Source organism: Streptomyces sp. NPDC028991 (genome assembly GCF_055564775.1).
Genome location: NZ_JBVHVP010000008.1, coordinates 235,048 through 320,945 on the forward strand (window position 1 = coordinate 235,048; position 85,898 = coordinate 320,945).

76 protein-coding genes and 2 pseudogenes (1 of these 78 running past the window's edge) are annotated in these 85,898 nt (G+C 73.5%); 45 read left to right on the plus strand and 33 right to left on the minus strand.

What is annotated here, in order from left to right; all coding sequences use genetic code 11:
- The 5 genes and pseudogenes from ACZ4V1_RS19110 to ACZ4V1_RS19130 form a co-directional block, all read right to left on the minus strand.
- Nucleotides 1–398, minus strand: a pseudogene (locus tag ACZ4V1_RS19110) (XdhC family protein); its annotated part reaches 751 nt to the left of the window's first position; the annotation flags it as partial.
- 52 nt (nt 399–450) lie between these two features.
- Nucleotides 451–1,905, minus strand: a complete 1,455-nt coding sequence (locus tag ACZ4V1_RS19115; RefSeq protein WP_468337106.1) for an NCS2 family permease — start codon at nt 1,903–1,905, stop codon at nt 451–453.
- A 204-nt stretch (nt 1,906–2,109) separates the two neighbouring features.
- Nucleotides 2,110–4,494 carry a xanthine dehydrogenase family protein molybdopterin-binding subunit gene (locus ACZ4V1_RS19120; RefSeq protein WP_468337109.1) on the minus strand — a complete coding sequence of 795 codons (2,385 nt, stop codon included), beginning with the start codon at nt 4,492–4,494 and terminating at the stop codon, nt 2,110–2,112.
- 2 nt (nt 4,495–4,496) lie between these two features.
- Entirely contained in the window at nt 4,497–5,108 is a 612-nt protein-coding gene (locus tag ACZ4V1_RS19125) for a (2Fe-2S)-binding protein (protein ID WP_468337112.1), read from the minus strand.
- On the minus strand, nt 5,108–5,998 hold the full coding sequence (locus ACZ4V1_RS19130; protein ID WP_468337116.1) for an FAD binding domain-containing protein: 891 nt from the start codon (nt 5,996–5,998) through the stop codon (nt 5,108–5,110). Before ACZ4V1_RS19130 ends, ACZ4V1_RS19125 begins: the two co-directional genes overlap by 1 nt.
- 289 nt (nt 5,999–6,287) lie before the next feature.
- On the opposite strand from ACZ4V1_RS19130, the gene ACZ4V1_RS19135 reads away from it, so the two are divergent.
- The 4 genes from ACZ4V1_RS19135 to secD all read left to right on the plus strand — a co-directional run bounded on the left by ACZ4V1_RS19135 (nt 6,288) and on the right by secD (nt 12,435).
- Nucleotides 6,288–7,970, plus strand: coding sequence for a PucR family transcriptional regulator (locus ACZ4V1_RS19135; RefSeq protein WP_468337119.1), 1,683 nt, complete (start codon nt 6,288–6,290; stop codon nt 7,968–7,970).
- 161 nt (nt 7,971–8,131) lie between these two features.
- On the plus strand, nt 8,132–8,920 hold the full coding sequence (locus ACZ4V1_RS19140; RefSeq protein ID WP_468337122.1) for a hypothetical protein: 789 nt from the start codon (nt 8,132–8,134) through the stop codon (nt 8,918–8,920).
- A gap of 573 nt (nt 8,921–9,493) precedes the next feature.
- The gene (locus ACZ4V1_RS19145; RefSeq protein ID WP_468337125.1) at nt 9,494–10,006 is read left to right on the plus strand and encodes a hypothetical protein; all 513 of its coding nucleotides are present in this window, start codon (nt 9,494–9,496) and stop codon (nt 10,004–10,006) included.
- 176 nt (nt 10,007–10,182) lie between these two features.
- On the plus strand, nt 10,183–12,435 hold the full coding sequence (gene secD, locus ACZ4V1_RS19150) for a protein translocase subunit SecD (protein ID WP_468337332.1): 2,253 nt from the start codon (nt 10,183–10,185) through the stop codon (nt 12,433–12,435).
- A 48-nt stretch (nt 12,436–12,483) separates the two neighbouring features.
- Here the strand turns inward: secD and ACZ4V1_RS19155 are convergent, their stop codons facing one another.
- Nucleotides 12,484–13,353: a GntR family transcriptional regulator gene (locus ACZ4V1_RS19155; protein WP_468337128.1), complete on the minus strand. Its 870-nt coding sequence runs from the start codon at nt 13,351–13,353 to the stop codon at nt 12,484–12,486.
- 167 nt (nt 13,354–13,520) lie between these two features.
- Between ACZ4V1_RS19155 and ACZ4V1_RS19160 the strand changes: the two genes are divergently transcribed.
- Nucleotides 13,521–14,366 carry a (2Fe-2S)-binding protein gene (locus ACZ4V1_RS19160; RefSeq protein ID WP_468337131.1) on the plus strand — a complete coding sequence of 282 codons (846 nt, stop codon included), beginning with the start codon at nt 13,521–13,523 and terminating at the stop codon, nt 14,364–14,366.
- A gap of 292 nt (nt 14,367–14,658) precedes the next feature.
- Complete coding sequence (locus ACZ4V1_RS19165) at nt 14,659–15,711, plus strand: DUF2637 domain-containing protein (protein WP_468337134.1); 1,053 nt, start codon at nt 14,659–14,661, stop codon at nt 15,709–15,711.
- Between the two features lie 35 nt (nt 15,712–15,746).
- Here the strand turns inward: ACZ4V1_RS19165 and ACZ4V1_RS19170 are convergent, their stop codons facing one another.
- The 3 genes from ACZ4V1_RS19170 to ACZ4V1_RS19180 form a co-directional block, all read right to left on the minus strand.
- Nucleotides 15,747–16,145: an ATP-binding protein gene (locus ACZ4V1_RS19170; protein WP_468337137.1), complete on the minus strand. Its 399-nt coding sequence runs from the start codon at nt 16,143–16,145 to the stop codon at nt 15,747–15,749.
- A 115-nt stretch (nt 16,146–16,260) separates the two neighbouring features.
- The gene (locus ACZ4V1_RS19175) at nt 16,261–18,003 is read right to left on the minus strand and encodes a pyruvate dehydrogenase (RefSeq protein WP_468337140.1); all 1,743 of its coding nucleotides are present in this window, start codon (nt 18,001–18,003) and stop codon (nt 16,261–16,263) included.
- A gap of 28 nt (nt 18,004–18,031) precedes the next feature.
- Nucleotides 18,032–20,056 (minus strand): protein phosphatase 2C domain-containing protein, encoded by a 2,025-nt coding sequence (locus ACZ4V1_RS19180; RefSeq protein ID WP_468337143.1) that lies wholly within the window; start codon nt 20,054–20,056, stop codon nt 18,032–18,034.
- Between the two features lie 294 nt (nt 20,057–20,350).
- On the opposite strand from ACZ4V1_RS19180, the gene ACZ4V1_RS19185 reads away from it, so the two are divergent.
- Both ACZ4V1_RS19185 and ACZ4V1_RS19190 read left to right on the plus strand, forming a co-directional pair.
- Nucleotides 20,351–21,334: a helix-turn-helix domain-containing protein gene (locus ACZ4V1_RS19185; protein WP_468337334.1), complete on the plus strand. Its 984-nt coding sequence runs from the start codon at nt 20,351–20,353 to the stop codon at nt 21,332–21,334.
- 68 nt (nt 21,335–21,402) lie between these two features.
- Nucleotides 21,403–21,885, plus strand: a complete 483-nt coding sequence (locus ACZ4V1_RS19190) for a DUF456 domain-containing protein (RefSeq protein WP_468337146.1) — start codon at nt 21,403–21,405, stop codon at nt 21,883–21,885.
- Here ACZ4V1_RS19190 and ACZ4V1_RS19195 read toward each other — a convergent pair.
- The 5 genes from ACZ4V1_RS19195 to ACZ4V1_RS19215 form a co-directional block, all read right to left on the minus strand.
- Nucleotides 21,882–22,424 (minus strand): methylated-DNA--[protein]-cysteine S-methyltransferase, encoded by a 543-nt coding sequence (locus ACZ4V1_RS19195; RefSeq protein ID WP_468337149.1) that lies wholly within the window; start codon nt 22,422–22,424, stop codon nt 21,882–21,884. The genes ACZ4V1_RS19190 and ACZ4V1_RS19195 overlap by 4 nt on opposite strands.
- A complete protein-coding gene (locus ACZ4V1_RS19200) occupies nt 22,421–23,851 on the minus strand; it encodes a DNA-3-methyladenine glycosylase 2 family protein (protein ID WP_468337152.1) in 1,431 nt (476 codons plus the stop codon). The genes ACZ4V1_RS19195 and ACZ4V1_RS19200 overlap by 4 nt, the downstream gene beginning before the upstream one ends.
- A gap of 76 nt (nt 23,852–23,927) precedes the next feature.
- The gene (rsgA, locus tag ACZ4V1_RS19205; protein ID WP_468337156.1) at nt 23,928–25,037 is read right to left on the minus strand and encodes a ribosome small subunit-dependent GTPase A; all 1,110 of its coding nucleotides are present in this window, start codon (nt 25,035–25,037) and stop codon (nt 23,928–23,930) included.
- Between the two features lie 239 nt (nt 25,038–25,276).
- Nucleotides 25,277–26,806, minus strand: coding sequence for a cellulose binding domain-containing protein (locus tag ACZ4V1_RS19210; protein WP_468337159.1), 1,530 nt, complete (start codon nt 26,804–26,806; stop codon nt 25,277–25,279).
- Between the two features lie 189 nt (nt 26,807–26,995).
- The gene (locus ACZ4V1_RS19215) at nt 26,996–28,324 is read right to left on the minus strand and encodes a radical SAM protein (protein WP_468337162.1); all 1,329 of its coding nucleotides are present in this window, start codon (nt 28,322–28,324) and stop codon (nt 26,996–26,998) included.
- 106 nt (nt 28,325–28,430) lie between these two features.
- Here ACZ4V1_RS19215 and ACZ4V1_RS19220 point away from each other — a divergent pair, with 106 nt between their 5' ends.
- From ACZ4V1_RS19220 to ACZ4V1_RS19230, 3 genes are all read left to right on the plus strand, one after another.
- Nucleotides 28,431–29,687: an FAD-binding protein gene (locus ACZ4V1_RS19220; RefSeq protein ID WP_468337165.1), complete on the plus strand. Its 1,257-nt coding sequence runs from the start codon at nt 28,431–28,433 to the stop codon at nt 29,685–29,687.
- A 232-nt stretch (nt 29,688–29,919) separates the two neighbouring features.
- Nucleotides 29,920–31,200, plus strand: a complete 1,281-nt coding sequence (locus tag ACZ4V1_RS19225) for an ROK family protein (protein ID WP_468337168.1) — start codon at nt 29,920–29,922, stop codon at nt 31,198–31,200.
- Between the two features lie 177 nt (nt 31,201–31,377).
- Nucleotides 31,378–34,368 carry a glycoside hydrolase family 2 TIM barrel-domain containing protein gene (locus tag ACZ4V1_RS19230; RefSeq protein WP_468337171.1) on the plus strand — a complete coding sequence of 997 codons (2,991 nt, stop codon included), beginning with the start codon at nt 31,378–31,380 and terminating at the stop codon, nt 34,366–34,368.
- An 85-nt stretch (nt 34,369–34,453) separates the two neighbouring features.
- Here the strand turns inward: ACZ4V1_RS19230 and ACZ4V1_RS19235 are convergent, their stop codons facing one another.
- Nucleotides 34,454–34,978, minus strand: a complete 525-nt coding sequence (locus ACZ4V1_RS19235) for a hypothetical protein (protein ID WP_468337174.1) — start codon at nt 34,976–34,978, stop codon at nt 34,454–34,456.
- Entirely contained in the window at nt 34,975–36,711 is a 1,737-nt protein-coding gene (locus ACZ4V1_RS19240) for a PHP domain-containing protein (protein ID WP_468337177.1), read from the minus strand. Before ACZ4V1_RS19240 ends, ACZ4V1_RS19235 begins: the two co-directional genes overlap by 4 nt.
- Before the next feature lie 149 nt (nt 36,712–36,860).
- On the opposite strand from ACZ4V1_RS19240, the gene ACZ4V1_RS19245 reads away from it, so the two are divergent.
- A complete protein-coding gene (locus ACZ4V1_RS19245; protein ID WP_468337180.1) occupies nt 36,861–37,451 on the plus strand; it encodes a TetR-like C-terminal domain-containing protein in 591 nt (196 codons plus the stop codon).
- A 187-nt stretch (nt 37,452–37,638) separates the two neighbouring features.
- On the opposite strand, the gene ACZ4V1_RS19250 is transcribed toward ACZ4V1_RS19245, so the two are convergent.
- Entirely contained in the window at nt 37,639–38,124 is a 486-nt protein-coding gene (locus ACZ4V1_RS19250; protein ID WP_468337183.1) for a hypothetical protein, read from the minus strand.
- 140 nt (nt 38,125–38,264) lie between these two features.
- On the opposite strand from ACZ4V1_RS19250, the gene ACZ4V1_RS19255 reads away from it, so the two are divergent.
- Nucleotides 38,265–38,801 (plus strand): hypothetical protein, encoded by a 537-nt coding sequence (locus tag ACZ4V1_RS19255; RefSeq protein ID WP_468337186.1) that lies wholly within the window; start codon nt 38,265–38,267, stop codon nt 38,799–38,801.
- On the opposite strand, the gene ACZ4V1_RS19260 is transcribed toward ACZ4V1_RS19255, so the two are convergent.
- The 5 genes from ACZ4V1_RS19260 to ACZ4V1_RS19280 all read right to left on the minus strand — a co-directional run bounded on the left by ACZ4V1_RS19260 (nt 38,737) and on the right by ACZ4V1_RS19280 (nt 43,846).
- Nucleotides 38,737–39,849 carry a rhamnogalacturonan acetylesterase gene (locus ACZ4V1_RS19260; RefSeq protein ID WP_468337189.1) on the minus strand — a complete coding sequence of 371 codons (1,113 nt, stop codon included), beginning with the start codon at nt 39,847–39,849 and terminating at the stop codon, nt 38,737–38,739. The genes ACZ4V1_RS19255 and ACZ4V1_RS19260 overlap by 65 nt on opposite strands.
- On the minus strand, nt 39,846–40,970 hold the full coding sequence (locus tag ACZ4V1_RS19265) for a glycoside hydrolase family 43 protein (RefSeq protein WP_468337192.1): 1,125 nt from the start codon (nt 40,968–40,970) through the stop codon (nt 39,846–39,848). The genes ACZ4V1_RS19260 and ACZ4V1_RS19265 overlap by 4 nt, the downstream gene beginning before the upstream one ends.
- Before the next feature lie 136 nt (nt 40,971–41,106).
- Nucleotides 41,107–41,766 (minus strand): response regulator, encoded by a 660-nt coding sequence (locus ACZ4V1_RS19270; RefSeq protein ID WP_468337195.1) that lies wholly within the window; start codon nt 41,764–41,766, stop codon nt 41,107–41,109.
- Nucleotides 41,763–43,013 (minus strand): sensor histidine kinase, encoded by a 1,251-nt coding sequence (locus ACZ4V1_RS19275; protein WP_468337198.1) that lies wholly within the window; start codon nt 43,011–43,013, stop codon nt 41,763–41,765. Before ACZ4V1_RS19275 ends, ACZ4V1_RS19270 begins: the two co-directional genes overlap by 4 nt.
- Nucleotides 43,010–43,846: a lysostaphin resistance A-like protein gene (locus ACZ4V1_RS19280; RefSeq protein ID WP_468337201.1), complete on the minus strand. Its 837-nt coding sequence runs from the start codon at nt 43,844–43,846 to the stop codon at nt 43,010–43,012. Before ACZ4V1_RS19280 ends, ACZ4V1_RS19275 begins: the two co-directional genes overlap by 4 nt.
- A 162-nt stretch (nt 43,847–44,008) precedes the next feature.
- Here ACZ4V1_RS19280 and mmuM point away from each other — a divergent pair, with 162 nt between their 5' ends.
- The 6 genes from mmuM (at nt 44,009) to ACZ4V1_RS19310 (ending at nt 49,462) form a co-directional block, all read left to right on the plus strand.
- Nucleotides 44,009–44,917: a homocysteine S-methyltransferase gene (mmuM, locus tag ACZ4V1_RS19285; protein ID WP_468337204.1), complete on the plus strand. Its 909-nt coding sequence runs from the start codon at nt 44,009–44,011 to the stop codon at nt 44,915–44,917.
- A gap of 113 nt (nt 44,918–45,030) precedes the next feature.
- Complete coding sequence (locus ACZ4V1_RS19290; protein ID WP_468337207.1) at nt 45,031–45,972, plus strand: DUF4129 domain-containing protein; 942 nt, start codon at nt 45,031–45,033, stop codon at nt 45,970–45,972.
- On the plus strand, nt 45,969–46,550 hold the full coding sequence (locus tag ACZ4V1_RS19295) for a hypothetical protein (RefSeq protein WP_468337210.1): 582 nt from the start codon (nt 45,969–45,971) through the stop codon (nt 46,548–46,550). Before ACZ4V1_RS19290 ends, ACZ4V1_RS19295 begins: the two co-directional genes overlap by 4 nt.
- Nucleotides 46,540–47,541, plus strand: a complete 1,002-nt coding sequence (locus ACZ4V1_RS19300; protein WP_468337213.1) for an AAA family ATPase — start codon at nt 46,540–46,542, stop codon at nt 47,539–47,541. Before ACZ4V1_RS19295 ends, ACZ4V1_RS19300 begins: the two co-directional genes overlap by 11 nt.
- A complete protein-coding gene (locus ACZ4V1_RS19305; RefSeq protein WP_468337216.1) occupies nt 47,538–48,896 on the plus strand; it encodes a DUF58 domain-containing protein in 1,359 nt (452 codons plus the stop codon). Before ACZ4V1_RS19300 ends, ACZ4V1_RS19305 begins: the two co-directional genes overlap by 4 nt.
- Nucleotides 48,893–49,462 carry a hypothetical protein gene (locus tag ACZ4V1_RS19310; protein WP_468337219.1) on the plus strand — a complete coding sequence of 190 codons (570 nt, stop codon included), beginning with the start codon at nt 48,893–48,895 and terminating at the stop codon, nt 49,460–49,462. The genes ACZ4V1_RS19305 and ACZ4V1_RS19310 overlap by 4 nt, the downstream gene beginning before the upstream one ends.
- Here ACZ4V1_RS19310 and ACZ4V1_RS19315 read toward each other — a convergent pair.
- Nucleotides 49,426–49,872, minus strand: a complete 447-nt coding sequence (locus ACZ4V1_RS19315; protein WP_468337221.1) for an ATP-binding protein — start codon at nt 49,870–49,872, stop codon at nt 49,426–49,428. The genes ACZ4V1_RS19310 and ACZ4V1_RS19315 overlap by 37 nt on opposite strands.
- A 112-nt stretch (nt 49,873–49,984) precedes the next feature.
- Here ACZ4V1_RS19315 and ACZ4V1_RS19320 point away from each other — a divergent pair, with 112 nt between their 5' ends.
- Both ACZ4V1_RS19320 and ACZ4V1_RS19325 read left to right on the plus strand, forming a co-directional pair.
- Nucleotides 49,985–50,803, plus strand: coding sequence for a helix-turn-helix domain-containing protein (locus ACZ4V1_RS19320; RefSeq protein ID WP_468337224.1), 819 nt, complete (start codon nt 49,985–49,987; stop codon nt 50,801–50,803).
- Nucleotides 50,800–51,030, plus strand: coding sequence for a DUF397 domain-containing protein (locus ACZ4V1_RS19325; RefSeq protein WP_468337227.1), 231 nt, complete (start codon nt 50,800–50,802; stop codon nt 51,028–51,030). Before ACZ4V1_RS19320 ends, ACZ4V1_RS19325 begins: the two co-directional genes overlap by 4 nt.
- Here ACZ4V1_RS19325 and ACZ4V1_RS19330 read toward each other — a convergent pair.
- Nucleotides 50,987–52,483 (minus strand): carboxylesterase/lipase family protein, encoded by a 1,497-nt coding sequence (locus tag ACZ4V1_RS19330; protein ID WP_468337231.1) that lies wholly within the window; start codon nt 52,481–52,483, stop codon nt 50,987–50,989. The genes ACZ4V1_RS19325 and ACZ4V1_RS19330 overlap by 44 nt on opposite strands.
- A gap of 169 nt (nt 52,484–52,652) precedes the next feature.
- Between ACZ4V1_RS19330 and ACZ4V1_RS19335 the strand changes: the two genes are divergently transcribed.
- Complete coding sequence (locus tag ACZ4V1_RS19335; protein WP_468337234.1) at nt 52,653–52,991, plus strand: STAS domain-containing protein; 339 nt, start codon at nt 52,653–52,655, stop codon at nt 52,989–52,991.
- 39 nt (nt 52,992–53,030) lie between these two features.
- Here ACZ4V1_RS19335 and ACZ4V1_RS19340 read toward each other — a convergent pair whose 3' ends face one another.
- Genes ACZ4V1_RS19340 through ACZ4V1_RS19350 form a run of 3 tightly spaced genes read right to left on the minus strand, consistent with a single transcriptional unit; the run spans nt 53,031 to nt 59,179 of the window.
- Nucleotides 53,031–54,269: an alginate lyase family protein gene (locus ACZ4V1_RS19340; RefSeq protein ID WP_468337237.1), complete on the minus strand. Its 1,239-nt coding sequence runs from the start codon at nt 54,267–54,269 to the stop codon at nt 53,031–53,033.
- 27 nt (nt 54,270–54,296) lie between these two features.
- The gene (locus ACZ4V1_RS19345; protein WP_468337240.1) at nt 54,297–57,641 is read right to left on the minus strand and encodes an alginate lyase family protein; all 3,345 of its coding nucleotides are present in this window, start codon (nt 57,639–57,641) and stop codon (nt 54,297–54,299) included.
- Nucleotides 57,638–59,179 carry a glycosyl hydrolase family 28 protein gene (locus tag ACZ4V1_RS19350; RefSeq protein WP_468337243.1) on the minus strand — a complete coding sequence of 514 codons (1,542 nt, stop codon included), beginning with the start codon at nt 59,177–59,179 and terminating at the stop codon, nt 57,638–57,640. The genes ACZ4V1_RS19345 and ACZ4V1_RS19350 overlap by 4 nt, the downstream gene beginning before the upstream one ends.
- Before the next feature lie 249 nt (nt 59,180–59,428).
- On the opposite strand from ACZ4V1_RS19350, the gene ACZ4V1_RS19355 reads away from it, so the two are divergent.
- The 10 genes from ACZ4V1_RS19355 (at nt 59,429) to ACZ4V1_RS19400 (ending at nt 69,490) form a co-directional block, all read left to right on the plus strand.
- A complete protein-coding gene (locus tag ACZ4V1_RS19355) occupies nt 59,429–60,442 on the plus strand; it encodes a hydroxyacid dehydrogenase (protein ID WP_468337246.1) in 1,014 nt (337 codons plus the stop codon).
- 139 nt (nt 60,443–60,581) lie between these two features.
- Nucleotides 60,582–61,679 (plus strand): LacI family DNA-binding transcriptional regulator, encoded by a 1,098-nt coding sequence (locus tag ACZ4V1_RS19360; RefSeq protein ID WP_468337249.1) that lies wholly within the window; start codon nt 60,582–60,584, stop codon nt 61,677–61,679.
- Nucleotides 61,680–62,002: 323 nt separating this feature from the next.
- Nucleotides 62,003–63,343, plus strand: a complete 1,341-nt coding sequence (locus tag ACZ4V1_RS19365; protein WP_468337252.1) for an ABC transporter substrate-binding protein — start codon at nt 62,003–62,005, stop codon at nt 63,341–63,343.
- A 34-nt stretch (nt 63,344–63,377) separates the two neighbouring features.
- A complete protein-coding gene (locus ACZ4V1_RS19370; protein WP_468337255.1) occupies nt 63,378–64,262 on the plus strand; it encodes a carbohydrate ABC transporter permease in 885 nt (294 codons plus the stop codon).
- On the plus strand, nt 64,262–65,185 hold the full coding sequence (locus ACZ4V1_RS19375; RefSeq protein ID WP_468337258.1) for a carbohydrate ABC transporter permease: 924 nt from the start codon (nt 64,262–64,264) through the stop codon (nt 65,183–65,185). Before ACZ4V1_RS19370 ends, ACZ4V1_RS19375 begins: the two co-directional genes overlap by 1 nt.
- Before the next feature lie 182 nt (nt 65,186–65,367).
- Complete coding sequence (locus tag ACZ4V1_RS19380) at nt 65,368–66,660, plus strand: LacI family DNA-binding transcriptional regulator (RefSeq protein ID WP_468337261.1); 1,293 nt, start codon at nt 65,368–65,370, stop codon at nt 66,658–66,660.
- 148 nt (nt 66,661–66,808) lie between these two features.
- The gene (locus ACZ4V1_RS19385; protein WP_468337264.1) at nt 66,809–67,321 is read left to right on the plus strand and encodes a hypothetical protein; all 513 of its coding nucleotides are present in this window, start codon (nt 66,809–66,811) and stop codon (nt 67,319–67,321) included.
- Nucleotides 67,318–67,677 (plus strand): transcriptional regulator, encoded by a 360-nt coding sequence (locus tag ACZ4V1_RS19390; protein ID WP_468337267.1) that lies wholly within the window; start codon nt 67,318–67,320, stop codon nt 67,675–67,677. Before ACZ4V1_RS19385 ends, ACZ4V1_RS19390 begins: the two co-directional genes overlap by 4 nt.
- A 53-nt stretch (nt 67,678–67,730) precedes the next feature.
- A complete protein-coding gene (locus tag ACZ4V1_RS19395; protein ID WP_468337269.1) occupies nt 67,731–68,624 on the plus strand; it encodes an ABC transporter ATP-binding protein in 894 nt (297 codons plus the stop codon).
- An 11-nt stretch (nt 68,625–68,635) separates the two neighbouring features.
- Nucleotides 68,636–69,490 carry an ABC transporter permease gene (locus tag ACZ4V1_RS19400; protein WP_468337272.1) on the plus strand — a complete coding sequence of 285 codons (855 nt, stop codon included), beginning with the start codon at nt 68,636–68,638 and terminating at the stop codon, nt 69,488–69,490.
- Nucleotides 69,491–69,499: 9 nt separating this feature from the next.
- On the opposite strand, the gene ACZ4V1_RS19405 is transcribed toward ACZ4V1_RS19400, so the two are convergent.
- Both ACZ4V1_RS19405 and ACZ4V1_RS19410 read right to left on the minus strand, forming a co-directional pair.
- On the minus strand, nt 69,500–70,162 hold the full coding sequence (locus ACZ4V1_RS19405) for a ThuA domain-containing protein (protein WP_468337275.1): 663 nt from the start codon (nt 70,160–70,162) through the stop codon (nt 69,500–69,502).
- Nucleotides 70,163–70,203: 41 nt separating this feature from the next.
- Nucleotides 70,204–70,875 carry a hypothetical protein gene (locus tag ACZ4V1_RS19410; RefSeq protein WP_468337278.1) on the minus strand — a complete coding sequence of 224 codons (672 nt, stop codon included), beginning with the start codon at nt 70,873–70,875 and terminating at the stop codon, nt 70,204–70,206.
- Nucleotides 70,876–70,935: 60 nt separating this feature from the next.
- Between ACZ4V1_RS19410 and ACZ4V1_RS19415 the strand changes: the two genes are divergently transcribed.
- A complete protein-coding gene (locus ACZ4V1_RS19415) occupies nt 70,936–71,565 on the plus strand; it encodes a VOC family protein (protein WP_468337281.1) in 630 nt (209 codons plus the stop codon).
- A gap of 27 nt (nt 71,566–71,592) precedes the next feature.
- On the opposite strand, the gene ACZ4V1_RS19420 is transcribed toward ACZ4V1_RS19415, so the two are convergent.
- Nucleotides 71,593–71,922, minus strand: a complete 330-nt coding sequence (locus ACZ4V1_RS19420) for a hypothetical protein (protein ID WP_468337284.1) — start codon at nt 71,920–71,922, stop codon at nt 71,593–71,595.
- 166 nt (nt 71,923–72,088) lie between these two features.
- Here ACZ4V1_RS19420 and ACZ4V1_RS19425 point away from each other — a divergent pair, with 166 nt between their 5' ends.
- Complete coding sequence (locus ACZ4V1_RS19425) at nt 72,089–72,493, plus strand: VOC family protein (protein WP_468337286.1); 405 nt, start codon at nt 72,089–72,091, stop codon at nt 72,491–72,493.
- On the opposite strand, the gene ACZ4V1_RS19430 is transcribed toward ACZ4V1_RS19425, so the two are convergent.
- Complete coding sequence (locus ACZ4V1_RS19430; protein ID WP_468337290.1) at nt 72,473–73,162, minus strand: helix-turn-helix domain-containing protein; 690 nt, start codon at nt 73,160–73,162, stop codon at nt 72,473–72,475. The genes ACZ4V1_RS19425 and ACZ4V1_RS19430 overlap by 21 nt on opposite strands.
- Before the next feature lie 10 nt (nt 73,163–73,172).
- The gene (locus ACZ4V1_RS19435) at nt 73,173–74,108 is read right to left on the minus strand and encodes an AraC family transcriptional regulator (protein WP_468337293.1); all 936 of its coding nucleotides are present in this window, start codon (nt 74,106–74,108) and stop codon (nt 73,173–73,175) included.
- A gap of 82 nt (nt 74,109–74,190) precedes the next feature.
- On the opposite strand from ACZ4V1_RS19435, the gene ACZ4V1_RS19440 reads away from it, so the two are divergent.
- Complete coding sequence (locus ACZ4V1_RS19440; RefSeq protein WP_468337295.1) at nt 74,191–75,048, plus strand: NmrA family NAD(P)-binding protein; 858 nt, start codon at nt 74,191–74,193, stop codon at nt 75,046–75,048.
- A 277-nt stretch (nt 75,049–75,325) separates the two neighbouring features.
- Here the strand turns inward: ACZ4V1_RS19440 and ACZ4V1_RS19445 are convergent, their stop codons facing one another.
- Nucleotides 75,326–76,459, minus strand: coding sequence for a YihY/virulence factor BrkB family protein (locus ACZ4V1_RS19445; protein WP_468337298.1), 1,134 nt, complete (start codon nt 76,457–76,459; stop codon nt 75,326–75,328).
- A gap of 99 nt (nt 76,460–76,558) precedes the next feature.
- On the opposite strand from ACZ4V1_RS19445, the gene ACZ4V1_RS19450 reads away from it, so the two are divergent.
- The 10 genes and pseudogenes from ACZ4V1_RS19450 to ACZ4V1_RS19495 form a co-directional block, all read left to right on the plus strand.
- Nucleotides 76,559–78,208 carry an acyl-CoA dehydrogenase family protein gene (locus tag ACZ4V1_RS19450; RefSeq protein ID WP_468337301.1) on the plus strand — a complete coding sequence of 550 codons (1,650 nt, stop codon included), beginning with the start codon at nt 76,559–76,561 and terminating at the stop codon, nt 78,206–78,208.
- Between the two features lie 256 nt (nt 78,209–78,464).
- A complete protein-coding gene (locus tag ACZ4V1_RS19455) occupies nt 78,465–79,754 on the plus strand; it encodes a GAF domain-containing protein (RefSeq protein WP_468337304.1) in 1,290 nt (429 codons plus the stop codon).
- A gap of 399 nt (nt 79,755–80,153) precedes the next feature.
- Nucleotides 80,154–81,461, plus strand: coding sequence for a hypothetical protein (locus ACZ4V1_RS19460; protein ID WP_468337306.1), 1,308 nt, complete (start codon nt 80,154–80,156; stop codon nt 81,459–81,461).
- A gap of 144 nt (nt 81,462–81,605) precedes the next feature.
- On the plus strand, nt 81,606–82,178 hold the full coding sequence (locus ACZ4V1_RS19465) for a GNAT family N-acetyltransferase (RefSeq protein WP_468337308.1): 573 nt from the start codon (nt 81,606–81,608) through the stop codon (nt 82,176–82,178).
- A gap of 124 nt (nt 82,179–82,302) precedes the next feature.
- Nucleotides 82,303–82,386 carry a putative leader peptide gene (locus ACZ4V1_RS19470; RefSeq protein WP_310887545.1) on the plus strand — a complete coding sequence of 28 codons (84 nt, stop codon included), beginning with the start codon at nt 82,303–82,305 and terminating at the stop codon, nt 82,384–82,386.
- A 192-nt stretch (nt 82,387–82,578) separates the two neighbouring features.
- Entirely contained in the window at nt 82,579–84,276 is a 1,698-nt protein-coding gene (gene sirA, locus ACZ4V1_RS19475; protein WP_468337311.1) for a sulfite reductase SirA, read from the plus strand.
- Nucleotides 84,273–84,452, plus strand: a complete 180-nt coding sequence (locus tag ACZ4V1_RS19480) for a hypothetical protein (protein WP_053138995.1) — start codon at nt 84,273–84,275, stop codon at nt 84,450–84,452. Before sirA ends, ACZ4V1_RS19480 begins: the two co-directional genes overlap by 4 nt.
- Nucleotides 84,449–85,159 (plus strand): phosphoadenylyl-sulfate reductase, encoded by a 711-nt coding sequence (locus tag ACZ4V1_RS19485; protein ID WP_468337314.1) that lies wholly within the window; start codon nt 84,449–84,451, stop codon nt 85,157–85,159. The genes ACZ4V1_RS19480 and ACZ4V1_RS19485 overlap by 4 nt, the downstream gene beginning before the upstream one ends.
- Nucleotides 85,160–85,202: 43 nt before the next feature.
- A complete protein-coding gene (gene cysC / locus ACZ4V1_RS19490) occupies nt 85,203–85,739 on the plus strand; it encodes an adenylyl-sulfate kinase (RefSeq protein WP_468337317.1) in 537 nt (178 codons plus the stop codon).
- A pseudogene (locus tag ACZ4V1_RS19495) lies at nt 85,736–85,898 on the plus strand (sulfate adenylyltransferase subunit CysD); the annotation flags it as partial. The gene cysC and the pseudogene ACZ4V1_RS19495, both read left to right, overlap by 4 nt.

The window sequence follows — 85,898 nt, forward strand, 5'->3', positions numbered from 1 at the left end:
CCACTCGCGATCCGCGCCACCGCCGCCGGTTCCCCGCCCGCGGCGGCGGCGAGCGCGGCGGCCAGCGCCGACCGGACGGGGTCGTCCGCCCGGGCCGGCGTGACGAGGATGTCGACGACCCCGCCGCAGGTCAGCCCCACGGCGAAGGCGTCCTCGTCGCTGTAGCCGAAGCGCTCCAGTACGGTTTCGCCGTCCGCGAGCGCCTGCCGGCACAGCTCGTACACGGCCCCCTCCACACAGCCGCCGGAGACCGAGCCGACCGCCGTGCCCTCGGCGTCCACCGCGAGGGCGGCGCCGGGCTGACGGGGGGCGCTGCCGCCGACGGCCACCACGGTGGCCACGGCGAAGTCGCGCCCCTGCTCGACCCACCGGTTCAGCTCTTCGGCGATGTCCAGCATCTGTCGGTCTCCTCACAGAGCGGGGATGGGGAACGGGTTCCCGTGGCAGCGGCTAATGCACGCCCAGCCAGCTCTCGATCGGGTTGAGGGCGAAGTAGACGATGAAGATCACCGTCAGCGCCCACATGAACGCGCCGATCTCCCGCGCCTTGCCCTGGGCGGCCTTGATGGCGACGTAGGAGATGACACCGGCGGCGACACCCGCCGTGATGGAGTACGTGAAAGGCATCAGGACGACGGTCAGGAAGACCGGGATCGCGGTGGCCCGGTCGGCCCAGTCCACGTGCCGGGCGTTCATCATCATCATCGCGCCGATGACGACCAGCGCGGCGGAGGCGACCTCCTGCGGCACGATCGCGGTGATCGGTGTGAAGAAGAGGCAGGCCGCGAAGAACAGGCCGGTGACGACCGAGGAGAGCCCGGTGCGGGCCCCCTCGCCGACGCCGGTCGCGGACTCGACGAAGACGGTCTGACCGGAGCCGCCCGCCACACCGCCGATGGCGCCGCCGGCGCCGTCGACGAACAGCGCCTTCGACAGGCCCGGCATCCGGCCCTTGTCGTCGGCGAGCTTCGCCTCGGTGCCGACACCGATGATGGTGGCCATCGCGTCGAAGAACCCGGCCAGCACCAGCGTGAAGACGATCATGCCGACCGTCATCGCGCCGACCTCGCCCCAGCCGCCGAACTCCAGGTCGCCGAAGAGCGAGAAGTCGGGCATGGAGACCGCGCTGCCGTGCAGCTCGGGGGCTCCGTTGGCCCACTGCCTGGGGTCGATGACCCCGGTGGCGTTCAGCAGGGACGCGATGACCGTGCCGGTGATGATGCCGATCAGGATCGCCCCGGGGGTGTTGCGGGCCTGGAGCATGAAGATCAGGAGCAGGGTGCCCGCGAAGAGCAGGACGGGCCAGCCGGCGAGTTCTCCGGCGGGGCCGAGGGTGAGCGGGGTCGCCTTGCCCGCGTGGACGAAGCCGCCCTTGACCAGGCCGATGATGGCGATGAACAGGCCGATGCCCATGGTGATGCCGTGCTTGAGGGCGAGCGGGATCGCATTCATGATCATCTCGCGGAGCCCGGTGACCACGAGCAGCATGATCACCACGCCGTACATCACGCACATGCCCATGGCCTGCGGCCAGGTCATCTGGGGGACGACCTGCCCGGCGATCACCCCGGACACCGAGAGACCGGCGGCCAGGGCGAGCGGCACCTTGCCGACGAAGCCCATGAGGAGCGTGGTGACCGCCGCGGCGAGCGCCGTCGCGGTGATCAGGGCCTTCTGGCCCAGGGTGTCCCCCGCCGCGTCCTTGCCGGACAGGATGACGGGGTTGAGCAGGACGATGTAGGCCATCGCCATGAAGGTGGTGGTACCGCCGCGCACCTCACGCGCGACCGTCGATCCTCGGTGGGTTATGTGAAAGTACCGGTCGAGCCAAGACCGTCCGGCGGGGACGCGGGAACCCGCGCCCGCGTCCTCGGCGGTCTTTGGCTCCACTGACTGCTGTGTCATGGGGGCCGTCTCCCAAGGTTCATAGGTGCACCCGGTCGGCCGCTGGGGCGGTCGCGGGATTTGGGATATGCACGACCCGGGGGACGGCCCGAGACGAACGCATGTGGTGGTGGTACTTCAAGCACCGCGAGCGGAGCGGGACTTGGGCTGTGCTCCGGACGGCGCGGAGTGTGTGACGTTCCGTGCGCCGCCCGGAGGGTCTTCTCACGCCGTGCCGGTCAGGTGCTCCGGTCGTACCGGCGTGCGGTCGAGCGCCAGCCCGGTCGCGTCCCGGACGGCCGCGAGGACCGCCGGTGTCGACGACAGGGTGGGTGCCTCGCCGGCGCCGCGCAGCCCGTACGGCGCGTGGTCGTCGGCGAGTTCGAGCACGTCGACCGGGAGGGCCGGCGTGTCGAGAATCGTGGGGAGCAGGTAGTCCGTGAAGGACGGGTTCCTGACCTTCGCGGTCCTGGGGTCGACGACGATCTCCTCCATCACCGCGATGCCCAGGCCCTGGACGGTGCCGCCCTGGATCTGGCCGATGACGGAGAGCGGGTTGAGCGCCTTGCCGACATCCTGGGCGCAGGCCAGCTCGATCACCTTGACCAGGCCCAGTTCGGTGTCGACCTCGACGACGGCGCGGTGCGCGGCGAAGGAGTACTGGACGTGGCCGTTGCCCTGGCCGGTGCGCGGGTGGAAGGCCTCGGTCGGCCGGTGCCGCCACTCCTCCTCGACCTCGACGGCCTCGCCCTCCAGGACGTCCACGAGGTCGCGGAGCACCTCGCCGCCGACGGTGACGACCTTGCCGCCCTCCAGGAGGAGTTCGGCGGTGGCCCAGGCCGGATGGTAGGAGCCGAACCTGCGGCGGCCGATCTCCAGGACCTTCTCGCGCACCAGCTCGCAGGCGTTCTTGACGGCACCGCCGGTGACGTACGTCTGCCTGGACGCCGAGGTGGAGCCGGCCGAGCCGACCTGTGTGTCCGCCGGGTGGATGGTCACCTGGGCGACGCCCAGTTCGGTGCGGGCGATCTGCGCGTGGACGGTGACGCCGCCCTGGCCGACCTCCGCCATGGCGGTGTGCACGGTGGCCACCGGCTCGCCGCCGACGACCTCCATGCGGACCTTGGCCGTGGAGTAGTCGTCGAAGCCCTCGGAGAAGCCGACGTTCTTGATGCCGACCGCGTAGCCGACGCCGCGGACGACGCCCTCGCCGTGCGTGGTGTTGGACAGGCCGCCGGGCAGCTGCCGTACGTCGGCGCCCTCGCTGGACTCCCACTGACGCTCGGGAGGCATCGGCATCGCCTTGACGCGGCGCAGGAGTTCGGCGACCGGCGCCGGGGAGTCGACCGGCTGGCCGGTGGGCATGATCGTGCCCTGCTCCATGGCGTTGATCCGGCGGAACTCCACCGGGTCCATGCCGAGTTCCGCGGCCACCTTGTCCATCTGCGCCTCGTAGGCGAAGCACGCCTGGACCGCGCCGAAGCCGCGCATCGCGCCGCAGGGCGGATTGTTGGAGTAGAGGGCGAGAGCCTCGATCTCCACGTCGTCGATCACGTACGGGCCGACGGACAGGGAGGCGGCGTTGCCGACGACCGCCGGGGAGGCGGAGGCGTAGGCACCGCCGTCCAGGACGATGCGGCACCTCATGTGCGTGATCCTGCCGTCCCTGGTGGCACCGTGCTCGTAGTGCAGCTTCGCCGGGTGGCGGTGGACGTGGCCGAAGAAGGACTCGAAGCGGTTGTAGACGATCTTGACCGGCTTGCCGGTGCGCAGCGCCAGGAGGCAGGCGTGGATCTGCATCGACAGGTCCTCTCGCCCGCCGAACGCGCCGCCGACGCCGGACAGCGTCATCCGCACCTTGTCCTCGGGCAGGCCGAGGACGGGCGCGATCTGGCGCAGGTCGGAGTGGAGCCACTGCGTGGCGACGTAGAGGTCGACGCCGCCGTCCTCCGACGGCACCGCGAGTCCGGACTCCGGGCCGAGGAAGGCCTGGTCCTGCATGCCGAAGTAGTACTCGCCCCTGACGATGACGTCGGCCTCCTTCGACGCCTCGTCGGCGTCGCCGCGGAAGATCGGCTGGCGGTGCACGATGTTCTGGTGCGGGACGGTCCCGGCGTACTCGTCGTCGCGGCCTTCGTGGACGAGGACCGCGTCGGGGGCGGTGGCGGAGGCCTCGTCGGTGATGACCGGCAGTTCCCGGTACTCCACCTTGATCTTGGCGGCGGCGCGGCGCGCGGTCTCCGGATGGTCGGCGGCGACGATCGCGACCGGCTCCCCGTGGTGCCGGACCCTGCCGTGGGCGAGGACCGGGGTGTCCTGGAGCTCCAGGCCGTAGTACCGCACCTCGGTGGGCAGGTCGTCGTATGTCAGGACGGCGTGGACACCCGCCGTGGCGAGGGCTTCGCCGGTGTCGATGGACACGATCTCGGCGTGCGCGACCGTGGAGCGCAGCAGCTGGCCCCACAGCATGTCCTCGTGCCACATGTCGGACGAGTACGCGAACTCGCCGGTGACCTTGAGGGTGCCGTCCGGGCGGAGGGTGGACTCGCCGATGCCGCCCCTGGTCCGTGACCCCTGGGTGATCTTGGTAGGTGCGCCGGTGGCGGCCATGCTCAGACCTCCTCGGACTGGCGGGCCGCGGCCAGGCGGACCGCGTCCATGATCTTCTCGTAGCCCGTGCAGCGGCACAGGTTGCCCGACAGCGCCTCGCGGATGTCCGCGTCGGTCGGGCTCGGGTTGCGCTCCAGCATCTCGTCGGCGGCGACCAGCAGGCCGGGCGTGCAGAAGCCGCACTGGACGGCGCCGGCGTCGATGAACGCCTGCTGGATCGGGGCGAGCGTCGCGCACGGGGAGGTGCCGCTCTCGCCGGTCCGCGAGTCGGTGCCGCCGGCCTGCCACCGCTTGGCCTCGTCGAGCGTGGTGCCCTTGTCGGCGCCGCTGCCGCAGGCGCCGGTGGCGCTGCCCTCGGCGCGCTCCTTGGCGAAGTCGGCCAGGCCCTCGACGGTGACGACCTCGCGGTCCTGCGCCTGACCGGCCGCGACCAGACAGGAGCACACCGGGACGCCGTCCAGGCGGACCGTGCAGGAGCCGCACTCGCCCTGCTCGCAGGCGTTCTTGGAGCCGGGCAGGCCCATCCGCTCGCGCAGCACGTACAGCAGGGACTCGCCCTCCCACACGTCGTCGGCTTCCTGCGGACGTCCGTTGACGGTGAAGTTGACGCGCATCACGCGGCTCCTTCCGTGGTGTGGCGGGCGCCGCGGTACGACTCCCAGGTCCAGGTGAGCGTCCGGCGGGCCATCACGCCGACCGCGTGGCGGCGGTAGCCGGCGGTGCCCCGGACGTCGTCGATGGGGTTGCAGGCGGCGGAGCACAGGTCCGCGAACCGCTTGGCGACGGACGGGGTGATGATCTTTCCGTTGTCCCAGAAGCCGCCCTCTTCGAGCGCCGCGTTCAGGAACTCCTCCGCGACCGTGGCCCGGACCGGGGTGGGCGCGGCCGAACCGATGCCGGTGCGGACGGTGCGGGTTTCGGGGTGCAGGGCGAGGCCGAAGGCGCACACCGCGATGACCATGGCGTTGCGGGTGCCGACCTTGGAGAACTGCTGCGGGCCGTCGGCCTTCCGGACGTGCACGGCGCGGATCAGCTCGTCGGGCTCCAGCGCGTTGCGCTTCACGCCCGTGTAGAAGTCGTCGATGGGGATCAGGCGCCTGCCGCGCACCGACTCGGCCTCGACCTGCGCGCCGGCGGCGAGCAGCGCCGGATGGGCGTCGCCGGCCGGGGAGGCGGTGCCGAGGTTCCCGCCCACGCCGCCGCGGTTACGGATCTGCGGGGAGGCGACCGTGTGCGAGGCGAGGGCGAGACCCGGCAGCTCGGTGCTCAGGTTCTCCATGATCCTTGAGTAGGGCACGGAGGCACCGAGCCGTACGGAGTCCTCGCCGACCTCCCATGCGCAGAGGTCGCCGATGCGATTCAGGTCCATGAGGTACCCGGGCCGGCGGTGGTCGAAGTTGATCTCGACCATCACGTCGGTACCACCCGCGATCGGCACAGCGGTGGGGTGCTCGGCCTTCGCTGCGAGCGCCTCCTCCCAGCTGGCGGGGCGAAGGAAGTCCATGACCGGCTCTCTTCTTCGGCATCGTGTGGTGGGCGTACGGATTGAGCCAATTCGCGGGCGGCGGGCCCGGCTCGTTCATGTCCTGTTCACGTGGAGTGGCCTCAGTACACCGCCCGGCGCTCCACCAGGGTCAGTCGCAGAAACCATGAAGGAGTTGGCTGGCCAGGGCTGGCATCTTGTAGATTCGTATGAAAGGAGGCCCTCGGAAACCTCCTCGTCTTCCTCCGGAAACGGGCGACACAGTCGCGTGACCTGGAACACTTCGAGACAAAGAACGGCGGCGACGAGAATGCGGCTGCGCGCACTGCTGGACACCGACGCGCTGGGCCTCAAGCTGCTCGGCGGCGAGGACGAGCTGGACCGCTCCGTGCGGGGCGTGATGACCACCGACCTGCGGGACCCCAGCCGCTATCTCTCGGGCGGGGAGCTGGTCCTGACCGGCCTGGCCTGGCGCCGGGACGCCGCCGACTCCGAGCCGTTCGTCCGGATCCTGGTGCAGGCCGGGGTGGCCGCGCTGGCCGCCGGCGAGGCGGAGCTGGGGAGCGTGCCCGAGGACCTGCTGGCGGCGTGTGCGCGGCACCGGCTGCCCCTGTTCGCGGTGCACGAGTCGGTGGCCTTCGCGACCATCACCGAGCATGTCGTCCGCCAGGTCTCCGGCGAGCGGGCCGGGGACCTCGCCGCCGTGGTGGACCGGCACCGCCGGATGATGACCTCCGGCCCGGCGGGCGGCGGCCCCGACGTGGTGCTCGATCTGCTCGGCTCCGACCTGGACCTGCGGGCCTGGGTGCTCTCCCCGACGGGACGGCCGGTCGCCGGGCCGAAGGACCCCGCTCCCGCGCTCTCCGCCGAGGTGTGCGCGAAGCTGGCGGCGGATCATCTCGCGGCCACCCGCACGGGCCGGCGCGCGCCGCACCGGGTGCCCCTGGGCGGCACGACGTACAGCCTCTTCCCGGTGCGCGGCGCCGCGCGTACCCCGCAGGGCGCGAGCACCGTGCGGGACGTGCGCGAGACGGTGCTGTCCGACTGGCTGCTGGTGGTCGAGGCGGACGCCGGGGACTGGGCCGAGGAGCGGCTCGACCTGCTGCACGGCGTCACCCAGCTGATCGCGGTCGAGCGGGACCGCCGGGACGCGGCGCGCACCGTGCGGCGGCGGCTCGCGCAGGAGGTTCTGGAGCTGGTGCAGACGGGCGCCGCCCCCGCCGAGATCGCGGCCCGGCTGCGGGTCGCGGCGCCGGTGCTGCTGCCGGGCCTCGGCGCGGCCCCGCACTGGCAGGTCGTCGTGGCCCGCGTCGAGTGGACGGACGGCGAGGCGGACACCGGCCCGGTCGCCCAGACCCTGCTCGAGGAGATCCTCGTGGACCCGCTCGCCACGGGCCCCGAGCACTCCGACCGCATCGCCGTGGCGCACACCGGCGACGAGGCCGTCGCCCTCGTTCCGCTGCCGGCGGTCTCCAGTGAGCACGACGGCTCCGAGACCGGCATCCTCGCGGACGCGCTGCTGGCGGCCGTACGGGAACCGCTGTCCGCCGGCCTGGACGGCGACGGACGCGTGACGCTCGGCGTCAGCGCGGCCGTGCACTCCGCGGAGGGGCTGCGCGGCGCGCTGGAGGAGGCCCGGCACGCACGGCGGGTGGCCGCGGCGCGCCCCGGCCGGGTCTGCGCGGCCGGCCACCAGGAACTGGCCTCGCACGTCCTCCTGCTCCCCTTCGTCCCCGACGACGTCCGCCGCGCCTTCACCGCCCGGCTGCTGGACCCGCTGCGGGACTACGACCGCCGCCACCGCGCCGAGCTGATCCCGACGCTGGAGGCGTTCCTCGACTGCGACGGCTCCTGGACGCGCTGCGCGAGCCGGCTCCACCTGCACGTCAACACGCTGCGCTACCGCGTCGGGCGGATCGAGCAGTTGACGGGGCGTGACCTGTCGCGCCTGGAGGACAAGCTGGATTTCTTCCTGGCGCTGCGGATGAGCTGAGCCGTGGGGCACGAGCGGGCCCGGACGTTCCCAAACCTCCGGGCCGGGAAGTCCCACCACTTTGTGAAAACTTTCACCCATCCTCTTGGCCGGGCCGCCGGATCCGTGCTGAGATGCGGCCACCACTCGAGAGCTCGATGGCGTGCTAAGGGGAGGGCAACGTGGCGCATTCCGCCATGGCTGGTTCTGGTTGGGGAACGACCGAGGGTGACGATCCGCTCCAGACCGCCGTGTGGCGGTTGCGCTCGCGCGCCTGCTGGGCCGACGCGGTGGCCCTGCTGGAGCCGGTCACCGCGGCCACCGCCTTGCAGCGGACCGCGCTGCTGGTGGAGCGGTGCCTGTACACCGAGCAGGGCTGGGCGGAGGCCGAGGACGCGCTGCGCACCGCCGAGGCGCTGGCCCACAGCGACGACGAACGCGGGGCCGCGGCCTGTGAACGCGGCCAACTCGCGTACGCCGCCACGGTGCACGGGGTGCGCGACCGGTCCGACGAGGCGCGGGCCGCGCTGGGCCGGGCCGCGGCACTGATCGCGCCCGGGGCCAGAGGGCGGGCGCTGCTGGACTTCCGGCGCGGGCTGCTCGCGGAGAACCTGACCCGCTCGCCGCAGGCCGCCCGCGCGGCGTACCGGCGCGCCCATGCCGGGGCCACCGCGCACGCCGACCCGCTCCTCCAGTCCTTCACCTGGCGGCACCTCGCCGGACTCGCCCTGCGGGAGGGCGAGTTGGCCGAGGCGCGGCACGGGTTCGCCGAGTCGCTGCGCATCCGCGAGGAGCTGGGATACCTGGTCGGTACGGCCCCCGCGCTGGCGTCTCTCGCGGACGCGGAGTCGGAGCCGGAGGCGTCGCGGCTGCGGGAGGAGGCGCGGCGGCTGTTCCGGCTGCTGGGCGGGGTGCCGACCTGGCTGGCGCGGCAGCTCACCCCGCCGGCCGCGGGCGCGGCGACGGCGTGACGTCCGTTCACGGGAATCCGCTCCAGCGCGGGGCCGTGGCGGCCCAGGCGGCGTCCCACCCGGCGAGGTGATGGCGGCCTTCTGAGCGGGCATCAGCTGGTCGTCCGCCTGGCCGCTCTCTCCAAGGGCCTGGAGCTGGGTCATGCGGGTGTCGCGGGCGTGTTCGAGACGCCGGCGCGCCTTGTGAGCGGTCAGCCGCTCGGGACGGGGTTCGATGCGGGAGGCGTCGAGCGACACGGTGGGTCCTTCTCTCGGAGAGTTCTGCGGGTACGACGAGAGCCGGGCCGATCGGACCCGGTCATCCTCAACCCCGGCCGGACCGCCGGAGGAAACCCATCGGGCGCAGGCCCCATGTGCCCGGGGACGGAGGATCCACTCGGCGCCGCGCGCGGGCGGCCGGATGGGTGTACCGCGACCCGGAAATGGGGGTCGGGCCCCATCGACCCGGCGGTGGCGGAGGGTGCAAACTGGCCGCTTGCCCGGTCTCTACCCGGGCCGCGGCTCCCGCCGAGGGTGCGCGATGGCCGACGGTGGAGGCGTACCAGTCGACGCGCCGCAGAAAGGGGACGGTGCATGCACCCCGCACGACGCACCGCCCCCGCACACCGCACCACCCCCGTCCCAGCACGACGCACCGCCCCCGTCCCAGCAGGACGCACCGCCCCCGCACACCGCACCACCCGCGCCCCGGGCCACCGGCCCGCGGCGCCGCTCACCGCTCTGCTGACCGTCCTTCTTGCCGTCCTGCTGGCCCTCTTCCCGGCATGGCCGGCGGCCGGCGCGGGCGGCACCGCCCTCCCGGGACCTCTCCCGGTGCCCGCCGCGCCGGCCGTCCCGCACCCGGACACCGGCTACCACGCGGACGACGGCTGTGCCACCACCTGCACCGCCCAGGCCAGACCCCGGCACGACCACCTCGCGGAGCGTCCGGCGCCACCGGACCGGCTCGCCACCACCACGCGCGCCGCCGGCACCACGCCGTCCGCCCACGGGCGGACCTCGGCCGTGCCCCGCCCCGTGCCCGTCTCCCCCGGCCGTACGAGCCACGATCGCGGGCGGGCTCCTCCCGTCTCCTCCGGCACCTGAGACAGCCCGCCCCTTTCACCTTCTCCCGCCGCGGCCGCGCTCGGCCGCCGCCGTGGCATGCCCGCCGGAGGCCCGTGTTGAAACGTTCCCGTCCCCGCTCCCGCCCCGACTCCCTGAAGGGGCGGGCACTCGTCGCCCTCCTCGTGCTGGCCGGGGCCGTGGCCATTGCCCTGACCATGCCGATCCGCCTCGGGCTCGACCTGCGCGGCGGCACCCAGATCGTGCTGGAGACCAAGTCCACCGAGACCACCAAGGCCGACCGGGAGGCCACCGACCGCACCGTGGAGGTGCTGCGCGGCCGCATCGACGCGCTCGGCGTCGCCGAGCCGACCATCGTCCGCTCCGGCGACGACCGCGTCGTCGTCGAGCTGCCCGGCGTACAGGACCCGAAGAAGGCGGCCGACGTGCTGGGCCGCACCGCGCAGCTCACCGTCCACTCGGTGCTCGGCCCGGCCGAGCCCGGGAAGGAGGCCGCCGGGGACGACGCCGAGGCCTCGTCCGGCACCGCCGGCGAGCGCGTCCTGCCGGACGAGTCCGGACAGTCCCTCCGGCTCGGCGACGCCACGCTGACCGGGCAGGACGTGAAGGACGCCGACGCCCGCTTCGACCAGCAGGGCGGAGCCGGGTGGCACGTGACCGTCGACTTCAAGGACGCGGGCGGCGAGCGCTGGGCCGAGGTGACCGGCGAAGCCGCCTGCCACCCGGCCGGAGACCCGCGGCGCCGGGTGGCCATCGTGCTCGACAACAAGATCATCTCGGCGCCGCAGGTCGACCCCTCCGTGGCCTGCGGGGCGGGCATCACCGGCGGCTCCACCCAGATCACCGGCTCCTTCGACGACGCCGAGGCCCGCGAACTGGCCCTGCTCGTCAAGGGCGGCGCCCTGCCCGTACCGGTCGAGACCATCGAGCAGCGCACCATCGGCGCCACCCTGGGCGACGAGGCCATCTCGGCCGGCGCCTGGGCCGCCGTCATCGGCACCGCGCTGACCGGGCTGTTCATCCTCTTCGTCTACCGGCTCATGGGCGCCCTCGCGACCGTGGCCCTGCTCTGCTACGGCCTGATCTCCTACGCCGCCCTGGCCGCGATCGGCGCCACCCTGACCCTGCCCGGCCTGGCCGGCTTCGTCCTGGCCATCGGCATGGCGGTGGACGCCAACGTCCTTGTGTTCGAACGCGCTCGAGAGGAACAGGCCGCCCGTACCCGGCCGAGCACGCGCTCGTCGCTGACCGCCGGATTCCGCGGTGCCTTCAGCGCGATCGCCGATTCCAACGTCACCACGCTGATCGCCGCCACGCTGCTGTTCTTCCTGGCCTCCGGCCCGGTGAAGGGCTTCGGCGTCACCCTCGGCATCGGTGTCCTCGCCTCCATGGTCAGTGCCCTGGTGATCACCCGGGTGCTCGCCGAGTTCGCCGCGAGCCGCCCGGCGGTCTTCCGCCGCCCGCACATCACCGGCATCTCGACCACCGGCCCGGTCCGTGACGCCCTGCGGCGCCGCGACCCCTTCCTGATGCGCCGGCCGCGGCGCTGGCTGGCCGCCTCCGCGGTCGTCCTCGTGCTGGCCGGCTCCGGCGTCCTGGTCCGCGGCCTCGACTTCGGCATCGAGTTCACCGGCGGACGGCTCATCGAGTACTCCACGGCCACCCAGGTGGACGCCGACCGGGCGCGGGACGCCCTCGCCGACGCGGGCTTCCCCCGCGCCGTCGTCCAGTCCTCCGGCGACAGCGACCTCACCGTGCGCACCGAGAAGCTGACCAACGCCGAGGCCGAGACCGTCACCAAGACCATCGGCGGGCTGGGCGGGGAGACGGAGAAGGTCCGCGACGAGCTGATCGGCCCCAGTCTGGGCGAGGAGCTGCGCAAGGACGCCCTGATCGCCCTGGGTCTGGCCCTGTGCGCCCAGTTGCTGTACCTCGCCGTCCGGTTCCGGCTGCTCTTCGGCACCGCGGCGGTCGGCGCCCTCGCCCACGACGTGGTGATCCTGGTGGGTGTGTTCGCCTGGCTGGGCAAACCGATCGACGGCGTGTTCCTGGCCGCGCTGCTGACCGTGATCGGCTACTCGGTCAACGACTCGGTCGTTCTCTTCGACCGCATCCGGGAGCTGCTCGGCGGCAAGGACCGGAAGACGCCGTTCGCCCGGCTCACCAACCAGGCGATCCTGCAGACCCTGCCGCGCACGGTCAACACGGGCATGGGCGTGGTGCTCATCCTCGCCTCGCTCGCCGTCCTCGCCGACGACTCGCTCACCGACTTCGCCCTGGCCCTGCTGATCGGCGTGGGCGTCGGCACGTACTCCTCGGTGTTCACCGCCTCTCCGCTGGCCATCGAGATGTACGACCGCGGCGGCGGGGCCCGCCCCGCGCGCCACGAGGACCGGACCACGGAGCAGAGCGTGCCCGCGAGCCGCACGGAACGGCAGGAGGCCACGTAGCGCCCCGCAGGGGACCACGTCGGGCGGGGGCGCGCCCGTGGCCCGCGCTCAGCGTGCCTGGCCGAAGTGCTCCCCCACCAGGCTCCGCACCAGGTCGGGGTCGCCGGCGATCAGCGCGTCCAGCAGCGCCGTGTGTTCGTGCGCGTCGGCGATCAGGTCGGCCCGCCCCCGCCTCGCGGGGGCGCCGGCCGGCGGCCACTGGGCACGGCGGTGCAGGTCGGCGGCGATCCGGACGAGCTGGTCGTTGCCGGCCAGCGCGAGCACCGCGCGGTGGAAGGCCCGGTCGGCCTCGGCGTACGTGACCGGGCAGCCGGACGACGCGGCCCGGACGGTGGCCTCGGCGACCGGCCGCAGCTCCGCCCAGCGTCCGGCGGGCACCGTACGGGCCAGGCGCAGCAGCACGGGAACCTCGATCAGGGCGCGGACCTCCGCCAGCTCGGCCAGTTCCCGGTCGCCGCGCTCGACGACCCGGAAGCCGCGGTTGGGGACGACCTCGACGGCGCCCTCCAGCGCCAGCTGCTGCATGGCCTCCCGTACGGGTGTGGCCGAGACGCCGAACCGGTCGCCGAGCGCGGGCGCGGAGTACACCTCGCCGGGCCGCAGCTCGCCGGAGACCAGCGCGGTGCGCAGGGCGTCGAGGATCTGCCCGCGTACGGAGGAACGCCGGACGAGGGCGCGCGGGCGGGGCGGCGGAGGTTCGCTGTGCGTGTGCTCGCCGCGCGCGGCCGCGGCCGGTTCCCCGGCCCGGCGCGCCCGGTCCCGGTCCACGTCCGAGGCACCGGGCTGCGCCGGAACCCGCATCGACGCGGCCGGTTGGCGCAGTTCGGCCGACAGGGACGAGTGAGCCGCTCCGGGCGGTTCGGCGGCGCGGACCCGCCCGGTCCCCGGGCCTGCGGCACCCTGCGCGCTCGGCTTCACGGGTCCTCCTGTGGGACGTGTCGGTACTTGAGGTCATTACGGCGGGTTGTCACTGGTCCGTCAAGCACCATAAGGGCAGGGGCCGCCAGTTCAAATCCCAAGGATCTTGGGTAAGGTAAGGCTTACCTCAAGCAGCCCGTTGTTCGGACGTGGATCGGTGGTCCCGCATGCCTGTCACCCGCTCGGCCTTCACGGACGCCTACGCGCGCCTGTCCGAAGTCCTTCCGGGGCTGGGCGTCACCGAGTCGGCCACGGCCGGTGAGATCCCGCGCGGCGGCGGATGGGTCGCGGCCGACGCGCTCGCCGCGGGCGGGGCGGAGCTGGAGGCGTTCCTCGCCTGGGACGACGCCCAGGTACTCCGGGACTACGGACAGCGGGCCCGGCCGGACGTGGTCGCGAGCTTCGGACTGCACCGTTACGCGTGGCCGGCCTGCCTGCTGATCACCGTGCCGTGGTTCCTGCACCGCCGGGTGCCCCGCTGCCCCGTGACCCATGTCGCCTACGACCGCTCGGCCGCCGGCCTCCCGCTCGGCCGCATGGCCGTGCGGCCCACCGGCTTCGCCTGCCTGCCCGGCGATCCGGCCGCCGCGCTGCCCGGGGCCCGCGTGGTCGCCGACGAGGAGGCGCTGCGGGCCGAGGTGCGCGCCGCGGTCGCCGAGCACATGGAGCCGGTGCTGGCGGGGTTCGGACCGCGCATGCGGCGCCGCGGCCGCGCCCTGTGGGGCATGGCGACCGACGAGGTCGTCGAGGGCCTGTGGTACGTCGCCCATCTGCTCGGTGAGCAGGAGCGGGCGCGGCACGAGCTGGAGCTGCTGCTGCCGGGCGCGACCAAGCCGTACGTCGGCAAGGCGGCGTTCCGCGAGCTGACCGGACCGGACGGTGAGCCGCTGCACACCCGGGACCGGGCGAGCTGCTGCATGTTCTACACGCTGCGCCCCGAGGACACCTGCGCCACCTGCCCGCGCACGTGCGACGCGGACCGCGTCAACAAGCTGCTCGCGACGACGGGTTGAGCCACCCGCGGCCGGGCTCGGGCGCGGACACTTCCATGATCGTCGGTTAAGATCACCGGCGTCACTTCACAACTCCCTCACGCGTCGCGCGAACTTCCCGCGGAACCACCCGTACGGGTAGTCTTATTCGAACTCAACTCCCGCCCCTCATGCGGCAGTTCGAGCAGAACGCCGCCCTGGGCATCCCTTCGCGCTCCCTTGGCTGCCTCTTGCCCCGAAACCCCCTGAGGGCCGCCGGGTTTGGGCCAACATGGCGGGCGTTACGCCCTATCCCAATGCAAGGGACCCCCAGATGAGATTGACCGACATATCGCTGAACTGGCTGCTTCCGGGCGCCGTGCTGCTCCTGGGCATGCTGGCGGCGGTGGCGGTGCTCGCGCGCGGCAAGCGTTCCTCGGGGAAGGACGCGGGCGCGGACGACTCGTGGGAGCGCATGGAGGAGCGCCGCAGACGCAAGGAGGCCCTCTACGGCACCTTCTCCTACGTCCTGCTCTTCTGCTGCGCCGCGGTCGCCGCGGCGCTCTCCTTCCACGGTCTGGTCGGCTTCGGCGAGCAGAACCTCGGCCTGAGCGGCGGCTGGCAGTACCTGGTCCCGTTCGGGCTCGACGGAGCGGCGATGTTCTGCTCCGTCCTCGCGGTGCGCGAGGCCAGCCACGGTGACGCGGCGCTCGGCTCCCGCATACTCGTGTGGACGTTCGCGTTCGCGGCGGCCTGGTTCAACTGGGTGCACGCGCCCCGCGGCATCGGTCACGCGGGTGCCCCGCACTTCTTCGCGGGCATGTCCCTGTCGGCGGCGGTGCTGTTCGACCGGGCCCTGAAGCAGACCCGCCGCGCCGCGCTGCGCGAGCAGGGCCTGGTGCCGCGTCCGCTGCCGCAGATCCGCATGGTCCGCTGGCTGCGGGCTCCCCGGGAGACGTACCGCGCCTGGTCGCTGATGCTCCTGGAGGGCGTGCGCAGCCTCGACGAGGCCGTCGAGGAGGTGCGCGACGACATGCGCAAGAAGGAGGAGGCCAAGCAGCGCCGGCGCGAGCAGGAGCGTCTGGAGCGGGCGCAGCTCAAGGCGATCAGCCGGGGCCACGGGCACCGGGGCTTCCCCGGCCGCGGCGGCCGGCAGGTCGAGGTCGAGGTGCAGCAGGTCGAACGGGGCGCCGAACGGGCCACCGCGGAGCCTGCCATATCGACCCCGGAGCCCCTGCCCGTACGCCACCGGCCCTCACTGCAGCCCGTGCGCGGCGGAACTGACCAGGTGACCGTCGACCTCACCGCGGAGGACGACACCCAGGCCCTGCCGCGCCTGGACTCCCTGGAGCGCAAGCTCAAGGACCTGGAGCAGCAGTTCGGTTAGCCGGACGCCGCCTGAGACGACCGGTTCCCGGCGGCTCAGGCGGCCTCGGCGTCCAGTTCGAACCAGACCGACTTGCCCGCCTCGCAGGGCCGTACGCCCCAGTCGTCGGCGAGGGACTGCACCAGGAGCAGGCCTCTGCCGTTGGTGCTCTCCTCCGGTTCCGGGGCGCGCGGCCGGGGCAGCCGGCCGACGAAGTCCCGTACCTCGACCCGCAGCGCCCGCCGTCCGACCGTGGCGGTCAGAACGGCGCCCTCGCCGGTGTGGACGAGCGCGTTGGTGACGAGCTCGCTGGTGAGCAGCTCCGCGACCTCCGACCGTCCGGGCCCTCCCCAGTGCCGCAGCAGCTCACGCAGGGCGCGCCGGGCCTCGGGCACCGCCCGCAGGTCCGCCCGCCCCAGCCGTCGCCTGAGCTGTGGTGCCACGTGTCCCTTCATGTCCCCCGTCCGCGTGCTGATGTCGCTTTCCCTCCTGTTCGAACGTCTTCACGGGGAAGCCTTGCCCGTTCGGGCCCCCGGCAGTCATGTCGATTCACGACGGCCATGACGCCGGTCACGGTCGCGGCACGTTGCGCAGGTTCGAGCGGGCCATCTGGAGCATGCGCCCGACACCGCCGTCCAGCACGATCTTCGAGGCGGACAGGGCGAAGCCGGTGACCATGTCGGCGCTGACCTTCGGCGGGATGGACAGGGCGTTGGGGTCGGTCACGACGTCGACGAGGGCCGGCCCCTTGTGCCTGAACGCGGCCTTCAGCGCACCGGCCAGCTCCTTGGGCTTCTCGACCCGCACCCCGAAGGCGCCACAGGCCTCGGCGACGGCGGCGAAGTCGGGGTTGACGTTGGCCACGCCGTGCGAGGGCAGGCCCGCGACCAGCATCTCCAACTCGACCATGCCGAGCGAGGAGTTGTCGAAGAGGACGACCTTCACCGGCAGGTCGTGCTGGACGAGGGTGAGGAAGTCGCCCATCAGCATGGTGAACCCGCCGTCGCCGGACATGGAGACGACCTGCCGGCGCCGGTCGGTGAACTGGGCGCCGATCGCCATCGGCAGCGCGTTCGCCATCGAGCCGTGCGAGAAGGAACCGATGATGCGGCGGCGGCCGTTGGGTGAGATGTAGCGGGCGGCCCAGACATTGCACATGCCGGTGTCGACGGTGAACACCGCGTCGTCGTCGGCCATCTCGTCGAGCACGGCGGCGACGTACTCGGGATGGATCGGGACGTGCTTGTCGACCTTGCGGGTGTACGCCTTGACGACGCCCTCCAGCGCGTCCGCGTGCTTCTTCAGCATCCGGTCGAGGAAGCGCCGGCTCTTCTTCTCCTTCACCCGCGGGATCAGGCAGCGCAGGGTCTCCTTCGCGTCGCCCCACACCGCGAGGTCCAGCTTGGAGCGCCGGCCGAGGTGCTCGGGCCGGACGTCGATCTGGGCGATCTTCACGTCGTCGGGCAGGAAGGCGTTGTACGGGAAGTCCGTGCCGAGCAGGATCAGCAGGTCGCACTCGTGGGTGGCCTCGTACGCGGCGCCGTAGCCGAGCAGGCCGCTCATGCCGACGTCGAACGGATTGTCGTACTGGATCCACTCCTTGCCGCGCAGGGCGTGCCCCACCGGGGATTTGATCTTCCCGGCGAACTCCATGACCTCGGCGTGCGCGCCCGCCGTGCCGCTGCCGCAGAACAGGGTGACCTTGTCGGCGTCGTCGATCAGCCGCACCAGCCGGTCGATCTCCTCGTCGCCGGGCCGGACGCTCGGCCGGGAGGTGACGAGTGCCGTCTCGGCGGCCTTCTCCGGCGCGGGCTCGTCCGCGATGTCGCCGGGCAGGGAGACGACGCTGACGCCGCCCTGCCCGATCGCGTGCTGGATGGCGGTCTGGAGCAGCCGGGGCATCTGCTTCGGGCTGGAGATCAGCTCGCTGTAGTGGCTGCACTCGCGGAACAGCTGGTCGGGGTGGGTCTCCTGGAAGTACCCGAGGCCGATCTCGCTGGACGGGATCTGCGAGGCGAGGGCGAGCACGGGGGCCATGGAGCGGTGGGCGTCGTAGAGGCCGTTGATGAGGTGGAGGTTGCCGGGGCCGCAGGAGCCGGCGCACGCGGTGAGCTTCCCGGTGATCTGGGCCTCCGCGCCGGCGGCGAAGGCGGCGGTCTCCTCGTGCCGCACGTGTACCCACTCGATCCCGGAGTGGCGGCGCACGGCGTCCACGACCGGGTTGAGGCTGTCGCCGACGACTCCGTAGAGGCGCTTGACTCCGGCACGGGTGAGGATGTCGACGAACTGTTCCGCGACGTTCTGTTTGGCCATGGCTCCAGCTATGGCACAGCGGGCGGCGTCACGCCTCCCAGACGGCTGCGGCCGTACGGTCGTCGGCGTAGCCCTTGACCCGGAGGCGGCTGTCGGCGAGGAACTCCGCGAGGCCGGGCGGGGTGCGGCCGGCCCACCGCCGCGCGAGGAGTCCGCCCAGCTCGGGCTCGCTCAGCAGCGGCTCGGCGAGGCCCGCGGTGCACATCAGCAGCACATCACCCGGGCGGGCTACCGAGGCCCGGAAGCGGAAGGGTTCGCGGGGCGGCTCGGCGGGCGGTCCGTCGTACGGGCCGGGCGGGGCGGTGACGCCCAGGTCCATGGTGAGCCGGTCGCCCTCGGGCGTCTCGTCCGGCGTCCCGTCCGGTGTCCCGTCCGGTGTCCCGCCCGGCCTGGCTCGCGGTGGCGAGCCGAACCCGACGACGGGCTCACCGGCGACTTCGCCGGCATCCGGCTCCATGTCCTGCCAGGCGCCGTCCCGCAGCCGGAGCAGTCCGCCCGCGCCGGCCCCGAAGAACACCCGCGTACGGCACTCGGGGTCGGCGGGCAGCAGCAGACAGCGCAGGGTCGCCGCGTACTCGTCCGGTGCCAGGCCCTGTTCGGCGGCGCCGGCCCGGAGCCTGCCCAGGCTGCGATCGGTGAGGCGGTGCAGGCCGGACTTCAGCTCGCCGCGCCGGGCGGCCCGCAGGTCCTCGGCGAGCCGGGCATGGCTGCGGCCCACCGCCCGGCCGATCCACTGGCACACCTCGGCGGCGGCGCGGTGCGCCCCCGCGGTCGCGCGGGCGCCGGTCGCCATGGCCACCAGGATCAGTGCCTGCTCTCCCGCGCCGAAGCGCGCGACGAGCAGCGCGTCGCGGCGCGGGTCGCCCCGGTACCGCGCGGAGTCCCCCCGCACCGAGACGGCCCGCAGCGTGCAGGTTCCGTACCGGGCGCCGTCCAGCACGGTGTCCGCCACCAGCCCGTCGAGCTCGTCGGGGTCCGCGGGCGGCAGCGCGGTGGGCTCGGCGTCGTAGGTGGGCGGTCCGGAGCCGACGTAGTCGCACGCGGCGGGCGGGGCCTCGCCGGTACCGTCCCGGCCCGGTGCGGGCCAGGGCCCCGGAGGCTGCGAGGGGAGGAACGGCGGCGGGAGCGGGGGCAGGCCGGGGGCGCTGGGAGGAGGCGGCGGCGGTGACGACGCCGCGCCGAGAACCGGCCGGGCGGCCGGGGGGTCCGTGGCGGACGGTTCGGTCAGATCGGCGGGACCGGTCCCCGAGGTGGTACGGCCGTGCGGGCCCCGCCGGTGCCCGGTCGGTCGCGGCGGCGGCGCGGGCGCGGGCGGTATGGATCCGGGCTCCTGGCCGGCCGGCCGCGGTGGAGGGAGGGGGCGGGCCGCTCCGGGCCGCCGTCCGGTTGCGGGCGGGAAGCTCACCGGGCCGGCGGGCGTGGCGGGCGGTGGTTCCCAGTGGGCCCGCGGCCGGGGCGGGCCAGGCGGCCGCGGCGGCGAACCGCCACCGCGGTGCGCGTCGCCCGCACCGGACGCGGGACCGGTGTCCGGCACGCCCCCGGCACGGGGCACCTCACCGGCACGGGGTCCACGGCCTGCGGCCGGCGGCACGTCACCGGAACGCGGTGGCACCCCGCCGACGCCGGGCGCGTGGTCGTCGCCGGGCGCCCCGCCGGTGCGCGGCGGGACGTCGGTGCGCGGCGGGACGTCGGTGCGGGGCGGGACGTCGGTGCGCGGCGGGACGTCGGTGCGCGGCGGGCCTGCGGTACGAGGGCCCGGGACGCCGGAGGACCCGGCCGCTGCCCACCACGGGGGCCGGTCCTCGGCCGGAGAGGGTTTCTCCCCGGCGGGAGGGCCGGTCGTGGCCGGCGGGACCCGGCCCGCCGCCGACGGGGGCGGTACCGTTCCGTCCACGGTGTCCCGGGCGCCGGCCACGGTCCCCGCTGCCGAGGCGAACCGGTCGTCCAGGGAATCGGGTGCGGTCGTGGGGCCCGTGTCGCCGGTGGAGTCGTCGTACAGCTGTCCCCACCAGTCGTCGTCATGACCGGTGGGCCTTCCCCCCTGCTGACTCATGTCCCCGATTGTCCACCGAGGGAGCCGTATGGAAACGGGGCATCGGGAAAATCCGGCGGACCGGCACCGCGCCGGACGGCGTGTCGGGGGACGTGTCGAACGCGTGTCGCGAGGTGAGGTGGCCGAGCGGTCCCACCCCCCACGGGAGAACCGCTCGGCGACGCCACATTGGCAGAGTGACCGGCGGTACGGCGATGATGTCCGAAGGCGGGTTTACGCCGTGGCCGTTTTCCGCCACGTGCGGCTCCGCACGCTGTGGTGGTGAGGTTTGTTCTCGGGGAGGGACTGCGCCTGATGCTGGGAGTGCTGGGGCTGGAGGACACGCACGAGTCGGCGTACCGGGCGCTGGTGGCCGTGGGCGCGGCCGACGTGCCCGATCTGGCCCGGCGGCTGGCGCTCGGCGAACGGGACACGGAGCGTGCGCTGCGCCGGCTGGAACAGAACGGGCTCGCGGCCCAGTCGTCGGCCCGGCCCGGTCGCTGGGTCGCGGCGCCGCCGGGAGTGGCGCTGGGCGCGCTGCTCACCCAGCAGCGGCACGAACTGGAGAAGGCGGAGCTGGCCGCGGCGCTGCTGGCCGAGGAGTACCGGGCGGCGGCGGCCGAGCCCGCCGTGCACGACCTGGTGGAGGTGGTGACCGGCGCCGCGGCGGTCGCCCAGCGCTTCCTCCAGCTCCAGCTGGGAGCGAGCGACGAGGTGTGCGCGCTGGTCACCGGCAACCCCGTCGCCGTCACCGGAATGGAGAACGACGCGGAGGAGCAGGCCACCGGACGCGGGGTCGGCTACCGGGTGGTGGTCGAGCGGTCGGTGCTGGACCTGCCCACCGGCATCACCGAGCTGACCGCCGCGCTGGGCCGCGACGAGCAGGTGAGGGTCGTGGACCGGGTGCCGACCAAGCTGGTGATCGCCGACCGGTCCCTGGCCCTCGTTCCGCTCACGGCGCGCTCCTCGGAGCCGGCCGCGCTGGTCGTACACGCCAGCGGCCTGCTCGAGCTGCTGTCGGGCCTGTTCGAGTCGGTGTGGCGGGACGCGCTGCCGTTGCGTCTGGGCGCGTCCGGTGTGAGCGAGCACGCCCCGGACGGTCCCGACGGCACCGACCTGGAGATCCTCTCCCTGCTGCTGGCCGGCCTGACCGACGCGAGCGTGGCCAAACAGCTCGACCTGGGGCTGAGGACCGTGCAGCGGCGGGTGAAGCGCCTGATGGAGCTGACCGGCGTCACGACCCGGCTCCAGCTGGGCTGGCACGCGTACGAACGGGACTGGGTGGCCCGGAAGCGCTGAACCGGCCGCCGCCCGGGGCACTTCGCCGGGCATCTGCGGACCGCGCCCGATTCCGGCACCCTGGACAGATGGGAGCGTGGAATCTCCTGCTGTCCGGCCTGGTCATCCTGCTCGGGCTGGTGGGAGTACTCCTCCCCGGCATGCCCGGGTCGTGGCTGGTGTGGGCCGGGGTCCTGTGGTGGGCGCTGAAGGATCCGCAGTCCCTCTCGTGGGCCGTACTCGTCGGCGCCACGGTCGTGCTGCTCCTGTCCCAGGCGGTGCGCTGGACGCTGCCGCCCCGGCGGCTGGGCCGGGACGACGCCGGCCGCCGGGTCACGGCGTACGCGGGCGCGGGCGCGTTCCTCGGCTTCGTCCTCGTCCCGGTGCTCGGCGCGATACCCGGCTTCATGGGCGGCATCTACCTCGCCGAACGGCTGCGGCTCGGCCGGCACGGCGAGGCGATGGCGGCGCTGCGCACGGCGATGCGCACGGGCGGCACCGGTGTGCTGACGGAACTGTTCGCCTGCCTGCTGATCACCGGCGCGTGGCTGGGGGCGGTGCTGGCGGGCTAGGTGTGCTGTCCCGGAGAGGTCGGTGCCGCGGCGCCCTCCAGGGTGAGCAGCCGCGTCTTGCGCTCCAGACCGCCCGCGTACCCCGTCAGGGAGCCGTCGGAGCCGATCACCCGGTGGCAGGGGCGCAGGATCAGCAGCGGGTTCGCGCCGACCGCGCCGCCGACGGCGCGTACCGCGGGCCGGGAGGCACCGATGCGCGCGGCGATCTCGCCGTACGTGGTGGTCGCCCCGTAGGGCACGTCGTCCAGGGCGTCCCACACCCGCTCCCGGAAGGCGGTGCCCTCGGCGCGCAGCGGCAGCCGGAACTCCTTCAGCTCGCCGGCGAAGTAGGCGGCGAGCTGCTCCTCGGCCGCGCGGAAGGGCCCCGCGTCGTGCCGCCAGCCGTCCTGGACGCTCCGGCCGCCTTTCTGCCCGGGCAGGGACAGGGAGGTGAGCGCCCCGTCCGGCCCGGCGGTCAGGAGCAGCCGGCCGACGGGGCTGTCGGTCTCGGTCCAGTACGTGGTGGTCGTGGTCGTTGTGGTCATGGTGGTGGTCGTCATCGGTGCTGCTCCCATTCTCCTGCTGCGCGCAGGTGGTTCACGGCGTACGAGCGCCAGGGGCGCCAGGTGTCGGGGACGGCGGGGCCGGGCGGGGCGACGTCCGGGTCGCCGAGGGCACGGGTGCGGACCACGGCGGCCGTACGGGCGTCCACGCCGGGCACGGCGAGCAGCGCGCGCTCGGCGTCGTCCCGGTCGGCGCCCGGGTCGAGGCGTACGGCGCCGTCGGCGAGGGCGGCGGCGAGCGCGCCCGGGGCGCCGTCCGGCTCGGCGCCGGCGAGGACGGCCGGTTCGGGGAAGAGGTGGGTGAGGGTGCCGCAGGGGGCGTCCAGTGTCCTGCCGTAGCGCTGGACCAGCCGCTCGGCCTCCGTCCGTCCGGCCAGGGCCCGTACGGCGAGTTCGTCGGGGTCCGCGGTGCCCGGTGAGCGCAGCCCGGGGCGGGCGGCGACCAGCGGGGCGAGCCGGGGGTCGGCACCGAGCCGCTCGTCCACGGCGTACGGGTCGGCGTCGAGGTCGAACAGCCGCCGCAGCCGCTGTACGGACGTGGTCAGGTCGCGGAGGTCGGTGAGGTGGAGGCGGGCGTCGAGCCAGCCGCCGCTGCCCGTGGCGGGCAGACCCGGCCGTTCGTCGACGGCTGCGATCCCGGTGCCGTACGGCAGGCGCAGGGTGCGCCGGTAGACGCGGCGGCCGGGCGGGCCGCTCACCTCCTCGACCCCGGCCACCGCCTCGTACTGGAGCAGGTCGAAGACGGGGCCGGCCTGGTAGGGGCCCCGGTGGGCGAGCCGGAGGGGGAGGCCGGCGGAGGGGGTGGCCGCACGCCGGGAGGCCGCCCGGTCCCGTGCGGGGGCGGCGGCGCGCAGCTCGCTCGGGGTGGCCGCGTACACGGCGCGGATCGTGTCGTTGAACTGCCGCACGCTGGCGAACCCCGACGCGAAGGCGATCTCCGTGACCGGCAGGCCGGTGGTCTGCAGCAGGACGCGCGCGGTGTGCGCCCGCTGGGCGCGGGCCAGGGCCACGGGCCCGGCGCCGAGCTCGGCGGTGAGCTGCCGCTGCACCTGGCGGGCGCTGTAGCCGAGCCGGCCGGCGAGTCCGGCGACGCCCTCGCGGTCGACGACGCCGTCGCCGATGAGCCGCATGGCCCGGCCGACGACGTCGGCGCGGACGTTCCATTCCGCCGAGCCGGGCACGGCGTCCGGGCGGCACCGCCGGCAGGCCCGGAACCCCGAGCCCTGCGCGGCGGCGGCCGTCGCGAAGAACCGCACGTTGTGCCGCTTCGGCGTGACCGCCGGGCAGCTCGGCCGGCAGTAGATGCCGGTCGTCTCGACGGCGAAGAAGAACGCGCCGTCGAACCGGCCGTCCCGGCTGCGTACGGCCTCGTACCTGCTGTCCTCGTGCGCCCGCTGCTCCGCGGGCCGCGTCCCGTTCCCCATCACGCCGTCCAGTCTCCGCCGGCCCGGAGGACCGGGCTGGCGGAAATCGGACATGACGTTGGCGGGGCGGTGGCGGCTACCGCGCGCGGCCCCGCTTGGCCTCCATCGCCGCCTTGCCGATGGCTCCCCGGCGCTTCCACTCCTTGCGGATCTCGGCGCGCATCCGGGCGTCGGTCTTGGCGGCGATGCGCTGGTTCTCCCGCATGAGCTTGCGGTAGCTCTCCAGCCGCCGTTCGGGCAGCTCGCCGGTGTCGATGGCGGCGAGGACGGCGCAGCCCGGCTCGCTCTCGTGGGCGCAGTCGTGGAACCGGCAGTCCCGGCCCAGCTCCTCGATCTCGGCGAACACCTGGCCGACGCCGCTGCTCGCGTCCCAGAGCCCGACGCCCCGCAGCCCGGGGGTGTCGATGAGCACTCCCCCGCCGGGCATCACGAGGAGGTTGCGGGTGGTGGTGGTGTGCCGGCCCTTGCCGTCGACGTCCCGGTTGGCCTGGACGTCCATGACGTCCTCGCCGAGCAGTGCGTTGGCGAGGGTGGACTTGCCCGCGCCGGACTGTCCGAGCAGTACCGCCGTACCACCGGTGACGACGGCGGCGAGGACGTCGAGTCCCTCCCCCTGCTCGGCGCTGACGGGCAGCACCGGCACGCCGGGGGCGGCGGTCTCCACGTCCTGGACGAGGTGGCCCAGGGTCGCCGGGTCGGGGACGAGGTCGGCCTTGGTGAGCACCACCAGGGGCTGCGCCCCGGATTCCCAGGCGAGCGCGAGGAACCGCTCGATCCGGGCGAGGTCCAGCTCGACCGCGAGCGACACGGCGACGATCGCGTGGTCGACGTTGGCCGCGAGGATCTGCCCCTCGGACCGCTTGGAGGAGGTGGAGCGCACGAAGGCCGTACGGCGCGGCAGACACGTCCGTACGTAGCGCGGGTTGCCGTCGGGTTCGACGGCGACCCAGTCGCCGGTGCAGACGACGCGCAGGGGGTCGTGCGGGGTGACGAAGGCGGTGTCGGCCCGCAGCACTCCGCCGGCGGTGACGACGTCGCACTGTCCGCGGTCGACCCGGACCACGCGGCCGGGCAGCAGTCCCTCGGCGGCGTAGGGGCCGAACGCGTCGGCCCAGTGCTCGTCCCAGCCGTGCGGAGTCAGGGCGGAGTGAGCGGTGAAGAGGGCGGTGGAAGACGTGGAAGACAAGGGGTGACCCTTCGGGGGGCGGCCCCGGCGGAAGGACTCGGGAAGGCCGGTGTCAGCCGGTGGCCGCGGAGGTGGACTTGATGGGTTCCTGGATGCGGGCAGCGCCCTTCGCAACGACAGCCATCGGTCGACACCTCCTCACTCCTGGGTTCCTCACCCCGCGGCGATCACCGCGTGACGTGCCGCCACAGTAGCCCGTCGGTACCTCGGCCCGTCAACGCCTTTTCCGGGCCGGGGCGTCAGACCCGCTCGCACGCCCGGCCGTTGAGGGTGAAGTCGTACGGCGGGGAGTTCTTGCCGCGCCAGGAGGCGAGGAAGCCGAAGGCGAGGCGGCCGCCGGCGGGGACGGAGCCGTTGTACGCGGCGGCGGTGGCGGTGACCCGGGAGCCGCTCTGGGCGTGGCTCGCGTCCCACGTCTGGCCGATCCGCTGGCCGTCGGGGAAGGTCCAGGCGACGTGCCAGGAGTCGAGGGCGTCGGCGGTGGTGACGGTGACGGTGGACTGGAAGCCGTCGGGCCACTGGTTGACGAGGTCGTAGCGGACGCGGCAGGCGGCGGGGGCGGCCGTGGAGGGCTCCGGGGCCGGGTGCCGGTCACGGCCGCGTTCCGGCGGGGCCTCGGTGCTCGCGGTGGGCGTGGCGGTGCCCTGGGGCTCCGGGTGGGGGTCCCGCCGCGCCGGGGTCGTGTCGGGCGCGGGGGTCGCGGTGCCGGTGGACGGCGGCGGGTCTTCCGGCGCCGGCTGTGGGGCCGCGGACGGCGGTACGGGGTCCGGGACGGCAACCGGGCGGCGGTCCACGGTGCCGGTGGGCGCCGCGCCGTCCTCGGCGGTGCCGCCGAAGGGCATGAGGGAGACGGTGAGCGCGACCAGGGACACCAGGACGGCGGTGGCGAGGAGGCCGCCGCGGACGACACGGGCCCGGTGGCCGCCGTCCGGCGTCTCCTCGGCGCGGTCGTGGTCGGCCGGTGCCGGGCGCCCGGCACCGAGTCGTACCTCGGCGGCGCGGCGGCGGCGCTCCAGGTAGGCGAGGCCGCCCCAGCCGATCACGCCGGCGGCGAGGGCCGCGGGCAGTCCGCCGCCCTTCGCGCGCAGACAGGCGGCGGCCTCGGCGCAGCCCGGGCAGGTGGCGAGGTGACGGGAGAGGTCGTCGGGGACGTCGGCGGCGGGCGACCTGGTGACCGCGTCCAGCAGCCGGACGTAGCCGCGGCACCGCGCGTTTGGCGGCGCGTCGAGGTGGCCCCGCCGGCAGCGGTCGCGGAACAGTTCGCGCACCTGGCCGAGTTCCTCGGACACGGTGGCCGGGTCGAGGCCGAGCCGGCGGGCCACCACCGGCAGCGGCAGGGCCTCCACGTCGGCCAGCCACAGCAGTTCCGCGTCCGGTGCCTGCATGTCCCTGAGGCCGCGCAGCGCGAGCGGGCGGCGCGGTGGCGGTCCGGCGTAGCGGGCGGCCCGGTCGGAGCCCAGCCACAGCCGCAGTTCGGGGTCGAGTTCGTGGCCCTGCCCGTCGTCCTCCCAGGCCGCGGCGGTGGTGCGTACGGCGGTCAGGAGCAGGGGGACGCGGGGCAGCCGGGGCGAGCGGCGGGCGGTGCCGCGGGCCGCGTCCGCGTCGGCGGCGCGGACCTCGCGCATGCCGTGGGCGAACGCCTCGGCGGCGAGCCGGACGGCCGCCTCCGAACCCGCCGTACACAGGTCGGCGTAGGAGAGCACCGTGTCCCAGCACTCGTCGAGCAGCGCGGCCTCGGCGGCGTCCCTGGGGCTCGGCAGGTCGGGCATCGGACTCCTGCATCCACGGGCGAGGCCAACTCGCCACACGGAGGGAGGAGTTGGCGGCCGGATCTCGCGGCAGGCGCAGAGCTTCGCACGTCTTCCGCACGACTGACAAGCGCCGTGTTCACAACCGGCGGGTCCGGTGCCCGACCCGCCGGTTCACACGTCGGCGCTCACCTCGGCGCTCACCTCGGCTCACACCTCGACGGCCGCGTCCTCCGGCAGGCTGTCCATGAAGGAGCTGACCGAGAAGACCGCGCGGCCGGCCCCGGGCAGGCCGTAGCCGGGGGGCGAGGCCAGGCCGAACTCGTCCATCGTGGCGCGGTAGGCCTCCAGCAGCCGGATGTGGTACTCCAGCGGCGCGCCCTGCGGATTGGCCTTGCCGAGCGGGGTGGTGGGCTCGGGGCACCAGGTGGTGAAGCGGGGCGTGATGCCGTGCGACATGAAGAAGCGCAGGCCCTCGGTGGTGGACGCGATGGCCTCGTCGACCGTCTTGAAGCCGAACGGCTCGGCCATCTCCACGCCCGCGACGAAGTTGGGGATCACGTTGCGCGCGCCGAAGACGTCCGTGGAGTCCAGGATGCGCTTGTGCCACTCGTCGCGGCCGACGTAGCGCTCCTTGCCGGGGCAGTACATCTTGAACAGGTACTCGTCCCACACCTCGTAGTTGGGGTGGTAGATCTGGACGCCGTAGTCCTTGAAGCGCTGGACGTCCGGCTTCGGCAGGGCCTGGGCGACGACCTTGCCGATCCAGCGGCCGGGGAAGTGCTCCTCGATGGCCTTGGCGTAGCGCCCGTAGAAGTCCGCCTCGTCCAGGCCCTGGACCTTCGACGTGATCGCGCCGCCGGTGAGGGTGTAGGCGGTGGACGTCTTCGCCGTGTCGTACGTGTTGATGATGTCCAGCGCTTCGAGGACCTCGTCGACGTCCTTCACGCCCGTGTACGGGCGGCCCGCCGCCTTGTGCTGACGCCAGTTGTGGTTGATGTCGCAGTACTGGCACTCCTCCTTGGCGCCGAAGTACTGGCAGACCCGGAAGGCGGTCAAGTAGATCAGGTAGCCCCACTGGATGGTCGGGGCCACCTCCATGACCGACTTCCCGTTGGCGAGCTTGTGCCGGTAGTACTCCGGCATGGGCGGCACGCCGACGTCCGAGATGCGCTTGCCGTCGAGGTAGAGGCCGAGCTGGCCGTGCTCGTCGGCGGCGACCCGGTACGGGGACGCCGGGTTCACGCGGACCGAGACGACGGTGCGGCGCAGGTCGTAGGGGCCGCCGGTGAGGATGATCTCCTCGGGCGGGCGGCGCAGCGCGGCCTCGCCCAGCTCGGGCAGGGTGCCGTGGTCGAAGGAGAAGATGAAGTACGACTTCGGCTTGACCTCGCCGGCTGCCTCGTTGGCGGTATCGCTGAGCGCGGAGGGGTCGAAGGCCACCCCGCCGCGGAGCAGGTCCTCCTTGAAGACCGCTTCCCGCGGCACATGCGGAAAGCGCTCCATAAGATCCTCGACCAGCGCGGTGCGGCTGCCCATCCGTGTCTCCTCCCGGCTCAGGCGTTCGACTTCTCACGGTATGCCCCCGCCCGGGCGGCTTCCCGCCCGGGGCCCCTTCCAGGCGCGCCGGGTAGGTTTCCGCGGTATGAGCGACATCACCGTGACCAACTGGGCCGGCAACATCACCTACACGGCCAAGGAGCTGCTGCGGCCGCACTCGCTGGACGCGCTGCGGGCCCTGGTGGCGGACAGCGCGCGGGTGCGGGTGCTGGGCAGCGGGCACTCCTTCAACGAGATCGCCGAGCCGGGCCCCGAGGGCGCCCTGCTGTCGCTGGCCGCGCTGCCGGCCGAGGTGGACGTCGACACGGCGGCCCGTACGGTGCGGGTGGGCGGCGGCGTCCGGTACGCGGAGCTGGCCCGGCTGGTGCACGGGCGGGGGCTGGCGCTGCCGAACATGGCGTCGCTGCCGCACATCTCGGTCGCCGGGTCGGTGGCGACCGGCACGCACGGCTCCGGGGTGGGCAACGGTTCGCTGGCGTCGGTGGTGCGCGAGGTGGAGCTGGTCACGGCGGATGGCTCGACGGTGACCGTGGCGCGCGGCGACGAGCGGTTCGCCGGTGCGGTGACCTCGCTCGGCGCGCTGGGCGTCGTGACGTCCCTCACCCTCGACCTGGAACCGGCCTACGAGGTCGAGCAGCACGTCTTCACCGAGCTGCCGCTCGCCGGACTGGACACGGCGGCGTTCGAGACGGTGATGGCGGCGGCGTACAGCGTGAGCCTCTTCACGGACTGGCGGGCCCCAGGGTTCCGGCAGGTGTGGCTGAAGCGGCGCACCGACCAGCCGCTGCCCGGGTTTCCGTACGCCGCGCCGGCCGTCGCGAAGATGCACCCGGTGCCGGGCATGCCCGCGGTCAACTGCACCGAGCAGTTCGGCGTGCCGGGTCCCTGGCACGAGCGGCTGCCGCACTTCCGCGCCGAGTTCGTGCCCAGCAGCGGCGCCGAGCTCCAGTCGGAGTACCTGATGCCGCGCGAGTACGCGCTGGACGCCCTGCGCGCGATGGACGGGATACGGGAGGCCGTCGCGCCGGTGCTGCAGACCTGCGAGGTGCGCACGGTCGCCGCCGACGAGCAGTGGTTGAGCCCGGCGTACGGACGGGACACCGTGGCCGCGCACTTCACCTGGGTCGAGGACACGGCGGCGGTGCTGCCGGTCGTGCGGCGGCTGGAGGAGGCGCTGGCCCCGTTCGCGGCCCGGCCGCACTGGGGGAAGGTGTTCACGACGCCGGCGGGCGGACTGCGCGCGCTGTACCCGCGGCTGGACGACTTCCGGACGCTGACCGGGACGCTCGACCCGGCGGGGAAGTTCACCAACGCGTTCGTGCGGGAGGTGCTGGCCGGCTGAGGCCACGCGCCTTCCCGGCCACCTCCCGGCCCCTTGTCCCGACGGCCCCTTCGCCCCTGCCCTCCGACCCCTTCACCCCTTGCCCTCCGGCCCCTTCACCCCTTGCCCTCCGGCCCCTCCTCTCCCGGGCCCGTCTCCGGCCCCCTTTTCCCAACCCCTTCGCATACCCCTTGTAGAAAGCCCCGGGGGCGCCATAGCCTGACGTTCGGCGCTCGTCCGGGGAGGGGGTTCGATGAAGCGCGGCACGTCCCGGGACATCCGCACCGCGAACCGCTACGAGGTACTGCGCCGGATCATCGCCGGCTCGCCCACGTCCCGCCAGGAGCTGGCTTCCGTCACCGGTCTCAGCCTCGCCACGGTCGCCACCCTGGTCGGTGAGCTGCTCGAGCTCGGCCTGGTCACCGAGGTCGGCTTCGAGGACTCGGCCGGCGGCCGCCCCCGGGGCCTGGTGGCCGTCCATACGGCGGGCGGCGTGCTGGTCGGGGTGGACGTCGCCGAGACATACGTCCGAGCCGAGCTGTTCGACCTCGCGTTGAACGTGCTGGCTCGTGCCGAGGCGGTGCTGCGCCCCGGTGAGAGCCGCCCCGGGCAGGTGGTCGAGCACGTCGCCGCGGCCGTCGGCACGGTGCTCGCGCGGGCCGGGGCCGAGGACGCCCGCGTGCTCGGCGTCGGGGTGAGCGTGCCGGGCCAGGTGGACCGGGGCGCCGGGGTCTGCGTGTACGCGGCCAACCTGGACTGGCACGACGTCCCGCTCCTGGACCTGCTCGCCGGGCACCTGGACCATCCCCTCTACCTGGACAACCCGTTGCGTGCCTGTGCGGTGGCCGAGCTGTGGTCCGGGGCGGCGCGCGGGCGCGGGGACGCGGTGGTGGTCAACCTCGGCACCGGGGTGGGGGCCGGGCTGGTGCTGGGCGGCGGGCTGCACCGGGGCGTGAGCAACAGCGCCGGCGAGTGGGGCCACACCACCCTCGTCCTGGACGGCCGCCCGTGCCACTGCGGCGGCCTCGGCTGTGTGGAGGCCTACGTCGGGGCGCCCGGGATCATGCGGAACCTGAGCGAACGGAGCCCGCACAGCCCGTTGCTGCACCCCGGGGACCAGACGGCCACCGTAGAGGCGCTGGCCGGTGCGGCCGCGGCCGGTGATCCGGTGGCCCTCGGGGTCGTCCGGTACACCGCCCGCCATCTCGGCGCGGGCATCGCCGCCCTCGTCAACCTCCTCAACCCCGAGGTGGTCGTGCTCAGCAGCTGGGTCGCGGCCGCCCTCGGTGACCCGTTGCTCGACGCGGTGCGCGAGTCGGTCGCCCGGCACGCGCTGCGCCACCCGCTGGCGGCCACCGAGATCGTCCTGTCCCCGATCCCGACCGATCCGGTCTGCCTCGGCGCGGCGACGTTCGCGCTGGAAGGGGCGCTGGAGCCGGCTCCCCGGCCCGGCACCTCCAGACGCACCGCCCCGGGGCCGAGCGGTCGTACCGGGCACGGCTCGGCTGAGCCCCGGCCCGCAGGCACCCGATAACCGGCCCACAGGTTTCCGACCCCGACCCGCGCGTCCCGACCCCGACCACCCCGCCATGCTCTCCGCACGCGCCGCATGCCCCGCAGACCCGCACACCCCGTGTCCTCGGGGCACTCACCGCACCCGGTGCCCAACGCACAGACGCTCTCCGCACCCGACGACCGAGCCAGGAGACCCATGTCCACGCGCCCCGCCCGCACCGCCAGCACCGCCAGCACCGCCAGCACCGCCAGCAGCGTCCAGGCCGGCCTCTCCGCCACTCCCTCCCCCACGCCCTCCTCCGCCCCCGCCCCCGCCCCCGCCGTCGCCGTCGCCGTCGCCTACGTCGAGAACGTCTCCCCCGGCAGCGGCGCCCTCGCGCCCCGCGCCCGGTACACGTCGGACGCGAAGTCACTGTCGCTGGGCGGCAGCTGGCGTTTCCGGGTGTCCCCGACCGCCGGTGCCGAGGACGACTCGTTCGCGGCGCCGGGATACGACGCCGGGGCCTGGGCCGAGGTGACGGTGCCGGGCCACTGGGTCCTCCAGGGCGACGGGGCCTTCGGCTCCCCGGCGTACACCAACCACCTCTATCCCTTCCCGGTGGACCCGCCCCGCGTCCCGACCGAGAACCCGACCGGTGACCACCTCCGCGTCTTCGACCTGCCGGACGGGTGGCCGGCGGACGGCGGGGCGGTGCTGCGCTTCGACGGGGTCGAGTCGTGTGCCCGGGTCTGGCTCAACGGCACCGAGCTGGGCGAGTTCAAGGGCTCCCGGCTGCCGCACGAGTTCGACGTGGGCCCGCTGCTGGAACAGGCCGGCAACGTGCTCGCGGTCCGGGTCCACCAGTGGTCGGCCGGTTCGTATCTGGAGGACCAGGACCAGTGGTGGCTGCCCGGCATCTTCCGGGACGTGGCCCTGCTGCACCGCCCGGCGGGTGCCGCCCGGGACCTGTTCGTGCACGCCTTCTACGACCACACCGCCGGCACCGGCACGCTGCGCGTCGACTCCGACGTGCCCGGACGGGTCACCGTTCCCGCGCTGGACGTCGACATCGCGACCGGCGAGACGGTGACGGTCCCCGTGGCGCCGTGGACCGCGGAGACGCCGGCCCTGTACGACGGCGTCCTGGCCACGGGCGGCGAGCGGGTGAGCCTGCGCATCGGCTTCCGCACCGTCGTCCTGGAGGACGGCCTGATCAAGGTCAACGGCGCGCCGATCCTCTTCAGGGGTGTCAACCGGCACGAGTGGCATCCGGAGCGGGGCCGCGCGCTGGACCTCGACACCATGCGCGAGGACGTGCTGCTGATGAAGCGGCACAACATCAACGCGGTCCGCACCTCGCACTACCCGCCGCACCCGGCCTTCCTCGACCTGTGCGACGAGTACGGCCTGTGGGTGATCGACGAGTGCGACCTGGAAACGCACGGATTCGTCGAACAGGACTGGCGGGACAACCCCGTCGACGACGACCGCTGGACACCGGCCCTCCTGGACCGCGCCGCCCGCATGGTCGAGCGGGACAAGAACCACCCGTCGATCGTGCTGTGGTCCCTCGGCAACGAGGCCGGCACCGGGCGCGGCCTGACCGCGACGGCCCGGTGGATCCGTGAGCGGGACCCGTCCCGGCTGCTGCACTACGAGGGCGACCAGGGCTGCCGCGACACCGACGTCTACTCCCGCATGTACGCCCCCCACGACGAGGTCGAGCGGATCGGCCGGGGCCTGGACGGGGGCCCGCACCGCCGTCGCGAACTCCCCTTCATCCTGTGCGAGTACGCGCACGCCATGGGCAACGGCCCCGGCGGGCTCGCCGACTACCAGCGGCTCTTCGAGTCGTACGACCGGCTCCAGGGCGGCTTCGTCTGGGAGTGGATCGACCACGGCATCAGGCATCCGGAGTTCGGCTACGCCTACGGCGGCGACTTCGGCGAGGAGCTGCACGACGGCAACTTCGTCTGCGACGGGCTGCTCTTCCCCGACCGGACGCCCTCGCCGGGGCTCACCGAGTACAAGAAGGTGGTCGAGCCCGTTCGGATCGAGTCGGGTGGCACGGACGGCGTCGTACGGGTGACGAACCGGTACGACTTCGCCGATCTGTCCCACCTGGAGTTCGAGTTCTGCCACCAGGTGGACGGAGTGCCCACGGGGGCGAGCCGGCTCGTGGTGCCGCCGCTCGCGCCCGGCCGGTCGGCGGAGATCGAGCTGCCCGGTGCCCCCGACGGCAAGGGACAGGAGGTCCAGTGGTCGGTACGCGCGGTACTCGCCGAGAAGACACCGTGGGCCGGAGCGGGGCACGAGGTGGCCTGGGCGCAGCACACGGTGGCGCGGCGCGCTCCCCTGCCGCCGGCGGACGGTGTCCGGCCCGTCGTCGAGGGGGACCGGATCACGCTGGGCCCGGCCACCTTCGACGCCCGCACCGGCGCGGTGCGCACGCTCCTCGGCGTGGAGGTGCGCGATCTGCGCCTGGACGTGTGGCGCGCGCCGACCGACAACGACGACGGGGCGTCCTGGCAGTCGGACACCCGGTACGGGCTGCTCTGGCGTGAGCTGGGCCTGCACCGCGTGCGGCACCGGCTGGACGCCGTCGAGCCGGACGGCGAGGCGCTGACCGTGCGGACCCGGGTGGCGCCCGCCGGCCGCGAGCTGGGACTGCGGACGGTGTACCGCTGGACCTCGGACGGCACGTGCGTACGGCTGACCGTGTCGGTCGAACCGGAGGGCGAGTGGCCGGTTCCGCTGCCCCGGCTCGGCATCCGCTTCGGGCTGGACGCCGGGTCCGCGAACGTCGTCTGCTGGTTCGGCGGCGGGACGGAGGCCTATCCGGACACCAGGTCCGCCTCGAAGCACCTCCTGTGGGACGCGGACGTCGCGGAGCTCCAGACGCCCTACGTCCGGCCGCAGGAGAACGGCGCGCGGGCGGACGTGCGGTGGGCGGAGATCGGCGGCCTGCGGGCCGAGGCCGATCCCGAGTTCTGGTTCACCGCACGCCGCTGGAGCACCGAACAGCTCGACGCCGCTCGCCACCTGAGCGACCTGGTCCCCGGCGACACGGTCTGGGTCAACCTCGACCACGCCCTGCACGGCATCGGCTCGCAGTCCTGCGGCCCGGGCCCGTTGCCGCGGTACTTCCTCCACCCCGAGCCCGCGGAGTTCTCGTTCGTGTTCTCCGAGCCCGAGCCGGAGGACTGAGCCGCCAGGAGAGGGAGAGGAACCAGCGCACCATGGCCGCGGGGGGTGCGCAGGCGTTCTCCCCCTCCCCCCGTCCGGCGCTCCGTCAGTGGTCGGCGCAGCACGGTGTCGGGTCGGGGTACTCGAAGGGCACCAGGGTGCCGCCCGCGGCGGGCATGGCGGCCAGGACGAGGCGGCCGTTCCGCCAGTGCGGACGGACGTGTTCCCGGGTGACCAGCGGGGTGTCCGGGGCGGGCTCGTCCGGCGTGCCCAGTACCGTCACCCGCTCGATCGCGGAGTGCGTGAGCAGCTCCGCCAGCGTCAGCGTGCCGGTGAGGGCGCCCGCGCCCGGGTAGAGGACGGCGCGGCCGACCTCGTCCGGGGCGCCTTCGCGGACCTCGTACCCCTGGGCGGTGAGCCGTTCCCGGGCGGTGCGCAGGAACGGCTCCGCCTCGGCGGCCAGCGACAGGGCGACGCGCGGGCGCCCGTCCCGCACCAGGTGCGTGCAGCCGTAGACGCCCTCGGGGAGGGCGAGTTCGGCCGCGAACGCCTGAAGCAGGTGATCGGCCTCGCGCAGCGTCGTCGCGTCGGTGTCGATGCCGATGGCGTACGGCGCGGAAGGGGGTGTCACGACGGCAGGACCCACACCGGGTTGGAGTAGAACCACAGGTCGCGCCACGGGTCCGCGTCGCCGACGACGTCGATGGCGGGGCCCGCCGGGTCGACCTTGACGCCGAGCGCGCCGACGGCGGACCGGTTGCCGTCGGTGCCGCGCGTGCGGAGGTAGACGGGATGGTCGACGCGGCCGAGGTCGTAGGTGAGCCGGACGGTGCCGGTGTCCTTGTCGACCTCGTACGACTTGACCACCCTGGCCGTCGGCGCGGTGAAGGTGTCCTTGTCGGCGACCGTGCCGGTCACCTCGCCCTGGATGACGTCGACTCGGGCCAGCTTCGGGGTGAATCCGGCCCAGTTGGGGCCGCCGGCCAGGGCCACGTCCACGGACAGGGTGACTCGCGTGCCCTTGCGGACGTGCAGGGCGCCGCCGAGGGTGGCCCAGCGGCCGCCGCCGGAGACGCGGACGTCGAGGCCGCTGATGAGCCGGCCGTGGTCGACCCAGATGCGTCCGGCGCGGATGCCGTCCATGACGGCGGCGTAGGAGAAGCCGTCGGAGCCGACGTGGGTGCGGCTGTACTGGCCGGGCCAGAAGTCGCCCTGGGTGACGTCGATCTGGCCGGCGTAGACGGGGTCGTCGTAGCGGCCGTTGGCGTTGAAGTCGCCGCCGCCGCGGCCGGCGGTGTCGGCGTACACCTGGTGGGAGTCGGAGTTGGCGGTGATCCACCAGGGGCGGCCCTCGGCGATGAGGCTGTCCCACAGGCCGCCGACGGTGGCGGTCATCCAGTCGAACCCGCCCCAGGTGCGGTAGCTCTCCAGCGGGTAGCCGGGGAAGGAGTTGGCGCCGGGGCTGCCGTCGTAGATGCCGCGGGCGCGGCCCATGCCGAGCGGCTTCGGCAGACCGGCCGCCTGGTGGCCGGGGGCGCCCTCGAAGCCGACGGCGATCTGGTGGCCCCGCGAGGTGGCGTCGCGCCAGGCGCGGATCTCGTGCGGGGAGTCGATGCCCTTGCGCGCCGGGTGGTTGGCGAGCATCAGGGCGTCCTTGACCTTGCGCCGCTTCACCTGGTCGGCGAGGAAGGAGAGCCCGGCGACGGCGAGCGCCTCGTTGGCGGGCGTGGAGTCGCCGGCGCCCTTGACGCTGCCGTCGTAGCCGGTCTCGAACTGCTTGAGGACGGAGACCTCGTGGCGGCCGGGGTGGACGAAGACGGTGCCGTGTTCGGCGGCCGGGATGTTCCACTCCAGGCCCTGGAAGACGAGGGTGTCCTCGTGGGCGTCGCGAGCCTCGCGGATGTCCGGGTTGACCTTCTCCACACCGATCTTGGCGTGGGTGACGCTGCCGTGGTCGGTGATGACCAGCCAGTCCATGCCGTGCCGGGCGCCCTGGCGGACCTGGTCGACGACGCGGTACTTGCCGTCGCTGCTGTACTGGGTGTGGATGTGGTGGTCGCCGGCGAGCCAGAGGAAGCCCTTCTTGCGGCGGCCGTCGCCCGCGGCCTGTGCTGGCGCGGCGGTCGCGGTCTGGGCGAGGACGGTGCCGGCGGCGAGTCCGGCACCGAGCAGGCCCGCGCGGCGCAGCAGGCCGCGGCGCGACTGCTGTTCGGGACTCAGGGCCTCGTCGGGGACGCTGGTGTCGAAGGCGGCGGGCAGGGGCTGCGCGGCCTCGTGCTCATGGTCGTGGTCGTGGTCGTGCGTGTGTGCGTGCCCGTGGTGGTGATGGCCGTGCGCGTGCCCGGGTCCGTGACCGTGCCCCATGAAGTCCTCCTGGATACCGCCGCCGTGCGCGGCTGTGAGGAGAATCGACGCAGAAGGTGAACGTTTAACGACTCGGAGGTGAGCCCCTCCTGCCGCCCCGCCTGCCCTAGCATGAAACCTAGGAGCTCTAGGAAGCCGGAAGGTGGCCCATGCCCCGAGCGGGCCTTACAACCGACCGCGTCGTCGCGGCCGCCGCCGACCTCGCCGACGTGTCCGGGTTCGAGAACGTCACCGTCTCCGCGCTCGCCCGGCACTTCGGGGTGAAGGACGCCAGCCTGTACACACACGTCAGGAACCTCCAGGACCTGCGCGTCCGGGTCGCGCTGCTGGCCGGCGGCGAGCTGATCGACGAGATCGCGGCGGCGGTGGCCGGCCGGTCCGGGAAGGAGGCGCTGGCCGCCTTCGCGGGCGCCTACCGGGCGTACGCCCTGCGCCACCCCGGCCGCTACGCCGCGACCCAGACCCGCGTCGACCAGTCCCTCGTCGCCGGCTCCCCCGCCCTGCGCCGCACCGCCGAGATCACCCACGGCATGCTCCGCGCCTACGGTCTCACCGAGCCCGACCTCACCGACGCGGTACGCCTCCTGCGCAGCACCTTCCACGGCTACTGCGCCCTGGAGGCCACCGGCGGCTTCGGCGCCCCGCGCGACGTACGGGCCTCCTGGGACAAGGCGGTCGACGCCCTGCACGTGGCGCTGGAGAACTGGCCCCGGGAGACACGAGGCCCCCGCGGTCACTGACCGTGGGCCGGCCCGCGTGCTCGACGCCGGCTCCCGACCGGGGGCGGCCCGCCGGCACCCGGTGCGGCTGGATACTCGTCCGACATGCCCTTGCCCTGTCCAGGCTCCGCGGCCCGCCCCCCGCCCCAGCGCCCGAACCTCGCCGTACGTCGGTGCCTCGCCGTACGTCGGTGCCTCGCCCCGCACTTCACGGCCCGCGCCGACACGACCGGTCTCCCACCGCGTCGGCGCAGTAGGCGGATTCGGTGAGGTGTGCGGCGAGTTCGCGGAAGCTCCAGCCCTCGCCGGGCGAGTGGTCGAGCTGCTCGTCGGTCAGCGCGTCGAGGCGGTTGGCCCAGATCCGGGCGAGCCGGGTCAGGCGGCTGCGGGCCTCGTCGAGATCCTCCTGTGTGAAGGGGGCCCGGTCCGCGTCCGTGGTGATCACGGACGCGTGCCGGCCGTCGGGCCGCGTCTCCTCTCCGGCCAACCGAGCCTCCAGCTCCGCGAGATGGTCGACCGTGTGGTCGGCGACGCGCCGGATCGCCTTGTGCGGGGTGTGGACGCGGTCGTCGACGTGCACGGGGCGCCCGTCCCAGCGGGTCCAGGTGGCGGCCGGCGCGAGGACGTGGTCGACCATGCCGGTGACGGCGTCGGCGGGCGTGCGGGTGGCGGTGGCGGTGTTCGTGCCGCTCATGTCCCGCACGCCATGGGCCGGTTGCTTCGGTCCCCGCCGAAGTGTTCCCGTCCTCCGGGCGGGTACCCGGACGGTCACGCGACGTCACCACGAGGTCCGACTGCCCGAGAGGCGGTCATGAGGATGCCCGAGAGGTGGACATGAGGAGACGAGAGCGGCGCGACGGCTTCTCCGAGCCGCGATGGCGGGACAGGCTGTCGGTGATCGGCCTGGTGGCACTGGGCGCGGGCCTGGTCGTGCGCCTGATCGCCGGCGGGGTCGACTCATGGCCGTCGGCCCTCGTCGGTGCCGCCCTGATGAGTGTCTGGGTCGTGTTCCTGATCCGCCGCCGCCGTCGGCACGACGCGCGGGACACCGGCGCGGAGCCGGACGACGTGCCCGCCATGGAACGGCGGATCCTCAAGGGCGGGCCGCCTCCCGAGGATCCGCGCCACCGGCAGACCATGGCGGCACTGGTCGACTCCCGTCAGCGGCGGCTGCGGCGCAACCGCTGGTGGGCGTTCCCGCTCCTGGCGCTGATCTTCTTCGGTACGTCGGTCCTGTGGTTCGCCTCCGGCTCCGCCGCCGCCGGAGCCTGGACCCTCGTCCTGGCGGTGACGGCCATGGGCTGGTTCACCTGGTCCCACCTCCGCTTCGACCGTCGTCTGTCACAGATGCGGAGTCGGCTGCAGAGCTGAGCCCGGTCCGTACCGCGCCGCGCGGCACCAGGCGCCGGGCGACGAGCTCGTCCCGGACCAGGCCGGCGTAGACGGTGGCGCCGTGCGCGGAGGTGTGGGTGTTGTCCCGTTTCTCGTCGTAGAGGTAGAGGGACTTGGAGCCCTCCACGCCCAGGGACTCCACGAGCGCCTTCGTCTTCGCGGTCAGGTCGATCAGCGGCACGCCCTCGGCGGCGGCGACCGCGCGGACGACGGCCGGGTGGTCGACGCCGAGGCCGTTGACGAGCAGGGCGGTGCCGTTGTTCAGGGTGCCGTCCGCGTTGAACCAGCGGCGCACGACCGGTGTGACGAGGACGGGCCGTCCCCCGCGCTCCCGCACACCCGCCACCAGCGTCTCCAGGTTCGCCCGGTAGGTCGCCGCGTCGGTCGTCTTGTCGTTGTGCGCGAGTTGGACCAGCACCAGGTCGCCGGGACGGATCAGCGCCCGCGCCGTGTTCCACATCCGCTCGTCGGCCAGGTAACTGACCGTGCTCTCCCCGGAGTCGGCGTGGTTGGCGACGGACAGGCCCTTGCGGAGGTACTGGGGCAGTTGCTGGCCCCAGCCGGAGTACGGCGCCTCCGGCTGGTCGCAGACCGTGGAGTCCCCGACGAGCAGGACCTGCCGGACGTGCCGGGCCGGGGTCACCCTGATGTCGGCGAGGGCGGGCGCCGAGCCGCCGATCACCAGGCCCAGGCCGGGGCTGCCCTCGGGCCCGGCGGGCTCGCCCTCGGGTGTGCGCACGTCCACGGTGAAGCCGCGGGCGGCCCGCTCACCGGCCGCGGTCGCGGTCTCGGGCAGCAGGGACCGCCTGGTCTCGCCGCTGACGGCGGTACTGGCGGCGTCCTCGCCACCGAGCAGCACCTTCACGTCGTACGTGCCCGGCGGGACGTCGAAGTGGCAGGCGGTGGCGGTGCAGTGGGCCATCCCCGAGGGGCGGCCCCGCTCGGTCTGGGCGGCCTGCGCGGGTACGGCCGCCAGGGCGCCGGCGGCCAGCGTGGCGGCCACCAGGGTGGTGGCGGAACGGATCACGCCCTTTCCCCCGCCGTGTCGGCGACCGGGACGCCGAAGTCCGGTGTGCCGTCGGCGTGCCAGCCCAGCTTCTGGACGCGGGTGTGCCGGTTGGGGTCGTTCAGCGGGTCGCCGTCGATCTCCTTGTACTGGCGGGCGTGGTAGACGAGGACGTCGGTGCGGCCGTCCCGGTCGACGGTGAAGCAGTTGTGCCCGGGACCGTACTGACCGGTGGTGTCGTTGCTGGTGAAGACGGGTGTCGGCGACTTGGACCAGTTCGCGGGGTCCATCAGGTCGGCGTCCGCGTCGGCGGTCAGCAGGCCCATGCAGTAGTTGGCGTCGGTGGCGCTGGCCGAGTAGGTCATGAACAGGCGGCCGTTGCGGGCGATGACCGACGCGCCCTCGTTGACCTTGAAGCCGACGCACTCCCAGTCGTACTCGGGCGTGGAGAGCCGTATCTGCGGGCCCTTCAGCGTCCACGGGTTCGCCATCTCCGACAGCCACAGCGCGGTGTTGTTGTCCATGTCGGGCTCGTGCTGGGCCCAGGCGAGGTAGCGGGTGCCGCGGTGGGTGAAGGTGGTGGCGTCGAGGGAGAAGGTCTCCCACGCCGTCTTCACCTGACCCCGCTCGACCCAGGTGCCCCGGAAGGGGTTGGGGTGGGAGTTCTCCAGGACCCAGATGCGGATGTCCCAGACGCGCTCGGCCGGCGCGGCGGCGAAGTAGATGTACCACCTGCCCCCGACGCGGTGCATCTCCGGCGCCCAGATGTGCGCGCCCATGTCGCCGGTGGCGTGCTTGCGCCAGATCACGGACTCGTGGGCGGTGGCGAGGCCGTTCAGGGTGCGGGAGCGGCGCAGGATGAGGCGATCGTACTCGGGGGCGGTCGCGGTGAAGTAGTAGAAGCCGTCGGTGTGCCGGCGGATGTGCGGGTCGGCGCGGTTGCGGACCAGGGGGTTCACGTACGGGGCCGCCCTGCCGGGCGCTGCCGGCGCGGCGGAGGCCGCGGCGGGGACGGCGGGGACGGCCGCCAGGGCTCCCGCGACCGCGGCGCCCTTCAACAGCAGGCGTCGGCCGAGGGCCGCGGGCGGGACGGACTGAGCGGACTCCGTGGGCTGCACGGGCTGATCGTCGGCGCGGCTCATGCGGGCTGCCTCTCGACAGGGCACACGACACGACTGGTTCGTCATATCGAACACCATCTGTGATTACGAACGTCGAAAAGGTAAGGGTGTGACATGCGGAGGTCAACGGGTCCGACGCCGACACCCGCGCCGGGCGTCAGGTCACCAGGCCGTGGCGGTAGGCGTAGACGACCGCCTGGACACGGTCGCGGAGTCCGAGTTTGGCGAGGATGCGGGACACGAAGGTCTTGACGGTCTCGTGGCTGATCACGAGGGCCGCGGCGATCTCGCTGTTCGACAGGCCGTCCGCGATGAGGCGGAGCACCTCCAGCTCGCGCGGGGTGAGGGGGATGTCCCGGGCGGCGCCCTCGGCGGGCCGGATGCGGGCGGCGTACCTGCCCACGAGCCGCCGCGTCACCTCCGGGTCCAGCAGCGCCGCGCCCATGGCCACGGTCCGGATGCCGTGCAGCAGCCGGTCCGGCGGCGCGTCCTTGAGCAGGAATCCGCTCGCTCCCGCGCGCAGCGCCTCGTAGACGTACTCGTCCAGGTTGAACGTCGTCACCACGAGCACCTTGACGGGGTGCCGCACCCCGGCGCCGGCCAGCAGGCGGGTGGCCTCGATGCCGTCGAGCACCGGCATGCGCACGTCCATCACCACGACGTCCGGGCGCAGTTCGGCGGCCAGGCCGACGGCGGCCTGTCCGTCCCCGCACTCGCCGGCCACCTCGAGGTCGGGCTGGGCGTCGACGATCGTCGCCAGTCCGGTGCGGATCAGTACCTGGTCGTCGCAGATCAGGACGCGGACCGGCGCGCTCATGACGGGCTCCCCGCGGGTATCCGGGCCTGCACGACGAAGCCGCCGCCCGCCCGGTGGTCCGCGCTGAAGTCGCCGCCCAGGACGCCGACCCGTTCGCGCAGCCCCGCCAGGCCCCGTCCGCTGCCGCCGGGTGACGCGGCCCGCGAACCGGAACCGTCCGTGCCGACCTCCACGGTGATCTCCCTTTCGCCGTGGCGCACCAGGACCGAGGTGCGGCTGCCGTGGTCGTACTTGAGAGCGTTCGTCAGGGCTTCCTGAACGACCCGGTAGGCCACGAGGTCGGCGCTGCCGGTCGAGGCCGGCGGTGTGCCCTCCTCGGTGAACTCCACCGGCTGCCCGGCGCGTCGCGTCTGCTCGACGAGCGTGAGCAGTCTGCCGACGGGCGGCGTCCTGGCCTCGGTGCCGTGACCGGTGCCGTGCGCGTGGCCCGTGCCGGTGCCGTGCGCGGGGCCGGTGCCGTGCGCGGGGCCGGTGCCGTGCGCGGGGCCGGTGCCGGTGCCGTGGTCGGGGTTGAGCAGGTCGAGCAGGTGCCGCAGGTCCGTGATGGCCCGCCGGCCGGTGTCGCTGACGGCGGTCAGGGTCTGGTCGAGGCGATCGGGCGCGGCGGTGAGATACCGTGCCGCCTCGGCCTGGACGACCATCGCGGTCACGTGGTGGGTCACGACGTCGTGCAACTCCCGGGCGATGCGGGTTCGTTCGGCGGCGCGGGCATCGTCGGCGACGCGGGCCCGGCGCTCGGCCTCCGCGGTCCGGGCGGAGCGCATCCAAGCGCCGGCACCCCACGTGAGAGCGATGGCCAGGTAGAACGTCACGAACTCGGCCACCGGTTCGCCCGGACCACGCCGGTGGAGCACGATGGCCAGCGGCACGTACGCGGCGGACAGCGCGAGCACGGTGACGCGCCGGTACCGCTCCAGATGGGACCCGGCGCTCAGCAGCGCGATGGGCAGCGCGGTACCGGCGAGCAGGTGGTAGCCATTGACCTGGTCGACGGCAAAGCCGAGCGTGATCAGCGCGAGGCAGAGGACGGGCCACCGCCGGCGCAGGGCGAGCGGAAGGCACTGGAGCACGGCCGCCACGCCGCCCAGCGTGTCGACGGGCTGGGTCGCCAGACCGCCGACCTCCGTCCCGTTGCCGCGCAGCCCCGGCAGGAACGACGCGACGAGGAGCAGCACCCCGAACGGGAGGTCCCGGACCGTGACGTCGAGCCGGTGCCACAGCTCCGGAACCCGCCGACGGTCGATCACCGGGGAAGTGTAACGGTGGAGTTGACACGCGCGGCTCGCCGGGAACGGGGCTTGATGTTGCCGCGCCGGTGGGCCAGCCACAGGAACACGACCGTCAGCAGTGCTCCGAAGCCGATCGCGTAGACGCTGCCCTCCGGTCCGAACCCACCGCCGGTGAGCAGCTCCGGCCCCGACGTCGCGGTGTCGAGCAGACCCTGGCTGGCGCCGTTGCCGGACACCTCGGTACTGAAGATGCCGGCCGCGGCGTAGTTCCAGCCGAAGTGCACGCCGATCGGGACCCACAGGTTGCGGGTGGCGGCGTACGCGGCGGCGAGCATGAAGCCGGCCTCGATGGCGATGGCGATCGCGCCCCAGAGGGTCGCGTTCTCGTTGACCAGGTGCATGAGGCCGAACACGATGCCGGTCAGCACGAGCGCGATGTACGTGCCGGTGCGCTCCTCGATGATCCGGAACAGGACACCGCGGAAGACCACTTCCTCCGCCACGGCCGCGCCGGCCATGAAGCCGACCAGTCCCACCGCCCCGGCCGGTGAACCCAGGCCGTCGATCTCGTAGTGACCGGCGACGTAGAGGTTCGCGATGACGGCACCGAACATCCCGACACCGATCAGTATCCCCCAGCCGGTCTTGACGACGGCGCCTTCCCGGGCCACGTCCAGGGCCGCCCGGTGCTCGGTGCGCCGCACCACCCACGCGTACACGAGGATCGCGAGCGCGGCCGAGGTGAGACCGACGACGAGCGACAGCCAGTCGTTGTCCCTCACCGCGCTGACGGCACTGCCGGTGATGGCGAACATCACCATGACGGCGAGGAACTGCCAGACAAACCTCACGGGGAAACTCCTTGATCGGGGCCGCGGCCGGAGTGCCGCGGACTGCACTGGACGCTACGGATCCGGCGGCCTGAGATCGTCACCTCACGGTGGACACCTGGCCGTAGCTCGCACGGGGGACAAGCCCCCCGGACCCCCGGGCGGACTGGCTAGCCTGGCGCCATGACCAGCGACTTCGCCGACGCCCTCGCCTCCGGCCGCCCGCTCGTGCTCGACGGCGGGATGTCCAACCAACTGGAGTCGGCCGGGCACGACCTGAGCGACGAACTGTGGTCGGCGCGGCTGCTCGCCGAGGATCCGGGCGCGATCGCCGAGGCGCATCTCGCCTACTTCGGGGCGGGCGCGGACGTGGCGATCACCTCCAGCTACCAGGCCACCTTCGAGGGCTTCGCCCGGCGCGGCATCGGGCGGGAACGGGCCGCCGGACTACTCGCTCTCAGCGTGGAGCTGGCCCGGGACGCGGCCCGACGGGCGCGGGCGTCCCGTCCGCTGTGGGTGGCGGCGTCGGCCGGCCCGTACGGGGCGATGCTCGCGGACGGCTCCGAGTACCGCGGCCGGTACGGGCTCGGTGCCGGTGAGCTGGAGCGCTTCCACCGGCCCCGCCTGGAGGTCCTCGCCGCCGCCCGGCCCGACGTGCTCGCGCTGGAGACGGTCCCCGACACCGACGAGGCCGCGGCACTGCTGCGGGCGGTGCGCGGACTGGGCGTGCCGGCCTGGCTGTCGTACACCGTCGCGGGCGGGCGCACCCGCGCCGGTCAGCCGCTGGAGGAGGCCTTCGCCCTGGCCGCGGACGCGGAGGAGGTGATCGCGGTGGGCGTGAACTGCTGCGCCCCCGAGGACGTGGCCGGCGCGGTGGAGACCGCCGCCCGGGTCACCGGCAAGCCGGTCGTCGCCTACCCCAACAGCGGGGAGGCCTGGGACGCGGAGGCACGGGCGTGGCGAGGGCGCTCCTCCCTCGCCGCCGGACAGGTACGGGACTGGCGGGCGGCCGGGGCCCGGCTGGTCGGCGGATGCTGCCGGGTGGGGCCGGAGACGATCAGGTCGGTCGCGGCGGCGCTGACACCGGGGTGACCGGTGACAGATGGCCGCGGCGCCGCGAGCCGTACCGTGGGCGGCCGGTGCGGCGTGTGCCAAGATTGCGGTGAACTGGCGTTCGGGGGCGACGGGTTCAGCAGGGGGACGGCGTGGAAGAAGACGGGGGACGGGCGAGGCGGCGCGTGGTGCCCGGGGCGGCGGTCGCCGTCTCGGTGGTCGGGGCGCTGGCCGTCGCCGCGCTCGCGCTGCGGCCCGCGGAGGGGCTGTTGCACTCCGGCGTGGGGCCGCTGGGCCACTGGGGCATCGTCGCCATCGGGTCGTCCGTCGCCTGGGCGGTGGGGGTCGTGATGGCCGTCAAGCACCTTCGCCCCCGGTTCAACACCTACCGTGCCACGCTGCCACCGGGCGAGGAACGGCTGCGGGAGATCGCCGCGCCACTGCTGCTCGCCGCGGCGGGTGTCATCGGCGTCCTGGCTCTCGTCCTGCACCGGTTCTCCCCCGGCAGCACTCGGTCCACCCCGCCGCCGGTCGTCCCGGCCCCGGTTCCCGCCCAGCCGGAGCTGGGCAAGCCGCTGCCCAGGGAGGGCCCGGAGGATCCGGCGCACCCTTGGTCCCTGCCGCTGTACCTCGTACTCGGCCTGCTGGCCGCGGTCGTCGTCCTGGTCGTCGCGGTGGCCGTGGTGCGACGACTGCGACGGCTCGGGCTCAGGGTGCCGCAGCACCCCGGCCGCCCGGGCACCGTGACGGAGGACGACGACGCGCGCCTGCTCCTGTCCGCCGTACGGTCGGGCCGCCGCGCACTGGCCGCCACCGGTGACGCCCGTACGGCCGTCATCGCCTGCTACGCCGGGATGGAGGACGCCCTCGTCGCGTCCGGCGTGCCGCGGCACGTCTCCGACAGCCCCGCCGATCTGCTCACCCGCGCCGTCGACGCGGGCCTCGCCCCCGGTCCGGCCGCGCCGCGGCTCACCGCGCTGTTCCGCGAGGCCCGCTATTCCTCGCACCCGATGGACGCCTCGCACCGCGAGGCCGCGGCCGGCGCCCTGGAGGACATCGCCGCACTGCTCCGCAACCGGGAAGGCGCGCGGTGAACCGGCCGGCCGGGCAGACTCCGGGAGAGGACATCCTCACCCTGGGCCGGCTCGGGCTGTTCGGCGGCGCGGTCGCCGGCTCCGGTGTCCTGCTCGTCCTGCTCCTCGACGGTGCCGAGGCGGCCGGAGCCCTCCTGACCCTGCTCGTCGTCGTCGCTCTGATCGTCTCCCGGTACGTCGCCGGGGCGGGCGCGCTCGACTCCGGACGCCGGGACGAGGTGCGGCTGCTGCGGACGCGGGCGCCGGGTATGGGCGAGTGGCGACGGAACGTGGGGACCGCGACCGGACCGGACGGCGCCCTCTACTACCGTGCGGTGCTCCGGCCCGAGCTGCGCCGTCTGTACGCCGCCGCGCTCGCCGAGCACCACCACGTCTCGCTCGACCAGCAGCCCGAGCGGGCGGCCGAGCTGATCGGCCCCGAGCTGTGGCCGTGGCTCGGCCCCGTGCCGCCCCGGACCGGGCCCGACGGCGAGGTTCCCGTCGACGTGCTGCGCCGCCTCGTCGACCGGCTCGAAATCCTCGGCGCTCCCCGCACCCGTACCCCCGCACCGGTAAGGAACAAGCGACGTGACGACTGACCCCACGCCCCGGCTCCGCACCGCCGAGCAGGTCGGCGAGCAGGCCGGCGCCGTACTGCGCGAGATAGGCCGTGCCGTGGTCGGCAAGCCGGACGCCCTCGAACTGGTGATGCTGGGCGTCCTGGCCCGCGGCCACGTCCTCGTGGAGGACCTGCCGGGGCTCGGCAAGACGCTCCTCGCGCGGTCCTTCGCCACCACGCTCGGCCTGGACTTCCGCCGCATCCAGTTCACGCCCGACCTGCTGCCGTCGGACGTCACCGGGACGCCGCTGTACGACCAGCGCAGCGGTGAGATGGTCTTCCACCCCGGCCCGGTCTTCACCCACCTCCTGCTCGCCGACGAGATCAACCGGACGCCGCCCAAGACCCAGGCCGCGCTGCTGGAGGCGATGGCCGAGTCGCAGGTGACCGTGGACGGCGAGACACGACCGCTCGCCGACCCGTTCCTGGTCGTCGCGACCGCCAACCCGGTCGAGTACGAGGGCACGTACTCCCTGCCCGAGGCCCAGCTCGACCGGTTCCAGCTGCGCGTGCGGATGGGCTATCTGACCGCCCGGGAGGAGCTGGCGATGCTGCGGGCCCGGATCGACCGGGCCGCGCCCGAGGCCGTGCTCGACAGGCTCGCGGGGCCGGAGGACGTCGTGGCGTGGCGGGCCGTCGTGGAGCGCGTGGAGATCGACGACGACCTGCTGGAGTACGCCGTCGCGCTCGTCGGCGCGACCCGGGACCATCCTCAGATCAGCATCGGCGCCTCGCCGCGCGGCGGACTCGCCCTGGTCCAGCTCGCCCGCGCCCGCGCCGTGCTGGACGGCCGCGACTTCGTCGTCCCGGAGGACGTCAAGGCCCTCGCGGTGCCCGCGCTGGCCCACCGGGTCTCGCTCCGGCCGGAGTTGTGGGTACGCGAGGTGTCCACGGACGACGTGCTTCGCGAGATCGTCGGCAGTGTCGGCACGCCGACGACGCGGCGTACGACCGCCGCCGTGTCGTCGTGACCGCGCCCGCGCCCGCTCCCTCTCCCGAGCCGCCGCCGAACGCCGCCGCGGTCCGCGCCCTGGAAGGGCGCACCTCCCCGGCGCAGCCGCCGCCCCCGCCGCCCGGCGGGCCTCGCCCGGGCGAGCGGACGCTGCGCCTGCTGACCGTCGCCGCCGTCGCGCTGTCCGCCGCACTGCTCACCGGGCGGGCGTGGCTGCTGGCGCTCGCGGCGGCGCCGCTGGTACTGCTCGCGCTGGCGCTGCCCCGCGCCCACCCCCGGCGCGTCGAGACGTCGGTGACCGTCGAACCGGGCCGCTGCTTCGAGGGCGACACCGTCACCGTCCGCGTCTCGGTGGCCCACGACGGGGACGCCGTCCGCCTCGACCCCGGTGTCACGCTCGGCCCGGGGCTGCGGCTCGACGAGGTCGTCGTCGGCCCGTCCACGGTGACGCTGCGACACACCGCGCTGCACTGGGGCCGCTGGTCGCTGGGGCCGGTGGACCTCGACGTGTACGACGCCGGGGGCACCGTGCGCCGCACCGTGCGCGTGGCGGCGGCCGAGGTGTCCGTGTTCCCGCGCGCCACGCGGGCGACGTTCACGCCGATCCCGGCACGGCTGCCGCAGCGGCTCGGCGAACACGCCTCGCCGCAGGCCGGAGAGGGCGTCGAGGTCATCGGAGTGGGCCCCTGGGTGCCGGGGGAACGGCAGCGGCGCATCCACTGGCCGTCGACGACCCGGCGCGGGTCGGTGCAGCTGCACCGGTTCGCGGCCGAGCGGGCCGCGGACACGGTGATGCTGCTCGACGCGTTCGGGGACGTCGTCGACCCGGTGACCGGGCTGTCGTCCCTGGACGAGACGGTGCGGGCCGCCACCGGGCTCGCCCGGGCCTACCTGCGCACCCACGACCGGGTGGGGGTCGTCTCGACCGGGGGCACCACGCGATGGCTGGCGCCGGGCACCGGGGACGCGGCGTTCTACCGCATCGTGGAGAGCGTCCTCGACGTCCGCAAGGACCGGCGGTACGACGCGCCCGGCCTCGAACGGCTGCCGCCGCCCGCGCTGCCGGAGGGAGCACTCGTGTACGTGTTCACCCCGTTGAGCGACGCACGGATGCTGAAGGTACTCCGGGACCTTCAGGCGCGGGGCCGCCGCCCGGTCGTCGTGGAGATCCCGAGCGGGGACCCGCAGGTGGAGCCCGGGGACGCGGCGGGCGAGCTGGGGCTGCGGCTGTGGCACGCGGAGCGGGACGCGATGCGCTTCGCCCTGCGGGACAGCGGGGTGCCGGTGCTGCGGCACGTCGTGGGTGAGCCGTTGGACCTGGCGTTGGCGCCGCTGCTGTCGGGGCGGATCGGCGGGAGGGGGCGCGCGGGATGACGGTGCTCGACGCACGGGTCGGCTTTCGGGCGTACCTGGCGTACTGGGCCGGCACCCTGCCGGTCCGTCTGCTCGGAGCGGCGTCCGTCGTGATGGCGTGGCGGCCGTGGTCGGTGAACGGTGGGCCGGGCGCGGTCGTGTTCGGCTGCGCGGTCGCCCTCGCGCTGGGGGCGGCGCCGTCGCTGGACCGACGGCCTTCGCTGGAGTCCGCGCGATGGTCCCACCGCCTGCTGCGGCACCGGACGACGGTGCTGGCGGGGGGTGTCGTGGTGATCGCGGCGTTTGGTGACCCGGCCTGGTGGGAGGGCGCCTGCGTGGCCGGGCTGCTGGTCGCCTACCTGGTGGCGAGTGAGACCTGGCCCTGGAGGTGGGGGCGCGGGGCCGCCCGCGTGTGGGCGGAGGCGATCGCGGCCTGCGCCGGAGCCGGCGTGGTGCTGGCCGCCTCGGTGGTTCCGGTGAGCGGTGCCGGCTTCGGGCCGGGGCGGGTGATCGCCGCCGGGGTGGTGGTGGGAGTCGCGGTCGTCGTCGCTCAGGTGACGGGCGCTCGGCGGTGGGGCGGGAAGTAGGCGCCGCCCAGCTCGCACCACACCGTCTTGCCGGGGTCGCGCTCCGCCACGCCCCACTTGTCCGCCAGCTCCGACACCAGCAGCAGCCCGCGCCCGCCCTCCCCGGGCTCCCGTACGTCCGTCTGCGGCACCGCCGGTACGCCGTCCCCGCTGTCGTGGACCTCGACGCGGACGCCGTCGCCGTCGCCGTACGGCAGCAGGCGGAGCAGGAAGCCCCGGCCGGGCGGCACGCCGTGCACCAGGGCGTTGGTCGCCAGTTCGCTGACGCACAGCACCACGTCGTCCACGCGCTCGCACATGCCCCACTCGGCGAGTACCTCGCGCGCGAACGCCCTCGCGGCGGGGACCGACCGGCGTTCCCGGCGGTAGAGGCGTTCACGGGGGGACGGGGGTCGAGTTTCCTTGTTCACGTGACGAGGGTCACGCTCCGTGGTCATGATGAGACAGAGCGCGCTGCCGTACAGCCGGTCTGTACGGGTGCGCGACGGTGAACGTACGCGCGCGGGTGGGGAGTTCAGCCTCATGGGCACGACGACACGGAGGAACGCCTCCGCGATGAAGATGGTGGGGGCCCTGCTCGCCCTCTACCGCAGGGAAGCCGGACACACCCAGAGGTCGCTGGGCGAGCGGTTCGTCATCGGCGAGGAGCAGATCGCGTCGATCGAGCAGGGCAGACGCCCGCTGAAGCCGGATCTCGCCGAGCAGCTGGACGAGCTCCTGGGGACGAAGGGGGCGTTGTCGGTTGCGTTGAGCAGGATGCCGGAGGTGGATCTGGTTCCGTTGTGGGCGGAGGAGTATCTGGATCGGGAGCGGGAGGCCATCGCGATCTCGTCCTACGAGAACCAGGTTCTGCCGGGTCTGTTGCAGACAGAAGCGTATGCACGGGCAGTCTTCCGCAGCCGCATCCCGATGCTCAGCGAAACCAAGGCCGAGCAGCACGTAGCGAAACGCACAGAGCGTCAGGAGATCTTCCACCGCGAGGAGCCACCGATCGCGTGTTTCGTCATCTGGGAGGCGGTGCTACGGGATCGCCTGGGCGGAGACCAGGTCTACGTCGCACAGCTACGCCACCTCCGGGAGCAATCCGCGCTTTCCGGACTGACGTTGCAGATCCTGCCCCTGGGACGCACCGCTCACGCAGCTCTCGACGGGCCTTTCGTTCTCCTGGAGACTCCCGAACACCAGCGACTCGCTTACACGGAAACCCAGCGCGGAAGTCAACTGATCGCGAACCCCGACGAGGTGGCGATCCTCACTCAGAGGTGTGCGATGCTGCGGTCACAGGCCCTCAACCCAGAAGACACCAGGGACCTGGTGGACCGTCTGCTAGGAGACCAATGAGCAGCACCGCACTTCGGTGGTTCAAGTCGAGCTACAGCGGCAGCGACGGCGGCAACTGCATCGAAGTCGCCTACGAATGGCGCAAGTCCAGCTACAGCGCCAGCGACGGCGGCAACTGCGTGGAAGTAGCCACTCACCCCACCGCCGTCCACATCCGCGACTCCAAAACCCCGGAGGGACACGTCACCGTCGAACCAGCCGCCTGGGCCGCATTCCTCGCATGGTGACGTCGGCCTTCCACAGGTCGAACTGGGCGTCGAGCGGCCCGTACGCCGTGTGCGGGGCCCCGTCGCCGAAGACGCGCACGGGATGCGTGGCGTCCCACGCCGTCCAGCCCGGGGCGCCGGTCTCGGCGAACCGCACCCACGCCCCGTGCATCGCGTCGGCCAGCTCCTGCGGAGCACCCTCGCCCGCGAGCCTGCGTGAATCGGGCGTGTGCCCGGAGTCGAAGACGAAGCCCAGTTCAAGGGCGTGGCAGGCGCCGAGGTCGGGCAGCCCGGACGGCCAGGCGAACTCGTAGACGTACGACGATCCGGGCCGCGCGTCGGCCAGGCGGTGCATCGGGATGCGGAGCAGGTGGTCGGTGACCAGCTGGCCGACCGTCTCGGCGGCACCGGCGTGCACGGCGCGGTAACCGCGTACGACCTCGTTGCCGCAGTGGCAGCGGGCACGCGCGCCGGCCAGGGCGACGGCGCCGAGGCGGTCGACGCGTTCGAGGAGGCCGCCGGGGACCAGCCAGAGCCGGTACTCGTCGCGGGTCCAGCCCATCATCAGGTCGACGCCGGCTGCCGCCCCGCCCTCGACGAGCGCCTCCAGCGGATCGCGGGGTACCACGTCCCCGTCGACGACGATGCCGAAGGCGGGCCCGCCGAGTACGGGGCTGCTGAGCCGGCCCACGTCGGCCTGCGCGCGCAGCAGCTGGTCGCGGTCGGTGGCGGCGAAGGCCTCCGCGGTGGCGGGGATCTTCAGGCGGGAGGCCATGCGGCGGACCATCCGCCGTACCTTGTCGCGCTCGGCGGCCTCGGGGGCGCCGCTCTGCAGCACGGCCCGCCGGAAGAGGCCCCGGGCCTGCGGGGCAGCGAGGAGGGCGCCGGTGCTGATGGCGCCGGCGGACTGGCCGGCGAGGGTGACCCGGTCGGGGTCGCCGCCGAACGCCGTGATCGACTCCCGCACCCACTTGAGGGCGGCGAGCTGGTCGCGCAGGCCGGCGTTCGCGGGGGCGTCCGGGAAGAGTCCGTAGCCCTCGACGCCCAGCCGGTAGTTGATCGAGACGCAGACCACGCCGTCCCGGGCGAAGGTGCGCCCGTCGTAGACGGGCACGGCGGAGGAGCCCCTGGTCAGGGCGCCGCCGTGCAGCCAGACCAGGACGGGCAGGCGGGCGCCGGGGCCCGGCTCGGGGGTCCAGACGTTGAGGTTGAGGCAGTCGTCGCCGGGGACCGCCGGGTCGGAGAGGTACTGGGCGAAGGCCTCGGAGTACGGCGGTTTCGGGGCCGTGGGGCCGAAGGAGCCCGCGTCGCGCACACCGTCCCAGGGCTCGGGCGGCACGGGCGGCCGGAACCGGCGGGGGCCGAAAGGGGGCGCGGCGTAGGGGATGCCCCGGAACACGGCGATCCCGTGCTCGTACCTGCCGCGTACGGCCCCGTACGGCGTGGTGACCACGGGGTTCGTCCGGCCTGCCATGACGCGCTCACCAGCCCTTCGCCGCACTGATGCACTGCTCATGTCAGAACGGCGGCGCGGGCGGATCTATTCCGGCGGGCTGTTCCGGACGTCCCGTTCGACGCCGCCGGGGCAAGCTGGGGGACAATGGGAGCACGTACGCCCGCCATGTGCTGCTGAGGAGGCCGTCGTGACCGTCGACCCTCATCGCCCCAGCCAGTCCGCGCCCGTGAGGATCGTAGAGGCCGACGGGCAGCACGCCGTGCTTGCCTTCTCCGGCAACCTGGGCGCCCCCGCGCTGCGCCTGCTGGAAGAGCTTCTTCTCGACCACCGCCTGCGGCAGCCGGGCACGTGGACGCTGGAGATGAGCGAGCTGGAGCACATCGACCTGGCCTGCGCCTACGCGCTGCTACGGGCGGTCACCCGGGCCCCGGAGCCGGCCGACATCACCGTCCGCGGGGCCCGCCCGGCCGTGCACCGGACCTTGCGGCACGCCGGTCTCGACACCGCCGTCACCTACGAGCAGTGACCGGCCGGCGACCTCGCGTCAGGACGCCGACCCGCCGTGTCACTTCGCGTACATCAGGGTGCCGAAGCCGAGCTGGTCGAAGCCTCCGCTGTTGGGGCCGTAGTCGCCGCCCCCGCCCTCGGGGCGGACGCTGTCGGCCATGGCCCGGATGTAGGGGACGTCCAGGCCGCGCCGGCGGCCGTAGTGGTACCAGAGGGTGTCCCACACCGGCCTGATCTGGCCGCGGCTCGCCGCCGAGACGGCGGCGTGGGAGCGCTGGGCGCAGTTCTGGCCGGTGCCCCAGGTGTAGGTGGTGAAGGGGACGTCCTGGCCGAGGTTGTACCTGGCGACGTACTGGGCGGCCTTCATGAACCGGTTGTCGTCGTAGCCGTACAGGTCGTCGCCCTGGGACCAGGCCGTCTCGCAGAAGGCGCCCATCAGGCCCATGCCCATCACGGTGTGCCCCTGGTCGCGGCCGGACTCCTGCCACTGGCCCAGCGCGTGGCCATCGACGTCGTGGAGGAACGGGACGGCGTGCCGGATGGAGCCGTTGCCGGCGCCGTTCTTGAAGTAGTCGACCGCCTGGTCGTACTTCGCGGCGTCGTCGCACAGGATGCCGATGGCGAGGATGGAGTTCATGTTGCACAGGTCCCAGTTCGCCCAGTAGTTGGTGATGCAGGCGTCGTTGTGCTCGTTCAGGAACCGGTTGTTGAGCGGGTAGAAGACGTCGAGCATCATCTTCTTGAAGCGGTCGAGGTCGAAGTCGGCGTGGGCGCGCACGAGTTCGGCGGCGTTGGCGAACTGGTAGCCGTAGATCCCGGCCGCGAGGTAGCGGTCGGCGTTGCCGGTGACCTCGGTGAGCGTGGACGACCAGGCGTTGAGGATGCGGACGGCGCAGTCGCCGTTGGCGTCGGTGCCGGCGATCCTCCAGCGCAGGGCGTTCTGGTAGGCGGCGTGGATGTCGTTGTAGAGCAGCGTGTAGTTCTGGCCGGTGCCGCCGCGGACGACCGTGGCCTGGGGGCGGGGGGTCCAGGTGGCGGCGGAGTGGCCGTTGGCGGTCAGCCGGTTCCAGCCGGACAGCCAGGGGTCGTCGCCCGCGGCGACCCGTACCTTGGCGCGGTTCAGCTCGCCGTATGCGTGCAGCATTCCCGGGTGGGTGAAGGTGGCCGGGGCCGCCTCGGCGGCGTCGCCGGTGACGGACGCGGCGTAGGTGCCGACGGCGAGGGCGGCGGTGAGACCGCCGGCGGTCTTCAGCAGACCGCGACGGCTCGGCCGCCTGTGGGGGGAAGTGCGGCTCATGGCGCTTCTCCGTTTCGTGGGGGGGTGTCAAGCTGAAGTGATGCGCACCTTGTCAAACTCGGTGGTGCAGCGGACCAGGGGGCTGCGGGAGCAGACTACGAGGCCCACGTAGTAGGGGGCGTCGCCGAACCCGGGGATCTCGCCGGAGGCGAGCGTGGTCCAGGTGGCGCCGTCGTCGGCGGAGGCGTGGGCGGTGAAGGTGGTCCCGGTGCGCCGGAGCCGCAGCAGGCAGGGGGGCGTGACTGCGCCGTCGCCGGTGAAGGACGATTTTCCGGCCACCGTCGGGCGCAGCATCAACCGGGCAGCGGTGCCGCCGGTGACGATCGCTCCGGCCGCCTGGTCGAACGGTGACAGGGACTTGGCCATCAGCAGGCCCACCTGGTCGGCCGTGGTGCCGGTACGGGAGAGCAGCCGGGCGGTGATTTCGCGGTCGCCGGTGATGGGCTGCCGTACGAACTGGCCCGTCATGCCCTGGTTGTTGACGCTGAGGTCGGTCCCGGCGCCGCGCACCACGAAGGTCCCGTCCTCGTGGGCGGTGCTCCCGGGTGTGCGGACGGCGGCGACGCCCAGGGTCGCGTGGTCGCGGTCGTCCAGGATCACGTCGCCCAGGTCGCCGTACGCCCAGGGGGCGGGTGGCGGCGTGCCGACGGTGAGGTGGAGGAGGCCGGCGCCGGTGCCGGCCGCGTTGCCCGCCGTGGTGCGGACGGTGAACTCGCCGGTGCCGGTGGGGGTGCCGGAGATCAGGCCGGTGCGTCCGTCGAGGCGGAGGCCGTCGGGCAGGCCGCGCGCGGTGAACCGTACGGGCTCGTGCGCGGCGCGCAGGAGGTGGTGGAAGGGGACGCCCCGGTTCGCGAACGCCGTCGTGGGGGACGTGGGTTCGGGGGCGGCCGGGTGCGGCATGCGGGCGGACGCCGGTGCGGAGCGCGGACCGCGGCCGGCCCGGTTCGTCTTCGCGACGGAGTAGTGGTACGTCGTCCCGGGCCTGCCGGTCGCGTCGGCGTACCGCACCCGGGCGCCGAAGCCGACCGGGCCGACGTCGTGTGCGATCGGCCGGAAGGGGCCGTCGGACGCCGGGGCGCGCAGCACCGTGAACCGGGCGGAGGGGTCCGGGTCGGTCCAGGCCAGCTCGACGGCGTCGGCTCCGGCGGTGGCGTGCGGGCCGTTCGCGGTGCGGGCGGGGCGGGGCACCGACCAGACCTCGCCGCCGGTCGCGGACTCCACGGTGACGTTGTCGAAGGCGCCGGTGCCGGTGCCGGCGTACTCCTCATCGACGCCCAGGCAGGAGGTGAGGACGAGACCCGCGTACGCGGTGCGGCCCAGGTCGACCTCGGTGGTGCCGACCTCGGTCCAGTGCACGCCGTCCGGGGAGATCGCCCCGGTGCAGCGGCGGCCCCTGCGGGTCACCCGGACCCAGTACGGCGCCCGCAGCCGGTAGCCGTCGCCCGCGCCCTCGACGTACGGGGCCTCGATGGGCGTCGCCGACTCCGGCAGCGCACCCAGGTCGGAGATCGGGAAGGACGCGTCCACCGTGATCGCCCGCTGCTGGGTGGGCGGCACGGGTGTGCCGCCGGTCGCGGAGACGGCGGCCCCGGCCCTCGGGCGGACGGTCCACACACCGCTCCAGGTGTGCAGCGGCAGGCCCTGGACCAGCATCGAGGCGTGCGCGGCGGCCGGGTCGAGGGAATCGCGGAGGGTGACGCCGGTCTTGGCGTACTGCGAGCTGAGCGGGAACACGATCCGTGCGGTGACGCTGCCGTCGCCGCGCAGCGGCAGGTGGGCGAGGCGGTAGGTGTCGGCGGTGCCGCTCGCCTCCAGCACGAAGCGCTCGCCGTCGTAGGCGGCGGAGCCCGGGATCCTGACCTGCCCGAGGTCGCGGGAGGACCAGGGGGCGGGGAGGCCCGCGGCAGCGGCGGCGGGTGCCGAGGCGGGGCTGGTGCCGTGGTCGCCCGTGGCGGTGACCGTGTAGCAGTACGTCCGCCCGGAGCGGCGTCGTACGCCGGTGTCCGTGTGCGACGGCTCGGTCAGTCCGGCGGCGATCACCTCGTACGGGCCCTCGGGGCGTCCGGCCCGGCGGACGGTGTACGTCGTCGCCCACGCGGACGGCAGCCAGGCCACGGTGACCCCGTGGTCGCCGCCCGCCGCCGTGAGGCCCGCGGGCGCCGTGGGTGCGGAGGAGGGCGGGGCGGCCCTGGTTCCGGCGCAGGTGAAGGTGCCGAAGCCGGGCAGGTCGTCGTTGGCGCCCTCGACGACGCGGGTGCCGTCCGTGCCGCGGAAGAGGGCGGCCCTGGTGTGCGGGGCGTCGAGGCCGCGGACACCGGCGTAGTGGGCGTAGTACATCTCGTAGGCCGGGGGCAGGTTGCCGCGGGCCTTGGCGGAGACGGTCGTCCTGATGTACTTGCCGGTGCGGTCGAGGTCGGGGGTGAAGGGGACGTCGCCGCCGAGGTTGTAGCGGGCGGCGTACTCGGCGTTGGCGAGGATGCGGTTCCCGTCGAAGCCCCACAGGTCGACGCCCTGGTTCCAGGCGACCTGGGCGGCGTCGCCCATCAGGCCGACGGCGAGCTGCTCGTGGCCCTGGTCGCGGCCGGACTCCTGGCCCTGGCCGGTGGCGGTGACGACGCGGTGCGGGACGCCGCCGTTGCCCGCGCCGGCGGCGGCGAAGCGCAGGGCGTCCTCGAAGAGGGTGCGCTCCTCGCAGAAGACGCCGATGGCCAGGATCGTCTGGACGGACGTCAGGTCCCAGTTGCCGTTGGCGTAGAGCATGTAGCCGGACACCGCCGGGTACCAGACGTCCAGGAAGGACCGCTCGCAGCGGGCGACGTCCGCGTCCGGCCAGCCGTCGTAGCCGCTGTGGCGCAGGAGTTCGGCCGCGTTGACGAACTTGAAGGCCTGGAGTCCGGCGCCGAGCGGTCCGTCGGCACCAGTGACCGTGGTCAGGGACGCGGACCAGGCGTCGAGGATGTCGCGGGCCTTGTCCGCGTGCGCCCGCCGACCGGTGACGCACCACATCAGGGCGTTCTGGTAGGCGGCGGCCGAGTCGGCGACGGCCTCGTTCATGTGGTCGCCGGGGCCGCGTCCCCAGGAGGTGACCTGCCCGGTGTTGCGGACGGTGTACGTCGCCCGCGAACGGGCGTGGGTGGCGAAGGCGAGGTAGCCGTCGTGGACGGGCGACTCCTCGGCGGCGACCGCGGCCTTCATGCGGGCGAGGTCGTCGGCGGTGTGCAGCAGGCCCGGGTGGGTGAAGGAACGGGAGCGGGTCCTGTCCGACGTGGCCCTGGCCGCACCGGGCACGAGCAGTCCGCTCGCGCCCGATGCCAGCAGCAGGGCCGCGGCGCCGCCCAGGAAGCCGCGGCGGCTGGTCGGTGGGATGGTCATGACGCGGCGGCCGCCTCGGCCTCGGCGGTGGTGAGGAACCTCAGGTTCGTGACGTGCTCGTTGGCGTGCATCGGGACGAAGTCGGTGGTGAGGTACCAGCCCGGTTTGCGCATCGAGTCCGCGATCACCGTGCCGTTGAGGACCAGGTTCTCGAAGGTGACGTCCTTGACCGGGTGGTCGGCGTCGTAGCCGAGCAGCATGCAGGTCGCCAGGGGCTTGCCGGTGTAGGAGAGGTCCTTGACGTGGACGTTCTCGATGCCGCGGCCGACCGAGGTGTTGTACTTGGTGTTGTACATGACCCGCATGTGGATGAGCTGGCCCCAGCGGAAGTCCTCGACGCGGACGCCGTCGACCCGCACGTTCCTGATCAGGTTGCTGTCACCGGCGTTGAGGGCGATGCAGCCCTGGTAGCCCATCTGGGGTTCACGGTGGTCGCAGATGTCCAGGTTCTGGAAGACGAGGTTCTCCAGGACCTCGGGGGCGGCGGTGTTGCCGTGCGTGCCCACGTTGACCGGGTGGGCGACGTCGGCCCAGAGGGTGGAGTTGCGGACGGTGATGTTCCGGGTGTCGCCGTAGTACTCCCAGCGGTGGGTGTAGATCGCGACGCAGTCGTCGGAGTTGCGCATGAAGACGCCGTCGATCGTGACGTCGGTGCTGGAGAAGACGTCGATGCCGTCGCCCCAGCCCTTGGAGCTGAAGGCCGCCATGTCCCGGATGGAGACGTCCGCGGACTCGCCGACCTGGACCGCGTAGCCGTTGGGGTTGAGCATGGTGACGCCGCCGACGGAGACGTCCGTCGAGCCCTCGACGAGCACTCCGCCCGCCTTGGTCCCGGCCAGCAGTCCGCGGCCGGCGAGCCGGGCGTCCCGTACGTCCTTGAAGCGGACGGTCGCCTTGAGGAGGGCGCCGCCGTGCAGGTACACGGTCTTGCCGGAAGGGACGTCGAGGAAGCCGTCGGGGGTGGTGTGGACGCCGGGGCCGAAGTAGAGGACGTCGGGATCGTCCTGCTCCGGCCGCCTCCTCTCGGTCTCGCGGGCGAAGAGGTGGAGGCAGTCGAAGAGGTCGTCGTTGATCTGGACGACGACCTTCCGCGGCCGGTCCAGCGTGAAGCGGAGCGTGTCGGCGCGCACTTCCGGCTTGATGCCGTACGAGTCCGGCCGCACCCGGACCTTCCGTACGCCGCCCTTGATGTACGTCACCTCGACCTCGACCTCGCCGGAGAAGTCGAAGTGGGCGAGGGAGGAGTCGAACTGCTTCTTGCTGCCCGTGCCGGGGTTGATCTCGGCGAGGGTCGGCCGGTACACGCCGAGCGTCTGCCAGCGGCCGCCGGGCGTGCGGGCCTTGACGGTGAAGCTGTCGGTCTTGACCGGGGCTCCGGCCGGCACGGGATACGTCACCAGCCGGGGCCGGTCGCCCGAGGACTCCTCCGCGCGGGCCGCCGTGGCCGTGGCGTGGGTGAGGCCGGCGGCCAGTGCGGTGGCGCCGGCCGCCTGGAGGGCGGTGCGACGGGACAGGGACGGAGACGGAGACGGGGGCATGGGTACTCCTTGCGGGAAGACTGGCCGACCGACGATAGAAACCGGTTACCGACTGGTGGGCCAGAGCTTGTGCCCGTCCGGCAAGTGCGTCAAGGGCCTGCGCGGACTTTCGAAAAGACCGAGCACCTCGTCGGCCACAACTCGGGTGATTGACCGGCCGATCCGGGCGGACCTACGGTAGAGGACGCGTAGAAGGCGCTTTCAGAAAATGTTTCCCAGCAGCGCTTCCGCCCTCGCCTCAGGAGAGCCATGCCCAGTCCCCACCCGCCGAGGACCGTGTTCGCGATGGACCCGGTGCACCTCCCCCTGCTCTTCCCGCCACCGCTCATGACCCGGCTGAGCAAGGCGGCCGACCTCGATCCCGCCGTCGTCGTCCGGGACTTCGCCGATCCGGCCGCGGCGGACACCCTGGCCCGCGCCGAGGTGCTGGTCACCGGCTGGGGCTGCCCCCGCCTGGACGCCGGACTCCTCGTCACGGCGCCCCGGCTGCGCACCGTGCTGCACGCCGCGGGCTCGGTCCGTTCCCTGGTCGGCGAGACGCTGTGGGAGCGCGGCATCACCGTCTCCAGCGCGGTGACCGCGAACGCCGTGCCGGTGGCGGAGTACACCCTCGCGATGATCCTGCTGGCGGGGAAGGACGCCTTCACCCACCGCGAGCGCTTCCGCGCCACGCACACCTATCCGTCCCCCGCCGAGACGGCCGGCACGGGCAACGTCGGCCGCCGGGTCGGCGTCATCGGCGCCTCCCGGGTGGGCCGCCGGCTCCTGGAGCTGCTGCGGCCGTTCGACTTCGAGGTGCTGCTCCACGACCCCTACGTGGGGCCCGCCGAGGCCGCCGTCCTGGGCGCCGAGCCGCTCCCCCTGGACGACCTGCTGCGGCACAGCGACATCGTCACGCTGCACGCCCCCGACATCCCCGAGACGTACCGCATGCTCGACCGTGACCGGCTCGCGCTCGTCCGGGACGGCGGCGTCCTGATCAACACCTCCCGGGGCGCCCTGGTCGACCCCGAGGCGCTCACCGACGAGCTGGTCTCGGGCCGGCTGCACGCGATCCTCGACGTCACCGAGCCGGAGCCGCTGCCCGCGGGTTCCGCGCTCTACCGGCTGCCCAACGTCGTCCTCACCCCGCACATCGCCGGTTCGCAGGGCAACGAGCTGGAGCGGCTCGGCCGGATCGTCGTCGAGGAGCTGGAGCGCCTGGTCGCGGGCCTGCCCCCACAGCACCGGGTGCGGCACTCGGACCTCGCGCGGGTCGCCTGATGCCCCGTGCCCTCACGTCCGGGAGCCCGGGAGCGACCATGGGATACGGTTTCCGCACCCGCACCCGCACCCGCACCCGCACCGGACGGGACCGGGCCCGGGGACGCGACCGGGCCATGACGACGAAGGAGTCGCAACGGTGAGTCAGCGCAAGGCGCTCAGTGAGGCGGGCCGGGCGACCATCCGCGACGTCGCGGAACGCGCGGGTGTCTCGGTGGCCAGCGTCTCCCGGGTGCTGTCCGGCAACTACCCGGTCTCGGACGAGCTGCGCCGCCGGGTGATGAAGGTCGTCCGGGACCTGGACTACGTCACCAACGCCCACGCCCGCTCCCTCGCCGGCGGCGGTACGCCGACGGTCGCCATCCTCATCAACAACATCACCGGCGCCGCCTTCGCCCACGTGGCCAAGGGCGTCGAGGGCGCCGCCACCCTGCGCGGCTGGCTCTCCCTGGTCGGCACGACCGGCGACGACCCCGAACGGGAGCTGGCGCTGGTCAACCTCATGCGGCAGCAGGGCGTGGCCGCGGTGGTACTGCTCGGCGGCGCCTACGACTACGACGAGTACCAGCTGCGGATGGCCCGTTTCGCCCGTTCCCTGGACGCGGCGGGCTCGCACCTGGTCCTGGTGGGCAGGCCCCCGCTGGAGGGCGACGTCCCGGCCACGACGGTCGACTACGACAACGAGGGCGGCGCCTACGCGATGGCGAGCCACCTCCTCTCGGCCGGCCACCGCGAGGTCCTGGTGCTGCCGGGGCCCGCCGAACTGACCACCGCGCAGGGCAGGCTGCGGGGCGCCCGGCGGGCCTTCGAGGCCTACGGGGTGCCGTTCGGGGCGGGGACGGTCCGGCACGGGCCGTACGACTACGAGCACGGGTACCGGGCCGTCGCGGACAGCCTGCGCGACGGGCAGGCGTTCACGGCGGTGCTGGCCGGCACCGACGTGGTCGCCGCCGGTGCGGCGCAGGCGCTGCGCGCGGCGGGCCTGCGGGTGCCCGAGGACGTGTCGATCGTGGGGTACGACGACATTCCGCTGGCCTCCCAGCTGACCCCGCAACTGACCACCGTGCACGTGCCGTACGAGGAGATGGGCCGGGTCGCGCTGCGTGCCGTGGCCGACCGGCGCGAGGCCGGCGCGGGTCGGCGCCGCGGCGGCGAGGGCGAGCACCTGGTGCTGGGCACCCATGTCGTCGTACGCAACTCGGTGCTGCCTCCGGTCCCGCAGGGACGACGCGCGTAGCGCGCTGTTACGTAACCGTTTTCCGCAACTAGTCGCCGCGCACCTCTTGCGGTACGCGACCCGTCGGCCTAACGTCCCAGCAACCGCTTACTACAGCTTCTGCTTGGCCGATCGCTGCGACCAAGCCGACCAAGCCGATCACGCCGATCACCTGCATACGCGCGGCGACGCTTCCGGCCGCCGCCCCCTGCCCGGCCGGCCCGTCGAGCCGCCCCCTCCCTCGTTCCGCACCCGTTCCCCACCCGTTCCGAGAGCCGTCCTCGGCACGGCCCCGGACCCCCGGGGCCGTGCCGAGGACGCCGATTCCGAAGGATCACGGTCAGATGAAGTTCACCACCCCCCGGAGAAGGTTCGCCTCCGCCGCCGTCGCGGGTATCGCGCTGACGGGTCTGCTCGCCGCCTGCGGCGGCTCGGACTCGGAAGACGACGGGGCCTCCGGCGCCTCCGGCCCGGTCACCCTCCCCTTCTGGGGCTGGGCGAACGGCCAGGAGGCCGTCGTGAAGGCGTTCAACGCCTCACACAAGGACGTCCAGCTGAAGTACACGAAGGTCACCGACCAACTGACCATGCAGAAGCAGCTGACCAACGCGGTCAAGGCGGGCAACGCACCCTGCCTGGTGCAGAACACCGCCGAGTACGTCACCAGTTGGGTCTCGCAGGGCGCACTGGCCGACATCACCCAGTACGTCGAGGGCGAGAAGGAGAGGTTCAACCCCGGTTCGTGGGTGAGTGCGCAGGTGCAGGGCAAGCTCTACGGCGTTCCCACCAGCTCCTCGCCCAACTTCACGATCTACCGCACCGACATCTTCGACAAGTACGGCATCGCACCCCCGGCGACCTGGGACGACTTCATCGCGGCGGGCAAGGAGCTGAAGAAGCACGGCATCGAGATCACCAACTTCGCCGGCGAGGACCCCAGCACCCTGGAGGTGCTCGCCATGCAGGCCGGGGCCCATTGGTACGCCATCGACGGCGGCTCCTGGAAGGTCGACTTCCAGGACGAGGGCACCCTGAAGGCCGCGAAGGTGATCCAGGAGATCATCGACAACGACCTCAACTCCACGATGTCCTTCGCCGACTACGCGGCCGTGCAGCGCAACTACGACGACGGCGGCACCGCGACCCGGCAGATCTCCACCTGGCAGATGGCCGGCATGGTGCAGAACTTCTCCAAGTCCTTCGGCAAGTGGGCCCTCTCCCCCTGGCCCGCCTTCCGGGGCGAGGCGCCCAGGACGCCCGCGGGCACCAACCTGACCGGCAGCGTCACCCTGGTGACCAAGGAGTGCGAGCACCCGGAGCAGGCCGCCGAGGCGGCGCTGTGGATGTCCACCGACCCGGGCGCGGTCAGGACGATGGCCAGCCCGGAGACCGGCAACGGCGTCATGCCGGCGCTGGCCGACAGTGACGCGTACGTGGGCGAGTCGATGTCCCAGAAGCTGCTGGGCCCGAACTACGAGCCCGCGCGGAAGGTCGTCACGGACAGCCTGGACACCGTCACCACCGACTGGACCTTCGGACCGAACTGGACCGCGATGTTCACCGAGTTGCAGGCCGGCTGGGCCAAGGTGGTCAGCAAGGAGCAGAAGGTCACCGATCTGCTGGCGCACATGCAGAAGTGGACGGTCGACGACCTGAAGTCCCGCGGCATCAGCGTCAAGGGCTGAGACGTCCAGGGCTAGAGACTGAGGGCACCCACTGATGATTCGCTCCCTGCGCTGGAAGGGTGCCGCCTTCACGGTCCCCTTCCAGCTCGGCTTCGCCTTCCTGTACCTGCTGCCGATCGGCTACGCCGTCCACCAGTCGCTGTTCGTGGAACAGCAGTCCGGCCTCGGACTCGGGGGCTCGACGACCGAGTTCGCCGGGCTCGACAACTACACGCGGGGTCTGACCGACTCGGCGTTCATGACCTCCATCCTGCGGGTGGTGCTGTTCGCCTGCGTCCAGATCCCGGTGATGCTGCTCGTCAGCCTGGTGCTGGCGCTGTTCCTGGACGCGCTCACCTCGCGGGTGGCCGGCCGGTTCCGGATCCTGCTGCTGGTGCCGTACATGATCCCCGGGGTGGTCGCGGCCATCGTGTGGGTCAACCTGTACAGCCCCGACGTCGGCCCGCTGACGCCGATCGGCGACCTGTTCGGCCTCGACTGGAACTTCTTCGCACCGTCGATGGTGTGGCCGTCCATCGGCAACCTGCTGACCTGGCACGGCATCGGCTACAACATGGTGATCATCTACTCGGCACTCCAGGGCGTCCCCCGCGACCTGTTCGAGGCGGCCCGGCTGGACGGCGCCTCCGAGATCCGCATCGCACGCAGCGTCAAGATCCCGTACGTGCGCGGGGCGCTGGTCCTGACCGGTCTGCTGTCGATCATCCAGATGCTGCAGCTCTTCAACGAGCCCGCGCTCTTCCGCAACGTCACCCCGCAGACGGTCAGCGGCAGCTTCACCCCGATCATGATCATCTACAACCAGGCGTTCAACGCCGGGAACTACCACTACGCCGCCGCCCTGTCGGTGCTGCTCGCCCTGATCCTCGGCGTGGCCTCCTTCCTCTTCTACCGGTTCACCTCGAAGGAGGCCGACTGATGGTGCTGACCGACGACCGCAAGGGCACTGCGGAGCGGCCGGCCGGCCGCGGCGTGCGGCGCCTGACCCGACCGGACCCGGCCTCCCGCGGACGGGGCGGGCAGCGCTTCCTGCTCCTCGGGCTGGTCATGGCGAGTGTCTACAGCCTGTTCCCGGTGTGGTGGCTGCTGGTCGCCGCGACCAAGGACCGGACGGGGCTGTACCAGAGCAACGGGCTGTGGTTCTCCGGGATGCACCTGTGGGACAACCTGCAGCAGCTGTTCACCTACGAGGACGGCATCTTCCTGCGCTGGACGGCCAACTCGCTGCTGTACGCGGGCGCCGGCTCGCTCGGCGGCACGCTGATCGCCCTGGCCACGGGATACGGCCTGGCCCGGTTCGACTTCCCGGGCCGCAATGCGGTGTTCGCGTGCGTGGTGGGCTCGTTCCTGATCCCGATCGCCCTGCTCACGCTCCCGCTGTACCTGCTGTTCTCGGCCATCGGCATGGTCGACACCCCGTGGGCGATGCTGGTCCCCTGCCTGATCAATCCGTTCAGTGTCTACCTGGCCAAGGTGTACACCGAGGCGACGGTCCCCTTCGAGCTGCTGGAGGCGGCCCGCATCGACGGCGCCGGTGAGCTGCGGATCTTCTTCAGCATCGTGCTGCGGATGATGACCACGGGCGGCGCGACGGTGTTCCTGCTGGCCTTCGTCAACACCTGGAACGCCTTCTTCCTGCCGCTGACCGTGCTGCGCGGCGAGGAGAACTGGACACTCAACCTGGGCCTGTACAACTGGTCGGGCAAGCGCCTGGAGTCGGGCGTCGACCTGACGAGCCTGGTGCTGACCGGCGCACTGCTGTCCATCGTCCCGATGGCGGTCATGATGGTGGCGATGCGTCGCTACTGGCGCAGCGGGGTCACGCTGGGAGCCCTCAAGTGAGCGCCGGGGGCCGTGCGGTCACGGTGCTGCGCAATCCGGTGCTCCGCGGCTTCGCACGGGACCCGTCGCTGGTGCGATCGTCCCTCTCGTTTCCCCGGTCTTCCCGCCGTGTCGCGGCGTACCTAAGATAGGAAGCGCTTTCTATCGCCGGGCCCCGGGCGGGCCGGAGAGGTGGTTGACCGATGGGCCGTACGGCGAGTGCGAGCACGTCGGCCGGGCCGACGCTGGCGGTGGTGGCCCGGGAGGCGGGGGTCTCGGTGCCGACCGCGTCCAAGGTGGTCAACGGGCGTGAGGACGTGGCCCCCGAGACCCGTCGCCGCGTCGCGGAGGCCCTGGACCGGCTCGGCTATGTGCGCAGAGCCCGCTTCGACACCACGCGGGCACCCCGGCTGGTCGACCTCGTCGTGCACTCCCTGGAGAGTTCCTGGTCGGGGGCGGTGCTGCACGGGGTGGAGGAGGCGGCGTACGACGCGGGGCTGGAGGTGGTGGTCTCGGCGGGCCAGAACCGGTCGAGGTCCCGGTCCCGGTCCCGGTCCGGGACCGGGACCGGGGTGGGGCCCGAGTCCGGGGTCGGGTCCGAGGCCGGGGCGGGGGTCGGGACCGAGGCCGGGGCGGGGGTCGAGGCCGGGGTCGAGTCCGAGGCCGGGGCGGGGGTCGGGGCCGGGGCGGGGGTCGGGGCCGGGGCGGGGGTCGAGGCCGGGACCGCGTCCGCGTCCGCGTCCAGGTCCAGGTCCGGGGTCCAGAAGGAAGCGCGGCTGGAGCGGGACTGGCTGGACAAGCTCGTCGTGCGCGGTTCGTCCGGCGTCCTGCTCAGCCTGGCCGAGCTGACCGCCGCCCAGTACACCCGGCTGGAGCGGCACCACATCCCCTTCGTGGTGATCGACCCTGCGGTGGAGCCGCCCCCGGACGTGGTGTCCGTGAGCGCGGCGAACCGGCAGGGCGGGGTGACGGCGACCGAGCACCTGCTGCGCCTCGGGCACGAACGGATCGCCGTCGTCGCCGGCCTGCGACGCAGGCCGGGCAGCGGCGCGCGGGAGGCGGGCTACCGTTCCGCCCTCGCCTCGGCGGGCGTACGCCATCGCCCCGAGTACGTCCGCCACGCCGGTTTCGACCGGGCCACGGCCCGCCGCCGCATGCGGGACCTGCTGGACCTGCCGGTGCCGCCGACGGCCGTCTTCGTCTGCTCGGACGTGATGGCTCTCGGCGTGTACGAGGCCCTGGCCGAGCGGGGGCTGACGGTGCCGCGGGACATGAGCGTGGTCGGCTTCGACGACCTGCCCGAGGCCCGCTGGGTCACCCCGGCCCTGACGACGGTCCGCCAGCCCCTGTCCGAGATGGCGGCCACCGCGCTGCGCCTGCTGCTGCGCATGATGGACGGCGACCGCCCGGAGAGCACCCGCACGGAACTCCCGACCCGCCTGGTGGAACGCGCGAGCACGGCGCCGCCGCGCACCGCCCGGGGCCGCAGCCGGTGACGGCGGCCGTGGTTCCGACTCCCGCGGCGACCGCCGCTGCGGTTCCCGCGTTCCGCGGTCCGGAGCCCTGAGAGGCGCCCCGACTTGCCTTCCGGGAAAGTCGAGGATAACTTTCCTGATTGGAAAGTAAGTGCCGTCACGGGAGGCGATGGTCGTGAGCTCACCGGTGGACGCCGAACAGGCATGGCGGGACCTGCAGCGCATCCGTGTACCGCAGGAGCGGGTGTACGACGAGTTCGAGCGGTCCGCGTCCGGCGGCCCCGGCGCCACCTACGCCACGGCCGCGATCATGTGGCTCTTCCTGGCCGGCCTGGGGCTGGACCTGCCCCGGTGGGGCGTCTGGCTGTTCCTCGCCGTGTACGTGGCGCTGCTGAGCGGTCTGGCCGTGCTGTACAACCGCGGGAGCCGGATGCGACTGCACCGCTCCCGCTGCAACTGGCGGCTGCTCGCGTCGTTCGTGGCCGGGGCGGTGGTGACCGGCGGGACCGTCCTGCTGTCCGGCCGCCTGGTCGAGTCGCTGGAGCCGATGACCGCCAGTCTCGTCCAGGCCACCGTCTCGGCGGCCGTGTTCATCGTGTTCGTCGGGCCGACGACCCGCTGGGCGGCCGGCTCGTTGCGCGACAGCGCCGAACCGGCGGTCCGCGAGGGAGCGGGCCGATGAGCGTCCCCACCGGCTTCGACGAACTGATCCACCCCGCCACCCGGCTGTCCGTGGTCTCGCTGCTCGCCGCCACCGAATGGGCGGACTTCGCGTTCATCCGCGACAGCCTCTCGCTCAGCGACTCCGCGCTCTCCAAACAGCTCCACACCCTGGAGGAGGCCGGATACCTGGAGATCCGCAAAGAGGGCGGCGGCCGCAAGCGGCGCACGAGAGTACGGCTGACGGAGCGCGGCCGCACCGCCTTCGAGGGGCACGTGGCGGCGCTCCGGGCGATCGTCGAGGGCGCCGGGAAGACGGCGGAAACCGGGGCGGCACCCGGGCAGTACCAGCACTCGGAGGCAGAGGCAGCACGATGACGCGACCCGAAGACGCATCCGCCCAACCCGTGATCCGGGCACACGGTCTGACCATGGCGTACGGCGCCGTCGACGTCCTGCACGGCATCGATCTGGACGTCCACCGCGGCGAGGTCTTCGCCCTGCTCGGGCCCAACGGCGCCGGGAAGACCACCACCGTCGAGATCCTGGAGGGCTTCCGGCAGCGCTCCGCCGGGGAGGTCCGGGTCCTCGGTGCGGACCCGGAGCGGGGCGACGACGCCTGGCGCGGGCGCATCGGTCTGGTTTTGCAGGCCTGGCGCGACCACCCGCGCTGGCGGGTCGCCGAGCTTGTGACGCACTTCGCGACGTACTACCCCGACCCCCGCGACCCGGCCGGACTGCTGGCCCTGGTGGGCCTCACCGGCCAGGCGGACCAGCAGGTGAACCGGCTGTCCGGCGGCCAGCGCCGACGGCTGGACGTCGCGCTCGGCATCGTCGGCCGCCCCGAACTCCTCTTCCTGGACGAGCCGACCACCGGCTTCGACCCCGAGGCGCGGCGCGAGTTCCACCTCCTGGTCGAACGGCTGGCCCGCGACGAAGGCGTCACCGTCCTGCTCACCACCCACGACCTGGTCGAGGCCGAGCGGCTCGCCGACCGGATCGCGATGCTGGTCGGCGGCCGGATCCGGGCCTGCGGCACCCCCGCGGAGCTGGCCCGTCGGGCCGCTGCCCAAGCCGAGGTCCGCTGGACGGCCGACGACGGGACGTCCCGTCGCGAACGCACCTCGGACCCCTCGCAACTGGTCTGGGAACTTCACCGGGACGCGAACGGCCCGATCGCCGGCCTGGAGGTCCGCCGCCCGACGCTGGAGGACACCTATCTGCACATGGTGCACCGGGTGGCGGACCGCACGGACGAGGGCACGGACGAGGGCGCGGACGAGGGCGCGGACCGGGTCGTCGGCGCGGAGGCACAGGCCGCATGAGGGGAACACACATGACGACGAACCGCCTGCGTGCCGGAATACAGCGCGGCGGCATCGAGCTGCGGCACCTCCTGCGCAACCCCAAGGAGATGTCCGGGCATCTGAGCAACGTGGTCGTCGCACTGCTGATCGCCGCCTACATCGGCGACGACGTGCCCGGCACCCAGACCCCCATGGCCCACCTGGTGCTCGCGGGCTTCGCCGCCTATCTGCTGTTCCAGATCGGGCTGATCAACCTCCCGCAGATCCTCGTGACCGAGCGGGAGGAGGGCGCGTTGCTGCGGCTGCGGGCGACGCCCGGCGGGATACCGGCCTACCTCGTCGCCAAGTGCCTGCTGGTGGTCGTCGTGGCGGCCGGCACCCTGGCCCTGCTCCTGGCGGCCGCCGCGCTGCTGGTGGACGGGCCACTGCCACACGGGCCGGGCGACTGGCTGACGTTGCTGTGGGTCACCACGCTCGGGCTGCTCGCCGTCGTACCGCTGGGCGCGGCCATCGGCGCCGTGCTGCCCAACCCGCGCGAGGCGCTGGCGTTGATCATGCTGCCCACGATGGCGCTGCTGCTCACCTCGGGAGCGGTGTTCCCGATCACCTCGCTGCCGGTCCCGGTCCAGCAGGTGGCCTCCGTCTTCCCGCTCAAGTGGATGGCGCAGGGCCTGCGTTCGGCGCTGCTGCCGGACTCCGCACAGGCCGCCGAGGCGGCGGGTTCCTGGGAGCTGCCCATGGTCGCCCTGGTCCTGGCCGCCTGGGCCGTCCTCGGCTTCCTCCTCGCGGTCCCGCTCCTGCGCCGCGCCGCCCGCCGCGAGTCCGGCTCCCGCCTGACGGCACGCCAGAGCAGGGCAGCCCAGAGCGGGGCGGTGTCCGCGTAGGCGGGCTCGTCACTCGCGCGAGGAGCCGGCGGCGCGTGCCGCCCAGGCGATGCCGCCCCGCAGATGGGCGCGGAAGTGCGGGTCGGTGTAGGCGTCGGCGGCGTGGCCGAGGGCCGTGTAGAAGACGCGGCCGGCACCCTGGTCGCGGCACCAGGCCAGTGGGTGGTCGTCGCCCATGCCGCCGCCCTCGTACGACGACTCGTCGGCGCGGGCGAGGACGCGGACCGCACCGCGCGGGTTGGTGCGGAAGTCGTACCACTCGTCCGTGAACTCCCAGACGGCGGGCAAGTCCCGGGTCGCCGGATGGTCGTGGTCCTCGACGAGCACCCGGCCCGGCTGGCAGGCGGGATGGCGGTCGAAACGGGCGCCGAGCAGTTCGCCGTAGTACGGCCAGCCGTCCTCGGTGCAGGCCGCCGCGTGCACGCCGACGAACCCCCCGCCCGCCTCGACGTACGCGGCGAGCCGGGCACGCCCGGCCGGGGTGAGCACCTCGCCGCTGGTGGAGAGGAAGACGACGGCGGCGTACGGGTCGAGGGGCCGCTCCAGGACCGCCGGGTCCTCCGTGTGATCGGCCTCGAACTCCGCCGTCGTCGCGACGGCTTCGACCGCGTCCGGGATGGAGTCGTGGCGGTAGGCCGTGGTGCGCGTGTAGAGGAGCAGTCGGGGGGCCATGCCGCCGAGCCTAGTTCGCCGGGCCGGGCGGTGGGGCGGGGTCAGCCGCCCATGTCCACGCTGTTGTCGGGTGCTCCGTCGCCGAACGGGGGCAGGTCGCCGCGCTCCACCGGTGTGCTGGGCGCCGGTTCGGCGGAGGGCAGGAGGCGCGCGGTTTCGGCGGCGTCGGGGCGGTGGGCGGCCTGGGCGGCCTCGCGCAGGACCTCACGCGGTACGGCGTCCGTCTCACCGGAGACGCGCACCACGTGGCCCTCCTCGGGAACGGCGTACTCGTGGCGGCCGGCGCCGGTGCGGTACCAGGCGTCGCCGTCGCGCTCGCAGGTCGTGCGCTCGCCGGACATGTCGCCGACGGGCTGCTCGGGGCAGGTGGCGGCCGTGATCGAGCCCCGGTCGACGGCGAGGCGCAGTTGGGCACCGGCCCCGCCGGAGACCCAGGTGGCGGAGAAGCCGTCGTCGCCGAGGACGCCGACGGACTGCTGGGCGAGGGTGAAACCGGGGGCCTCGGTGACGTAGACAAGCTCGGGCGCGATGCCCAGCGCCTGCGCGCGGGCGTCGAGTTCCCCCTGGCCGGCCGCCTCGGCGGCCTCGGCGGCCTCGGCGGCACTCGCGGAGGAGCCGACCGCGGGGTCGGCGTCCGCCTTCTCGGAGCCGCATGCGGTGAGCAGCAGCGGGGCCAGCAGCAGCACCGGCAGGACGCGCGTGGGACGAATCATGCGGCCATCCTGCCGCACAGGCGTTCCACGGCCGGGCCGGGCCGCCTACGCTCGGCCGCGATGAACGCCCTTCCCGCCCTGCTGGACCACCTGGTCCTGGCGACCCCCGATCTCGCGGCCACCGTCGCCGACTTCACCCGGCGCACCGGTGTCGCCCCCGCGCCCGGCGGCGCGCACCGCGGCCTGGGCACCCGCAACCCCCTCGTGGGACTGGGCGGCACCGGCTACCTGGAGGTCATCGGCCCGGACCCGGACCGGTCCCCGCCCGACGGCCCGCGCCCCTTGTGGCTCGAGCGGCTCACCGCCCCGCGGTTCGTGTCCTGGGCGATCCGCCCGCCCGACCTGGACGCGGCGGTGGCGGCGGCCCGGGCACGCGGTCACGACCCCGGCACGGTACAGCCGATGAGCCGCCGCCGGCCCGACGGTGCGCTCCTGGAGTGGCGCCTGACCGACGGCGCCCACCCTTCCGGCCTGGTGCCCTTCCTCATCGACTGGGGCTCCACGCCGCATCCCTCGGCGGGCCTGCCCGTCACTCCCCTGCTGGCCCTCACCGCGACCGCCCCCGACCCGGCAGTGATCCGCCCGCTGCTGTCCGCACTCGGCACCGCGCTCCCGCTCACCGCCGGCCCGACGGGCCTGTGCTGCACGGTGGACACACCGCGGGGCCCGGTGTCGTTCGGCCCGCCGTGAGGGGGGAGCGACGGCAGGGCCCTCGGGTCAGGGGCGGTGCGCCGCGGCGTCCTTCGTCAGCTGGACGGCCGAGACCAGGCTGAGGCCGGGTGCCGCCTCGCGGAGGACCTTGACGGCTTGCACGGAGTCGGCGGGGCCCTGGTAACCGGCCACGGCGAAGCGTTCGTGGACCCAGCGGGCGCGCAGCTCCGCGTCGGAGGCCGCGGCGGCCTGCTCGACCAGGGCGGCCGCGTGCTCCAGACCGGGCCGCTGCTCGGGCGTCGCCTCGGCGAGCGCCTGGCGGATGCCGTGGGCGATGACGTCCGCGTCGCGCAGGACGAGGACGTTGAGTTCCGGTTGTCTGCCGCGTCCGAACATGGAGCCATGATCATTGCCGAGGCCTGTGCGGTTCAAGTGACTTGAGGGGCTTCTGAGGCACGCACCACCTCGACACCCGTCCCGTGCCCCTCCCCGCCCCGCGCCCGCTTCCCGCGTGTCCGATTCCTTCAAGACCGGCCCCGCACGCCCTGCCTACGGTGGCCCCATGACCGCACGATTCAACGCCATCAGTCTCATCGTCTCCGACATGGCCGCCTCCGTGGCCTTCTACCGCCGGCTCGGCTTCGCGTTCCCCGAGGACGCCGCGGGCGGGCCGCACGCCGAGGCCGAACTGCCGGGCGGGATCCGGCTGCTGCTCGACACCGAGGAGTCCGTCCGTTCCTTCATGCCCGGGTGGCAGCCGCCGGCCGGTGGCGGGCGGCACTCGCTCGCCCTGCTGTGCGACACGCCGGCCGAGGTCGACGCGCTCTACGAGGAGCTGACCGGCGCCGGCTGCCACGGCGAGCGCAAGCCCTGGGACGCCGTCTGGGGTCAGCGGTACGCGGTCCTGGGCGACCCGGACGGCCACGGCGTCGACCTGTTCGCGCCGCTATCCGCGCCGGCCCAGTAGCTCCCCGGGCGTCGCGCCCGCCAACTCCCGTACGTCTCTCGCCAGATGGGCCTGGTCCGCGTAACCGGACCGGACGGCCGTCTCGGCGAGGGGCGTACCGGCGCGGGCCAAGGCGAGGGCGCGCTGCAAGCGCAGTACCCGGGCCAGTGTCTTGGGACCGTAGCCGAAGGCGGCCAGCGAGCGACGGTGCAGCCGGCGGGCGCCCACGCCGAGGGCGTCGGCGGTGGCGGCGACCGGGCGGCCCGCGTCGAGGGCGGTCACGATCCGGCGCAGCAGCGGGTCGGCGGGTTCGGTGTCGGCCGCCCGGGACAGCGCCGCCTCCTCCAGGCCGCTCGCCGGGTCGGGGGCCGCGTGCACCCGCGCGGCCAGGCGCCGCACCCGGTCGGCCGGCCAGAGGTCGGTGAGGTCGACGCGCCGGTCGCGCAGTTCGTGGGCGGGGACGCCGAGGAGGGCGGGCGCGGTGCCGGGGTAGAAGCGGACGCCCGCCCAGGGGCCGGGGGCGCCGTCGGTGACGTGGGCACGGGTGTCGGGGCCCGCGACCAGCAGGCGGCCGTCGTACCAGAGCAGGTCCATGCAGCCGTCGGGCAGGACACGTCCCGTGCCGGGCGCGGTCGGGGTGTGGGTCCACACCACCGCGCCGGTCAGCCGGGAGGCCCGTTCCGCGTACACGCGTGCCAGGCTACGCCGCCGGTGTGCGGTACTCCTGCGGGCTGACGCCGTACACCCGTTTGAAGGCCGTGGAGAGGGCGAACGCGCTGCCGTAGCCGACCTGGCGGGCGATCGCGCCGAGCGTGTCCCCGGTGTCGCGCAGCCGGTCGGCGGCGACCGCGAGGCGCCAGCCGGTGAGGTACGCCATCGGGGGCTCACCCACGAGGCCGGTGAAGCGCCGGGCGAGCGCGGCGCGGGAGACCCCGGTCTCGGCGGCGAGGGCGGCCACCGTCCAGGGGTGCGCCGGATCGTCCTGGAGCAGCCGCAGCGCCCGGCCGACGACCGGGTCGCCCAGGGCCAGGTACCAGGCGGGCGGCTCGGCCCGCGGGCCGGCGAACCAGGCCCGCAGCGCGGCGATGACCAGCAGGTCGAGGAGCCGGTCCAGGACGACTTCCTGGCCGGGTTCGTCCCGCGTGACCTCCGTCGTCAGCAGGGGCGTGAGCGGGCAGTCCCACTGATCGGAGGTGAGGGACAGCAGCGGCGGCAGGGCGTCCAGCAGCCGGCCGCCGATCTCGCCCCGCACCAGGTAGGTGCCGATGAGCAGGACCGCCTCGCCGTCGGTCCGGTCGCCCCAGGTGCGCACTCCGAGGTCCATCGAGCCGTTGAGCGGGCGCCCGTCGGGGTAGCTGCACGCGCCGCCCGGCAGGATCACCGCCTGCGGCGCGGTGCCGGGGTCGTCGGCGCAGGTGTACGGATCGGGGCCGCGCGCGATGGCGAGGTCGCCGGCCCGCAGCCGCAGCCGCTCCCCCGTGTCCGGGACGATCCAGGCGTCGCCGCGGGCCATCAGCATCACCGTGAGCGGCGCGCGGTCCTCGACGCGCACGGCCCACGGCGGGTCGAAACAGGCGCGGATCATGAACGCGCCACGGGCCCGGGGGCCCTCCAGCAGACCGGCGAGTGCGTCCATGGCGGCACAGCGTAGACGCACGCGTATGCCCGCGAGCCGTTCGGCGATGGGAACGCGCGGCGCCCGGCAGTTGACTGGAGCCATGACGGAGACGAGTGCACACGGGGACATGGCGGTCGTGGTGACGGGAGCGTCCGGTCGCACCGGGCGGCGGGTGGCCGAGGCGGCGCGGGCGGCCGGGCTGACGGTGCGGGCGGCGTCCCGGGCGACCGGCTTCGACTGGCGGGACCGGTCGACCTGGGCGGACGTCCTGCGCGGCGCCGACGCGGCCTGCCTGGCCTACCCGACCGACGTCGGCGCCCCCGACGCGGCCGGGGCGGTCGGGGCGCTGGCGCGGGAGGCGGCCGGGCTCGGCGTACGGCGGCTGGTGCTGCTGTCGGCGCGGGGCGAGGAGCAGGCGCGGCCCACCGAGGAGGCGCTGGCCGGGGCGGGCGCGGACTGGACGGTCGTGCGGGCCGCGTGGTTCGCGCAGAACTTCAGCGAGGGGCCGCTGGTGGAGGAGCTGCGGCAGCGCGGGGAACTGGTCTTCCCGGCCGGTGACGCGGCCCGGGAGCCGTTCGTGGACCTGCGGGACGTCGCGGACGTGGTGGTGGCGGCGCTGACGTCCGGCGACCGGTACGCCGGGCGGGTGCTGGAGGTGTCGGGGCCCCGGCTGCTGACCTTCGGGGAGGCGGTCGCCGAGATCGCGAAGGAGACGGGCCGCCCGCTGACGTACCGGGCCGTGACGCCGCACGAGTACGGGGAGAACCTGGCCGGGTTCGGGGTGCCCGAGGAGGAGGTCGCGTTCCTGGTGGAGTTGTTCGGCACCCTGCTGGACGGCCGCAACGCCCATCCGTCGGACGGTGTGCGGCAGGTCCTGGGCCGGGCGCCGAGGGACTTCGGGGACTTCGTCCGGGAGACCGCGGCGGCGGGGACGTGGGAGGCGGCGCCCCTGCCGTAGCGCCCCGCCGGGGCGGCGGTGCCCGCGGGGTGCACACGCCGTACCCCGCGGCCCCTCTCCGCGGCCCCTTACGAGGGGCGCCCGTCGCACCGGCCGCCTCCGGGGAGAGCAGGCGGGCCACACCGCCGAGAACGCACGGGTGCCGGGCTCTCGGCACCGGCCGAGGGGCGAGGTCTCCCGTCAAGACGGGTCCGGCACATCGCACCGTCGCGTGCCCGAGACCGCAGGGCCCGCCCTTCCGGCCGGACGGCGGCGACGGAGCCGGGCCGGGCCGGATCTACGAGGCCTCGGGCTTGTTGTGGTTCGCGGGCGGCGTGTTCTTCACGTGGGTGCGCAGGCGGGACGTGACGTCCTCCGGGGGCAGGAAGCGGGACCAGCGTTCCGGGAACTCGGAGGGCATGTCGGGGTCCGCCTCGCCGTTCGCCGCGGCGCGGGCCACGTACTCGGCGACCTGGGCCTGGCGCAGCCGCTCGTTGGCCTCGCGGGCCGCGGCGGTGGCGGCGGCCGGCCAGACCCGGTCGATGGCCGCGTTGACCGCGGCGCCGACGAGCACCGCGAACGCGGACACCCCGATCCACAGCAGCACGGCGACGGGCGCGGCGAGCGAGCCGTAGATGGTGGGCCCCTCGACGGTGTTGGTGAGGTAGATGCGCAGCAGGAAGCTGCCGAGCACCCACATGGCGAGGGCGACCAGCGCGCCGGGCACGTCCTCGATCCACGGGGAGCGCACGGGCACGGAGACGTGGTACAGCGTGGTCAGGAAGGCGATGGACAGGATGATGACGACCGGCCAGTACAGCACCTGGACGACCGTCGTCGACCACGGCACGATCCGCACCACGGCGTCCGGACCGGCCACCATCAGCGGCAGCGCGATCGACCCGATCAGCAGGGCGACGAGGAAGAGCAGGAAGGCCATCAGGCGGGTCTTGACGATCCCCCGGACGCCGTCGAGGCCGTACATCACGGTGATGGTGTCGATGAAGACGTTCACCGCGCGGGAGCCCGACCACAGGGCGAACAGGAAGCCGAGGGAGATGACGTCGGGCCGGCCGCCCTTCATCACGTCGTCCAGGATCGGCTCGGTGATCTGCTTGACGCCCTGCTCGGAGAGCACCGCGCGGGAGGCGTCCAGGATGCTGGTGCGCAGGCTCTCCGTGGTGTCGGCGCCGATCCACAGGTCGACGTAGCCGAGCAGGCCGATGACGCTCAGCAGCAGGGGCGGCACCGACAGCAGCGTGAAGAACGCGGCCTCGGCGGCCAGGCCGAGGATGCGGTACTCCATGCACGAGTTGACCGTGTCCTTGAGCAGCAGCCAGGCGGTCCTGCGTTTGGAGACGTTCCGGTACAGGACCCGGGCGCGATGGAGCCGGCCGGAGGGCCGTTCGGGGGATTCACTTGCTGGCTGCACGACCTAAAGGTATCCGTCGCGGGGGGTCGCACTCATCCGCGGACACCCACCGACCGGTGCCGGCTCTCCGCAGGTCCCCGGCACGGTAGGTTCACGGTCATGGCAGGCAGTACCCACACCGTGACGAATCAGGCGCCGCCGCTGGCCGGCTACGACGTCTTCACCGCCGACCGGGCCCTGACGGCCGCGGTCGAGCGGCATCTGGCACCCGAGCTGCTCGACGAGGCCCTGGAGGAGCTGTCGGGGCTCGGCCGCGGCTGCGGGTCGGTCCAGACCCAGGAGTGGGGGGCGCAGGCCAACGAGAACCCGCCGGTGCTGCGCACCCACGACCGCTACGGCCACCGCGTCGACGAGGTCGGCTTCCACCCGGCCTGGCACCGGCTGCTGGGCAAGGGAGTGTCGGCGGGCCTGACCGCGGCCTGGTCCCGGCCGGGCGGACATGTGCGGCGCGCGGCCGGGTTCCTCATGTGGACGCAGGTCGAGGCCGGCAACTGCTGCCCGCTGTCGATGACCCACGCGGCGGTGCCGGCCCTGCGCGCGGACCCGGACCTCGCCGCCGAGTGGGAGCCGCGGCTGACCTCACGGGTGTACGACCGGGAGCTGCGGCCGGCGCGTCTGAAGGCCGGGGCCCTGTTCGGCATGGGCATGACGGAGAAGCAGGGTGGCAGCGATGTACGGGCGAACACCACGTCGGCGCGCCCGCTGGCCGAGGACGGCACGTACGAGCTGACCGGGCACAAGTGGTTCTGCTCGGCGCCGATGTCGGACGGCTTCCTGGTCCTGGCCCAGGCCCCCGGAGGGCTGACCTGCTTCCTGGTGCCGCGCGTACTGGCCGACGGCTCCCGCAACGTGTTCCTGATCCAGCGGCTCAAGGACAAACTGGGCAACCGGTCCAACGCCTCGGCCGAGGTCGAGTTCGCCGGGACGTGGGCGCGCCGGGTGGGCGAGGAGGGCCGCGGGGTGCGCACCGTCATCGGCATGGTGGCGGCGACCCGGCTGGACTGCGTACTGGGGTCGGCGGGCCTGATGCGGCAGGCCGTCGCGCAGGCGGCGCACCACTGCGCGTACCGGGAGGCCTTCGGCGCGAAGCTGGTCGACCAGCCGCTGATGCGCAACGTCCTCGCGGATCTCGCGATCGAGTCGGAGGCGGCCACCACGCTCGGGCTGCGGCTGGCGGCGGCCCAGGACGCCGCCGACGGCGGCGACGAGCGGGAGCGGGCCCTGCTGCGGATCGCGGTGCCGGTGGCGAAGTACTGGGTGACCAAGCGGTGTGCGCCGGTGGCGGTGGAGGCCGCCGAGTGCCTGGGCGGCAACGGGTACGTCGAGGAGTCGGGGATGCCCCGGCTGGTGCGCGAGTCGCCGCTGAACTCGATCTGGGAGGGCGCCGGCAACGTGCAGGCGCTGGACGTGCTGCGGGCGCTCGGGCGGGAGCCGCTCGCGCTGGACGCGTATCTGACGGAGGTGGGCCTGGCGCGCGGCGCCGATCACCGGCTGGACGCGGCGATCAGGGGCCTGCTGACGGAGCTGGCCGATCTGGCATCCGCCGAGGGGCGGGCGCGGCGGCTGGCGGAGCGGCTGGCGCTGGTGCTCCAGGGTTCGCTGCTGGTCCGGTACGCGCCGCCGGAGGTCGCCGACGCGTTCTGCGCCGCACGGCTGGGCGGTGACGGGGGTGCGGCCTTCGGCACGCTGCCGCCCACGCTGGACCTGGCGTCCGTGGTGGAGCGGGCCCGGCCGGTGCCGGCGGCCTGATCCGCCGGGTGGCGCGGGGGTGGTGCTGCGCCGACACGGCACCACCCCCGCCACACAGGCCCGTTCAGGCCGTGTCCGCCGCTCGGGGCGACGTGGTTCAAGTTTGGACACCGAAACGACCGTCCACCAGGGTTGCAGGGGGTTGCAACTTGCTGCGGGCTGTGCGCGGACTGTGTCCTCGTGTCCCGGGCAAACGCTCGTTATCAGACGAACATCCCATCAACCGAGCATCCGGCTTACGGGAGGACGGGGACCAGTGGCTGTCTCGCCGATGGACGTGACGCGGTTCGCCGCTGTCGACACGGCGCGTGCGGCGCGCATGCTCGAAGAGGTCCGTTCCGCGAGGCTGTCGGGCGGACGGGCCCCGGTGGCGCCGCGTCCGGTGATCGAGCAGTCCTGGGAGCGGATGCTGCGCAGCGGTGTCGATCCCGAGCACGACTTCCGTTCCGGGCTGCTGACCCCGGAGGAGGTACGGCGGCGGCGGGAAGCGTCGGAGCTGCGGCATGTGCTGCCGGTGCTGCGGGAGGGGCTGCTGTCGGTCGCGGACGTCGCGCACCACATCATGGTGGTCGCCGACGACGAGGGCCGGGTGCTGTGGCGGGAGGGCAGCGCGCCGGTGCTGCGCAAGGCCGACTGTCTCGGCTTCGAACTCGGGGCGGACTGGCGGGAGGAGGTGGTCGGCACCAACGGCGTGGGCACTCCGGCGGTCACCCGGCGGCCCGTACAGGTCTTCGCCTCCGAGCACTTCGTACGGTCCCAGGCGACCTGGACCTGCGCCGGGGCGCCCATCACCGACCCGCGCAGCGGCCGGCTGCTCGGCGTGGTCGACGTGAGCGGGCCGCTGGAGACGATGCACCCGGCGACGCTCGCCTGGGTCGACTCGGTGGCCAAGCTCGCCGAGGCCCGGCTGCGTGAGCTGCACGTGCTGTCGCTGGAGCGGCTGCGCGCGGTTGCCGCCCCGCTGCTGGCCCGGTTGGGCGGGCGGGCCCTGGTGACGGACCGGGAGGGCTGGACGGCGGCGGTGACGGGGATGCCGTACGTGGACCGGGTGGCGCTGCCCAAGTCCCCGGCCGTGGGGCCGAGGTGGCTGCCGGCGCTCGGGGCGTGCACCATGGAGCCGCTGGGCGAGGGCTGGTTGGTGCGGGCGGCCGGGGATCCGGTGCCGCAGAGCGCCACCCGGATCGTGCTGGACCTCGGGCAGCCGCGCCGCTGGTCGGTCCGGGTGCTGGGCGGCGCGCAGGTGTGGGCCCGGGAACTGAGCCCCCGGCACGCCGAGTTGCTGTACCTGCTGGCCGTCCACCGCGCCGGCCGCAGCGCGGCGGGGCTGGCCGAGGACGTGTTCGGCGACCCGGCCCGCAGGGTGACGGTACGGGCCGAGATGTCGCGGGTGCGGAGATACCTCGGGGCGTATCTGGAGCACCGGCCGTATCGATTCTGCGAAGACGCGGAGGTCGAGGTGGTCCTTCCGGACGACCCACGCGACCTGCTCCCCCAGTCGACGGCACCGGCGGTGACGGAGCGCCGGGCGTCCCTGCCGGCGTCCTGACGACGGGGCGGCCCTTCGGACGACGGGGCGGCCCTTCAGGGGTGCGGGCCGCGGGGCCGCGTTCGACGTGCGGCTCCGGCGCGTGGGCGCGAACAGCCACGCGCCACCGCACGCCCCACCGCCCTCCGCTTCCCCGCCTGCCCCTGCCCCCGTCTGCCCCGTCCCTGCCCCGTCTGCCCCTGCCCCGCCTGTTCCTGTCCCCTGTCCCCTGTCCCGCCCGGCCTGTCCCGCCCGAGCCGTCCGGGATGACCGGAAAGACGGTTCGTTTTCGCATATTTGCAGCGTCCGCCTCCGCGGAGCCGTCCGTCTGTCGTAGCATCCTCTACGGACCGCCCCATCCGCTCCTCGGTCAACGTGGCCACCGGCGAGCCCAGTTGGACCGGTTTCCGTGGAGGTTGTATGAAGCAGCGCGGCAGGCACCGCCGGCGCAGGCGGGGCAGGGCGCTGCGCGCGGCCCTGACCGGGGCCGCCCTCGCCCTGACGGGTGCCGCCACGCTGATCAGCGCCTCGCAGGCCACGGTCGCCGACGACCCCGGCGCCCTCAAGCCCCTCACCTCGGCCGCCGAGACCGACGCGCTGCGGCTGACGGAGCACCGCGTGCCGCGGCCATGGCTCGACCGGCTCTCCGATTCGATGGGCGAGCCGGTGGGCGTCGACACCGTCCTCGACTCCGCCGACCACGCGCTGCGCGACGCCGCCGACTGCACGGCCGGGGACCGGGAGGCCCTGCCCGTCTTCCCCGCGGCCACCCGCGCCTACTGCTGGGAGGAGGGCGACACCGAGGGCTGGCGGCCCGGCGCGGTCACCACCTCCGGCGACGCCGACGAGGACGGACGCTGGGGCGCCCACCGCGTCGTCCTGTCCGCCTGGTCCCGCGACGACGGGACGCCCGACGGCCGTCTCGCCCGGATCTCCTTCGTCGACGCCGACGATCCCGACCACCTGAGCTACGCCTCGGCGCTCCTCGCCGTCCCGGTCGACGGCGGCCACGACTACCGGGGGCTCGCCTCCCCCGTCACCGGCGTGGTCTGGTATCAGGACAAGCTGCTGGTCACCACCGGCGCCGGGGACCGCGACGCGCTCTACGTGTACGACGTGGAGCGGGTCCAGCGCGCCACCACCGACGCGGACGCCGTCGGGCGGGTGCCCGGGGGCTGGGCGGCCGGCGGCCAGCCTTACGTGCTGCCCGCCGTGGCCTCGTACGGGCTCTCCGACGCGGCGGACGCCGCACGCCCCGGCACGATCTCCCTGGACCGGGGTACGGTCCCCGACAGCCTGGTGGCGAGCGAGTGGGTGCCCGCCGACGGCGACCGCCCCACCCGGCTGTGGCGCTACGCGTTCGACACGGACCCGGCCCGCGCCGGGCTGCCGGCCGCCGACACCTCCGGAGGGGTCGACGCGGTGGAGGCGTACGAGACCGGGGCGGCCGAGGTCGGGGGCGTGCTGTCGTACCGCCCGGCCGGCGCGGCACGCCCGGACTGGTACCTGGGACGTGCGGCCGGCGGACGCGACGGGCGCGGGACCCTGTGGCGCCAGGACACGGAGGGCGCCCGGGCCACGGAGTGCGGGGCGGACCGCTCGCAGCGGTGCTGGAGCGGGCCGGCGGGCTCCCTGTCGTACTCGGCGCGGACCGGCGAGGTCTGGTCGCAGTCGGGCCGCATGCTGTTCGCGCTCCCGCTCACCTCGATCGAGGACGCGCTCGGCTGACGGGCGCTCGGCTGACGGGCGCCGGGCCCCCGCACGGCCCTCCCCCGGGCCGTGCGGGGGCCTGGACAGGGTGGGGCCGGACGAGGTGGGGCCGGGACGAGGTGGGATCGACAGATCCGCGGACCGGATGATTCCCTGACCGGCATGACCAACATCGCCGTGACCACCTGGTCCCTGGAGCAGACGGCGCCCACCGATCTGCTGCCGGCCGACGCGCCGGAGGGGGACGTCCGGATCGTCCGCGCCGAGGTGCCCTCCCCCGAGTTCAGCCGCTTCCTGTACGCCTCGGTCGGCGGCGACATCCGCTGGACGGACCGGCTGGAGTGGGACTACGCGCGGTGGCGGGAGCACCTGGAGCGGCCCGGCGTGGAGACCTGGGTCGCCTACGACCACGGCACGCCCGCCGGGTACGTGGAGCTGACGCCCGGGGACGACGGGGTCGTGGAGATCGAGTACTTCGGTCTGATCCCGGCCTTCCGGGGCCGGCGCATCGGCGGCCACCTGCTCTCGTGCGGCGCCGCCCGCGCCTGGGACCTGGCCGACCGGTGGCCGGGGCTCGCCACGACCAAGCGGGTGTGGCTGCACACGTGCAGCAAGGACGGCGAGTACGCGATGGACAACTACCAGCGCCGCGGCTTCCGGCTGTTCGACACCAAGGTCGAGGAGGAGGCGGAGGTGGCCGCCCCGGGGCCCTGGCCCGGGGCGTTCTCCGCCTGACCGGCCGCCCTCCGCCCGGGTCGCCCTGTGATCCACGACACCCTTGTCTCGTCGTACGAGACAAGGGTGTCCGCATATTGGACGAAGCTGGACTGTGTCCAGATCGCCGTGCCAGGCTTCCGCCATGCCTGGAACTGGAATTGCCTTGGTGAGTCGGCGGCACGTCGACCTCGGCCGCATGTCCAGCGCCATCTGTCCGGCCCGCTGAGAGCGCCCTCCAGCACCTCCGGATTCCCCGCGTTCGCCTGATTCCCGCGCAATGACGCGCACGTATGCCTCACGTAGGCCGTGCGCCCGTGCGCGCAGGTCAGAGCCGCCCTCCCGTCACCCGACCGCCACTCCTCACCGACGGCGCTCCGCGCCGGCCCAATCCATCGCTGTCCCGAAGGACGTGTCAACCATGGCCGCCACGCCGCCGAATCCCGCTGCCGCGACCCCCCGCCGCAAGGTGAGCCGTCACCGCGGCGAGGGTCAGTGGGCTATGGGTCACTTCACTCCGCTCAACGGCAACGAGCAGACCAAGAAGGACGACGACGGTCTCAACGTACGGACACGTATTGAGACGATCTACTCCAAGCGGGGTTTCGACTCGATCGACCCCGGTGACCTGCGCGGACGGATGCGCTGGTGGGGGCTGTACACCCAGCGCAAGCAGGGCATCGACGGCGGAAAGACGGCCGTCCTGGAGCCGGAGGAGCTGGACGACAGCTACTTCATGCTGCGCGTCCGCGTCGACGGCGGCGCGCTGACCACCGCGCAGCTGCGCGTCGTCGGCGAGATCTCGCAGGAGTTCGCGCGCGGCACGGCCGACATCACCGACCGGCAGAACGTCCAGTACCACTGGATCCGGATCGAGGACGTGCCCGAGATCTGGAACCGGCTCGAGGCCGTCGGCCTGTCCACGGTCACCGCCTGCGGCGACACGCCCCGCGTGATGATCGGCTCCCCGGTCGCGGGCATCGCCGAGGACGAGATCATCGACGGCACGCCGGCACTGGAGGAGATGAAGCGCCGGGTCCTGAACAACCCGGCGTACTCGAACCTGCCCCGCAAGTTCAAGACCGCGATCTCCGGGTCGCCGGTGCTGGACGTGGTGCACGAGATCAACGACGTGGCGTTCGTCGGCGTCGAGCACCCCGAGCACGGGCCGGGCTTCGACCTGTGGGTCGGCGGCGGCCTGTCCACCAACCCCAAGCTGGGCGTGCGCCTCGGCGCCTGGGTGCCGATCGAGGACGTCCCCGACGTCTACGAGGGCGTCATCTCCATCTTCCGCGACTACGGCTACCGGCGGCTGCGCAACCGCGCCCGCCTGAAGTTCCTGGTCGCCGACTGGGGCGCGGAGAAGTTCCGCCAGGTGCTGGAGGACGAGTACCTGAAGCGGCAGCTGACCGACGGCCCGGCGCCGGCCGACCCGACCAGCCGCTGGCGCGACCACATCGGCGTGCACCGGCAGAAGGACGGCCGCTTCTACGTCGGCTTCGCCCCGCGCGTCGGCCGCGTCGACGGCACGGTCCTGACCAAGATCGCCGACCTGGCGGAGTCGCACGGCTCGGGCCGCGTGCGCACCACGGTCGAGCAGAAGATGATCATCCTGGACGTCGAGGAGGGGCAGGTCGACTCCCTCGTCGAGTCACTGGAGGCGCTGGACCTCACCGCCCGGCCCTCCACCTTCCGGCGCGGCACCATGGCCTGCACCGGCATCGAGTTCTGCAAGCTCGCCATCGTCGAGACCAAGGCGCGCGGCGCCTCGCTGATCGACGAGCTGGAGCGCCGCCTCCCGGAGTTCGACGAGCCCCTCACCATCAACCTCAACGGCTGCCCCAACGCCTGCGCCCGCATCCAGACCGCGGACATCGGTCTCAAGGGCCAGCTGGTCCTGAACGACCGGGGCGAGCAGGTCGAGGGCTACCAGGTGCACCTGGGCGGCGCGCTCGGCCTGGAGCCGGGCTTCGGCCGCAAGGTGCGCGGTCTGAAGGTCACGGCCGAGGAACTGCCGGACTACGTGGAGCGCGTCCTGACGCGCTACCAGGCCGAGCGCGAGGACGGCGAGCGCTTCGCCACCTGGGCGGCCCGCGCCTCCGAGGAGGCCCTGTCGTGAGCGAGCGTGCCGCGCCCTTCTACTGCCCCTACTGCGGCGACGAGGACCTGCGTCCCCACGAGGAAGGTCACGGCGCCTGGGAATGCGGGGCGTGCAACCGCGCATTCCAGTTGAAGTTCCTCGGGCTGCTCGCCCGGGGCCTTCAGCCCAACTCCACGGGAGGGGAACCGATATGACCGCGGTTCGGGAAGAGCGTACGACCGACGAGCTCAAGACCCTCGCCGAGCGGGCGGGGCGCGAGCTGGAGGACGCCTCCGCGCTGGAGATCCTCCAGTGGGCGGCCGGCACCTTCGGCAACCGCTTCTGCGTGACCTCCTCGATGGAGGACGCGGTCGTCGCCCACCTCGCCTCCCGCGCCCTGCCCGGTGTGGACGTGGTGTTCCTCGACACCGGCTACCACTTCCCGGAGACCATCGGCACCCGGGACGCGGTGGAGGCCGTGATGGACGTGAACGTCATCACGCTCACGCCCGGCCAGACGGTCGCCGAGCAGGACGCCGAGTACGGCCCGAGGCTGCACGACCGCGACCCCGACCTGTGCTGCGCGCTGCGCAAGGTCAAGCCGCTGGAGGAGGGCCTGAGGGGCTACCAGGCCTGGGCGACCGGCCTGCGCCGCGACGAGTCCGAGACCAGGGCGAACACCCCGGTGGTCGGCTGGGACGAGAAGCGCCGCAAGGTGAAGATCTCTCCCATCGCGAAGTGGTCACAGGAAGACGTGCAAACGTACGTCGACGAGCACGGTGTCCTCACCAACCCGCTGCTGATGGACGGCTATGCCTCCGTGGGCTGCGCGCCCTGCACCCGCCGTGTGCTGGAGGGCGAGGACGCCCGCGCCGGTCGCTGGGCGGGCCGCTCCAAGACCGAGTGCGGACTGCACGGCTGACATGACGACGACCACCGGACCATCGAGATCCAGGGAGAACCACGTGACGACCGGAGCCACCGTCTGGCTCACGGGCCTGCCCAGCGCCGGCAAGACCACCATCGCCCACGAACTGGCCGGCAGGCTCCGCGAGCAGGGCCGACGCGTCGAGCTCCTCGACGGCGACGAGATCCGCGAGTTCCTCTCGGCGGGCCTCGGGTTCAGCCGCGAGGACCGGCACACCAACGTGCAGCGCATCGGCTTCGTCGCCGAACTGCTCGCCCGCAACGGCGTCACGGCGCTGGTCCCGGTGATCGCCCCGTACGCGGACAGCCGGGACGCCGTCCGCAAGCGGCACGAGGCGAACGGCACGGCCTACGTGGAGGTGCACGTGGCCACGCCGGTCGAGGTGTGCTCGGTGCGCGACGTGAAGGGCCTGTACGCCAAGCAGGCCGCGGGTGAACTGACCGGGCTCACCGGGGTCGACGACCCGTACGAGGAGCCCGTCGCGCCCGACCTGCGCATCGAGTCGCAGGACCAGACCGTCCAGGAGTCCGCCGCGGCGGTCCACGCCCTGCTCACCGAAAGGGGACTGGCATGACGACGTCCGTGGCCACAGTGGCGGAGGGTACGGACAGCCCGTACGCCCTCTCCCACCTCGACGCCCTCGAGTCCGAGGCGGTGCACATCTTCCGGGAGGTGGCGGGCGAGTTCGAGCGGCCGGTGATCCTCTTCTCCGGCGGCAAGGACTCGATCCTGA

Coding starts and splice junctions, on each gene's coding strand:
- ACZ4V1_RS19310 (WP_468337219.1), top strand. CDS start 48,893: ATGACGGTGCTCGACGCACGGGTCGGCTTTCGGGCGTACCTGGCGTAC.
- ACZ4V1_RS19200 (WP_468337152.1), bottom strand. CDS start 23,851: ATGGGGAACGGGACGCGGCCCGCGGAGCAGCGGGCGCACGAGGACAGC.
- ACZ4V1_RS19145 (WP_468337125.1), top strand. CDS start 9,494: ATGCACCCCGCACGACGCACCGCCCCCGCACACCGCACCACCCCCGTC.
- ACZ4V1_RS19135 (WP_468337119.1), top strand. CDS start 6,288: ATGCGGCTGCGCGCACTGCTGGACACCGACGCGCTGGGCCTCAAGCTG.
- ACZ4V1_RS19165 (WP_468337134.1), top strand. CDS start 14,659: ATGAGATTGACCGACATATCGCTGAACTGGCTGCTTCCGGGCGCCGTG.
- ACZ4V1_RS19220 (WP_468337165.1), top strand. CDS start 28,431: ATGAGCGACATCACCGTGACCAACTGGGCCGGCAACATCACCTACACG.
- ACZ4V1_RS19190 (WP_468337146.1), top strand. CDS start 21,403: ATGGGAGCGTGGAATCTCCTGCTGTCCGGCCTGGTCATCCTGCTCGGG.
- ACZ4V1_RS19240 (WP_468337177.1), bottom strand. CDS start 36,711: ATGGGGCACGGTCACGGACCCGGGCACGCGCACGGCCATCACCACCAC.
- ACZ4V1_RS19470 (WP_310887545.1), top strand. CDS start 82,303: ATGCCTGGAACTGGAATTGCCTTGGTGAGTCGGCGGCACGTCGACCTC.
- ACZ4V1_RS19130 (WP_468337116.1), bottom strand. CDS start 5,998: ATGGACTTCCTTCGCCCCGCCAGCTGGGAGGAGGCGCTCGCAGCGAAG.
- sirA (WP_468337311.1), top strand. CDS start 82,579: ATGGCCGCCACGCCGCCGAATCCCGCTGCCGCGACCCCCCGCCGCAAG.
- ACZ4V1_RS19125 (WP_468337112.1), bottom strand. CDS start 5,108: ATGCGCGTCAACTTCACCGTCAACGGACGTCCGCAGGAAGCCGACGAC.
- ACZ4V1_RS19215 (WP_468337162.1), bottom strand. CDS start 28,324: ATGGGCAGCCGCACCGCGCTGGTCGAGGATCTTATGGAGCGCTTTCCG.
- ACZ4V1_RS19425 (WP_468337286.1), top strand. CDS start 72,089: ATGACCGCACGATTCAACGCCATCAGTCTCATCGTCTCCGACATGGCC.
- ACZ4V1_RS19410 (WP_468337278.1), bottom strand. CDS start 70,875: ATGATTCGTCCCACGCGCGTCCTGCCGGTGCTGCTGCTGGCCCCGCTG.
- ACZ4V1_RS19460 (WP_468337306.1), top strand. CDS start 80,154: ATGAAGCAGCGCGGCAGGCACCGCCGGCGCAGGCGGGGCAGGGCGCTG.
- ACZ4V1_RS19465 (WP_468337308.1), top strand. CDS start 81,606: ATGACCAACATCGCCGTGACCACCTGGTCCCTGGAGCAGACGGCGCCC.
- ACZ4V1_RS19180 (WP_468337143.1), bottom strand. CDS start 20,056: ATGAGTCAGCAGGGGGGAAGGCCCACCGGTCATGACGACGACTGGTGG.
- ACZ4V1_RS19440 (WP_468337295.1), top strand. CDS start 74,191: ATGACGGAGACGAGTGCACACGGGGACATGGCGGTCGTGGTGACGGGA.
- ACZ4V1_RS19330 (WP_468337231.1), bottom strand. CDS start 52,483: ATGGCAGGCCGGACGAACCCCGTGGTCACCACGCCGTACGGGGCCGTA.
- ACZ4V1_RS19340 (WP_468337237.1), bottom strand. CDS start 54,269: ATGAGCCGCACTTCCCCCCACAGGCGGCCGAGCCGTCGCGGTCTGCTG.
- ACZ4V1_RS19375 (WP_468337258.1), top strand. CDS start 64,262: ATGGTGCTGACCGACGACCGCAAGGGCACTGCGGAGCGGCCGGCCGGC.
- ACZ4V1_RS19250 (WP_468337183.1), bottom strand. CDS start 38,124: ATGAGCGGCACGAACACCGCCACCGCCACCCGCACGCCCGCCGACGCC.
- ACZ4V1_RS19365 (WP_468337252.1), top strand. CDS start 62,003: ATGAAGTTCACCACCCCCCGGAGAAGGTTCGCCTCCGCCGCCGTCGCG.
- ACZ4V1_RS19325 (WP_468337227.1), top strand. CDS start 50,800: ATGAGCAGCACCGCACTTCGGTGGTTCAAGTCGAGCTACAGCGGCAGC.
- ACZ4V1_RS19210 (WP_468337159.1), bottom strand. CDS start 26,806: ATGCCCGACCTGCCGAGCCCCAGGGACGCCGCCGAGGCCGCGCTGCTC.
- ACZ4V1_RS19160 (WP_468337131.1), top strand. CDS start 13,521: ATGCCTGTCACCCGCTCGGCCTTCACGGACGCCTACGCGCGCCTGTCC.
- ACZ4V1_RS19195 (WP_468337149.1), bottom strand. CDS start 22,424: ATGACGACCACCACCATGACCACAACGACCACGACCACCACGTACTGG.
- ACZ4V1_RS19265 (WP_468337192.1), bottom strand. CDS start 40,970: ATGAGCCGCGCCGACGATCAGCCCGTGCAGCCCACGGAGTCCGCTCAG.
- ACZ4V1_RS19415 (WP_468337281.1), top strand. CDS start 70,936: ATGAACGCCCTTCCCGCCCTGCTGGACCACCTGGTCCTGGCGACCCCC.
- ACZ4V1_RS19230 (WP_468337171.1), top strand. CDS start 31,378: ATGTCCACGCGCCCCGCCCGCACCGCCAGCACCGCCAGCACCGCCAGC.
- secD (WP_468337332.1), top strand. CDS start 10,183: ATGCCGATCCGCCTCGGGCTCGACCTGCGCGGCGGCACCCAGATCGTG.
- ACZ4V1_RS19320 (WP_468337224.1), top strand. CDS start 49,985: ATGGGCACGACGACACGGAGGAACGCCTCCGCGATGAAGATGGTGGGG.
- ACZ4V1_RS19255 (WP_468337186.1), top strand. CDS start 38,265: ATGAGGAGACGAGAGCGGCGCGACGGCTTCTCCGAGCCGCGATGGCGG.
- ACZ4V1_RS19355 (WP_468337246.1), top strand. CDS start 59,429: ATGCCCAGTCCCCACCCGCCGAGGACCGTGTTCGCGATGGACCCGGTG.
- ACZ4V1_RS19450 (WP_468337301.1), top strand. CDS start 76,559: ATGGCAGGCAGTACCCACACCGTGACGAATCAGGCGCCGCCGCTGGCC.
- ACZ4V1_RS19245 (WP_468337180.1), top strand. CDS start 36,861: ATGCCCCGAGCGGGCCTTACAACCGACCGCGTCGTCGCGGCCGCCGCC.
- ACZ4V1_RS19170 (WP_468337137.1), bottom strand. CDS start 16,145: ATGAAGGGACACGTGGCACCACAGCTCAGGCGACGGCTGGGGCGGGCG.
- ACZ4V1_RS19395 (WP_468337269.1), top strand. CDS start 67,731: ATGGCGTACGGCGCCGTCGACGTCCTGCACGGCATCGATCTGGACGTC.
- ACZ4V1_RS19370 (WP_468337255.1), top strand. CDS start 63,378: ATGATTCGCTCCCTGCGCTGGAAGGGTGCCGCCTTCACGGTCCCCTTC.
- ACZ4V1_RS19350 (WP_468337243.1), bottom strand. CDS start 59,179: ATGCCCCCGTCTCCGTCTCCGTCCCTGTCCCGTCGCACCGCCCTCCAG.
- ACZ4V1_RS19175 (WP_468337140.1), bottom strand. CDS start 18,003: ATGGCCAAACAGAACGTCGCGGAACAGTTCGTCGACATCCTCACCCGT.
- ACZ4V1_RS19270 (WP_468337195.1), bottom strand. CDS start 41,766: ATGAGCGCGCCGGTCCGCGTCCTGATCTGCGACGACCAGGTACTGATC.
- ACZ4V1_RS19400 (WP_468337272.1), top strand. CDS start 68,636: ATGACGACGAACCGCCTGCGTGCCGGAATACAGCGCGGCGGCATCGAG.
- ACZ4V1_RS19115 (WP_468337106.1), bottom strand. CDS start 1,905: ATGACACAGCAGTCAGTGGAGCCAAAGACCGCCGAGGACGCGGGCGCG.
- ACZ4V1_RS19225 (WP_468337168.1), top strand. CDS start 29,920: ATGAAGCGCGGCACGTCCCGGGACATCCGCACCGCGAACCGCTACGAG.
- ACZ4V1_RS19390 (WP_468337267.1), top strand. CDS start 67,318: ATGAGCGTCCCCACCGGCTTCGACGAACTGATCCACCCCGCCACCCGG.
- ACZ4V1_RS19405 (WP_468337275.1), bottom strand. CDS start 70,162: ATGGCCCCCCGACTGCTCCTCTACACGCGCACCACGGCCTACCGCCAC.
- ACZ4V1_RS19420 (WP_468337284.1), bottom strand. CDS start 71,922: ATGTTCGGACGCGGCAGACAACCGGAACTCAACGTCCTCGTCCTGCGC.
- ACZ4V1_RS19485 (WP_468337314.1), top strand. CDS start 84,449: ATGACCGCGGTTCGGGAAGAGCGTACGACCGACGAGCTCAAGACCCTC.
- ACZ4V1_RS19435 (WP_468337293.1), bottom strand. CDS start 74,108: ATGGACGCACTCGCCGGTCTGCTGGAGGGCCCCCGGGCCCGTGGCGCG.
- mmuM (WP_468337204.1), top strand. CDS start 44,009: ATGACCAGCGACTTCGCCGACGCCCTCGCCTCCGGCCGCCCGCTCGTG.
- ACZ4V1_RS19385 (WP_468337264.1), top strand. CDS start 66,809: ATGGTCGTGAGCTCACCGGTGGACGCCGAACAGGCATGGCGGGACCTG.
- ACZ4V1_RS19185 (WP_468337334.1), top strand. CDS start 20,351: ATGCTGGGAGTGCTGGGGCTGGAGGACACGCACGAGTCGGCGTACCGG.
- ACZ4V1_RS19345 (WP_468337240.1), bottom strand. CDS start 57,641: ATGACCATCCCACCGACCAGCCGCCGCGGCTTCCTGGGCGGCGCCGCG.
- ACZ4V1_RS19120 (WP_468337109.1), bottom strand. CDS start 4,494: ATGGCCGCCACCGGCGCACCTACCAAGATCACCCAGGGGTCACGGACC.
- ACZ4V1_RS19380 (WP_468337261.1), top strand. CDS start 65,368: ATGGGCCGTACGGCGAGTGCGAGCACGTCGGCCGGGCCGACGCTGGCG.